We start from the raw sequence: 115,343 nt of genomic DNA, 5'->3' as shown, positions 1-115,343 counted from the left end.
TCCAAACGACCAGCTTGGATTTCGCGATAACGTCTGCATACAGCTCACGTGTTTTCGGTCCGATATCAATGCCTTCCCAATCTGCAGGAATGCCATCAATGCCAACGATTTGCGTATTCGCATCAGCACTGAATTTATCTGTAACAACGATATCTACAGGAAGTAGGAAGTTCACGCCTTTTTCTTTTGCTTTCTCAATAAAGCTAAGCGCTAAATCAAGCTTCGAATTGTCCAAAAGCGATTTACCGATTTCATAGCCTTGTGCTTTCAAGAATGTATAGGACAGACCGCCGCCAATCAAGACGTTGTCTGCAATGTTCAGGAGGTTTTCAATGACAGCGATTTTGTCTTTCACTTTGGATCCGCCAACGATAGCTGTGAAAGGACGCTCAGGGTTGTTCAGCGCTTTGCCTAGAACATCAAGCTCTTTCTCCATCAAAAGACCGGAAACAGCCGGGATGTAAGCAGCGATTCCTGCCGTCGAAGCATGCGCACGGTGAGCAGCGCCGAAAGCATCATTCACGAACAGATCCGCAAGATCAGCGAAAGCTTTGGCCAATTCAGGATCATTCTTCTCTTCGCCTTCGTTGAAACGAACGTTTTCAAGCAAGAGAACATCGCCATTTTCAAGCGCATCGACTTGTGCTTTCACGATTTCGCCAACGGATTGATCCGCTTTAATCACGTTTTGGCCAAGCAGCTCAGCCAATTTCGCAGCTACCGGCGTCAAACGAAGCTCTTCAACCACTTGTCCGTTTGGACGACCAAAATGAGCTGCAAGAATGACTTTAGCGCCTTGCTCTACTAAGAATTTAATCGTAGGAAGCGTTTCTCTGATCCGAGTATCATCGGTGATTTGACCGTTCTCTACAGGTACGTTGAAATCAACGCGAACAAATACTCTTTTACCAGCTACTTCAACATCGCGAACACTTTTCTTATTCATCGTAAAAGCCTCCCTGAGCGTGTATGGTTTTCTTCCGGTCTACCTTTTATATGGGAAAATCGCACATAAAGAGGAGAATCGCTTCTCCCCTTCATGTCGTTTTGTGTGTGTTGCTGCTATGGAATTACAGACCTTTTTTCGCGATGAAAGCTACCAAGTCAACTACACGGTTGGAGTAACCCCACTCGTTGTCGTACCAGGAAACCACTTTCAGCATGTTGTCGCCAACTACCATTGTGGAAAGAGCATCGATTGTGGAGGAAGCTGGATCGCCATTGAAATCGCTGGAAACCAAAGCATCTTCTGTGTAGTTCAGAATGCCTTTAAGAGGGCCTTCGGAAGCTGCTTTCAGAGCTGCGTTTACTTCATCAACTGTTACGTTAACTTTCAACTCAACAACCAAGTCAGTTACGGAAACGTTAGGCGTAGGAACACGCATAGCCATACCGTTCAATTTGCCTTTAAGCTCAGGAAGAACTAGGCCGATTGCTTTTGCTGCACCAGTGCTGGAAGGAATGATGTTCTCAGCTGCTGCGCGAGCACGACGAAGGTCTTTGTGCGGAACGTCAAGCACGGATTGGTCATTTGTGTAGGAGTGAACAGTTGTCATCATCCCTTTTACGATTCCGAAGCTATCGTTGATAACTTTCGCGAAAGGAGCCAGACAGTTTGTTGTACAAGAAGCGTTGGAGATAATTGTATGAGCAGCTGGATCGTATTTGTCTTCGTTTACGCCCAGTACGATAGTGATATCTTCGTCGGAAGCAGGAGCGGAGATGATAACTTTCTTAGCTCCACCTTTCAAGTGAAGGGCTGCTTTTTCTTTTGCTGTGAAAATACCAGTAGATTCGATAACGATTTCTGCGCCTACAGATGCCCAAGGCAGGTTCCCAGGGTCACGCTCAGCAAAAACTTTGATGGAGCGACCGTTAACGATCAATTCGCCTTCACCAGCTTCAACTGTAGCGTCTAGTTTACCGTGAGTTGTGTCATATTTGAGCAAGTGAGCCAATGTTTTAACGTCAGTCAAATCATTTACTGCCACGATTTGTACTTCTGAATTGTTCAAAGCTGCGCGAAATACGTTACGACCAATACGTCCGAAACCGTTAATACCTACTTTTGTTGTCATAGCCAATTCCTCCTAAGATTAAATAAATAATTATATTTCAAAACGCAGCCGGTTAAGGCATACGTTATGATGTCTTTCTCACACATGTTTCATTATTTCCAGTGCAGCCGCTTCATCCGTTACAAGCACGTTCTCTTGCCCGTGACGAAGGACCGATGCGATCGCTTCACCTTTGCTCTTGCCCCCAGCTACGCCAATCACAACTTCAATCCGCTGCAGATCCTCCAGTCGAAGTCCGACCGTTGGCATCTTGTGAACCACATTTCCTTGTCGGTCAAAATAGTACCCGAATGCCTCTGCAAGAGCGCCATCGGCTTGTAAGCTGCGTGTCGTTTCGGCATCTACCTTGCGCCTGCGCGCCATGACCATAGCATCTCCGATACCGTGTACAACGATGCGACAACTGCGAACAGCGTCAACAACTTCCTGAATCTGCGGATCTTGGATAAGGGATTGATACGCTTCCTCTCCGAGATGATCCGGTACGTGCAGGAGCCTGTATTTCCCGCCAGTCTTCTTGGCCATAATGGAAGCGATGGTGTTTGCCTGCATATCCACGCTTTCCCCAAGTCCACCGCGAGCCGGTACGAACCAGCTGCCTTTCAGGGAAGAAGAAATCGCCAGATTATTGGCAATCTGCGCCATGGTAGAGCCGCCTGTAACCGCGATGATATCATCTTTGGCTACATATTTGCGCAAAGCTGCTGCGCCTGCCCGGCCAAGCTCCTTCTTCGTGAAATCCGAAGTATCCGAGTCGCCTGGTACTACAATGACTTGTGAAAGTCCGTACGCCTTGGCAATGCTCTCCTCCAAGTCGGTTAAACCAAAAGCAATCTTGATGATCGGCAACATGTCTTCAAGCAGTTGACGACCGGACTCGGTAATTCTCATACCTGCTGCATCGGATTCAAGAAGCCCAAGCTCCTTCAAGAAATCGACTTCACCGCGGAGCACGCGCTCCGTCATATCGAGCGACGAGGCTAATGTGCGGCGTCCGACAACGCCGGAAACCAAGATATGATGCAGAATCGAGTACCGCTTCTTCATGATGTCCAATAGATCTGGCAAGAGCTGTTTCTGAATGTCAAGTATTTCTCTCATATGACGACGACTGACGCTCCTGATCCTATTGATGGACGTTTTGTGTCCCGGGTCTGCATTTTATGTCCCACCCGGGCGAAAAAAAAGTGACTTACCTCTTTCCGGCTTCGGAAAGCATATTTCACTGAACTTGATTACATTTTTATTATAACCAATTCTAACTGAATATTCAACATTTGTTCAAACATTTTCAGTAAAAAAGACTGAAAGGGCTTACTGTCTTGCTTTTTATGGAAGTCTGACATATAATAACCCTTGCTTCACTTTTTTGCAGATATGCGCCCGTGGTCCAATGGATATGACGTAGGCCTCCGAAGCCTGAGATAAAGGTTCGATTCCTTTCGGGCGCGTCCATAAGAAACACCCTGAATCAGTTCTCGAACTGATTTTTTTTATTCTTAGTTTGACCTTTCTTGACCTTCAGAGGTTTTTTCGTTATCATACTTGTAGATACTGTAAATAGTATGTACCCCGGAGAACAATTTCATCAGTCTCTGATTGAACTGGCTCCACACATTAAACCAAGTACCCACCCCAAGGAGGTCATTCTCATGAGTTTTATCCCTATGGTAGTCGAACAGGACGCGCGCGGTGAAAGAGGATATGACATCTACTCTCGCTTGCTGAAGGACCGCATCATTTTCTTAGGCACGGGTGTCAACGATGTTGTGGCGAACTCCATCATTGCTCAATTACTTTTCTTGGCCGCCCAAGATCCTGATAAAGATATCTCGCTTTACATCAACAGCCCCGGCGGATCCATCACAGCCGGTATGGCGATCTTCGACACGATGCAGTTCATCAAACCAGACGTATCCACGATCTGCGTTGGTATGGCTGCTTCCATGGGCGCATTCCTGCTGACGGCAGGCGCCAAAGGCAAGCGCTACGCGCTGCCGAACAGCGAAGTCATGATTCACCAACCGCTCGGCGGTGCTGAGGGTCAAGCCTCCGACATCGAAATCCGCGCGAAGCGCATTTTGAAAATGCGTGACAACCTGAACACAATCTTGGCAGAGCGCACAGGGCAAACGTTCGAGCGCATCGAAAAAGATACGGACCGCGACAATTTCATGAGCGCTGCTGAAGCAGCCGCATATGGACTCATTGATAAAGTGATCGAGCGCGTCTAATCGCAACAATAAAAGCCAGCCTGCATGGACACTCAGCCGAGTGCCGCGCGGCTGGTTTTTTTATTGGCTGGAAAACAACTTTTAACGCCCTCTTACACACCTCTGTGCTTCGCGTCCGGGTCTAAGCCACCAAAACCAGCGAATAGGCCAAGAACTCGGGCATCTTCGCTGACTTTAAGAGTGAATTTCAGCGTTAAGTCCAGCTTCCCGCTCATTCCACCCACTTTAACGTTGAAAAACATCCTTAACTCCACCCACGCGTCCCAAACTCGGCATATACGATGACTTTAAGAGTGAATTTCAGTGTTAACTCCAGCTTCCCGCTCATTCCGCCCACTTTAACGTTGAAAAACATCCTTAACTCCGCAGCCAAGCCCTCGTCCGTCATCCCACACCAAAAGAGCCCCTCGAGCCTCCATCCAATGAATTTCATTGAAAACAGGAGATCTCAAGAGGCTCTAACTCTTACTAACTCTTACTAACTCTTACTTACTTCTTCTCATCCAACGGATAGAAAATCAAATCAATCGGGAAGGCCGAACCCGCAGGAGGCGTGAACTCGATGTCGAGCGCATCTTCCGTTCCCGTCGTCCGAGCTAGCACTTCCATCCCGTCAAAGGCGGTAATGACGCCGGAGTACGGCACTGGAATGATCTCGCCGTTAATCTTGAACGGGCCTTTGAACACGCCGCCTTTGGCCATAATCATCACAGCCATTTTGCGCGGCTTATCTGCATGGATTTTGTAGACCACGCCGTAGTTGCCGCCGTTTTCTACATTCTGCTTGCGCATTACGTCATATCCCTTGACGAACGGATCGGTTTTATTGTCTCCTATCGTCAAGACGGACGTTTTGGTGAAGCTGGTCGCGTCAATATCCCATTTGAGCTCAGAGATGGGGAATGTCCCGCGCACATGCCCTGTGAAGCCTAGAAGCGGCAAATCCTGCGCTGTCGTCGGGGTCAATCTTTGATCGGTTACACCAAACGAGATTTGCAGCTCGCCGTCTGTTTCCACATCATAGAACAAGTTCACACCTTGCCCAGGATAGAAGTCAGGCAGCTTGGCGTAGATATAGGTATCATGCGGAGGTACCGTCAACTGTTCCGTGTACACATTTTCAAGAAGGAAATCGACAGAAGCCTCGCTGCCAATCAAGTTGGCATAGACGGAAGGGTAAACCTCACCTTTGTTCGTCGTCTTAATCGTCACTGGTTTGTCCGTGTTGTTCGTTGCGAAAATGGCCATCGTCATCTTCTGTTTCGTGCCATTGATGTGATCGGCGTACAATCTCGCCTTCCCATTAATGTTATCTCGGTACAAAATACCGCGCTCCGTGAACTCTTCCGGACTATCACTCACGAGCAGAGTACGCCCAGGAACTTCAGTCACTTTCTTAGGCAGTGGAAGCATTTGATTGAAATGCGCCCAAATGGTTCCCCAGTCGGACTTGATAAATCCGCCAACTGGCTTCGTGTAGATCGGGTATTCCACTTCAGTGAGGTAAGTCTCATCCACAACAGTGACGTAACTTTTGAACAATTTGCTCACATGTCCATGACCGTCTTTCACCGTCAACGTAACGGGATATTTCCCAGCTTTGAAGAACACGTCCTGTTTTCCCGTCCATTCGTACGAGGCAATCCCCTCTGCATCCGGATCATAGCTCAAATCCAGATATTTCACAGGCTCTCCAAGGCGGTATGTCGGCTTCGCAGTCGCGAATTTAGCCACAGGTCGGGAATTGCTATCCTGGTCGATATAGATGCCCTCAGGATTCTTGAAGTGCACAATTTCCACACGGCGAAGTTCACTGTTATACGTATATTTAGCGCCCATATAATCAGCCAACCAAGTCAATTTCACCAGAAGCTTGCCATTCACAATCGCTGCAACGGAGTTGAAAGGCGTATCTACGCCGTTCGTCGTTACGGTCTTATGATCGGCATCCAAGACGATGTTGTAGCCCGGAGGCGTCATCTGGATCGTTCTGGAGGCGTCGTTCCACTCGACAGTGAACCCCATGGTATCTCCGAGGAATTTAGCAGGCACGTACGTGCTGCCATTAATGATCGTAGAAGGAGAATCCAAATGAATTTGCTCTTGATTCACAAAAGCTTCAGCCTTATCAATATAAAGTAGGATAAAGGACGCTCCTGCCGATACCGCTTGGGCAGCAGGTGCCGCTACAGCACTAGCAAGAAACACGAAAAACGCGAGTAGGGCGATAATCTCTTTCTTTAATGCATGGAATTTCATTCTCTCTCTGGCTCCTTTGGGGATTATTGCGAAAACGTCAGGAATGGCAAATAGCCCTTTCCTTCATTGACCACGTTCATTAGACGCAGGCAATAGAAAAAGGTTGCTAATTCCCCTAGATGTTAACAAAATTGACACTTAGAAAGTATCCAGCATGCTAACTTATCACTTGCAAAAAAGCCTCCTCGAAAGGAAGCTTTTGAAGGATTATTGGTTTTCCAATTCTTCTTTGCTGACTAATGTGACTAAAGCGTTTACAGCCTGCTCTGCGTCCGAACCTTCTGCACTTATGAAGACTTCGGTCCCTGTGCTGATCGCAAGACTCATAATTCCCATGATGCTCTTGGCATTCACTTTCTTTTCATCTTTCTCAACAAAGATCTCGGATGAAAACTTATTCGCCTCTTGAACAAACAATGCCGCAGGTCTGGCATGAAGTCCTGTTCTCAACTTCACAACGACTGGACGTCTGGACATGGAACTAATTCCCCCTAGTGTGGAGCTTATATGAATTACTTTTGATAACAGCGTTATACCTTATGTTTTAACATTATAGCATTTTTCCCCGAAGTACACTAGAAAAAATGCGAAAAACTTATGGATGTGTGACAGAAGTGCTTCTTATCTACGAATTTCGCTGTTTTTCAGCCAATTCGTCAATTTTTCGCAGCCGATGGTTAACCCCGGATTTGCTTACACTGCCTTTCAGCATGTCGCCTACCTCTTTGAGATTCAGATCGGGATGCTGCAGTCTAATTTCGGCAACTTCGCGCAGCTTCTCAGGCAGGCTATCCAGGCCGACTTCTCTCTGGAGAAGTCGGATATTCTCAATCTGTCTGACCGCCGCGCCGATCGTCTTGTTCAAGTTCGCTGTTTCACAGTTGACGATCCGATTCACAGAGTTCCGCATATCTTTCATAATCCGCACATCTTCAAAACGCAATAATGCTTGATGCGCGCCTATGATGCTTAGAAACTCAATAATTTTCTCGCCTTCTTTGATGTACAAAACAAACCCTTTTTTACGTTCGATGAAACGCGCGTTCAAATCGAATTTGTTCGCTAGCTGCGTTAGCGCTTTGCAATGCTCCTCATAAATCGAGGCGATTTCCAAATGATAGGAAGAGCCTTCCGGATTATTCACGGAGCCTCCCGCCATGAAAGCGCCACGGAGATACGCACGCTTGCAGCAGTTGCCGCGGATGATCTCTTTATTAATTCCGGTTGTGAAAATAAATCCTTCGGAAACAATTTTGAGATCACTTAGCAGTTCCTGCACCTGCCCGGGTACTCGAACAATGTAAACATTGTTTTTCTTCAGACGCATTTTCTTACGCACAAGTAATTCCGTGTGCAATTTGTACGCCTTTTTGATGAGCGAGTAGATCCGTCGGGCTATCGCCGCATTTTCCGTGGAAATATCGAGAACAACACGTTGGTTCGTTAACTGAACCGAGCCATTCATACGAATCAAGGCTGACAGTTCGGCTTTTTCACAACATGCTTCCGATTCCGTTATTAGGGTTAACTCTTTTTTGGTTGTTGCCGCAAAGGACACGAGACTCACTTCTTCCTTAACATCCAGCTTTCGACGAGCTGATAAATATGGTCACTCAATTTCTCGGCATCATGACGAAGGTAGGTGCGAAATAACACGAGCCGATCAGCAATAACACGGTACCCTCTTTTGGTGACTTCATCCAGGTCCAAATGAACCGCTTTCGAACCCTTCTCGGCATATTTGGCCTGGACTTGCGGAGGAATTTCCCCATTATTCACAATGACATAATCAAATAAATGCTGGTGCAGGTGATCATAAATCGCATCCAGGTGATCACTGACGGAATAATCATCGGTTTCCCCTGGTTGTGTCATGACATTGCAGATGAACAGTTTAACGGCTTTCGACTTCACAATCTCATCTACAATCCCGGGAACAAGCAAATTCGGCAGCAGGCTGGTGTATAAGCTGCCAGGGCCGCACAGGATAGCATCGGCTTCCCGAATGGCCTGAACAGCTTCAGCAAGCGGAGTCACATTCGTAGGCTCAATGAATACCCGCTTGATGCGTCCATCCGCTTTGGGAATCTTCGACTCCCCTTCGACCAAGGTTCCATCCTCCATGATCGCTTTCAGCACAATGGCCTGATTCGATGCCGGAAGTACACGGCCACGAACCGCGAAGACACGGTTCATCTCTTGCACGGCTGTAACAAAATCACCCGTTATATCCGTAAGTGCCGCTAAGATTAGATTCCCCAAACTATGCCCAGCTAATCCAGTTCCTACTTGAAATCGATACTGCAAAATCAGAGAAAGCAGGGGCTCGACATCGGCAAGAGCTGTCAAGACGTTACGAATATCGCCTGGTGGCGGCATTTGCATCTCACTTCGGAGAATGCCGGAGCTCCCTCCATCGTCAGCTACCGTGACAATCGCTGTAATATCAACCGGTTTCTCCTTCAAACCTCTAAGCATAACCGAAAGACCTGTTCCGCCACCTATAACGACGATTCGGGGAGTGCGTTGTGATTTCACAAATTCCATACTTCTTTCACCCTCTTCATCGTAAGACCGCTTAGACGCGATCCCGTTCAGCATCTCGATGACTTAACCGCACCGTTTCCGTTTCACTGTTCCCCATGACTTTACCGAGATATTCGGTAATGGCCACGGATCTGTGCTTACCGCCTGTGCAGCCAATTCCTACAACAACCTGGCTCTTGCCCTCTTTCTTGTACTGAGGCATCAAGAAATTCAGCATATCGAGCAGTTTGGTCAGGAATTCTTGTGTCTCTGTCCACTTCATCACGTAGTCATACACATCGGGATCTTGGCCTGTCTGTGGGCGAAGCTGCTCCACATAGTGAGGGTTCGGAAGGAAGCGAACATCGAAGATGAGATCAGCATCAATAGGCACACCATACTTGAACCCGAAGGAGATTACATTTATAGATATGCGGTTCGTTTCCAAATTGGTAAACCGGGAAATAATTCTTTCTTTGAGCTGCACCGGCTTGAGCGTGCTTGTGTCGATAACCTGAGTGGCTAAGCCCTTCAGCTCTTCCAGCAGCTTACGCTCAAGGCCTATCCCTTCCAACGGCGCTCCATCAGGTGCGAGCGGATGACGACGCCGGCTTTCTTTGTAACGCTGAACGAGCGTCGCATCGGTGGCGTCAAGGAACAGAATTTCATAACTAAGCGTATAATTCTCTTGAATATAACGAAGCGACTCCTGAAGTGCCGTGAAAAATTCACGCCCCCGCAAATCAATCACCAGTGCGACTTTGCCGATTTTCCCCATCGACTGCTCGATTAACTCTGCAAACTTAGGAATAAGCACAGGCGGCAGATTGTCGACACAGAAGAATCCGAGATCCTCCAGGCTTTGTACGGCAATTGTCTTTCCAGCACCCGACATTCCTGTAATAATGACCAGTTTCGCTAAAGGGTGGTTTTCTTCCATGAGTGACACCTTCCTTTGGAGTGAAGCTATACCTCAATCTAGACGTCTATCGTAAATTTAAACCAGCAGCGCCAACAACACCTGCATCATTGCCGAGTGTTGCAGCAACGATCTCAACACCTTCTGCCGCTGTTTCCGGTGTATATTTCTTAAATGTTTCGCGAATCGGTTGGAACAGAATCTCGCCAGCTTTGGATACACCGCCACCGATAATGAATCTCTTCGGATTCACAATAACAGCCATCGCTGCCATGGAACGACCCAAATAATATGCTGCGCGATTGACAATGCGCAAAGATACTTCGTCTCCGCTTTTCGCAGCATCGAACACGTGTTTGGCCTCGATTTTCTCATGAAGGGAAAGTGTCGTTCTTTCGCCGCGTTCCACAGCTTCATTCGCCATGCGAACGATACCTGTTGCAGAGGAAACGGTTTCCAGGCAGCCCATTTGGCCGCACCCACATTGAATAGCTTCAATATCAGGCACGATAGACATATGCCCAAGCTCGCCAGCCATACCCGCAGAACCTTGATAAATCTTGCCATTGATAATGATTCCGCCGCCAACGCCCGTTCCAAGCGTATAACATACAACATTCGGAATTCCCGCTCCAGCCCCAGCCCAAGCTTCGCCTAAAGCAGCAACATTGGCGTCATTATCGATTTTCACCGTTTTACCAAGGAGAGCTTCCAACGTTTTCTTCGCTGGCACATTGCGCCATTGCAAATTAGGGGAGAATTTGACGAAACCTTCCGGAATATCCATGAATCCAGCAAGACCTGCGCCAATACCCGCTACTTGCTCCCACTCATAGGAAGATTCTTCGACAATTTGCTTCACATATTGCGCGATCCGTTCCAGTACAAACTCAGCACCATTTTCCGCACCTGTTGGTCCTTCAAGCGTATGCAGCAATTTCCCCTGCTCGTCGCAAAGACCGACTTTAATATTGGTACCGCCTAAATCTACACCGATATAAATCTGGTTTGACATTGCAAAGTCACCTCATGAATAATCATAAAATTTTCGGATAATTTCCGGGGTCCCCGCAAAGTAATCGGATTATGCTTCGAAGGCTATGCGTCACTTTGCGGGGTTTACCTATGCTCCTGTTCCCACTATAAGTCAAGCCTGTAAACTGGTCAAGATTCAACTATTGCCCCAATGAAAAGAGAAAACGTGGAAAGCTTAGCCTCCCACGTTTGCTGTAACGACACTGGTCTTCTTACAGCGTTTGGCTCCAATCGTGCACGATGCTGCCTTCAAGGAACTTCTCTGCTTCCAAAGCGGCCGCACAACCACTGCCTGCTGCCGTGATGGCTTGGCGATATTTGGTATCTTGCACGTCTCCACAAGCGAATACGCCTGGGATGTTCGTTTCTGTTGTACCTGGTTTAACTACAATGTAGCCATGCTCATCAGTATCGATTTGGCCACCGAGGAACTTCGTGTTAGGCGTATGCCCGATTGCTACGAAGATACCGTCTGTTTCGATGATTTCTTCTTCACCGGTCACATTATTCGTCACTTTCAGACCGGTTACCCCTTTTTCACCTGCAATGACTTCAAGCGGCGTATTGTTCAGGGCCCATTTCACTTTCTCGTTGCCGCGAGCACGGTCCTGCATGATCTTGGAAGCACGAAGCTCATCACGACGGTGAACTAATCGAACTTCAGAAGCAAAACGAGTCAAGAAGTTCGCTTCTTCCATCGCGGAGTCTCCACCGCCAACAACGATAATCTTTTTGCCGCGGAAGAAGAAACCATCACACGTTGCGCATGTACTAACGCCGCGTCCGATATTTTCTCTTTCGTTCGTAATGCCAAGCAAACGTGCAGAAGCACCAGTGGAGATGATCAGCGTTTCGGTTTCAATCTCTCCTAAACCTTCAACCTGCAGCTTGAACGGACGGTTCGTCAGCTCAACCGAGTTGACCCATCCGGTTTTGAACTCGGCGCCGAAGCGCTCTGCTTGCTTGCGCATGTTCTCCATCAGTTCAGGTCCCATGATTCCTTCAGGAAACCCTGGGAAGTTCTCTACTTCGGTAGTAGTGGTCAATTGACCGCCTGGCTCTGGTCCTTCAATAACGAGCGGGCTCAGGTTGGCACGCGCTAAATAAATGGCTGCTGTTAGACCGGATGGTCCTGTTCCTACGACGACTGATTTGTACAAATGGTTTCCCTCCTAGGGTGCTTTCCTCAAGAAAGCTATCTTTGTCATTCCTATTATGCTTCTTACTTGCGCTCGCGAGCAGTCATACTGCCGCTAAATTTATGTATGAAAGCCGGGTTTTGCAATAGAACACAACCCCAGCTATCAAATGCTCGTAAATTTATTGAATATCGCTTCCATTTTCTCACGCAAACCGCAGGTGTCATCGATTAGCTTAACATTGCGGCTTACGGTGGAAACCGTCACGCCATAACGGGTAGACACTTCTTGATAAGAGATCGCCCGGCGGTGCATTTTGGCAATCAAATATTCCAACGCCGCTGCCCAACCCTCGGATTTATTAATCTTAGGCACTGTCGGGTAGATCTTCGTTAGAAATTCAACCCAAAGAATTTCCAAGTCGTATTGTTGAACCATGTCATAGCGCTTATGCATATGTGAGAGTGCTGTTTCCATCACACTCTGCCATTTGGCATCCCAAACAGGCAAATGAGGCGAATAAGGCGAAGCTTCTACCATAATTTCTTCATTTTCTAAATAGGCAGGAATCGACTCGCGAATTCCCATGCTGCGAAGCACGAAAATCGCTACCTTTTTCAAATAATCGTCCTCTTGCCGATCCAGAATGAAGTCCTGCAAAGCGTCCCTCACTTCATTGTCAGCAATCAAGCCAAAGGCTTGAATCACTTGCAGCTTCGTCTCGATATCGCCATGACGCAAAGCCCAGAAGAAAGAGGATCGCACGAGGGGATCTTTCTTCAATTGGTCCGGTATCCCTTGTGTCGACTTCTCCAGCACGCGGAACTGCTCCTCGAATGGCAGATGGTAGTGATAACTCCACGTTAATGAACCCTCTACCTTATCGCGAGTACGCAGCTGTTCCAAATAGAACTTGGATATTTCTGCGCCCGGATCCAGCTTCTGCACTTGCTTCCAGTAACGGTAAGCTTCGTCAAACCGCCCAATATGGCAGGCTGCCACTGCCGCGTAATGATAAAGACAAGGATCCGACGCGCCGTCTCCTGCTTTCAGAAGTCGTTTAAACAAGTGATACGCCTTCTCATGCTCCGATAGAATCCCCATCGTAGTCGCCAACTTGAACACATGGTCCTGCTGAAATGGAAACGTCTTGCGCAAGAGATCGGTTAATTCGGCAAGTTCTTTCTTATTGCCAAAATGCTGGTGGAAAATCGCCATATTGCATAAAGCATGCAGATTTCCGGCATCGATCTCAAGCACACCGCGAATCGTTTCCATCGCTTTCTCAAATTGCCCCATGTAATAATAAGCAAGGGCCAAGTTGTTTCTGGCGGCTGTAAATTCAGGCTGAGTCTTCACCAGCTTCTCCAGCTGCCTGACGGCTTCGGCGAATTTCCCCTCTTCGAGAAGAGCGCGGGCCTTATCATGCTCGAAGAGCCCTTCTCGACTCTTGATGCTAGTGAGAGGGGCGGGGCGTTCAAGCTCGTAGCTCAGCATTTCCATCATTTCTTCGGATTCTTCCATGAATTGACCTGTAGGGTCATTCTCTAGATACCGAACTAATGCCTGTTCTGCCTGCTCGAAATTTTCCATGTTCGCATAGTTGTTTGCCATATAAAAGTGACATTCCGTCATCTCGGGATCAATGGTTTCAAGGATCTGCTGCAAAATTTGATTCGACTCGTCGTAATTACCCATTTCCGAGAGAACTCCCGCGAGATTGCAGTGATTCACAGGATTATCCTGCTCATACTCTGCCGCCCGCCGGAAATATTTCAGTGCCTTATCATAATGAAACCGATCCAAAGATTGAACCGCTCTCTCGAAAAAGAATGCGGCATCCATGTTAATCGAAATAACTTTTGGCTTTGGTGCTTCGGACACACGCTTAATCTTTTCCATAGCAAGACACCTCCGGCAATTTGATTACACTCAAATTATACCATAGATCGCTTGGAAGCCAAAAACATTATCCGAAGGTAAGATCTGGACTAAGGTTGGACGAAATCCGAGGAACGAGGAACGGAGCGTAGGTGAGCCTACGTGAGTACCGCAGTTCCCGGATTTCGTTCAAGATTCGACGCCGAGCCGCCCCTTGATTACTCTTCGTTTTCAAAGCCGATTTTTTAAGTTTCCTTTTACACGCCGCCGTATTTGAAGAGGGAGGATAGGGAACCACCGTCATTAATAATACGGATCGCATCCGACAACAACGGAGCCACAGAAAGCACATTGAATTTATCCGAATGCCCTTCCGGAATCGCGATGGAGTCGGTAATGATAACTTCCTTAATGTTCGGGTGATCCAAACGCTGCAAGGCAGGACCTGAGAAAACAGGATGCGTCGCACAGATATATACGTCGTGAGCTCCTCTTTCCTTCAAGCTCTCTACAACATTGACAATCGTTGTCCCCGTATCGATGAGATCCTCGATAATGATCGGCGTACGGCCCACAACATCACCAATTACATGAGTAATCACGGACTCGTTGTGTTCAGGACGTTTTTTGATCATCATAGCGAATGGCGCATCCAGGATGTTAGCCATTTTCTCAGCGGTAGTGGCACGGCCTGCATCCGGAGATACGATGATCGGGTTCGGCAGGTTTTTCTTTTTGATGCAATCACTGATCACGTCCAGCGCAGTCAGGTGATCCACCGGAATATTGAAGAAGCCTTGAATCGCAGGCGCATGCAGGTCAATCGTAACAACACGAGTAGCACCGGCAGCACTGAATAAGTCAGCTACTAATTTAGCAGAAATCGGCTCACGCGGAGCAGCTTTACGTTCTTGACGAGAGTAACCATAGTAAGGGATGACAAGGTTGATCGTTCTTGCAGAAGCTCTTTTTGCCGCATCCATCATGACCAAAAGTTCCATCATATGTTCATTAATCGGATGGGAAAAGGTTTGTACCAGGAATACGTCACAGTTACGAATTGTTTCTTCGTAAAGGCAGTAGATTTCTCCGCTTTTAAAACGGGATAGTTTGATTTGTCCAAGCGGCTGGCCGAGCTCTTTACAAATACGTTCCGCAAGCTTCGGATTCGAAGATCCGGAAAAAATTTTAACATTGTCGCTTTGCATGGTTAATGGTTACCTCCGAAGGTTCATTAAATAGATTGTTCACGCCCTACTCATTATACATGAAAGGTGTCGAATTTAAAAAGTCACAAGTTGTCGTTTTCGTGCTTGAAATGTGGCTATTTCGTTAAATCCGATCATTTTCAACAGGTCTCTAGCCTCATCCAAATACTGGGCAAGTCGTTCTGGTTGATGGGCATCTGAACCTATGGTGAGCGGGATTCCCACCTTATGGCAATATTCCAGCATTCGGCGGCTCGGAAACATCTCTTTGCACGGCATCCGCAAGCCGGATGCATTAAGCTCGATGGCAAGGCCGCACTCTTTGACCGTATCCAATGCCGCCTTCTCCAGTTCCCACGGATCACGGTCCGGCGTGTAGCCGAAGCGTTTGATCACATCGATATGACCGATATAGTCATAGAGTCCCGTTCGCACTGCTTTCTTCACGGCATCATAGTACTGGGTATACACTTCGTAGATATCTTTGCCATCCCAACCTGCGGTCTGCCTGAAATCGGAAATATCCCACTCACCCAGAAAGTGCACCGAACCAATGACATAATCCCACGGATACGCCTTGATAATAGCGGCAATTTCCGACTCGTAACCTTCGATATAGTCACCCTCTAAGCCAACGCGGATATCAATCTGGTCCTTGTACTTTTCTTTGAGATGCAGGCACTCCTCGACATAGCGGGGCAGTTCCTCCATCGGCATAGCCATCTCCGGCCAATATTCCTGCGGATTCACATGCAAAAGCGGCATATGATCCGAAAGCCCCAATTGGACCAGCCCGATCTCGATGCCGCGTTTGACGTAAGCCTCCAGTTCCCCGGAAGCGTGACCGCAGCGCACATGATGTGTATGATAATCAATCAACATCGTGAATTCACTCCAGGTCGTTTTATTTATTTTTTGACATGCCGATTGGCTAACTCTTTCATAATATCGTCCAATGGCAATTTATTATTGCGAAGCAGAACCATCAAGTGGAAAATAAGATCGCTGGCTTCATAGCGAAGCTCGTCATTGTCTTTATTTTTGGCTGCGATAATGACTTCGGCGGTTTCTTCTCCGACCTTTTTAAGAATCTTATCGACACCTTTTTCGAACAGGTAGGTTGTATAAGCACCCTCTGGGCGCTCGGCGTCACGGGAAGCGATAACGGCTTCGAGTTCGCCAAGAATTGCGAAACGGTTGCCCTCTGCGGCAGACACGGCTTCCTGAGCGGCCCCCTCCACAGGGACGTTTTCTGTGAAACAAGTATACGTGCCGTTGTGGCAGGCAGGTCCCACTTGTTCTACAAGAACAAGCAGCGTATCGCCATCACAGTCGTAGCGCAGTGATTTCACTTTTTGCGTGTGACCGGAAGTTGCCCCCTTGTTCCAAAGCTCCTCGCGGGAACGGCTCCAGAACCACGTGTCCCCCGTTTGAATCGTGCGCTGCAAAGACTCGCCGTTCATATAAGCCAGCATAAGCACTTCTTTACTAACAGCATCCTGCACGATAGCAGGTACAAGTCCGTGTGCATCAAATTTGATTTGATCAATTGAAAATGTCATCGGATTTCAACCCCTTTAGCTTTAAGGTCATCTTTGACCCCTTGAATCGTTAACTCTTTATAGTGAAAAATGGTGGCGGCCAGTCCTGCATCCGCTTTGCCCTCTGTAAAAACATCATAGAAGTGCTCCGCTTTACCCGCTCCGCCTGAAGCAATGACAGGAATCGTCAGCAGCTCAGACACTGCTCGTGTCAGCTTCAGATCAAAACCGTCCTTCGTACCATCTGCGTCCATACTGGTAAGGAGAATCTCGCCTGCGCCCAGCTCCTCCATCCGTTTCGCCCACTCCAGCGTCTTGATGCCTGTGGCATTGCGACCGCCGTGCGTGAACACTTCCCACTCGCCCCACTCGCTGTTAAACTTGGCATCAATAGCAACGACTATACACTGGGAACCGAACTTGCGCGCTCCATCAGATACGAGCTGAGGGTTGCGGACCGCCGCCGTGTTAATCCCGATCTTATCCGCTCCGGCACGCAGCAATCGTTTCATATCGTCCACGCTGGAGATACCGCCGCCCACGGTGAAGGGAATCGTAATCTCTCCCGCAGTTTGACGAACGACTTCAACCATCGTAGCCCGGCCTTCTACGGATGCCGAAATATCGAGGAAGACAAGCTCATCCGCGCCTTCTTTATCATAAATCGCTGCCAGCTCCACCGGATCGCCCGCATCGCGCAAATTCACGAAATTCACGCCTTTGACCACACGACCATCCTTGACGTCTAGGCAAGGGATAATTCTTTTGGCTAACATGAGGGGCACCTCCTTTTCTTAAGAGCTTGTAGCCTATCGTGCGAACAGCCATAAGAGTCCCTAAAGACTTCTATTGGCATAAAATCAACCCAATTGCTCCATTTAGGAGTCTCCAAAGACTTCTATCTTTCCAAAATCAACTCAATTCCCGCAATCCCGCGCCAATAAGAGCCCCCAAAGACTTCTATCCGCTGCCGAACCCTGCAATCCAGCCAATTAAGAGACCCTAAAGCCTCCTATTTCGGCTACTTGCACATAGCTAGAAAATTGTTCAACAGTTGCATCCCAATATCCCCGCTTTTTTCGGGGTGAAACTGCATGCCGTATACGTTATCACGGCCTACAATTGCCGTCACAGGCTGGTAGTAATCTGTCACCGCCAACAGATCGCTTTCGCGCTCCGGCTTCGCATGGTAGGAGTGCACGAAATACACATGCCCTTCTTCGATGCCTTGGAAAATGGGGCTTCCACTCTGCTTGTAGCTGAGTCGATTCCACCCCATATGCGGAACCTTGTAATCTCCGCGGAAACGAACGACTGAACCTGGCAAGAGGCCAAGCCCCTCATGGTTTCCATGCTCCTCGCTGCTGGCGAACAACAGCTGCATCCCAAGGCAAATGCCGAGCAGCGGCTTCCCAGACTCCGCATAGCGCCGAACAACGCCGTCTAGTTCCGACTCACGCAATTGCTCCATCGCATCGCCGAAAGCCCCTACACCGGGCAGGATAGCTCCTTCAGCGGCGAGGATCTGCTCTGCATCCCCAGTCACAACAGCTTCGTAACCAAGACGCTCCACCGCTTTGCTGACGCTATGCAAATTGCCCATTCCATAATCAATAATGGCGATCATGCTTACAGCACTCCCTTCGTCGAAGGAACCCCCTGCACGCGAGGATCAATCGATGTCGCTTCATCCAAAGCACGGCCTAAAGCTTTAAATAAGGCTTCTACCATGTGATGCGTGTTCTGCCCATAATGCACGATAACATGAAGTGTAATGCGGGCTTCCAGCGCCAGCTTCCACAAGAACTCTTGAACCAGCTGCGTATCGAAGCTGCCAACATTCTGTGAAGGATACTGCGCACGATATTCAAAATGCGGACGGTTGCTAATATCAATGACGACTTGCGCAAGCGCCTCGTCCATAGGAACAAATACGCTGGCATAGCGTTTAATTCCGCGTTTGTCACCAAGCGCTTCTCGAAGCGTCTGGCCTAAACAAATCCCGATATCCTCTACCGTGTGATGATCATCAATCTCGATGTCGCCTTTGGCGTCGACATTCAGATTGAATTGCCCATGCTTCGTGAACAAATCGAGCATATGATTGAGGAAAGGCACATCCGTTTGAAGCTCTGAAATCCCTGTTCCATCTACCTCAAACTTCAGGGCAATGTCGGTTTCATTCGTTTTGCGGGCTACACTCGCGGAGCGAGTCAAAGCTTTATCCTGTTCAGCCATCTACTTCAACTTCCCTTCCTTCTTGAGTCTTACTTCCACCGCTCTCGCGTGACCTTCCAGCCCTTCATTGCGGGCAAGTGTCATGATCATATCGCCATTCGCGAGCAGCGCTTCCTTGCTATAGTGAATAACGCTTGATTTTTTGAGGAAATCATCCACATTCAGTGGAGATGAGAAACGTGCCGTGCCGTTCGTCGGCAGCACGTGATTAGGTCCGGCGAAATAATCGCCGACGGGTTCTGTACTATAGGCGCCAAGGAAAATAGCGCCAGCATTCTCGATGCGCGGCAGCAGGTTGAAAGGCTCCTGCACCAGCAGCTCGCAATGCTCCGGTGCCAAGCGATTGACGACGTCCACGCCCTCGTCGAGACTATCGACCAAGAGGATCGCTCCTTTGGTCGCAGTGGACACCGCTGCGATGGCTTTCTTCGGCAGCACATCCAGCTGCCGCCATAGCTCCAGCCGAACCGATTCGGCCAGCTCTTGCGACGGTGTCACCAGAATCGCCGGTGACATCTCGTCATGCTCGGCTTGCGCCAGCAGATCAGCCGCGATGTATTCAGGATCGGCGTGCTCATCTGCCAGCACGACGATGTCGGTAGGCCCGGCGATCATGTCGATATCGACGACGCCAAACACGAAGCGCTTCGCCAGCGCGACGTAGATGTTGCCCGGTCCGACGATCTTATCGACCGGCGGTATGGACTGCGTCCCGTAGGCCAGCGCGGCTACCGCCTGCGCCCCGCCTACGCGGTAGATCTCTTTCACACCCGCTTCGGCTGCTGCCACGAGAATATGCGGGTTGATGCCCGCTTCGCCCGCGGTGGCCGGAGGCGTCACCATCGCGATCTCCGGCACCCCCGCAACGATCGCGGGGATGGCGTTCATGAGCACGGAGGAAGGGTAAGCCGCCTTCCCTCCGGGCACGTACAATCCGACCCGCTTCAGCGGTCGGATGATTTGGCCCAGCAGGCTGCCGTTCGCCTGCAGGTCCATCCACGACGTGCGTTTCTGTTTCTCATGAAACGCACGAATATTCGCGGCGGCTTGACGCAGCGCCGCCAGGAACTCGGCGTCCACCTGCGCGTACGCCGCCTGGATTTCCTCGTCGCTGACGCGAAGCTCAGCGATCTCGACGTTGTCGAACTGCTGCGCCATGCGTATCAGCGCAGCATCTCCGTCCTGGCGCACCTCATCGATGATGCGGCGGACGGTCTCATTTTGCTCCGGTGAACCATATTCGACCTCGCGGTTCAACTGAAATTCCGAGGCGGGAAGTATCCGCATCTCCATCATCCTCTCTTGATCTTGCTCCACTTAATCTTGCACTTGGTCTTGTACTTGATCTTCCGTCCATCTATACCTTAGTCACAGGCAGCACTGCCTGAAGCATATCACACAACCGCTGAATGGAATCATTCTTCATGCGGTAACTTACACGATTCGCAATCAAGCGACTCGTAATTTGGAAAATCTCCTCTTGCTCAACAAGTCCATTCTCCTTGAGCGTTTGACCCGTTTCAACCATATCCACGATACGATCAGCAAGTCCGATAAGCGGCGCAAGCTCGATGGAACCGTTCAGCTTAATCACTTCAACCTGCTGACCCTGCTCGCGGAAATATTGGGAAGCAACATTCGGATATTTCGTCGCAACTCGCGGATTGATCACTTGCTTCCAATCCGGCAAACCGATGACTGACATCCGGCAGCGGGCGATCCCCAAATCCAGAAGCTCATACACGTTGCGATTTTCTTCCATGAGCACGTCTTTACCCACGACCCCGATATCCGCTACACCGTACTCCACATATGTTGGAACATCTACGGGCTTGGCAAGAATGAATTCCATTCTAGCCTCAGGCACTGGAATAATTAATCGGCGCCCTTCTTCCAAATCCTCAGGTATCGCCAAACCTGCCTGATGAAAAAGCTTTGCTGCTTGTTTATAAATACGGCCTTTCGGCATCGCTACTTTAAGAATATCATCCACCGTTCCAACCTCCTTCACCAACCGTTAGTTCAACTGCTTAATCGATCAACTTGATAACATCCTGATACACCGTTCCGCGAAGCTCGTAGTCACCGTCTTCCTTCTCCGAAAAATCCTTGGACCAAGCTTCCTGATCGCTCACCAGCTGCGTAATCACGGTAACCTCTTGCTCGCTAGCCCGCATCGCCTTCGCCAATTGCAGCGCTTCTTCCCGATGATCGATATCATAGGCAATCAGTACACGACTTGGCGCTTCTACGGTCTCTTTGCCTGTCACTTCAAGAATGCGATTCGTCTTGAGCGCGAAGCCTGTTGCCGGCGCCGGACGTCCGAATTGAGCCAACAGATTATCGTATCTGCCGCCGCTGCACACCGGGAAACCAAGATCAGCTGCATACCCCTCGAACGTCATACCTGTATAGTAGGAGAAATCTCCAATCATCGTTAAATCAATGACCACATGTTCGCTTACCCCGTAAGCTTTGAGCACATCCCATACTTCGCATAGATGTCGAATGGCATCTTGCGCGATCGGATGCTGCGAAACCATACGAGCTTGCTCACAGATTTCATCGCCGCCCCTGAGCCGCAATACTCCGTTAAGTTCACGATCTACCTCTGGCGTAAGCGCCAGGGACTTAATCGCTTCCCGGTATCCAACGTAATCGCGACTTAACAAATGCTCCTTGAGCATAAGCTGTGCATCGCTGCGACCCTCCAGCGTTTCTTGGAACAAACCATTAAGGAAACCTACGTGTCCCAATGCGATTTTGAACGTGTTCACACCTGCTGCCTGCAGAGAAGCAATCGCGAGCGCCACGACTTCCGCATCCGCTTCCGATGAAGCATCGCCAACAAGCTCAACGCCCGTTTGGAAGAACTCCGAATCACGGCCTGCTTCCTCTTCAATCGCGCGAAAAACATTCGAATGGTAAGATAATCGCAATGGGAACGCATGTTCCTTAAGCAGAGATGAAGCTACACGCGCAATCGGAGCCGTCAGCTCCGAACGTAGAACAAGCGTCTTTCCTTTGCGATCCAGCAGTTTGAACAGCTTTTTATCTTCTGTGGAGCTTGCCACTCCAACGGTATCATAATATTCAAGTGTAGGCGTGATAATCTGGTTGTACCCCCAGCGTTCCATACAAGCCAGTACACGGTATTCAATATTGCGCAGCTTCGTCACTGCATCGGGCAAGTAATCCTTGACCCCTAACGGTTTTTCAAATACTTTTGGCTTCGACACCGTCTCACCTCAACATCTAGGAATACATTCTCATTTCCTGATTCAATTTACTTTAATGCGGTAACGTGCTACCATACTACCAAAATAAAGAATGTACGGCTATTTTATCACGTAACCCTGGGACCGTCAATTGTCACTTTGCGTATCCTAGCCTGTTTTTTACGGCTCTACATGCGCAAAGAAAAAGAGCTGCACCTGCGAGTAGCGCACAACTCTTATTGGTCCTTATGTCCTTCTCTTATCGTCTGCAGGGGGTTCCCTGCCACAAAACTATAGGGTGCCACATCTTTATGGACGACAGAACCCGCTCCTATGACCGCGTAGTCCCCAATCGTTACACCGGGTAGAATTGTTGTATTGGCGCCTACCATCACGTGTGATCCAATATGCACATCACCGAGTCTGTACTCATGGGTTAAATATTCATGAGCCAGAATCGTTGTGTTATAGCCGATAATCGTGTTGGTTCCAATATGAATCTTTTCCGGGAAAAAGACATCCACCATCACCATTAACGCAAAAGCGGTATGTTCCCCAACCGTCATACCCAAAATATGACGATAGATCCAATTCTTCATCCGCAGGGAGGGCGAATACCGTGTAATTTGGATAAAAACAAAATTCCGGATCGCCTTCCACTTACTGACGGTGTGATAGATTTGCCATAAGGCATTGGGGCCGTCTACCGGATACTTGTCCGTTTGTCTCAACCAGCATTCACATCCGACGTGAGTCCCACGATTGGAAGCAGGTCAAACATATCATCAATGAGGTAATCAGGGTTGTAGCCTTCCAGATACGAGCGGCCTTTCCATGACCAGGTGACACCGACAGCGGTGACTCCCGCATTCTGGGCGGCTTCGATATCATAATGACTGTCTCCCACCATGATCGCTTGATCAGGGGAGCTGCCTAATTCTTTTAACGCTGCCAAAATACCTTCTGGATGCGGCTTTGCCTCTTTTACATCTTCCACGGTTACAATCGTAGAGATGAAAGTGTCCAATCCACATAACTTTAGCCCCATCAAGGTTGTTTGACGAATTTTGCTGGTTACGATGCCAATTTTGATGCCATTCGCATGAAGCTTTTCCATCACGGTATGTACATTGGGAAACTCTTTAACCAGCTCATCGTGCTTCGATAAGTTGAAGGTTCTGTATTTCTTAATGAGAGCATCCACTTGCGTCTTCTCTGTTCGTCCAGTAAAAAACTCCATTTGCTCCACGAGCGGACGGCCCATATTCGGAATAATCAATTCCCTGCTCAGCGGTTCCGGCGTTTCACCTTCCAAGCTATGCAAGAAGGATTGCACAATCAACTCATTTGTATCTACAATCGTGCCATCCAGGTCAAACAGTACGGTTTGAATCATAATTTGCTCCTTTATCCTCTACATCTTGATCTTTGATCGCTTGATTGTTCTCCCCGGCTTTCGTTGATACAATCGGATCCGAGTAACGCACGTTAGCGTAGCCTTTTTTCCTTCTCACGATAATGACTACCGCCAAAACAACTACAATCAGAAGTGCTAACAGCTGTGAGAATCTCACATTTCCACCATACGTCAGAACCCCTGGCTGGAAAACAAGTGTCATCGGTGACCATAATGTATCCATCAGCGACGCCAACCATGTTGGACCTGTGATGTCCAGACTATCGGTCCGCACACCCTCGATGAAAAAACGGCCAATCGAATACCAGATGAAATAACCGAAGAAGAGCTCGCCAGCACGCAGGAACGGTCTCCGGCGCAGCCATAGCAGCACGAGCAGCCCAAGAATATTCCATACAGACTCATATAGAAATGCAGGGTGATAGAACGTACCCTCAATGTTCATTTGATTTACGATAAAATTCGGGAGGTGCAGCGTATCTCGCAGAAAAGATTCCGTGACCGGCCCGCCATGCGCCTCTTGGTTCATGAAATTGCCCCAACGCCCAATGGCTTGGCCTACAATCAACCCTGGCGCGCAGATATCGGCGATCCGCAAGAACGAATATCCTTTCGCACGCATGTAGAAAAAAGTCCCGATAATCGCGCCGATTAAGGCTCCGTATATCGCAATTCCACCATGCCAAATCATAAATATCTCAGCTAGATTATTCTTATAATCGTCCCATTGAAAGGCTACATAATAAATTCGCGCTCCAATAATGGCGGAGGGGACGCCGATTAATAGTAAATCCATAAAGAAATCAGGCACGATACGGAATCGTTTGCCTTCCCGGATTGCTAACATCAAGCCAATCAGCGCTGCTGTACCTAAAATAATTCCATACCATCGGACATGTATCGGTCCAAGGGAAAACGCAACACTCTCGAGCATAGTTTCACTCCTTCATATAGTTGATATACCGACTATCAATCGAAATCTTCGAAATTTTCATTCAGTGATTCGGTCAGTTTATTCGTAAACTGCAGCGCCGCGTTATAGCCCATATGTTTCAAACGATAGTTCATCGCGGCCACCTCCACGATAACGGCCAAGTTTCGGCCTGGTCGAACCGGGATCGTCACGAGAGGCAAATCCGTATCAATGATTCGAGTCAACTCTTCATCCAGGCCTAATCGGTCATATTGTTTGTCTTGCTGCCAATTCTCCAGCTTCACCACGACCGAAATTTTCTTCACATTCCGAATAGCCCCTGCTCCGAACAACGTCATCACATTGATGATACCGACTCCGCGGATCTCAAGCAAATGACGAATGAGCTCAGGCGCGTTGCCCGTCAATACTTTATCGCCATTCTGACGAATTTCTACCGCATCATCGGCAATAAGGCGATGGCCCCTTTTAACAAGTTCAAGTGCCGTCTCGCTCTTGCCGATACCGCTGCTTCCCGTAATCAGCATCCCAATGCCGTATACATCGACCAGTACGCCATGAATGGTCGTACTAGGTGCTAGTTTATTCTCAAGGAATCCTGTGAGTCGACTTGCGAAGATCGTTGTCGACATCTGACTGCGAAGCACGGGAAGATCCCGCTTTGTTGCTTCTTCGAGCAGTTCAACAGGCACATCCAGTCCTCGTGTCACAATGATGCACGGTGTTTCTTCCGCTGAGCACAGCTGTTCCACGCGATTGCGCCGAACACCCGTTGTTAACATTTCCATGAAGGTAATTTCCGTCTTCCCTAGCATCTGGATACGTTCTCTTGGATGGTAATTGAAATACCCTGCCATCTCAAGACCAGGGCGGTACAGATCTCCGGTTGTTATCGGACGTTTCAGTCCAGATTCACCTGCAAGAACCTCCATATGGAGTTGTGCCACCATTTCGGAAACCTTCACTTTTTTGGCCATCGTCCTATCTCCTCCGAGTTTCGCCTATGCATAACGTGCTTCATCTGCTTATATTCATTTCTTTCCAATACTTTCATCGTAATGGAATACCTAAGTGAAATCAACTATCGTCTTCGAGATACAAACAAAAAGGCCAGCCGATAACGGCTGGCCTTTCTAATTAAACCTACAGGTTTGGATTAACCAGGATGGATAATGTAGTATCTTTATCGAAGAAATGAACTTTGTTCATGTCCAAAGCCAATTTCACGTTTGTGCCTTCTTTGATTCCGGAACGACCGTCAACACGTGCGATTACTGTGTTAGCGCCGATACCATTCAGGTACAAGTACATTTCGTGACCCAAGTTCTCAGTCAACTCAACGTTAACGTTGAATACTGTGTTCGGGGATGCTTCCAAGAATACAGGCTCTTCGTGGATATCTTCTGGACGAACTCCCAGAATCACTTCTTTACCAACGAAACCTTTGTCTTTCAACACTTGTGCTTTGCCAGCTGGAACTTCAACGTTAACAGATCCTGCTTTGAAGAAGATTCCGCTTCCTTCTTGGGACAAAGTACCTGTCATGAAGTTCATGGATGGGGATCCGATGAAGCCCGCAACGAAGATATTCACTGGGAAGTTGTAGATTTCTTCTGGTGTAGCTGCTTGTTGAATAATACCTTTGTCCATAACAACGATACGATCGCCCATTGTCATAGCTTCGATTTGGTCATGCGTTACATAGATTGTCGTAACACCAAGACGTTTTGTCAATTTTGTAATTTCCGCACGCATTTGTACACGAAGTTTCGCATCCAAGTTGGAAAGCGGCTCATCCATCAAGAAGACTTGTGGCTCACGAACAATCGCACGACCCAAGGCAACACGTTGACGTTGACCACCGGAAAGAGCTTTTGGCTTACGATCCAGCAAGTGAACGATATCTAGAATTTTCGCTGCTTCGCGAACGCGAGCATCGATATCAGCTTTTTTGAATTTACGAAGTTTCAAACCGAATGCCATGTTTTGATAAACAGTCATATGCGGATAAAGGGCATAGGATTGGAATACCATCGCGATATCGCGATCTTTTGGAGCGACATCATTAACAAGGCGGTCTCCGATGTACAATTCACCTTCAGTAATTTCCTCTAATCCTGCGATCATACGAAGAGTTGTGGATTTTCCGCAACCGGATGCTCCAACCAATACGACGAACTCTTTATCTTCAACTTCAAGATGGAAATCTTTAACTGTAGATTCTTCTGCACCAGAATATCTTTTAACGATATGATTTAAACGTACGCCTGCCATGGTTTCATTCCCCCTACGATTTATCGATTAATGACTTCTTAATCAACTTTTCAATATACTCATCTTACCCTACAGATGCCTGACTGACTATGCACAATCCCTACAAAAAAATCACTTTCTTTTCGTTACTTTGTACAATAGCAATGCCAGTCTTACCAAAACAGCATGATTGAAGGTTCTCACATCAAGTCCTGTCTCGTTTTTGAACTTGTCCAAACGGTACAACAAGGTATTTCTATGAATATATAACTTCTTCGCCGTCTCGCTAACATTGCAATCAAGAGAGAAGAAATGTTCCAGCGTCGTCACCGTCTCTGTATCCAGGGCATGATCCGTGCCGCGGAGCACCTGTTCTAAGAATTCTGACTTTTCCTCTTCATCGATCAAATGCAGCAGTTTCTCCAATCGAAGCTCCCAACGCAAATGAAGGAAGCTGCCTACATGGAAAGAACGACCTAGCATAATCGTTTCCCGCAATTTAAGAATCGTTGCGAATAAGGATTTGGCCGGTTTAACCGGATAATCAATAGCGAGATGACATTCGCCCACCCATTCATTAGCCAGCATTTCATATAAACCTGAACCAAGCGCATCGAGAATTTGCTCAACACTCTCTTCCTCATCGCCATCCCGTTCCTCGCTGCCACTGGTTAATAAGCCTTCAGGAGCGAGAATCAACCACTCTTTATCCAATAATGGAATTAAGATAATCTCGGATTCAAAGAAGGATTCCAGCAGCTTCTTCAGTTCCGCGTAGGAAACACTCTGATTTTGAGAATAATCGCCATATAAAAGCAATGGAATTTTGGTCGAATAGAGTGAGGATTGGGAAGCCAGCACATCGGGCAGTTCCGCATACGTTGAACCGCGTTCCATCTGCTCAAGCAGCCAATCTCTTAATTGATGCGCTTTTCTTTCATCTTCCGAAAGAAATGTGCCCCATTGCTTCTTTTCTTGCGATTGCTTGGACTCAACAGTCATTTCTACCAACTTGCGCTCAGATACTGTTAGTTGGGCTCCGAATACTTCCAGAACGCGAATATCCGTCTGTTCCTTTGATAAGTAAAACAGCACTTCCTGACCACGCACAACACTTCGGCCAAAGCCTTCCGCATTGCTTTCCTGTTCTTCAACCAACTGCAGCCAAGCTGCCTCGGGTAGGGAACTAATCTGTATAGGTGTCTGTAAAACCGCTTCCAATCGCTCTTTGACTCGCTCCCAATCCATCTGCCTCTCTCCTTACTCCAATAGCTTTCTTCTATATCTATCTCTCTATTGTAGCATATGTGACCCCATGGATGTGAAAGATCCCTTCTGCACATAGGTGCAAAAGGGATTCTTATCCAACATCTATTTCAAAACACGGCGAGCCGTCACGTAATGATCCGCCCACCACTCTTTATTAATGGAAGTAAATTTCACGCCGCCCTCGCCATACGTATGGATCATATTGCCATCACCGACATAGATGCCGACATGACCGATATTCTTACCGGAGTCTATCGTTGTGAAGAAGACTAGATCACCCACTTGCAGATTGCTTTTGCTAACGTAAGTACCTTCTTTCGCTTGGTCGCGGGACACACGCGGCAGCGTTATGCCGTATTCCGCGAATACCGTTTTCGTAAACGAGGAACAATCCATTGTCTTGGTTTGTCCATATTTCGCCCCAAAGACATACGGTGTGCCTAGATATTTTTGCGCTGTCAAAATCAATTCTGCTTTCAGGCGATCCTTGGCGGAAAGGATGCTTTTGCCACTGATGAAGCTACTCTTATAATCGTTCACATTGCGAGTGACGACTTCGTCTTTGCTCTGGGAAGCCATGACCATTTTACCTGCTCCTACATAGATCCCAGCATACGTTGGCTTATTGCCACTACCAAAGAACAAGACGTCACCTGGCTCCGCTTTGGCCAAACTCGAAATTGTTGTTTTATTCATAGTAAACTGCTCGTTAAGCGCTCTGGGAACCGAATAATTCAAAGTTTGATAGACGTAATAGATCAATCCCGACGAATCGAAACCTGCCGATGGCTTCTCATTGCTTTTGGAGTAATCAATACCAACCATTTTTTTCGCCAAAGATACAGCATCCATATCATCATTAGCCGCATATGCGGAAACAGCCGTTGTCGCAGATAAAGCAATCGTTATCGCCGCAGTGATTCCCAGCGTACGGTGTGCCAAACTTTTCATCATTATATTTCCTCCTGTGCGAAATTATTTGTATAAATGGGAAAGTTCTCTCGGTCTAGAATAAGATTACCATGGTAATGAAAAGTCTTTCATTCCTAAAATGTTTCCTATATGCCACAACATTACCACTCTTGCCAAATCATTCATTGGGTTAAAACCCATTACTTTCTTAAACTCTCTAAACAATGATGTTTGGCTAATCGTCTGTTCTACTCATATTCTTCGTGAATTTGGAAATAATTGTACAGAGACTGCTATGATTCTGAGGAGATAACTGATGACAAAAAATTCCTACTATCCGACATATAACGTCATGGATGAACAAAATGAATGGGATCCACATACACGCTCTATCGTTGCCGCCCGCTTAATACGCGAGCAGTCCTACGGTTTCTTAACCATCGTTGAGGCTGAAACTTTAAGAGCATGGTGCGGCCTGCTCATGAATGATCAACGTGGGGATATTATGCAATATATACTTAGTCATATGGATCAAACTTTGACTGACAACAAAGGGGAAGGCCAGCGTAAACGCGACACTCCCCCCATTCGACACTTGCTGCGTCAGGGATTAAAAGGGATTGACGAGGCCGGCTGGCTAACCGCAAGTCTTCCTTTCTTCAAACTCAACGAACCTGCGCAGCGCCAAATTATGCTCCAAATCAGCTCTGCAACCTATCCTCCCACCCGTACATGGGATGGTATCCCTCAGAAAGATCTGTTTCAGAAACTGCTTCAACTGAGCGTAGAAGCCTACTATTCTCATCCTTTGATTTGGTCAGAGATCGGTTTTGGAGGCCCCGCTTATCCACGAGGGTATGTCAGAACAGCGCCGGGCCAAGTCGATCCTTGGGAGGCCGTGAGGAAGCCATGAATTGGAGACATGAACATGATGCTGTCGATATTCTGATTGTAGGGGCAGGAGCTGCCGGCGGCGTGCTGGCCAAAGAGCTCAGCGAAGCTGGGCTTAGCGTTGTCGTCCTTGAGGCGGGTCCTTGGCGGGACCCAGAGAAAGACTTTGCCAGCGACGAGTTAAGCATGCGTCAGCTAGCCTGGGAGGATACGCGGATATTCGACGGAAGTGATCCTTTTGACATGGGATATGACCATTCCGGCAGGGGGGTTGGCGGGGGAACACAGAACTTTACCGGTGTTTTTTTGCGATTCCATGAATCAGATTTCAAAACCAAATCGATCGACGGCGTGGGCGAGGATTGGCCGATTCATTACAAAGATCTAGAACCCTATTACAGCAGGATTGAAAAAGAAGTCGCGGTATCTGGACCCAAATATTTCCCATGGGGGAATTTCAACGGTCCCTATCCTCATCCACCGCAGGATGCCTTGAGTACAAATGCTTTTCTATTTCAAAAAGGCTGTGACACTTTACGTATTCAGTCTGTCGTGACTCCCCTCGCCATTTTGTCTGTTCCACAGGAAGGTCGATCCCCTTGTACACATCGAGGTTTCTGCATACAGGGCTGCATGACCAATGCCAAGTTCAGTACATTGATCGTCCACCTCCCTCAAGCTGTTCAAGCAGGGGCGGAGGTGCTAACGAATTGTATGGTCACTCAAATCGAAATCGATGAATATGGACATGCCTGTGGCGCTCTCTTTGTCCATCAAGGAACAACCTATCGCCAGCGAGCCAAAACAGTGATTGTATGCGCGCATGCCGTAGAAACTCCTCGTTTGCTGCTGCATTCAGCTACACCGCTATTTCCCGATGGTCTCGCAAATTCCAGTGGTTGGGTAGGTCGTGCGATCATGACACACAGCAGCAACGATGTGTATGCCAAATTTGATCAGGAAGTGCGCCTCTACAAAGGAACGCCTGTCCTTGCGTCCACACAGGATTTCTACGAGACCGATCCGCATAGAGGATTCGTACGTGGCTATACCCTTCATGCCCATGGTACAAGACCCATTGACATGGCTCATGGGATCAGCAAATCTGCTGAAGATTTCTTATGGGGAGAACATCTGAAAGAAGCGATGCGTGATTACAATTACTATGGACGGCTAACCATGGTAGGCGAAGTGCTTCCGCAACCTGACAATCAGGTCATTTTATCCGAGGAAAAAGACGAAAACGGCATGCCGCGCGCTTCTGTCTCATTCGCATATAGCGCAAATGATCGAAAGCTCATTGATCATGCCGTTGACAATATGAAGCTGATTCTGAAGGCAGCCGGTGGCCAGATTGCGTACGTGGTGCCAGATACGCAGCATCTGATGGGCGGTTGCCGCATGGGTAATAACCCCGCCACTTCCGTTGTGAACGCTTATGGCCAAAGCCACGACATTCCTAATCTGTTTATCTGCGACGCCAGTGTATTTGTTACCTCCAGCGGAGTCAACCCAACGAATACGATCATGGCGCTTGCCGCCAGAACAGCTGACTACATCATCGATCTGGCTAGCTCCTAACATTGCATTCTATGGCGCCACTCCTCTACAATAGGAGGTGCAGCCTTATCTAATGAAAGGAGACAACAACATCCAATGGCCATCGCTGAATTCACCATTATCCCCATAGGAACAGCAACTACCAGCCTAAGTAGCTATGTTGCTGACTTGCACAAGGAATTAGAAAAACATGCGGATATCACCTTCCAAATGACACCTATGGGCACCATTCTGGAAGGCTCCTTAGATCGCATACTAGCTGTCATACGTGCCGTCCATGAGGTTCCCTTTGCGAACGGTGCTGAACGCGTCTCCACCTCCATCAAAATCGACGATCGCCGCGACAAACCGGCATCCATGCAGCAAAAAATGCAGTCCGTTGCCGATAAGTTGAAATAGCATTTAGGGAAGATAATCTTATAAGAACACGGCTTGGCCTCTAGGAGATGAGCTTATTAAGAGCGGGGAGGAATCCTATTTAGGGAACTCAGGTACGCTATTTCGGCGAATAGCAGGGATGCTGGAGCAATAGCGGAACTACAGTCCTTATTTCTGCTACAAACGCAGAATTTCCCCGCAAACAGTAAAATAGCGGCCTGTAGCTCCCTCAAGCTCACGATAATGATGCTTTTTCCTAGAATAGAGGCTTCAAGTTCCCTTATCTCTGCGCTAGGCAGCTGCTGCGTTACTCCTCGGTGGCTCCAAAACAAACATGTAAATTCTTTTTTGAAATGAATCCATTGAACAAAAAAAGGCTTCCCTCAGGTTTTAACCTTTCTGGGAAGCCTCTTCCTATAAAAAAAGACCCTAACTGGTCCATGTTGTTTACTTATAAAAGTGAGTCATGTAGGATTCGAACCTACGACACCCTGATTAAAAGTCAGGTGCTCTACCAACTGAGCTAATGACTCAAGGAAATATGGAGGCTGATGGATTCGAACCACCGAACTCGGAGAGAGCAGATTTACAGTCTGCCGTGTTTAGCCACTTCACTAAGCCTCCAGATACGAGATACTGTGCTGCTTTGATGCAGCACAACCATCTCAATGGCTCGGGACGGAATCGAACCGCCGACACGAGGATTTTCAGTCCTCTGCTCTACCGACTGAGCTACCGAGCCTTATGTACGTACTACTAGCTTGTCTTACTTAAAAATAATGGCGGAGCTGACGGGATTCGAACCCGCGGTCTCCTGCGTGACAGGCAGGCATGTTAGGCCACTACACCACAGCTCCGTGCATTATAGATGGTGCCGTCGAGAGGACTTGAACCCCCAACCTACTGATTACAAGTCAGTTGCTCTACCAGTTGAGCTACAACGGCGTATAAGGAAATGGTGGAGGCTGACGGGATCGAACCGCCGACCCTCTGCTTGTAAGGCAGATGCTCTCCCAGCTGAGCTAAGCCTCCGAATTGGTTGGTTTTATGGTAGCGGCAGAGGGGCTCGAACCCCCGACCTTACGGGTATGAACCGTACGCTCTAGCCAGCTGAGCTACGCCGCCACATAAAAAGTGTATATAGTTGGAAACTGGCGGAGAGAGAGGGATTCGAACCCTCGCACCACTTACGCAGTCTAACCCCTTAGCAGAGGGTCCCCTTATAGCCACTTGGGTATCTCTCCAAGCTATAATACACAACCACAGGAAATAGTATTCCCTGAAAACTAGATACGAAACGTGCGTAAAGTTAGTTGTTCTTAGGTTTTCTGGGCCCCAATCAAGTATTCGGAATCAGCTACAAAGCCTTTCTTCACTTGGTTGGGATTAGGTTAAGCCCTCGACCGATTAGTATTCGTCAGCTGCATACGTTGCCGCACTTCCACCTCGAACCTATCAACCTCGTCGTCTACAAGGGGTCTTACATACTGGGAAATCTCATCTTGAGGGGGGCTTCGCGCTTAGATGCTTTCAGCGCTTATCCCCTCCGTACATAGCTACCCAGCTATGCCTCTGGCGAGACAACTGGTACACCAGCGGTACGTCCATCCCGGTCCTCTCGTACTAAGGACAGCTCCTCTCAAATTTCCTACGCCCGCGACAGATAGGGACCGAACTGTCTCACGACGTTCTGAACCCAGCTCGCGTACCGCTTTAATGGGCGAACAGCCCAACCCTTGGGACCTACTTCAGCCCCAGGATGCGATGAGCCGACATCGAGGTGCCAAACCTCCCCGTCGATGTGGACTCTTGGGGGAGATAAGCCTGTTATCCCCAGGGTAGCTTTTATCCGTTGAGCGATGGCCCTTCCATTCGGTACCACCGGATCACTAAGTCCGACTTTCGTCCCTGCTCGACTTGTAGGTCTCGCAGTCAAGCTCCCTTATGCCTTTGCACTCTGCGAATGATTTCCAACCATTCTGAGGGAACCTTTAAACGCCTCCGTTACATTTTAGGAGGCGACCGCCCCAGTCAAACTGCCCACCTGACACTGTCCCCATACCGGATCACGGTACCAGGTTAGAACTCCGATACGATCAGGGTGGTATCCCAACGGCGCCTCCACCCAAGCTGGCGCTCAGGCTTCAAAGGCTCCCACCTATCCTGTACAGATCGTACCAAAGTCCAATATCAAGCTGCAGTAAAGCTCCATGGGGTCTTTCCGTCTTGTCGCGGGTAACCTGCATCTTCACAGGTATTAAAATTTCACCGGATCTCTCGTTGAGACAGCGCCCAAGTCGTTACGCCATTCGTGCGGGTCAGAATTTACCTGACAAGGAATTTCGCTACCTTAGGACCGTTATAGTTACGGCCGCCGTTTACTGGGGCTTCAATTCATAGCTTCGGGTTGCCCCTAACCACTCCTCTTAACCTTCCAGCACCGGGCAGGCGTCAGCCCGTATACTTCGCCTTGCGGCTTCGCACAGACCTGTGTTTTTGCTAAACAGTCGCTTGGGCCTTTTCACTGCGGCCCCCTCGGGCTATTCACCCTACCGAGGCACCCCTTCTCCCGAAGTTACGGGGTCATTTTGCCGAGTTCCTTAACGAGAGTTCTTCCGCGCGCCTTAGAATTCTCTTCTCACCCACCTGTGTCGGTTTGCGGTACGGGCACCTTCGCCTGGCTAGAAGCTTTTCTTGGCAGTGTGAAATCATGACCTTCGGTACTTAAAGTTTCCCTCCCCATCACAGCCCAGCCTTACGGTTAGCGGATTTGCCTACTAACCAGCCTCACTGCTTGGACAGACATCCATCAGTCTGCGTCACTATCCTTCTGCGTCACTCCATTGCTCATAACGGCTACGGTGGTACAGGAATTTCCACCTGTTGTCCATCGACTACGCCTTTCGGCCTCGCCTTAGGTCCCGACTTACCCTGAGCGGACGAGCCTTCCTCAGGAACCCTTAGGTTTTCGGCGGATCAGATTCTCACTGATCTTTTCGTTACTTATACCGGCATTCTCACTTGTATGCGCTCCACCTGTCCTTACGGTCAGAATTCAACGTACATACAACGCTCCCCTACCCATGCACAAAGTGCAAGCCATAGCTTCGGTGGCGTGTTTAGCCCCGTTACATTTTCGGCGCAGAGTCACTCGACCAGTGAGCTATTACGCACTCTTTCAATGGTGGCTGCTTCTAAGCCAACATCCTGGTTGTCTGTGCAACTCCACATCCTTTCCCACTTAACACACACTTGGGGACCTTAGCTGATGGTCTGGGCTGTTTCCCTTTTGACAATGGATCTTAGCACTCACTGTCTGACTCCCGGAATAAAGTTTGTGGCATTCAGAGTTTGACTGGACTTGGTAACCCTTGGCGGGCCCCGCACCCAATCAGTGCTTTACCTCCACAACTCATCTTCCGAGGCTAGCCCTAAAGCTATTTCGGGGAGAACCAGCTATCTCCGAGTTCGATTGGAATTTCTCCGCTACCCCCACCTCATCCCCGCATTTTTCAACATGCGTGGGTTCGGGCCTCCAGTGAGTGTTACCTCACCTTCACCCTGGACAGGGGTAGATCACACGGTTTCGGGTCTACGTCCACGTACTAAAGCGCCCTATTCAGACTCGCTTTCGCTGCGGCTCCGTCTCTTCGACTTAACCTCGCACGGGAACGTAACTCGCCGGTTCATTCTACAAAAGGCACGCCATCACCCATAAAGAGGGCTCTGACTTTTTGTAAGCACACGGTTTCAGGTTCTTTTTCACTCCGCTTCCGCGGTGCTTTTCACCTTTCCCTCACGGTACTGCTTCACTATCGGTCACTAGGGAGTATTTAGCCTTGGCAGATGGTCCTGCCGGATTCCGACGGGGTTTCACGTGACCCGCCGTACTCAGGATACCTCTAGGGATTTCGTTCGATTTGGGCTACAGGGCTTTTACCTTCTATGCCGGACCTTTCCAGATCACTTCGCCTATCGAACTAACCCCATATCGAGGTCCTACAACCCCAAGGAGCAAGCTCCTTGGTTTGGGCTATTCCGCTTTCGCTCGCCGCTACTGACGGAATCACTATTGTTTTCTTTTCCTCCAGGTACTTAGATGTTTCAGTTCCCTGGGTATGCCTCTACTATTGCTATGTATTCACAATAGAGTAACTGCGCATTACCACAGCTGGGTTCCCCCATTCGGACATCCCCGGATCAAAGCCTGCTTACGGCTCCCCGAGGCATTTCGTCGTTCGCCACGTCCTTCTTCGGCTCCTAGTGCCTAGGCATCCTCCGTGTGCTCTTTCTAGCTTAACCTAGAAAAAACTTTAAAGATTTTTGTGCAACCCGAAGGTTAACACAACCTAAGTTCTTACTTTACGTTTCATTTCGTTATCTAGTTTTCAAGGAACAACATTGTAGCAATGTGAGTCAATTATCCTTGCCCTATGTCAGCGGCGAAAGTTATCTTATCACATCTTCTTGCTGCATTTCAAGTCGAAATTTCTTGGAAATTCCTGTCTTAAAATGTGTTTTGGTGGAGCCAAGCGGGATCGAACCGCTGACCTCCTGCTTGCAAGGCAGGCGCTCTCCCAGCTGAGCTATGGCCCCAAACGATTATGAAAATAATTGGTTGGCCCTAGTGGACTCGAACCACCGACCTCACCCTTATCAGGGGTGCGCTCTAACCAGCTGAGCTAAGGGCCAATATATGTTTGGGATAAACTTCCCAAAATAAAAACCCACCTACAAGCTTTCGAAGCTTTCTCCGAAAGCTTGCCATGGGTATCGCTTGGCAACGTTCTACTCTCCCAGAACCCTGCGGTTCAAGTACCATCGACGCTGGAGGGCTTAACGGTCGTGTTCGAGATGGGAACGCGTGGGTCCCCTCCGCCATCATCACCAAACGAGTGCAACATGGTGGTAACCATCCTGCTGAAAGATTGCTCTTTCAAAACTGAACACGAGTGAGTAAGCGATTGTGTATCCGAAGATACTTGACTGGATCTATCAGATCCGAGTCTCCATAGAAAGGAGGTGATCCAGCCGCACCTTCCGATACGGCTACCTTGTTACGACTTCACCCCAATCATCTACCCCACCTTCGGCGGCTGGCTCCCTTGCGGGTTACCCCACCGACTTCGGGTGTTGTAAACTCTCGTGGTGTGACGGGCGGTGTGTACAAGACCCGGGAACGTATTCACCGCGGCATGCTGATCCGCGATTACTAGCAATTCCGACTTCATGCAGGCGAGTTGCAGCCTGCAATCCGAACTGAGATCGGCTTATAAGGATTCGCTCCGCCTCGCGGCTTCGCTTCCCGTTGTACCGACCATTGTAGTACGTGTGTAGCCCAGGTCATAAGGGGCATGATGATTTGACGTCATCCCCACCTTCCTCCGGTTTGTCACCGGCAGTCATCTTAGAGTGCCCACCCGAAGTGCTGGCAACTAAGATCAAGGGTTGCGCTCGTTGCGGGACTTAACCCAACATCTCACGACACGAGCTGACGACAACCATGCACCACCTGTCTTGGGTGCTCCGAAGAGGGGCACTATCTCTAGTGCTTACACCCAGATGTCAAGACCTGGTAAGGTTCTTCGCGTTGCTTCGAATTAAACCACATACTCCACTGCTTGTGCGGGTCCCCGTCAATTCCTTTGAGTTTCACTCTTGCGAGCGTACTCCCCAGGCGGCATACTTACTGTGTTAACTTCGGCACCGAGAAATCGAATCCCCGACACCTAGTATGCATCGTTTACGGCGTGGACTACCAGGGTATCTAATCCTGTTTGCTCCCCACGCTTTCGCGCCTCAGCGTCAGTTATAGGCCAGAAAGTCGCCTTCGCCACTGGTGTTCCTCCACATCTCTACGCATTTCACCGCTACACGTGGAATTCCACTTTCCTCTCCTACACTCAAGTTCACCAGTTTTGGATGCGAACCGGGGTTGAGCCCCGGGCTTAAACACCCAACTTAATGAACCGCCTGCGCGCGCTTTACGCCCAATAATTCCGGACAACGCTTGCCCCCTACGTATTACCGCGGCTGCTGGCACGTAGTTAGCCGGGGCTTTCTTCTCCTATACCGTCACACACAAGGCAGTTACTCCTCATGCTGTTCGTCTAGGGCAACAGAGCTTTACGATCCGAAAACCTTCATCACTCACGCGGCGTTGCTCCGTCAGACTTGCGTCCATTGCGGAAGATTCCCTACTGCTGCCTCCCGTAGGAGTCTGGGCCGTGTCTCAGTCCCAGTGTGGCCGTTCACCCTCTCAGGTCGGCTACGCATCGTCGCCTTGGTGAGCCGTTACCTCACCAACTAGCTAATGCGCCGCAGGCCCATCTACCAGCCACAGATTGCTCCGTGTTTCATAATTCTCTCATGCGAGAAAACCAATTATCCGGTCTTAGCTATCGTTTCCGATAGTTATCCCGATCTGGTAGGCAGGTTACCTACGTGTTACTCACCCGTCCGCCGCTAACTTGTCCCCGAAGGAACAAATCCGCTCGACTTGCATGTATTAGGCACGCCGCCAGCGTTCGTCCTGAGCCAGGATCAAACTCTCCATAGTAGAAAAGCTTAATTGTACTCATTGACTTGCTAGCGAGATTTTGCAATCTCTTTTATAGTCGATTGCTCGACTGTGCTTACTCACTCGTTGTTCAGTTTTCAAAGATCAATTACTCTTGTCCAACCCGCTCTCTTTCGAAAGCCGGAAGACCAATATACCATACTGAGTTTTGCATTGCAACTCTTAATTTCAAGTTGTTGTTCTCACCAATTTCTCAGTGCTCAGCGGCAACTTTTATAAGATACCACAGACGATGCAAACATTGCAAGTACTTGTCGCAAAAAGTTTTGGGACACCCAACGATGCCCCAAAACAACTGCGTTTTACTCTCCTTGACGCTGACGCATATGTGGGAATAAGAGGACATCTCGGATGGAGGGCGCATTCGTTAATAGCATAACCAAACGATCTACCCCTATTCCTAATCCGCCAGTAGGCGGCATGCCATATTCTAGAGCTCGGATGAAATCTTCATCCATCTCATGCGCTTCATCATTGCCTTGTTCTTTCTCACGAAGCTGCGCTTCAAACCGTTCTCTTTGATCAATCGGATCATTAAGCTCAGTAAAAGCATTGGCATGCTCACGCGCCACGATAAAGAGTTCGAACCGATCCGTAAAACGAGGATCCTCTGGATTCTTTTTGGCAAGCGGTGAAATTTCTAATGGGTGTCCGTAAACAAAGGTCGGTTGGATTAACGTTTCTTCAACAAATGTTTCGAAGAACTGGTTCACAATATGACCGAATGTCATATGCGGCTCAACAGATACATTATGTTCCTTCGCTAAACGGTGCGCTTCCTCATTAGACATATGCGCATTAAAGTCTACGCCTTTGACTTCTTTAATCGCATCGACCATGGAGACGCGTCTCCAGCCAACGGCTAAGTTAATCTCGTGATCGCCGTAAGGAACTGTCGTACCGCCTAGTACTTCTTGAGCAATGTGAGCAACTAACTCTTCTGTAAGCTTCATGATGTCTTTGTAGTCCGCATAGGCCTCGTACAACTCTATCATCGTAAACTCGGGATTATGACGCGTAGAGATACCTTCATTCCGGTATACACGCCCAATTTCGTATACTTTCTCCAGTCCGCCAACAATTAGACGCTTCAAGTGAAGCTCAATAGCAATTCGCATATGCAGCTGCATATCCAAAGCATTGTGATGTGTGTTGAAAGGACGTGCTGAAGCTCCGCCCGCGATCGTATGGAGTGTAGGTGTTTCTACTTCTAAGAAGCCTAGCGAATCCAGGTAGCGACGCATAGCCTGAATAATGCGGGAACGCAGAATAAAGGTTTGTTGCACATCTTGATTCATAATCAAATCAACATACCGCTGGCGGTAACGCAATTCCACATCACTAAGACCATGGAATTTGTCCGGCAGTGGCAGCAAGGACTTGGTTAGAACTTCAAGGGAATGTACCTTAATAGAAGTTTCACCGGTTTTTGTTTTGAAAACGACCCCTTGCACACCCACGATATCGCCCAAGTCCAAAATATCAAAGGCTCTATAGATAGCAGTATCCAAAGCATCTTCACGCACATAGATTTGAATTTTGCCAGTGATGTCTTGAAGATGTGCGAAGCTAGCTTTACCCATCCCTCTTTTTTGCATAATACGTCCGGCAATACTGACCTCAACGGCTTCAGCATCCAGTTCTTCTTTGGTTTTATCCTGGTAGGCCGCAAGAATTTCTTGGGCCGTATGCGTTCTCACATATTTTCCGCCAAATGGGTCGACACCCAGACCACGAAGCTCGTCCAATTTATTGCGACGAATGACGAGCAATTCATTTAACTCCAATTCCTGACTCATGATTTCATCTCCCACTTATTAGTAAAGGGTGCTAAACCGGAAAAAAGCTTCCGAAAGGAAGCTTTCCAAAGGGCTGCACGCTACTTTTTAATATCAATAATTTGATACTGAATGACGCCAGCAGGAACGACTACATCGACGTTCGCGCCCCTTTGTTTACCTAGAATAGCTCTGCCTACAGGGCTTTCATTGGAAATCTTATTCATCAACGGATCGGATTCCGCCGTACCTACAATGTTGTACTCGACTAGATCACCGAATTCTAAATCCTTCAGCGTTACAATTGAGCCAACACTTACGGTATTGGTATCGACATCGTCGTTATTAATAATACGCGCATTGCGCAGCAGTTTTTCTAATGTAATGATTCTACCTTCAATAAAAGCTTGTTCGTTCTTAGCATCTTCGTATTCTGAGTTCTCACTGATATCACCATATCCGATGGCGACCTTGATTCTCTCAGCCACTTCGCGACGCTTCACTGATTTCAGATGTTCGAGCTCATCTTCAAGCTTCTTTAAACCTTGTGGTGTAAGAATGACCTCTTTTTCAGCCATTAACAACTGATCTCCCGTCATGTGAAAGATTTTCATATCGTTGAATCGATGCTTCCTGCTAGGAGTCGGGTCTTTATAGAGCTGATTCAAGTAGTATGAATTCACGTTTCATAAATCGCTTAGGTGCGCGTTTGTCTTTCAATATATGCAGGAACACATTAATATTGACTGATTATATTGCAACGGTTTCAAAATGTCAATCTCAACCATCGCGTGATTATTTATTGCACAACAGCTGATTCTTCAGCAGTTGGCGCCAGCGTTTCTACAGAGAGATGCTCGACATATTCATTCAAAACCCGCACCATCTCATCCCGCTTGAGCATCTCCATGATGGCATCCTTCACACGAGCTGAACCTGTTAAGCCTTTGAGATACCAGGCCATGTGCTTGCGCATTTCCTTGACGGCAACGTGCTCGCCTTTGAGGGCGATAAGACGGTCCATATGGAGGATGGCGATACGAATTTTCTCTTCCGGCGTAGGCTCAGGAGGCAGTTCCCCGTTAGCCAGATACTGTACCGTGCGGTATAGCATCCATGGGTTGCCTAGCGCTCCACGTCCGATCATGACGCCATCTACACCCGTGTGATCCAACATGCGCTTGGCATCTTCGGGGGTTACAACATCGCCATTCCCAATTACCGGGATCGAGAGTGCCTGCTTCACATCACGGATAATATCCCAATCCGCTTTCCCTGTATACAGCTGCTCTCGTGTACGACCGTGCACACTGACGGCACTTCCTCCGCCTCTTTCGACAGCTTTCGCATTCTCGATCGCGTAAATGTGTTCGGAATCCCAACCGATCCGCATTTTCACGGTTACCGGCTTGTTTACAGCAGCAACAACGGTTGCGATCATTTGCTCAATCTTGTCAGGTTGGAGCAGCCACCGCGCTCCAGCGTCGCACTTGGTGATCTTGGGAACCGGACAGCCCATATTGATATCGATGATATCCGCATTCGTATGCTGATCAACAATTTTGGCTGCTTGCACGAGGGTTTCCGTATCACCACCAAAAATTTGCAGGCTTAGCGGCTTCTCACGATCGTCTACATATAGCATCTCCATCGAACGCGTATTCCCGTGAACGATAGCTTTATCACTAACCATTTCTGCACATACCAGACCTGTGCCAAATTCCTTGGCAATCAGTCGAAATGCTGGATTACAAACGCCCGCCATGGGGGCGAGCACAACGCGATTGGGAGCTTCGACATTTCCTATTTTCAGCACCGAAGATTCCACTCCTCTCATCTCGCAACCGCCGCGACTAACTCGTCGGGCTCTATATTAAGGACTTGCGAGATCTTGTTTATAATTTTCGTATCCGGCTTGCGTGTGCCTCTCTCAATCGCTCCCAAAATGGCAATCGAGACGCCAAGCAAATCAGCCAGTTCGTTCTGTGTATATCCCTTTAATTTGCGAAAAGCGCGAATGCGCTGAGCTACTGAGCTTTTTTCCATAGAACGACGCCTTCCTTTCCTTCCAGTTTCTCCAAATGCCCGGAGATGAATTCAAATGCAGCATCCTGCCGTTTAGAGAGAACCTCTGTGAGAGGAACTAATACAAAAGCCCGCTCATGCATCCGCGGATGCGGAATGATCAAGTCGGGGGTTGTAAGCTGCTCATCGCCGTAAAGGAGCAGATCCAAATCGATGGTTCTTGGACCCCAGCGCAAATCCCGCGTACGGCCCAAACGGTTCTCGATGGCAAGCAAAGTGAACAGCAATGCTTCTGCAGGCAGACTCGTATGAATTTGAATAACCATATTGAGAAAAGCAGATTGATCCACATAGCCAACCGGTTCGGTTTCGTAAATACTGGAAAGGCCAGTTACTTGGATACCCGACTCCTGGTGAAGCGCTGCAATCGCATCCTGCAAATAATGTTCACGATCATCGATATTAGATCCTAGTGCCACATAGGCGGTAGTAGTTGGTTCTCGTTCTTCGGCTGTCATTGTACGGCCCGCTTTCGGTTAATCTCAATGGTGACGCCGTCAAATATAACGGCAAAGGGTGGATGCGGCTTAATGACGCGCACCGTCACTTCATTGATACTAGTATAAGTATGCAGCAGCTCGGATGCAATATTTTCTGCAAGCGCCTCAATTAATTTGAAGGTGCGCCCTTCGACAATTTCCTTCACTTTGAAAAAAACTTCGCCATAATTAACGGTATCATCCAGATGATCCGACTTTCCCGGTTTGCTCAAAGGCAGCATAAGCTCTACATCAACATAGAAACGCTGACCTAGTTTATTCTCTTCCGGAAACACGCCATGATTACCAAAAAACTGCATGCGGGACAGGGTTATTTTATCCATCCTTATTGCCTCCATCGTTATGTTATGAGCGGATAATGGCATCTGTCATGACCGCTACTCGTTTCATTGCTTGAATGTCGTGCACACGAATGATTCCACAGCCTTGAGCAATCCCTAGTACAACCGTTGAAGCCGTGCCCTCAAGACGCTCCTCAGGTGGCAGGTTAAGGGTTAGGCCAATCACGCTTTTCCGGGATGTCCCTAGAAGGACAGGGTAACCGAGAACAGTAATCTCAGCCAGTTGATTCATTAACTGCAAATTTTGTTCATAGCTCTTGGCAAATCCAATACCGGGGTCTAAAATAATACGCTCCTCCCGAACACCAGCCTCTAGCGCTTGTTTCGTGTAAAGAAGCAAATCGTTGATAACATCGGGAATGAAATCGGAGTATACCGAGTTCGTGCGATTATGGGTAATGATAAATGGACAATCGTAGCTGGCAGCTACAATTGCCATACGCGCGTCGGCTTGACCACCCCATACATCGTTGATAATGTGCGCTCCCGCTTCTAGTGCTTGTTTAGCAACTTCAGCTTTGTAGGTATCTATCGAAATAGGAACATTAATTTCCCGACGCAGTGCCTCAATGACAGGGATAACACGTCGCAACTCCTCTTCCTGAGTAACCGCAGCGAATCCCGGCCGGGTAGATTCTCCTCCGATATCAATGATATCAGCGCCTTCAGCAACCATTTGCCTAGCCCTGCTCACCGCATCCGCAACCCGGACGTAATCCCCGCCATCAGAGAAGGAATCTGGTGTTACGTTCAATATGCCCATAATGATCGTTCGATCACCAATGGGCAGCTCATGTCCTCCGCAAGATAACACGTTCATCTTCTGTTCACTTCCTATAGCTGTCAGATGTTTAGTGATACGACTCCATAAGTCGGCGCGTTAACGGCCCTACCAAACCAGAGCCAACTGGGTACGCTTGTCCACTGGGTGTATACAATGTTGTGACGGGAACGATAGCTTGAATAGAATTAACGAGAAAAACTTCGTCAGCCTCGGTAAGATCTTCCCAGCGATATAAGCCATCCTGGGTTGGAATTTGCTGCTGCTGCGCAAGACCAAGCACATGGGCTCTAGTAATGCCGGGCAGTATGCCCGTGTCCAATGAAGGCGTATAACCGATGCCATTTTTGACGAAGAAAATATTGCTGACGATGCCCTCGGCCACATAGCCGTCTTCGCTAAGCATTAAACCCTCTGCGCCAGCAGCCCAGCTGTATTGCTGAAGCTCTCTTTTGGCAAGAATGTTGTTCATATAGTGAAAAGACTTGAAGCGGTACAGCCCTTCAGGCGTATTGCGGGGCAGCTTCAGCAGTTGCAGCGCTTTGCCTTGCTGGTACGTTTTCTCATCTCGTGCCGGAAGTGATTTGATATAGATAATCTCTGTTGGTTGCTTGTAATCTTCCGTAGGCAGACCTAGAGCTTCCTCTCCCGCCGAAACGGAATAACGAATATAGGCATCCTCTAGCTCATTAGCTTGCAGCAATGACGCGATTAAACCTTCGAGACGTTCAAGATTTGGTTCAAATACGATACCAAGTTCACGACAGCCTGCGGATAAACGGTCGAGGTGCTCCCTAAGCAAAAAAGGCTTCCCCCCATAGGTACGGAAAGTCTCGAAGAGACCAAGCCCGTAAAGAAAGCCGTGATCATAAACCGAGACCACGGCCAGCTTGTCATCGATCAGGTTTCCATTAACGCTGATGATCATAGTTACACTCCCGCTTTGGCCGTCCGGCGAAGAAAGTTCCGCAGAATCTGATGGCCATGCTGTGTGATGATCGATTCGGGATGGAACTGAACACCCTCGATCGGATATTCCTTATGGCGCAAAGCCATAATTTCTCCCTCTGCGGTATGTGCGCTTACTTCCAAGCAATCCGGCAGCGTCTCCGCTTTGACAATTAAAGAATGATAGCGTGTTGCTATAAATGGCGAAGGCAGTCCTTCGAATAACGTTTTCCCGTCATGGAAAATTTCTGAGGTTTTGCCATGCATTAAACGTTCTGCACGAATAACGTCGCCGCCAAAAGCTTGACCAATGGATTGGTGGCCCAGACAAACGCCGAAGATGGGAATTATACCCTTGAAATGGTCAATCAGTGATAAGCTAATGCCGGCTTCATTCGGCGTGCAAGGTCCCGGAGATATCAAAATGTGATCAGGCGCCAAAGCCTCTACACCCGCTAAATCGATTTCGTCATTGCGACGAACGATGACTTCTTCACCGATCTCCCCCAAGTATTGGACGAGGTTGTACGTAAACGAATCATAATTATCAATCACTAAAATCATTCTAAGCTCCCCTTTCGTCAGCCCGTCTTGGGCCCTAAGCTCGGCTCATGCTCCGCTCGCTATATTCTATCGCTTTCCACATCGCTTTGGCTTTGTTCAGGGATTCGATATATTCTCGCTCCGGAATAGAATCAATGACGATCCCTGCCCCCGCTTGAATATGGCCTACTCCTTGCACAGCTACCAGCGTTCGTATAATAATATTAAATTCCATATTGCCGTTATAGTCAATCCATCCCATCGAACCCGTATAAGGTCCGCGACGCACGGGCTCTAATTCTTCAATAATTTCCATCGTCCGAATCTTAGGAGCTCCGGTGATGGTTCCTCCAGGGAATGTCGCAGCAATGACATCATAGACATCCTTCCCTTCTGCCAGCTCACCAACGACTTCCGAGACGATGTGCATGACATGGGAATAGTATTCTATGACCATGAAGTCCTTCACTTGGACAGTGCCGTACTTGGAGATGCGGCCCAGGTCGTTGCGCTCAAGATCGACCAGCATGACGTGCTCGGCACGCTCTTTGTCATTGTCGATGAGCTCGCCAGCCAGGCGCAGATCATCTTGCTCGTCCTTGCCGCGTGGACGCGTGCCAGCGATCGGACGCGTCCGCAGGACGCCGTCCTCGAGCTGCACGAGCAGCTCCGGCGAGCCCGATACGAGCGCGAAGCCGTCGAAGCGCAGCAAGCCCATGTACGGCGAGGGATTGACGATGCGCAGCGCCTCGTAGATCTCCTCCGGCGTAGTGCTCAGCTGCCGGCTCTGTCTAACCGACAAGTTGACTTGGAACACGTCACCTTGCGAGATGTAGGCTTGGATGCGCTGCACCGCCGCGATGTAATCGGCTTTGCCGAAGGCAGGCTGGATGCCTGCGATGCTTTCGACGTCGATGTGCAGCTGCTCGCGCGCGAGATCAACGCCCGCGCCGCCAAGCGGTGCGCTTCCAGAGGCGCGGATGGCCTGCCAGCGAGCGAGCATCGCGTGTGCGTTATCGCGCGCTTGCTGGTAGAGCTGTTCGAGATCGGCAGCGTCTGCTGAGATATCGGATATCTGTGTATGAACCGCGATATACAAACTTTTTTCGGTATGATCCAAGATCCATACCTGATCATACATAGCGAAGCTGTAGTCTGGAATCGGCAAATCATTAGCTGCCTCTTCCGGAAGCTTCTCGATCGTGCGGATTACATCGTAGCTCCAATAGCCAACGCATCCGCCTAGAAACTTAGGAGCTCCCTCTACATTAGGACTATGAAAAGGCGCCATCCATTGCTTGACGATGTCTAGCGGCTTGCCTTCCCGATGCAAAACGTTGGTTCCTTCATTGTTTGTGAGAGGCAGCCTGGTGATTTCGGCAATCAAACCGGTTCCACGCACCGTGGAAAAAGGCTGCAGACCGAAAAAGGTGTAGCGGCCACCCTTGCCGCTTTCCAGAACAAATGAATCCGGGGAGGCGCCCTTCCAGGCTGCTTCCCATGAAGCTACCCGCTCTTCGGCCAGTCCCAGCTTCATGACATAAGGCAGCATGGTGTAGGTGGATGACCAATTACGCCACTGCTCTAGGGATGTTAGGATCATGCTTGCCCTCCTTCCGTTCGTCTCCGATGATTAGTTGTCCATTAGTATACTCCAACCTTACACAGAAAAAAAGCCCCCAGCTGCAGCAGCCGGGAGCTCGTTTGTTCTTGGAGTCTTATTGCTCTTCGAATTGGTAAAGTGGCGTAGAGAGGTAACGCTCTCCGTTACTTGGGATAATAGCAACAACACGTTTGCCAGTTCCAAGTTCTTTTGCAACTTTCAGTGCTGCGAAAATCGCCGCTCCGGAGGAAATACCACCAAGAATACCTTCTTCTTTGGCTACACGACGGGAAGTTTCGAACGCATCTTCGTTCTCTACTGCAATGATTTCATCATAAATTTTCGTGTTCAAGATGTCCGGAACAAAACCTGCACCGATCCCTTGAATTTTATGAGGACCTGGTTTACCGCCGGAAAGAACCGGAGAAGCCGCAGGCTCAATGGCGTAAATTTTAATTCCCGGGAAATTTTCTTTCAGCACGCCGCCAGCGCCTGAGATCGTTCCACCAGTACCGATACCGGAAATGAAAGCATCTAATTTGCCATCATGCGCATTGATAGCTTCAACGATTTCTGGTCCTGTTGTTTCGCGGTGAACCTTCACGTTAGCCGGGTTTTTGAATTGTTGCGGGATGAAGTAAGAAGGGTTCTCCGCTTGAAGCTCTTCCGCACGCTTGATAGCCCCCTTCATTCCTTCTGCACCAGGCGTCAGAACGAGCTGTGCACCGTAGGCGCGAAGCAGGTTGCGTCTTTCCAAAGACATCGTTTCCGGCATAACCAGAATCGCCTTGTATCCTTTGGCTGCTGCCACTAAAGCTATTCCGATTCCTGTGTTACCGCTAGTTGGCTCAACAATCGTATCGCCTGGCTTGAGTTTGCCTTCTTGCTCAGCTACTTCGATCATGGAGATGGCAATGCGGTCTTTCACGCTGGCACCTGGATTCTGGTACTCCAGCTTTACATAAACCTCAGCGCTTCCTTCCGGAACAACGCGATTCAAACGAACAAGAGGTGTATCTCCAATCAAATCAGTAATGCTTTGAACTAATCTTGCCATCTTATTTCCCCTCCAGGTTAAGTGATGAATGATTTCCGAGTTAATTAGTCGGTATTAATACATTAATCTTATCAATGCGCTTACAGGTTGTCAACCATATTTTCACAATGCGTTAACGTAATTGCGGGTCTATGATTGACACTTTCCACTTGTTGCGGAGCTGCAGCACATAATCCTTCAATGGCGGGGCTTCCTGAAGAGCCAGTTCCCTGCGCACATTCTCCCGAATAAAGCCTTGTTCCGGATTCACTTTCTCTCGCTTGTTCTTCAATTTCACGATCGCGAAGCCCTGTGGCAAACTAACAGGCTTGCTTACTTCCCCTACCTTCAGCAATTTAGCCGATTCCAGAACGGGCGCAGCAACAAAGGGATCATCTCCCTCGATCCAACCCAAATCACCACCGGTGTTGTTGGTTGCATCATCGAGCGAGCGATCTCTGGCCAAGGTTGCAAAGCTCTCCCCTTTAGCCAGTTCCGCAATGACTTTGTTCGCTTGGTCCTTGGTGGACACGATAATCTGAAGGATGTTGTACTCTGTTGCTTGTTTGAATTCATCCGCATGTGTCTTGATATACTCATCTACTTGTGCATCGGTAATATGGACATGACTCGTTGCAAGCTTCTCAAGCAATAACTTATTCGTTACATCCTCTTGGATTTCTTGCTTCGACAGTCCTAACTGATTTTGCATAGATGCGTAGAATTGTTCTTCGCTCTCATATCCTTGCTGCATCCGCTTCAATTCACGGTTAATCTCCGCGTTCCCTATCGCAGTCCCCGTCTCGTTTCCTTCCAGACTTATCACTTCGCGATCCAACAATTGACCCAGTAGTTCCGTCCCGTAATGGCGTTCCAACGCCGTATGCAGTTCTTTTATGGTTATTTCACGATCCCCAATTTTGGCGACTACCCGCTCGTTCTTCTGCTCACCTTGCTGTTCAGGTTCTGTAGGCTGACTTGGTTCTGTTTGATTCATGGAATGGGTGATCAGCAAGGATGTGAGCACGAGATTACATACAGCCAGCACAATGATGGCTCCCCACAATCGTTTTACGTTCTGCATCCTGACTCCCTCTTTACTTCCATCGTGCTTGTGTGGTCTATAGATCGATCATTCTTTGTAAATCATCTTCCTCATAGCGATAAGCTTCATTGCAGAAATGGCACACCACTTCTGCGAATCCTTCGTCTTCAAGAATCTCTTGCAATTCTGATTTCCCTAAAGAAATCAATGTGGACTCTACCTTTTCACGACTGCATTTGCAGCGGAACATGACATCCATCTGATCCAATGACTGGAACGAAGGCAATACCGTTTGCAGAATCTCTTCTAAATTGAGTCCTTCCCCCAACATACTGGTGAAAGAAGGAGTACGACCCAGCATTTCCTCAATTTCAGCGATCTCCTCGTCCATTAACCCTGGAAGCAATTGAATCACGAACCCGCCTGAGGCCAGGATAGAATGATCAGTATTAACCAGCACGCCGAGCGCCACGGCGGATGGTGTTTGTTCCGACTTTGCAAAGTAGTAGGTGAAATCTTCCGCCAATTCCCCTGAGATGAGAGGAACACTGCCTTTGTATGGCTCTTTCAATCCCAAATCTTTCGTTATGTACAAAAAACCTTCTGTCCCTACAGCGGCTGCTACATCAAGCTTGCCATTCTCTTTGAGCGGCGGGTCGACCAGCGGGTTATCTACATAACCACGCACCTCACCCTTCGCGTTGGCATCAACGACGATTTGACCGATGGGCCCCTCGCCCTTCACTTGAATGATGAGATTCTCCTCACCCTTCAACATGGCTCCAATTAAAAGGCCAGCCGCAGCTGTCCGTCCAAGTGCAGCCGTGGCTGTCGGCGTCGTTTGGTGTCTCCGACTGAGTTCTTCGGTGAGAACGGTCGTTTGCACCGCAAACGCTCGAACCCTGCCCCCGAGAGCCGTTCCTCGAATTAAATAATCGCTCATGTTACGTTCCTTTCCTTAAACAGCTTATGCATTTTTCTCATAAATCATTTGCAAACCTTGCAAAGTGAGCAAAGGATTTACAATTTGTATCGTACGCGACTCACTTGAAATCAATTCCGCCAGTCCACCCGTCGCGATGACAGTCGGATTGACATTGAACTCTTGCTTTACGCGTTCAACAATCCCATCTACTTGACCTACATAGCCATAAACAATACCCGCCTGCATGGCGGCTACCGTATTGCGTCCGACCACGCTCTTAGGCTTGACGAGTTCAATGCGCGGCAACTTCGCCGCCTTCTGATATAAGGCTTCGGTAGAAATGCCAATTCCCGGAGCAATCGCGCAGCCAACAAGCTGCTGGGCAGGATCAATATAATCGTACGTAGTTGCCGTTCCGAAATCTACAATAATGCAGGGCGCTCCGTAGAGCTCAAGAGCTGCAACCGCGTTAACAATGCGATCGGCACCGACCTCTTTGGGGTTATCAACACGCACATTGAGCCCTGTTTTGATCCCTGGGCCTACAATAAATGGCGTTCTTTTCAAATAATGCAGGCTTAGGTTCTCCATCACACCCATAAGCGGCGGGACAACGGATGAAACAATAACGCCTTCCACCTCGTTGAAAAGGATACCCGAGTGTTGGAACAAACTATACAACTGCATCCCATATTCATCGACTGTCGCCGAACGGTTCGTACTGATCCGCCAGTGATGCAGCAGCGTGCGATCTTGATAGAGTCCGAGCACTATGTTCGTATTCCCTACATCGATAACGAGAATCATAGCGCTGTCTCCTTCCGTTCATTCAGGTCTAGTGAAATATCGAGCGCTGCAACCGAATAGGTTAAACGGCCAACCGAAATGACATCAACACCTGATTCTGCCATCGCTTTAATGGTCTGGACGGACACGGAACCTGATCCCTCTACAACAATATGCGGGGCTTTGCTTTTAATTATAGCAACGGCTTCTTTCATCCTGGCCGGAACCATATTATCCAACATGATGATATCGGCTCCAGCTGCTAATGCTTCCTCAAGCTGGGTAAAGTCTTCGACTTCGACTTCAATTTTCATCGTGTGCGGAATTTGTTGTCGTGCCGATTGAACGGCTTGCGTGATGCCGCCCGAACCCTTAATATGATTATCTTTGATCATAACAGCGTCATAAAGACCGAATCGGTGATTATGACCCCCTCCGACACGGACGGCATACTTCTCAAGAAGTCTGTGTCCTGGCGTCGTTTTGCGCGTATCCACAAGTCTGGTAGGCATGCCTTCTAAGGCATTGACGAATTCACGCGTCTTGGTAGCAATACCTGACATTCTCTGCATAAGGTTCAAGCTCAAGCGTTCTCCGAGCAAAATACTGCGCGTATTTCCCTCCACCTCTGCTAGTATGGTCCCTTTTAATACAGACGATCCTTCGGCCACTTTTGTTTCAAAACGGAGCGAAGCATCTACGACTGCAAATACTTCTTGGGCAATGCGCAGCCCGCAAACAATTCCGTCTTCTTTGACGTGGATAATCCCTTTGGACACCTGTTCCAAAGGGATTGTTGTCAATGTGGTGACGTCGCCGGTGCCAATATCTTCTTCCAGCCAAAGCCGAATATGTTTACGAATTAATTCCATATTTAAATCCAGCATTTAAATCCACTCCTCAATCCTATCTTCCCCGCGCTTAAATACAATATGCTTCTTCCACATCTGATCATCTCGATCCGGGAAATCTTCCCGATAGTGACCACCGCGGCTTTCTTCCCTCGCCAAAGCGGCTATTGTCGTAAGCAAGGAGCAGTTCAATAAATTCGCAAACTCGTAATCTTCCCGTTTCGACATCATCGAATCGAAGAAGGCTAATTGTCTGGTCAATTCATCATACCCTTTTTGCAAACCTTTGGCTGATCGCTTGAGTCCTGCATAACGCAGCATAACTTTCTGCAGCTTCAACTTTTTCTCAACTACAGCTTGGCTGGAAATTTCAGTTCTCGGCGCTTCAGCCTCAGCACGTATTTGGATGTTTCCTTGCAGTGGAGGAAGCTCCTGAATGCGTTCAATGATTCTCCGCCCAAAAACAATCGCCTCAGACAGCGAGTTGCTCGCCAAGCGGTTAGCTCCATGTACGCCTGTGGATGACACTTCGCCGCAAGCGAAGAGTCGTCGAACCGCCGTCTCGCCATGCAGATCCGTCTTCACGCCGCCCATCATATAATGCGCTGCCGGCGCAACCGGAATCCAGTCTGTGCTCATATCAAGCCCATAATTCAAACAATATTCGTAAATCGTAGGGAACCGATGTTTAATCAATTCTTCCGATTCGTGCGTAATATCAATGTAAACAAAAGTCGATCGGCAATTTTCCATTTCATCGACAATCGCGCGAGCAACAACATCTCTAGGCGCAAGCTCAAGCTGCTGGTGATACCGCTCCATGAAGCGCTCTCCTTTGATGTTGCGCAGATAAGCGCCCTCGCCGCGCACAGCCTCGGAGATGAGGAAGCGCGGTGCGCCTGGGTAGCAAAGCGCGGTAGGGTGGAATTGAACGAATTCCACATCCTGGATTTGCGCCCCGGCACGATGCGCAATGGCAATGCCGTCTCCGGTGGCAATGTCCGGGTTCGTGGTGTAGCGGAACAGCTGCCCTGCTCCACCGGAGCACAGGATCGTGGCGTTGCCGCGGACGAACACCCGCTGGCCGCCTGGCTTCTGGACGAGTGCGCCGTAGCACTCGCCGTCTTGTGTGATCAGGTCGATCACGAAGTGATCGTCCCAGATTTCGATGTTCGGATCTTGCTTCGTGCGTTCCGACAAGGCTCGTACAATCTCAGCGCCTGTGGCGTCGCCATGCGCATGCAAGATACGGCGCTGGCTATGCGCGCCCTCTTTGGTCAAGGCGAACTCCCCGTTCTCCAAATCGAACTGGGTCCCCATCTTGATCAAGTCCTGCACGCCGTTAGGACCTTCGTGAACGAGCACGTCAACAGCTTCTGGCGAACAGAGCCCTGCTCCCGCAATCAGCGTATCCTGCATATGATATTCCGGCGAATCCTCGTCCGATATAACCGCAGCAATGCCGCCTTGGGCGTAGCGCGTATTGCTGTCGAGGAGCGATTTCTTCGTAATCATCAGCACTTTCTTATTTTCACTAGCGCGGATTGCAGTGAACAATCCTGCAATGCCTGCACCAATCACAATAACATCTGTATGTACATGAGGAATGGAATCTAAATCTACATCTACGAGGTATCTTGGAATCATTGGGCCGTTTCACCTGTTCTCCGCCATGTATTGCCCCGTCATGACAACTAACGCTTCCGTCAGTTGCCATAAACGGGGGGCTTATCAGAAAAAGACCGGATCCTTGGTCAAAGGCGGTCTTTTCTATATGGTCATTCCGTCTTGATTTAGAAATTATTTCACTTGAAGCATACGCTCCAGAGATAGTCTAGCTTTATCAGCTACATCTTCCGGTACGTAGATTTCTGGCTGCATCGTTTCAAGACATTTTACAATTTTCTTCAAATTGTTTACTTTCATGTTCGGGCATACCAAGTATTTGGTTGCAAAATGGAACTGTTTGTCCGGGCTGTCCATACGAAGTTGGTAGCCAGTACCGTCTTCCGTTCCCACGATGAATTCCTTGCAGTCTGATTCTTTGCAATATTTAATGATCGCTGTTGTGGAGCCTACGAAGTCGCCCAATTTCACGACTTCTGGCCGGCATTCTGGATGGACAACGAACTGCGCATTCGGATACTGCGCTCTCATTTCCTCAACATCCTTCACGGTCAGCATATCATGAGTGTTGCAATAGCCTTCCCAGATGATCACTTTTTTGCTTGTGAATTTTGATACATAGTCACCCAAATTTTTATCCGGCACCCAGATGATTTCATCCGAATCGACGGAATTGATGACATTGATGGCATTTGCTGACGTACAGCAAATATCTGTTTCTGATTTCACATCAGCAGATGTGTTAATGTAAGCAACCACTTTGGCCTTGGGATGCTGCCGCTTGAGAGCTCGCAAGCCTTCCACATTCACCATGTCCGCCATAGGGCAGCCTGCACGTTCGTCAGGAATGATAACCGTCTTGTTGGGAGCTAATATCTTAGCGCTCTCTCCCATGAAATGAACACCACAGAACACAATAACATCTGCATCTGTTTGTGCCGCCTTTTGCGCTAGCAGAAAGGAATCCCCCCGGAAATCGGCAACTTCTTGAACTTCGTCTCGCTGATAATAATGAGCAAGTATAATGGCATTGCGTTCTTTCTTCAGCTGCAGCAACCGTTCTTTGAGTTCGCGGTTCTGTTCAGCCTTGCGTTCCAATGCTAAAGCTTCCATGGATGCTTCCTCCCCTATCTGGGACGTAAAATGGACTAACTATCTTATCTAAAAGTAGTATGATCTAATCTTTAGAAAATTAGAGATTTACAACTAATTTACACATTCCCGCATCCCCTGTCAATGCGCAAAAAGGCCGAAATAACCAGAAAATCCGGGTACACCTGACGTGTACACCGGATTTACGAGTTGCTATTGCTTGTTACTCTTCGGATTGATCCGAGTTCGGATCTTTCTCTTTGTCGAACTCTAATTTATTGCTGTCACTGGATTGGCTTTGACCTTGAATGTTCACTTTGACTTCTTCATCATCTGTGCCGTCACTCAATCTGCCTTTCTCCAAAAGCGCAATGATCTCATCTTTGTCCAACGTTTCTTTCTCAAGCAACGTTTTGGCTACGAGATGAATTTGGTCGGCATGTTCAGTCAGCATTGCGCGAGCACGATCATAGCAGGTGCGGATAAAGCTTTGCATCTCTTGATCAATTTCATACGCAATAGCATCACTATAGTTCTGTTCATGGCCGATATCGCGTCCTAAGAACACTTGGCCTTGGGAACTGCCGAATTGCATCGGTCCGAGCTTGTCGCTCATTCCGTATTCCATAATCATGCGACGAACGATACCCGTTGCCTTCTGGAAGTCACTGTACGCCCCAGTACCGATTTCACCGATGAATAATTCCTCGGAAACGCGGCCACCCAAGAGTCCTGTTACTTTATCCAGCAATTCGTTCTTCGTCTGCATCATGCGATCTTCGCCTTCTTTGGGCAGCATCATCACGTAACCGCCAGCGCGTCCGCGCGGAACGATCGTAACTTTGTGTACCATATCGGCATTCTCGGCGTAATATCCGATGATTGCGTGTCCGGCTTCATGATAAGCAACAATGCGCTTCTCTGCATCGCTGATAATTCGGCTCTTCTTCTGCGTACCAACAATGATACGGTCAAAAGCTTCCTCAACCTCAGCCATGGAAATATCTTTACGGTTACGACGAGCAGCAATCAGCGCCGCTTCGTTCAATAAATTTTCTAGATCAGCACCTGTGAATCCAGTTGTGTAGCGTGATAGAGAATCCAGCTTCACGTCTTTGGCAAGTGGTTTGTTGCGAGCATGTACTTTCAGAACCGCTTCGCGGCCTTTGATATCCGGACGATCTACCGTAATTTGACGGTCGAAACGGCCTGGACGCAATAATGCCGGGTCCAAAATGTCAGGACGGTTCGTTGCTGCTACGATAATGATACCTTCGTTTGCGCCAAATCCATCCATCTCAACAAGCAATTGATTCAAGGTTTGTTCACGCTCATCATGTCCGCCGCCTAAGCCTGCGCCACGTTGACGACCAACCGCATCAATCTCATCGATAAAGATAATACAAGGAGAGTTCTTCTTCGCGTTCTCGAACAAGTCACGAACACGGGATGCGCCGACACCGACGAACATCTCAACGAAATCAGAACCGGAGATGCTGAAGAACGGCACGCCTGCTTCACCAGCGACTGCTCTTGCTAGCAATGTTTTACCTGTTCCCGGAGGACCATTCAAGAGAACCCCTTTGGGAATTCTTGCACCGACAGCTGCGAATTTCCGTGGATCCTTGAGGAACTCAACAACCTCGATTAATTCTTGCTTCTCTTCATCTGCACCTGCCACATCCTCGAACGTGACACGTTTCTTCTCTTCATTATATAAGCGGGCACGGCTCTTGCCGAAGTTCATTACTTTCCCGCCGCCACCTTGAGCCTGATTCAACAGGAAGAAAAACAAGATGAAGATAATGACGAATGGAATAATGGAAGTTAGGAAACTAATCCATACACTATCCCGTTCCATGGTCTCGTATGTTTCTTGCGGTACGCCATTGGCTTCAATTAATTGAACGACCAAAGGCTCATACGGGGCATGGGTTTCAAAGCTCTTCTTATCAGCACCACTTGGCGGGTTAATATACTTACCTTTAATCAAATAGGTGTATCCATCAAACTTCAGCGTGACGGATTCCACATTTTTGTTAACAACCGCTTGGCGGAATTTGTCGTAAGTAATTAACTCCTTTTGTTCATTCTGGGTACTGATGAAATGGACGATACCTACGGTTACCAAAAATATAAGTAAATAAAAACCGGTATTCCGGATAATTCGATTCATCCCTAGCCTCCTCTCGAACGGCACACTTTTATTATTTTACCACATCCCGGTAAAGCACTACAACATAACAGCATTGGCGGGCCTGCGGGAAATGACATTAGCTAGTGTAGATCTCTGGTTTCAATATGCCGACAAATGGAAGGTTGCGATATTTCTCTGCATAATCCAGGCCATATCCGACTACGAACTCATCAGGAAGCACGTATCCTGCATAATCAGGCTCGAGCTCAACGGTTCGGCGTGCCGGCTTGTTAAACAGCGCTACGACCGAGATTGTCTTGGCATTGCGTCGTTCTAGCACATCTATCAGATAACTAAGCGTTAAACCGCTATCGATAATGTCCTCCACGATTATAATGTGACGCCCTTCCACGGGTACGTCCAGATCTTTGATGATCTTGACAACGCCGGAAGATTTGGTGGATTGACCATAGCTGGATACAGCCATGAAATCAAGTTCCAGTGGCACTCTGATTTGCTTGACCAAGTCAGCCATAAAAATAAAAGCGCCTTTGAGTACACAAATGACCAATGGGTTCTTACCTTCGTAATCGCTCGAGAGCTGATCCCCTAGTTCTTTGATTTTGCCTTGAATTTGTTCTTCGCTGTAAAGAACTTCTTGAATGTCGCTGTACAAGGATGAACCCCCTAGATTATATTATGAATCCTTATAAATTTACATTCTAGAAGAACGAAATTTACACATGTTACTGCAGCACGAGCTTCATATGAAGCACACGTTCTGTATCCGGTCCAATCAATGCGTGTTTGGACCTACGAAAGCCAGCAATCCAGAGGATTTGCCCGGAAGCATCGACCAGTAACGGGATGACATCACGCCGACTTAGCGGCATTTTGGCATCAATGAACATATCTTTTACCTTTTTGGACCCGTTTAAACCATGTGGTTCCAATCGATCTCCAGACCGTCGATTTCTGACCACGAGCGGCAATTGGATTTGATCCAGATCCAAATATACATCCGTTGCCGATGAGATAAGATCAACATTGTTATTGGATTGAACAGACATCCAGGAGCAGTACAGATTAGCTTCGACTTCCGGCAGGCTCAGTCCGCTTGTCTCAAAACCGATCTCATACGCATATGACTTCGGAGATGGCACTATCGTCTGAAAGTGAATAGCTTCATATTCTCTCACTATATAAAGTTCTTCATCCACCTGTAAGACTTGATTCGAAACCTGGTCCTGCACAATCAACTCGCGAATTCGTTCAATTCGCCCAAATTCAAGGCGATCCATTCCCAAACAAAGACAGTTTAATATTAATTTAATCAAACGCCTTTGTAAAGCAAGGTGCAGTTCGGTGAAATCACCTCGCTCTAAGCGGTAACTAGCTTGCCCAGTCACGGTTATTCGCTGAAAAACCCGTTCGGTCTCTCTGGCCAAATAATCATCCTCGGCTTGCATCAGCTCCGTTAGTCGATTCAGTGATTCCGGAAGTTGTTCATTATACGGCTTCAGCATCGGCAGCACATCAAGACGAATTTGATTGCGGAAATACTTCCGCAGCTCATTGCTGCTATCCATACAATAAAGCATTTCATGCTGAGCACAATAGTTCACAATATCTGCTTTGTATATACGTAGAAAAGGTCGAATGAGTTCCACTTTTTTTTCAAGCCTTCGTTCGGGCATGCCCGTAAGCCCTGAGGGGCCCGTCCCTCTAAGAATTCGCATCATGACCGTTTCCGCTTGATCGTCGGCGTGATGGGCTAGCGCGATACGGTTGGCGCCATATTTGTCAGCTACCAGATGCAGGAATTCATAACGCTTCTCGCGCGCGGCTGCCTGCCCGTTGAGAGCAGTTTCTTCTATATAAGCCGGCACATTAATAACGCCAACTTCGCAGGGAAGTCCTTTGCTTGCAGCAAGTTCGTTGACAAAAGCGGCTTCCGCATCCGACTCCTCGCCTCGGAATTGATGATTAACATGAGCGACAACCAACTGCCAACTGTACTTCTCCCCCAATACAAAAAGGACATGAAGCAGCGCTACCGAATCAGGTCCTCCTGAAACCGCAACGACAACGACATCTCCTGGGGCGACGAGCTTTTGTTCTTTGATACGTTGTTCTACCCTCGCAACTAGATCGTGCTCCATATGGTGTTCCCTTTCTACCAATAAATATAAACGGTTGCTCCAAAAATAAAAATCGAAGCAGCGAAGCATATTTTCAGCCAAGGCATCTTCAGTGTCAATGGCCCTATCTTCTTCCCTGACACCAGTGAGCGCCAATATTGATAAGCTTCCTGGGAAGTATGGAACTCCCCGTTCAATGCTTTATGCAGAAATGGCGCGATATGAGCAGCAACTGCATTCTCACGAATAATGGCGGTTAGTTGCTCCAAATCTCTGGTTTGCGGCAGGGTTTGCGTTAATCCAGTAAACCGATTCCGCTGATCCAGCGATTTCAACAGCAAAATAGCAAAAGAGAACAAATCATAACTTTCCTCTGCGATACGTTCTCCTTTGTTCCAAAAGCCGCGATCGTAGACTTCCGTTAATTGCTTAATCGCTCTTCCCTTGGACGTGACTCCGCCAAAATCGATGAGATCCACATCCCCATAATTCGAAACAATCATATTCTCAATCTTCAAATCCCCGAATATATAGCCATTGCGATGCAATTCCGTTAATTTGCGCAGCAGATTCGTACCGATGACATAAACCCAATCATGTCCGCGCTTATGTATAAAATCAGAAATGGTCATTCCTTCAATATAACGCATGACGTAGAAAGAAATTTCTTTCTCTCCCACTGTCATATCATCAGCATCGATTAAAAAATTCTTGAACGAGGTCTCCGTCAGCGATATGGCCAGCAACGAGTTAATCTCAGATTGATGATCAACGGTTTCGTGACCTGCTTTCAGAGCAAATCTACCAGTCCCTCTACGTACGAGAGCCACAATCCCATTAGAACCAGCACCTAATAAACGTTCGACCATATAGACGCGGCCGTTCCATTTCCCTCGGATTTCTGATCCTGGACGGAAGGCATCCTCATACCACGTAGTCACTCAGCATCCCATCCTCGGTTTTTGGTGAGAAAGGTTTTTCCGTCATGAACTGCAGCGTTTGCAGCATAGCAGGACCTGTCGGCGTCGTACCCTTCATGTTTATTTTATAGAACATCTTGTCTAAATTTGCAAGCTGATTCGTCCAATTCAGATCCATTTCCAGTTCCTGATCGCTTGTTTTGGTTGATGGGAAGTGAAAAACCGCTAATTCACTCTTCCCACTGCGCGCCCTAAGACTCAATAGAAGATCATGAATCGCCTCACGAACTGCTGCAAGTTTCGGTTTCATACTAGCACTGGCATCTATTAGAAGCGCTACACGAAGGGAAGACGTTTCACTCATCGTATCGATCACCTGAACGACCTGAGACCGCTTGTCAGGCGACAGCTGCTCTAATTGATTTACACCTAGAATACTCTGTAACTCTTTGCCTACGGCATGCTGGATCGTTGTAGTAACGGTTTTGCGCGTCATCATCTGAACGGTTTGCGAAAGTTGACCCGAATTCACAATTCGGCTCATCCCTCCTCCGGCAGCGGCGATCTCTTTAATCTCCTCTGAGCCTAGCACCCCCAGCTCTCCGTGATCGATAACGCCAATCACATTCACGGTCACACCTTCTCCCTGCGCTTGCGCCGCGGCTATGACCGGACTCACCCCTACATTTGAACATCCGTCTGTGATTAAAAGAATCTGCATCATCATCTCATTTGCCTCCCTGACACTCTGATTTGCATTCTAGCAGTTTTACTTTCTAGTTTTTCCATTTTAGAGAGAGTCTAATCATGGGTTGTTCCCGTGAAAATAAAAAGACAGCCTACCAGTTTATCTGGCAAGCTGCCTCTTGATTTCCCGCTGTTACTTCGTAAACCGTCTTCTTAAGAGCAAGCCTATAAGAATCAGAGTGATACCTGCTAACTCGACATACAAATGACTGGATTCCCCTGTCGTCGGGAGTGTTTCTTGTTTCGTTATAGGTGGAATTCCACCTAAAGGCACATTATTATCGCCATCAAAAGGCGGATCCGAATCCGTAGATGGCTTGGGATCAACTGACGATGGTGTTGGCGTCGGTGTTGGCGTTATTGTCGGCGCTGGAGTAGGTGCAGGTGTTACTGTTGGTGTCGGCGTGATTCCTCCTGTCCCCGTGATTGGGGGTTTAGTTGGTACCGGCGTAGAAGTCGGTGTCTCCGTAGGGCTCGGGGTTGTTCCCGGACCCGATGGATCTGGGGGATCCGACTTTTTAACGTTTATCACGTTTAAGTTAAACTCTTCCCCGGAGTGAAGAGTCACTGCATTCTCTTCCAAATTCAAATTGTAGCCGGTAGGAGCAGTCTTCTCTTTCACCGTATATTCGCCTGCAAGCAATTCCTTAAAGACTACAAACCCTGTCTCACCGGTAGTAAGCGTGTTAATTAACGTTTTGGATTCCCCGGATTTCCGGAACAAATCAAACGTAGCGCCGCTCAGCAATAAGCCGTTATTGACTGAATCCAGCTTCTTGACCGTTATTGAGCTTCGGACGCCTCCGCCTGTTCCTGACCCGCCCGATACACCCACGATAATATCCTTCGTCTTTTCTTCAATGACCGTACTGACATTTTTGCCACTCAAAATGATATTATTGGAAATTTTATCGTGGTCATTTGCCGTTATGAGAGATTGATACTCCAAGATATAAGCTGTCGAGATGGTTTCAGCAAAGCTTAATTCAAAAATCGGCTTCCCGTCATTATTCGTTTTGAATACTACCGTATAATCCTTCCCTTTTTCTAACTCGGAACCTTTGGTTAAATTACCGTTGATAGCTGCTGTTGCCTTAAACACATGGAATGTATTTGGCAGCAGCACTTGATTTGTTGTTGGCGTATCGACAATTCGGGCTTCAGACAGCGTGGATTGACTGCGATTAATATAGATCGTCCAGTTAATTTTGTCCCCGCTTTGCTCCCCGGTTTTATTCACAAACTCGCCGCCATTCGGGATAGTAAGCGTGGCGCTCAGATTGCCTGACACCGGAGTTTCCCCAACAAATAATCGAGCAGTATTGGAAATCGTACTGTGAACCAATTGTCCCTGTACACTGGTTTTAAATACAACATAATAAGGCTTAGAGAAAGGTTGCGGGAATTTAACAATCAGTTTATTGCCAACCAAACTGTACGTATAGGAGGCTGGACTAACTGGCGCACCCATGGTTGGACTTCCATTTGCCGGAATTGTCATGGCATACACGGCAACCGATCCGTCGATAAGCTTCTGATTAGGCTCTATAGTATCCTGCAGGCTAGCCGTTTCAAGAGGTTTGCCATTGTAGTTGATGCCTATGGTCCAAGTAATTTGTTTGGAAGCTGCGTTGTAGGCACCAAATTTAAATCCGTTGTTCTTCACTTCATTCCTTGGAATAAATGTGGATGTCACTTTCTTGATATGTGAATCGCTAGGGTTGTTAGACCATTCAATTTGGGCCGCGTTAATGAAATTGTTGGTGGACCCAAGCGGACTGATCCAGTCCAGATTAAATTCTGTCTTGTAATCAATTGAAATAGGATCTGCAATGGCCGTCAAAAATTTAACCGTGAAGCCTTCGTCAGGAGCAACAGCGCTATTGAGCGTGTACTCTGTTGAGGGCATCAGAACGGATCCCTTTTTGATGACTAATGACCCTGGCACGAAACGCAAGCCTTTACTCGGAAAGGTGTCCGTTACAACCACATTGTTCATCAACTGGCTGTCTTTGTTGATGAGTATATGCCAATCCACGGTTTTCGCTTGATAATCTGCTGTTCCTGGATACTTGGTCGCGATTAGCTGTTCAACAGCTTGTGAGGCGGAATCGCTTGATCCACTGCCCGATATAACCCGATTGGTAATAGTCACATTGTCATATACTCGATTAATCGCCTTGGTCGTGTATACAATCTTATATGCGGAAGAAATGCTGCTGTTAAACTGTAGTTTGAAGCCATTTTTGCCTGCTGCAGCTTCTGGTGTCACGGTATAACTCGCACCCGGCAATTCATTGCCGAGCGTCTCCCCACCAGTCGGATTTAGCTTAACCGGATAGATATGCATGGATCCCGCGACCAGTTCATGCGTATCGTTGAAGAGGTCTGTCAGGAATGCCGCAGACTGTGGAATTGTCCGCTCATTATAATTATATTTGATTGCCCAACCGATCGTTTGTGTAATGGGATCATAGCTCTCCGCGATTTTGTCCAGAGCGCTGCCCAGCGAGACCTGCACCGTCGCGGACGCCTCCACAGGCGGCTTATTGGTGCCCCCGAAAGTGGCTTTATTCACGAACGACTCCTTATTCAAATCAACGATTGGTGTGCTGAACTGGAGGCGGTAAGCCGTTTGAATCGGACTATCGGTAAAATGAACGGAAAGTGTTGCTCCGCTGGCACTTACTGTATATTTGCTGCTATCCAGCAGCCCGCCTTGCAGAACAGAACCATCAAGCTTAACGGTCAGATCATAGACAGCTACAGTAACAGGAACAGATAAGCCATCTGGAATAACGTCGACGACCACTGCGTTCTGAACGGAGTCCAGCATCTTATTCACATCGATCGTCCAATCGATACTCTTGGAGTTGATGCCTGACGATACGCCACTCTTCTCAATCGTTGACGTTACGGTCGGCCTGAGATGAAGGGTGAAGACTTGCTCGCCGGTCTTAATCGGAATCGTAATCGTTACCACGGTATTTTCCGTAAGCTGGCTTTTATCCAATTGCGTTTTGAAGGTTAGCGTGCCATGGACATTATCATGACTTTCAATGTAATTATTAAACGTAATCAGCACTTGATGGCTGGCCCGGTCCACATGGAAAGTTCCTAATTGCTCCTGCCCCATCATCAAACCACCGCTGATATCATTATAAAGTAAAAATTGCTGCGGCAGTGTGAACGCAAACGTATCACCAGCCTTATACCCATGGCTGTTCGGCAGCGACCACGCATAGTCTACCTGCACCTTGGCATTCGGCTCATAAACATTGCCTGTGACGACTTGCCCTGAGCTGTCATATACAACTAGTGTAACACTGTCAATAATGTTGTTTGAAATCGCAGCCGCACTCGCCTTCGCAAAAAAGCCTACTCCGTAAATACTCTGCATAAAAATTAATAGGGCAATGAGCAGTGTACTCGTTTTTTTCTTTAACATAATTTTTTTCATACCTCCATTCACGATTCAAGCTTGGTATAGACTATTTGCTTGTAGACATAGAATATGAAACAAATTGTATCATTATTAATATTATATGATACAAGTTGTATTGTAAATCAATGGATTTATTTTTTCTGCTGCCGCAAAAAAACAAAAAAAGCCTGCGCTCATGAATTGAGCACAGGCTTCTGATTTAGTTAGTACACTTTGACTATTTGATAATCATCTGCGTTTTTGAACATGTCCGTTGCTTGTCCACCTTGTACACGTGTAGCATCATAAGTGGTATCTATCGTGACCCACTCGTTCCGATCCGCTAGAAACACTTGGTTCCAAGCATGATACGTCTCTGGCGAGCTGGCCTCATAGCCCATCACAAGGCGGGTCGGCAATCCTTCACTTCTGGCCATCGCGGCAAAAGTTGCTGCGAAGTCATAACAGATTCCCTGGGAAGCTTCGTAAACCTCGTCCAAGTCAGGTATATAGGTATCTGCTACGGTTTGTGCCTTTTTGTAATCATACGTAAAATTTGTCGTGATATAGGCGTAGATGGCTTTTAATTTATCCATGTCCGTCTTCTTATCTGCCGTTAGTTTCTTGGCCTTTACGACAGCTTTCGATGTTTCGCTCCAGTCGATAAGCGGGATAGATTGAAGGAATACTGTCTTCTCATCTGCCAACTTCACCTCTATCTGTTCTTGCGCAATTACCTTATATTTGTTGTTCCCTATGGACTCCCCGACTAGCACTTTATAGGTACCGTTTCCAAGCTGCAGAGGGTACTGGTCTCCTTCTTCAAAGGTGTAGTCATACTTCACATTTTCCTTGGAGATCCGAACGAGAACCTTGGTGTCTGGACGGCTTGTATAATGGATTGAAATAATTCCTTTGCTCAATGCGCTTTGGTCCACAATAGAGGGAGCTGCAAATATCGCTTGAGGTACTAGCATCAAGAAGATCGATAGAAGGATAGCTGCTAGAATTGATTTTTTGAACACAAAAAAATCCCCTTTCGGTAACTGGCTGCCATCTTAGTTGAAGTAAGGAAGGCCCTTTAGTTTTGCGTCTCTAGTTTTCGCTAGATTTGCCTTTATCGGGAGAAACCACCGATGAATAAACGCCTAATATGCTGACATCATATCATATGCTTGTCGGTTTGAATATACATAATTAGACAATTTATTACCCAATCTGCTTCCATCTGCCTAACGGCCATAAACAGAGTCGGAATTTCCACTTCACCGCAAATAATAGCGGATTTCCACCCAGCTCTAATGTCAAAAAAGAGGCCACCCTCAAGGTATCAACCTCTTGGGACAGCCTCGTTAATATAATTAACAACTAGATCAACCTGTTATTTGTTTAGTCTTCTTCTTCTCAAAACTACACCCGCAATAATCAAAGCAAAACCTGCTAACTCATAATATCTACGGCTTGCTTCGCCTGTCTGAGGAAGCGTTTCTCCCGATTTCTTATTGCCTAGCGGAACTTTTTGAACTTCAATATCAATCATTGCTTCCGTTGCTTCCCCTGTTCCATTTTTCAGAACAACCGTAATTGATTCATTCCCCGTAAATCCAGGGTTAGGTGTGTATACCCAGTGACCGTTAGGATCTATGGTTACTGTCCCGTTCTCCGGTTGTTTGCCGATGGACGGAGTGGTGCCTAATGGAACTTCAATATCACCTTCAATTGGTGTATCTTGATCAGTTACTTTCTCATCTGCCTGAGGCTTCGGCGTCGGACTTGCGCTTGGCACTGGCGTCGGACTCGCGCTTGGCGCTGGCGTTGGGCTTGCGCTTGGCGCTGGCGTCGGGCTTGCGCTTGGCGCTGGCGTCGGGCTCGCGCTCGGCGTTGGCTTAGGACTCGCGCTTGGCGTCGGCGAAGGGCTCGTGCTTGGTGCCGGCGTGGATTCACCTCCGCCTGAACTTGGCGTTGGTGTCGGTGTCGGCACAGCTGGCGTTGGCGTCGGCACTACCGGCGTTGGCGTCGGCACTACCGGCGTTGGCGTCGGCACTACTGGCGTCGGTGTCGGCACTACTGGTGTCGGTGTCGGTACAACCGGCGTTGGCGTCGGCACTACCACCTTCACATTCGTGACATCCAAGTTAATAGCAGTTGTCGAATTAATCGTAACTGCACGTTCGCTCGAATCAAGGGTGTATCCGGTTGGAGCAACTACTTCTTTTAGAACATAATCACCTTGAAGTAAATTTTTGAATAAGACGATACCTGTAGAATCTGTTGTTAGCGTACTAAAAAGGATTTTCGTTGTTGCACCCGTTTTACGGTACAATTCAAACGTCGCTCCGTTTAATAACAAGGCATGATTACCGGAATCCACTTTTTTAACCGCTAAGGACCCTCTAACGCCACTGCCTGTACCAGATCCGCTTGAAACAGCTACAATGACATTCTTCGATGTGCTTTTGGAAACCGTTGTGTCATTACTCCCCGTAAAGCTCACTTGATTAGAAACGGTATCATTGTCATTAGCCGCAATTAATGACTGGTACTCTAAGATATACGGCTTCGAAATCTGATGCGTGAAGGTCAATTCAAACTTTTGCTTGCCATCATTGTCAGTTAGGATTGCGACATTGTAGTCCGTGCCTTTGAGAAGCTCGGTCGTCTTCGTAATTGTACTGTCAGAGGCTACTGAGGTAGCGTATAGATGGAACGAGTCCGGTATTAAGAACTGGTTGTCTGAAGGGATGTCCGTAATTTTGGCAGCGTCTACCGTCGATTGTCCACGATTAATATTAATGGTCCAATTGATTTTATCTCCGCTTTGTGTGCCGTTTTTATTGACATACTCTCCAGCCTTAGGAATGTTAACAGAAGCTGTTAAATTCTTGGAAACCGGTGCTGCCGTCTCATAGACGTTAGCTGTATTGCTCACATTCGTATCAATAAGTTCACCATCTAAGCTCGTGCTGTAGACAATGTAGTAGGCTTTAGAAATAGCTGCTTTGAAATTTAAAATCAGCGTATTGCTAGTGTCCACCAGGTAGTCATATTCACTGCCATTAACGAATGCACCCATGGTTGGATTGCCGTTAACTGGAATGTTCATTTCATACACTTTAAGTGAACCTGGAACTAGTTTTTGTTTGGATTCCAAAAGATCCTTAACTACAGCATGATTAATCGTTTTGCCGTTGTAGTTTACGCCTACCACCCAAGTTAGCTGTTTGGTAGCTGCATTATAAGACCCGTTCTTGAAGCCGTTATTCTTAACTTCGTCTCTTGGCGTGAAAGTCCCATGTACGGTTATCTCTTGATTAGGCAAAGTCCCTGTCCAGTTAACCGTCGCATCGTTAAGGAAATTCGTTGTGCTCCCAACAGGTAAGATCCAATCATTATTATAATACGTGGAATAGCTCACCGTTACGGGTGCCGTTAAAGTACCCACGAAATTAATTGTAAATCCTGTGTCGCTAAGCACATTTGAAATGGAGTAGTCCGCAGGACTATTCAATGTGGTAGAACCCTGCTTGATAACCAATGTTTCAGGTCTGTACTCCAACCCTTTCTTAGGAAAATTGTCAGTAAGCACAACAGAACTCATTGATTCGCTGTCTGCATTGAGCGCAATCTTCCAATCTACCGTTTTGGCATGGTAGTCTTCACTATTTACACTTTTGATAATAATAACTTGGTCAATGCCACGTGTAGCCGTATCTGTTGCTCCCAGGCCAGAAGTGACTGTATTCGAAATGGTAGCGGCTCCTTCAACACGATCGATCGCCTTGGTTTGGTAAACCAACTTGTATGCTTGGGTAATGGCATTATTGAATTGCAACTTAAAGCCGGTCTTTCCTGTTGGCGGTGTCGGGGCAGCAATGACAGTATAATCGGAAACAGGCAGAGCGCTACCTAAGGATTCAGCCCCAGAGTTATCTAGCGTAACGGGATAAACCTTAATGGACGATGGCACAACGCCTCCAACCAACGCTTGAGAATCATTAAAAAGATCGGTTAAATGCGCTGAGACTTGTGCGATAGCTCTCTCATTATAATTGTACTTGATGGCCCAATCTATCGTTTGGGTGCTTGAGTTATAACCAGATGAAGTCTTATCAAGTGCCGTACCCTGCTGAACGGTAACCGTTGCACTTGCATCGACAGGCGTTTTATTGCTTCCGCTGAATGTGGCCTTATTCAAGAATGACGTTTTATCAAAATCTGTGACAGGTGTCGTGTACTTAATCCGGTAAGCTGTGTTAATGGAAGCCTCCGTGAATTGAACGGTCAGAATACCTCCGGCTGTATTAACCGTGTATTTGCTTGTATCCGTTAATGCTCCTTGAACGGGAGTACCGTCCAAATTTATTCCAAGATCGTAGACAGCAACTGTCACGGGTACAGACAAACCAACTGGAATAGGATCCGTTACTACTGCATTCTGTACGGACTCCAATTTCTTGTTGACGTCAATCGTCCAATCAATATTCTTCGCATTATACCCTTGTGGAACACCGCTTTTCCCTATGGTTGAAGCCACATTAGGCTTAAAGTTAAGTGAAAAGACTTGCGTTCCGCCCTTAACTGGAATACTGATCGTTTGCGTCGTACTTCCAGTGATTTTAGTCATATCGAATTTGGTGTTAAAAGTAAGCGTCCCTTGGACCTCGTCTAAACCAATATTCTCATTAAATGTCATGACAACTTGATGAGTTAAGTAATTGGCAACAAACGTCCCCACGTCACCATTACCACTAACCAGAGGTCCTGTTACATTATTGACAAGCAAAAATTGTTGCGGCAGTGTGAAGGTGTAAGTATCCCCACTGTGATACCCATGACTATTAGGGAACGACCATGTATAATCCACTTGCACCTTGGAACCCTGTTCATAGACATTATCTGTCACAACATGATTGCTGCTGTCATAGACAGCCAAACTCACAGAATCGATAATGTTACTGGAAATAACGGCAGCGTTGGCTTGATTCACAAACCCGAAACCTGAAATGCTTTGCATAAAAATTAGCAGTGTGATTAATAATGCACTTGTCTTTTTCTTGAACATTTCTTTCTACTCCTCCATTTGCATGTTTCTATAATTTCATTCTCTAGTCGGCGACTGTAATGGGACTTCGATGACTTGATCTCTTCCGACGAAATGGCACAATTCGTATTGTAGAATTTTAGACTGAACATATTCTGAACATGAGGACGCAAAAGGACGCAAAAAAAGAAACCTACACGTATGTAGGCTCCTTTATTTCGTTTCTATTAACTTCCCCTTGATTGCAATACGATGTGTTGGATTTTCCATAGGATGACAGGTGATTAACGTAATTTCCCGATCCTTGTCATTGCCATTGAGAACCCAGACTTCTTCCGGGAGGACGTACAGTTTCTTTTCTACTTTATAAGTATATTGTTTAGTTCCTGTGTCCACCGTTATTAAGTCACCGACATCAACTTCATCTAAGCGGTTGAAATTTTTGCCGTAGGTTAAATTCCGATGTCCTGCAATCGCATAGTTGCCGACAGCCCCCGGCCGTCCTGTATTCGCAATACTGGCAACGGAAACTTTCATATTCGCCTGTGTCGCATTCGTTAGAATAGGAATCTTCAGATTAATTTTATCGATGAGGAGGACACCCTCCATGTTCTTGGGCATCTCGACCACTGGCGCGGATGTCGCTTCTGCAACCAACGGTTTCGGCTGAACATCTGCTGACCCTCCGCTTAAAGAAGTCGGCGTCCATACAGGTGAGCTCTCTGTTTCTTCTTGATCAACGGCTTGATCCATATATTTCAAATTATCCTGCCACTGCTTCATAATTTTCTGTTGCTGGTAACTCTCATAACGATCGTTCAAGGTCGGATAGAGTAGAACAATCACCCCCGCTAGTATCAAAAGCAGCGAGAGATATCTTCCTTTCATCAGAAGCCTCCTCCTTTCTTATCTACACTTACACTTACAATTATAATTGTCTTTGCTCCAATATGCCATTAAACCAATCGGATACCGACTGTCTTGGAGGAATTCCCAACTCACTCTCAAAGTGCTGCTTTAAGGTGTCATACTGCTGCTTCATGTCAGCAAAATTACCCCGCAGTTGATGAACCTGCATCAAGCCAAAGTAGCCATTTTCCACCAGAGGAAATTGCTCCTTCATTTGTTGATAGGCCTCTGCCGCTTCCTTTAGTAGACCCTGTTCTAAGCAAAAGTCGGCCAAATGCTGGAGATACGTCCAACGGAAGAGGCGCAGCCGTTCCCGTTCACCCTCCGCCCAAAGAAACTGGGATTCCCCGAAATAATCTCCCTTATATTTCTCCACCAAATGCTTATAGACATTTACTGAAGCTAGGGTGAGCTCAGGCGCTTTCAATAATTCCTGTTCCCATACGTCCACATCCACGCCAACCTGATCCAATTGCAAGCGATAACCTTCTTGTTCATAGACGACTTGAACGGCCAGCCCCTGCTCTTTGAGCATTTTACGTATCTGATAAACCGTGGTATGCAACTGCACACCAGCGCGCGCTGGGTCCTGCTCTGGCCACAACACTTCCAGCAGCACTTCCTTATGAATGGCAGGTGCATTGCGATGATGCAGCAGAAAAGAGAACAACTCTTGCGTTTTATTCGTTCGCCATGGAAAAGAATGCGCGCCAGACGTACTATCGACCCAATGAAGGGACTGTAAACAACAGATTAGCGTGCGTTCTTTTCGATCCATATCTACATTTGTAAGTACCTCTGCCATGGATTTGCGAATTCTGGTTAGCGTTTTACCAAGTCTCGTGTCCGATACGGGCTTCAGTATGTAATCCAAAGCATTCAGCTCAAACGCTTCTACGGCATAATGATTGAAAGCTGTAACAAACACGATGTGCACATCGGGCTGTATCGTAAATAGTCTCGCCGCGAGTTCCATTCCCCCGATTTCCGGCATTTCCAAATCCAGAAATATAGCATCGAACATCTGCAGCCTAGCCAAATTCAGCGCTTCAATGGGATCTATTAATGAAGCAACGATATCTATATCTTCATGCTTGCTTAATAATTTCTCCATGCTCCTTAGAGCAAGTGGCTCATCGTCAACTAAAAGCACCTTCATGCTATCACCTATTCTCCGAATATGTATGCTTCCATTATAATGTATACAGGATAAAATAATAGAAAAAGCTACAACAGCAAATGAGCTGTTATAGCTTCTATAATCAAAAGTTAACTAACGGTTTTGGGCCGCTCCATCCGCGTGATGCCTGGCCAACGGAATGTAGCCCATTCCGGCTGTCTTTTCTCCACGCGGGCAACGACAACCGTCATATCATCCTGAATTTCGCCATGATGGTGGCGGAAGATTCGTTCCAATAAACAGTCTGCAAAGTCCTGCGGCAAAGTCGTATCAATCTCTTGGATCATCCGCTTCATCCACATCTCCTTATTCACCGCATGGCCCGGCGCATCATAGATGCCATCGGTCATCATCACGAGAATATCGCCCGATTGCAGCGGAATCGAAACGAGATCCACCTCAATCTCGCTCAGAATACCTACCGGTAGATTATTCGCCGAGATGGAAATAACCTCATTCCCTCGCTTAATGAAGCTGGGGATGGAACCGATTTTCATGAACGTCGTGTTGGCGTTGTACATGTCGATCAGAGCCATATCCACGGTCGCGTACATCTCGTCCGAGGAGCGCAGCATCAACACCGAGTTCAGCGACTTGATCGCGAGCTTCTCGTCCATGCCCGACTGCAGCAGCTGCTGCAGAATGCTCAGAGCGGTCTGGCTCTCGGCCCGAGCCCGCTCACCATTGCCCATGCCGTCGCTCAGCGCAACGGCATACTTGCCATTGCCCAGCTCCACCGTGGAGAAGCTGTCGCCCGAGAAGAGGTCGCCGCCCTTGGCAGCGCCGGCGACTCCGGTCTCCACCTCGTACTCCTTGGCGGAGCCGAAGACGACCGTGCTGTAGCCCTCGCCGCGCTCATGCATCTCCTCCCGCATCACGGCGACGTTCTCGCCGATGATTTCGCTCAGGAGCGGCGCAATGATTTTCCGGCATTCATCGAAGCCTTTCGTATACTGATGAATGATTTCGATTTCAATATTTCCTTCATCTAAGGAAATAATGTCAATGGTATGAATCGATAAGCCGAGTTCCTCCAGCGCATTGCGAATTTGTTCTTCCTGCAGGAAGAGCTCCTGGCCTTCCCGCTTAATTTCCTTAGCCAAGTCCTCCATGACTTGCGAAACCCCGGACAACTGATCAGCCACCAGATGTCGGCTGTCCATAATCTGCTTCTTCCAGTGCAAATCATTCTTGTACAGGCTGTACTGCTGCTTCATCACTTCCAGCACCTGCTCCGTGCGAATACATACCTTCTTCCAGTCAGCTGGTATTTGCTTCTTCGTCATATTCTCCTTTGTCTCAATATTAGTCATCATATCGGTCATATACGTGTAGGTTTGGTAGAACTTTTGATCCCAGCACTGACTCTTTTTATAACAGGATTCGCACGCTTTCTGCGCAACCGCATTCATGAAGTGCCCGACTTCCTCCTCTTTGCGGCTTACCGCATCATCCGTCGTCAACTGTTTGAAGCTGCGCGACAACTGCCGGAAAACTTCCGAGAATTGTTCCACGCGCCCGGCGGTGACATCGCGCACTCTTTTGGCATAATCCTGCTGTGATTTCAGATTTTCCTGCGTGCCTGGCACATATTTCGCAAGGGTTAGAATGAGACTTCGCGGCGTCAATAAGAAGAGGGCCACAGCCGCCAATGATTCCCATGTAGAATTCAGGACATCCACGCCCGTCCCCATATAGAACGATAGAATCGAGGAGCCGAGCAGCATGCCGAAAGCAACCGCCAAGCGATTGCCATCCTTGAGAAGTCCAGCCAACATGCCGGAGAAAGCCAGCAAGCTCATTTGATAAATCGCATTGCTGTTGGCAAGGCTTAGAATTAAACCCGTAATGACTCCCACGGATGCTCCAAAAGGCGCTCCCCCCACTAACGCGAACAATAGAATCAAGTACCGTGACAGCACATGTTCCACTGTGACGGGGCCTACAGCCCAACTGACCGTCCCCGTCATCACCGAGGCTAGGAGGATAATCAAGCAAATGATTTCTTCATGTTTCAAATGATAGTTTTTACGGGTAAGGGTAAATACAGGGATCGCTTGTATAAAAATTAAGGTGAGCACCAGACTGAGCAGGGCTTCCACGGAAATCATCATCAGGGAGTACCAGCTTAGATTGGACACGACCAGTTCCGCAAACAGCTGCACCAAGAAGGTTGAGCTAAATACCAGCAGCGGAGCTAGCGATAAATCGGAGCGTTCGAACTTCTCTAATGCTTTCTGAATGAGCAAGAACACAATAATCTCAGTGACGAGATACCCCGTATTGGTATTCAGCGACAATAGGCTACCCGCGAAAGCTGCCACACCCACCCAGTGTAAAATATCTCGCCTTGTAAAATAAATGACCGCTATAAATGCTAAAGCGAACGGAGAGAGCTGCTCCAAAATCATTGCACGTCCGAGCAGGAAGGCCATCACGACAAGCAGCATCGACCACTTTTTAGCTACAAATGCTTGAACAAATCGGTTTTCCACCGCTGCGCTGTGAGCGCCTGTTTTGGCTTTCTGCCAAAGTCCTGTCCATCCGCCACCAATCACTGTACCTATGCTTCTTCTTTGCATGTTTGCGAACACCATCCATTCCATCCTTATTTGTTTCTCTAGTATAGAGACAATCTAGTAGAAAGTTTGTCAGAATGAGTTGCTAGATTCAAAGAAATTTCCGACAAGCCGCGCCAGCTTTGTCAACACCCTTGAGCCCTTGCACAGACTCGCTTTACCTGCTTGAGAACGTTTCCAGAAGTCTGAATACCTCGAACTTTCACCCTGCATATGAGGGAGATACCCGTAATACCATGTCGACAGATCTTTCCGTTATAACGGACGGGGCGCGGCAGCCTTGTATCCATCGTTCTTTTCCCTAACGAACTCAATACCCTCTATTCGGTCAAAATCGCTCATTCTAAAATTCTAATGAATCCCCGATACCCTACTTCAAGCAAATGATCACCTTTCCACCTAAAATTTGTTCGATAGCGTTAATCCAGTTCATTATTTCGCCAAAGTAGCCATTTTCCTGTCTATAAGGATCCTACAGTTCATTAGATGCCCTCTGAGACCGAAAATCCCTAAAGCGCCGTCTGCGATGGACATCAGTAAATAAGGGGAAAGCTTCGCTCACCCCAAACCCAAAAACATATAAATTCTGGCGTAACAAAAAACCACACCCGCCTAAGCGAATGTGGTTCGTTACTCATCTATTAATCTCTTCTTCCGCCCCGGCCACCGCGTTTGGACTCGGTGTTCTTCTTCAGAGACGAAATCCGCTCTTCACTATCTTTGAGGAAACGCGATACTTTATCTTCGAACGAGAAAGGTCTAGCTCCGCCTTGCTGCTTGTTAAAGCCGCCGCGTCCGCCACCGCCGCCGCCGCGATTGAAGCCACCGCCGCCACCTGGACGACCGCCACCACCACCGGGACCACCGCTTGGAGGGCCACTGCGTTCTCCACCGCTACTTGGGCGACCACCTTGATAACCGCCGCTTGGACGATCTCCGCTTGGGCGTCCTTGATAGCTGCTGCCACCTGTACGTTCAGGACGAGCTGGTCTTTCCTCAACTGGCTTGTCAACCGTTTGCTTGATCGACAGTCCGATCTTGCCATCCTTGTCCACGTTAATCACTTTGACCGTTACTTTGTCTTCCAGCTTTAAATGGTCATTAACGTCTTTCACATAATTGTCCGCGATCTCTGAAATGTGAACAAGACCGGTAACTCCTTCAGCAAGCTCGACGAATGCTCCAAAGTGAGTAATCCCCGTCACTCTTCCCTCTAACTTGGTGCCAACTTCAATTGCCATAAAGTAAAATGTTCCTCCCTTAAAATGTTGAAAACACTGGCTACGCCGATTATAACCGATGCAGAAACCACGGTCAACACGGCATGAGCCGCTTCTTCAGATAAATTTTATTGCGACTTCGAGACACTCAGTGGCGTCTCTCCCGTTTTGCTATAGTGAAAATCCCGGCGAATGATTTGATCCAAATATTCGTCATTGTGAAGTCTTGCGATTTCCCTCTGTGTTTGCTCTTTCAGCTTATTCGCATCAACGAGTTGCTGTTCCATGTTCACGACGACTTTGCTCTTCTCGTGTAGCTTTGCGAACTGCCCCCAAATGTTAACAGCAGCCCAACTCATGAAACATAGGACAAAGATCAGAAGAAAACGCAGTCTTCGCTTTGAGCCTACGCTAGCGCTGCGCTTGTTAGATGGTACGGTTGCATGAGCTTGCATGTATAGGACTTCCTCCTACTTTGAGAATAACCTGCGATAGATCGTAATGATATTACCCATTAGTTTCTTCAACCAAACAGGCATTACGAAATATTTGTGCACAGGCCGAGTCATCCACAGGAGCATTCTCCACAAAGGATAGAGCAATTGTAGCACAATTCTGTAAAGGAATATAGCTACAGCTAGCAAAAAGCCTAAAATTATCACGGTTAGACGATATAAGCCAATAATCGGTTTAATCAGGATATATTCGACAGTTTTAGCAATAAAACGGTACAACGCAACGATAATCCGGATGAGTATCAGGGTAAATCGAACAACCACGTTAGTCAGAAATGCGAAGTAAAAACAAACTCCAATACCCATGCCCAGAAAGATAAAGATACGAACTTGTCCTTCATTACTGTACAGAAGCAGGCGGAAAACAAGGATTGTCGCCACAATCCAATACATCATATCAACAAGCGGAATCGTCCATCTCGGCAGCCTCAACTTCCCCGAAAGCACACGAAACACATCAAACATCGCACCGATCGCGATTCCGCTCAGAACCATCATGAAAATCGTTTGAAACTGAACGTGAAGGGTCACTTGAATAACTTACCAAGAAACCCTTTGGATTTCTCCTGGGTATTCCCATCTACATAAGCTAATTCTTGAATTAATCCTTCAATGGCGACTAACCCCTGCTCCAAGCTCAAGTTCTTGATGTGCAAATTCTGGCCTTTAATCATCAAATAGCCCATTTCCGTTTCCAGGAGGAACTCTTCACTGTCAAAGCTTTCTACATTCAAAACTCCGGAGATCTCCAAGAGCTTGCGATTAAGCATTTTAATTTCTTGCCGTTTGTTGTTTTTCACCGGTTCGATCATGGCCTGTACCCCTCCTTCATCTATCACTACGATATGGGGGGATGTCCTGTTTTAGAACCACGGAACACGGTCATCGCTAATAAAAAATGCGGCTTTTTCACAGAGGGAGAGCCCCTTTCATGAATCGACAAACACTCTCCCCATTGCTCTCACGGACGTTTATACGATCACTTCGTAACAGCCTATGACAATTAACAACAAACATCCCAACAACTCCGCATAACGTCCAATCCATGACTTGGCAATTTTACTGCCCATACGAATGCCCAAATCGACAGTTAGCAGGGAAAAAACACCCACCGAAACAGCAGAAAGGATCGGAGAGACACCACTTGCCCCGGCACCCAAGCCACTCGCCAGGCAATTGATAGACAGTGCAAAGCCCAGAGATAACGATTCTCCCCACGAAATAATGTGATTCCCATCCTTATCTGATCTTTGGGCCATCCCTGCGAACTGCTCGCCTAATTGGGCATCCCTGGCCGCATGTCTAGATCGCTTCAAGCTTGCACGCAGTCCCCATGCTCCCAAAAGGATAATAATACAACCCCCAATCAAATTGCCCTTGGATGGGGACAGGAACTGCGATACATAAATGCCGGCTGACATAGCCAAATAGGTTGCAGCCATGGATAGCAAAGCAATAAGCAGGTTCGATAACAGCGGTACTTTCGTTGAACGCGAGCCAAAGGATAAGCCTATGCCCAAATTATCCAGATTTGCGGCAATGCCGATCGCTACAATTGTAAACCAATGCATCCCTCCACCACCTCATTCATTAATCCTTGATGTATGATATTCGCAGCGAGCCCAGACGGAACCTGAACAAGCCAAGAAAGAATGTGTCTGTGAGAAACACCTAATTCCAAAAAAATAGCCCAAGACCCCTATTCAGGAATCTCGGACTATTTCATGCAATTGCAGCTTTATTCGGATTGAAAAGCTTCTTCCTTAAGCAGTGAGTACATCTGAGCAGCGTCTTCCTTGCGAGTTGACTCTGACAGAACTTCCACTCGAATCGTCACTTTTTTCTGACCGAATTGAATGGACAGCTCATCTCCGACTTTCACATGGGTACTCGCTTTGGCATCACGGCCGTTAATCCAGACACGCCCCTGATCGGACACATCCTTCGCAACGGTACGACGTTTGATCAGACGAGATACTTTCAGAAACTTATCGATTCGCATTATTTTACTGCGTCTTTAAGCTTGTTGCCCGCTTTGAAAGCAGGAACGTTGGATTCTGCAATCACGATCGGGTTGCCTGTTTGTGGGTTGCGGCCTGTGCGACCGGAACGTTTGCGAGTTTCGAATGTACCGAAACCGATTAATTGAACTTTATCTCCGGATGAAAGAGCGTCTGTAACTTCACCAAGGAATCCATTAAGTACGACTTCTACGTCTTTCTTAGTAAGTCCGCTTTTTTCTGCAATGTTGTTGATCAAATCTGTTTTATTCATGTGTTTTCTTTACCTCCCAAAAATGTTTGAAGATCAAAGTCTTCTATGTACTATGATGATTAATTCCATATTCATCCTTACACCAAACTTAGTATTCTGCTTATTTCCCTAAAATCCTTCTATTGAGGTGATTGTTTTGCAATTTTTTTTGCTTCCTGCCAATAATTTTCCATCTCTGATAACTCAGTCTGTTCAAAAGAACGACCTCTTAAACGTAGCTGTTCCTCGATATATGAAAACCGTCCAACGAATTTACGGTTCGTCTGGGCAATGGCATCCTCTGGGTCCAGTTTAAGAAATCTAGCCACATTGACGATGGAGAAAAGCACGTCCCCAAGCTCGCCCAAGCGTTCTGCAGCGCCCGCTTCCGTGGGATTCGCAATGGCTTGTCGAAGCTCGGCCAACTCTTCATCCACTTTACTCAGCACATCTTCGAGCTCCGTCCAGTCAAAACCTACCGTCGCCGCCTTCTTCTGCAACTTCATCGCCCTCATCAGCCCAGGCAGCTCGCGCGGCACCCCGTCCAGCACAGACTGCTTGGCGACGTCAATGCCCTTCTTCCGCTTCTCTTCAGCTTTCATGGCATTCCAGTTCACCAGAGCTTCGTCCGCATCCTCAGCCTTATTCTCTCCGAATACATGGGGATGACGGCGGATCAGCTTCTCATTCAACCCAGCAATCACATCGTACACGGTAAAGGTGCCTATTTCCTCTTCCATCTGAGCATGCAGCATCACTTGTAAAAGCAGATCGCCCAGTTCCTCGCACATATGTTCCGGATCATCTTCATCGATAGTTTCCAGCACCTCGTAGGCTTCCTCGATGAGATTTTTGCGCAAACTCTCGTGCGTTTGTTCACGATCCCACGGACAGCCATCCGGGCTGCGGAGAATCTGGACGATTTCATGCAAGCGACCAAAGGTGCGGTAGTCGTCTTCGTCCCTCTCACTTTTGGGCACCCATACGAGCGAAAGATTGCCATAGCCCTTCACATGATCAAGCTCATGGAGCGGCACTTCAATGATCATCTCTTCGCCCGCTACACCGAGCGAATGGCCTACAACAACGCGATAATCATCCGCATACATATCCATCAGACTTATTTTGAGATCAGAAGCTGTATAGGTGTCATAGACCTGCCCAATCACGGTATGGAGATGCGGGTTCAAGGTGTAGCGACTAAGGCTGGTCGCATCCAGCAGCTGAAAACCATCAATCGGGTCGAAGCCGAAGCGCAGGAATGCCTGGTCTAGGAAACTTTCCCCGCCCATTACATTCAGGGTAATCCCCTCGGAAGGACAGCGCTGTTTCAGCAGCTGAACCGTGTACTCTGCGACCATAGGATGTCCTGGAACCGCATAAATGACCTCACCGGACTTCTCCTTGGCGGTTTGAATTAACGCTTCCGCTATCGATTCATACACCTGCTCAAAACTTTGGTGCGCCATGTAATTCTCGTCGAAAGTTTCATAAGGAATTTGATGGCTATCCAGCATATGCACCATAGGATGATCCTTCGTGCGCAGGTACAGAGCGGCTTGTGATTGGGAGGCCAGCTGCAATTTCTTCCATACTCCCAAGGTTAGCTGATCTTCGTCTCCTGTGCCAAGCCCGACGACGGTAAGTTGTGCATTAATGTTTGACATATAAGGAACACCTCCTGAATTGGTATTGTATACGTGCAAAGAAAGCGGACATGCGCAAGCATTGCCGCGCTACTCGTAGCATAGCCTCAGTCTCTCCAGCATCTCAAAGGGAACTACGTTCCCTTATTTGTGCCATAACTGCCTCTTCTGCGCTTCAGAGGGAACTGTGATCCCCTATTTCATCGTTTTCACCGTGAAAACCGCAGATTTGGATGATATAAGACCCTGTAGTTCCGCTAGCAAGCGGAATGGTCCATTTTCGCTCAGATAGCGGATCGTAGTTCCCTTTGCAGCCAGTAGCCGTTGCGAAATGGTCGTAGACTACCGCTTATTCGCGGGGGCCGGCGGCTGTCTTCGCCGGCCACAGCTTCGCCAGGACCGGCGCCAGCCTCCGGTCCAGCTCCGGCATCAGCCGCAGCTCTGCGGGGCTGATGCCGCCGCTGCGCAGCAGCGCAAGCCCGTAGACGGCCGCGCCGCCGACTACGCACACCAAAGCGATTGCGCTAGCGCATAATCGCTCAGGCACGTGCCATGCCGCCACAGCGGGCATGGCCAGCAGCTGCAGCGCTGCGAGGCAGCCGCCCATCAGTCCCACGCCCAGCGCGGGACTGACGGCGTACGGCCGCAGCGCGAAGCGCGCCCCGGTGCTGCGGCGCAGCTGCACCAGATTGAGCCCCGCCGCAGCGGCATAGGCGATCACCGCGCTCAGCGCGGCGCCGTCGATGCCCCAGCGGGGCATGAGCACCACGTTGCCGAGTGCTTTCAGCACGATGGCAACGAGCAGGGCCTTCGCCGGCGTATGAATCGCGCCGGCCCCCTGAAGAACGCTGGCTGTGACAGCGTTCAACGTACTGAATAAGGCCGTGAAGGCCAGCACGGCCATCGTCCAGCTTGCCTCATCACTTTTGTACAGCATCACATTGATCGGCACAGCTGCGAAAGCAAGACCAAATGAAGCACCAAGCCCAATCAACCAAGAGAGCCTCACCGCCATCTCCGCTCGGAAGCGCATGACTTCCACCTCACCCTTGGCCTTCGCCTCCGCCATCGCAGGTACCAGTACCGCTGACATCGAAGAAGCGATCATCACCACAAGCTGAATAAGCGGCAATCCACGGTTATACAAACCAAATTGCCGCATAGCCTCCCCTTCACTGCCTTGCGCAGCTTCAAGCAGTCTAGGCATGGTAAACGTGTCAACCAGTGTCAGCAGCGGCACAACAATAGCCCCCAAACAAACAGGAATTGCATAGGCAGTGATCCGTTTCATCCACTGCCAAGATGTTAACGGAGCAGCGACCAGACTGTTTCCAGTTTGCTGGCTTGCACTTGTTCTTGCACCTGCATCTGCATCTGCACTTGCACTTGCACTTGCACTTGCACCTGCCCTTGCACCCGCACTTGCACCTGCCCTTGCACTCGCACTCGCACTCGCACTTGCTCCTGCCCTCGCGCCCGCACCTGCACCCACACCTAAACCCAAGCCCGCTCCCATCTGCTCATCCCGCTCCGAACGCATAGCCTTGCGCCAATACAGATACATCACGAGCAGTCCTGCTGCCGCGCCTGTCACAGAGCCGAACGTTGCCCCTGCAGCGATCCATTCTTCCTCATAAGCCAATGCAACCATGTAGAGCAGAAGAGCGACCATCGTCATGACGCGGATAAGCTGTTCAATCACTTGGGAAACAGCCGTAGGCACCATATTCTGATACCCTTGGAAATAACCGCGCAGCACAGCAAGCACCGGTGATAACAGCAAAGCAAAAGATACGCTTCGAATGGCTGATTCCGTCTTGCTAATGCCAATCCAATGAGCAATCTCTCCCGCTCCCCCGTAAAGCAGCAGAAACAAAACAAGGCCAGTACCCAGCAGCAGAGCTGAGGACACGCGGACTATGCGCTTGGCTTCTTCATGCTCCCCCTGAATGGCCTGTTCAGCCACGAATTTGGATACAGCAACCGGGAAACCGGCTGTAGCCGCGAAGAGAATTAAAATATAAAGCGGATAAACGGCATTGTAGATACCAAAAGCCGTATCGCCCGCTACATTTTGCAGCGGAATCTTTTGCAAAGTACCTAATAATTTCGAAAGCACGGCAGCAGCCCCAAGGATAGCAGCACCTTTTAGCAGCTTCCCGCCGGGTTTACCGACATTCCCCTGGGGTCGCTCTAGTGGAACGTGATCCCCCGCGTCGGTTTCCTTCATAACAAGTTCGCCTCAATCCTGATTGATACCTATAGACGTATTATAACGAAATCGGTCATCACAGACAAAAAAAAGCTTCGCTTACAGATGGCGACATCTGAGTAAGGAAGCTTTTGAGTACCTATTTCGCTATTGTTCCATCTGTTTGGCCAAAAATCCAGCAGCTGTTTCGACCATTTTGACTTCCATATTGCCCATTTTGACATTCTCGTCCTTGGAGATCAGAATAACGGACCCAATCGGATCTCCGCCTGCAACGATCGGCGCCGCCACAAAGGAAGAGAACGTTTCATTGGTATCTTTGATGATCTCGAACGTGCCGCTGCTGCTCTCCAATACCGCCTTGCGATTTTCCATACAGGCTTCAATAATCGCCCCTACGGATTTCTCCAAATAGTCTTTCTTAGATCCACCAGCCATCGCAATAATGTTGTCTCGATCAGAGATCATCGCGACATGACTTGTGCTCTCGAATAAGGACTCCGCATACTCCTTGGCAAAGTCGCCAAGCTCGCCGATCGGTGAATACTTCTTAAGAATCACTTCACCATCGCGGTCAACGAAAATTTCCAAAGGATCACCTTCGCGAATGCGCAGCGTGCGTCGTATTTCCTTGGGAATGACAACTCTCCCTAAATCATCTATCCGACGGACAATTCCAGTTGCTTTCATACCTCTAGATGCCTCACTTTCCGCTTACGAATTAGATACGACAGGAGCATGAAATCTTGTATACTAGCTCGGGATTTGGGGGGAACTGAAATTCTATCCATAGTATTCTTCACTTCCCAATCTTCTATGCAGTCGCTTCTGCTAAGGGATTCAACTTTATGTAGCTTTGCATCCTGCTGCGATTATCATGTCCAAAAATAACAAATAAAAACAGGATGCCCATAATCGGACATCCTGGTAAGTTCTTACTTTGCAGCAGGACTTGCTGCTGGGCTTGCTGCCGGGCTTGCCGCCGGACTTGCCGCTGGAGCTGGGTTCGCTTCCGCTTTCGGCAAGTTATTCGTTTCAATCAATTTCGGATATTCTGTTTCAGCAAATTCAGATAGCGATTTCTCTGCCAACTGCGATTTAATTTGCGTTTTCAATGTATCATCCAGCGGCTTCGTGCTTCTGGATTCCACTTTCATAATATGGTACCCGAAAGAGGATTCTACCGGATCACTAACTGTATTCAAAGGCAGTGTCATAGTCGCTTGTTTGAACTCAGGCACCCATTGGTTCACATCGGCATCTTTGTACGTACCGCCAGCGTCTTTGGAACCTGGATCGTCGGAGTACTCTTTCGCAAGCGCTGCGAAATCGCCCTTATTATCCAATTTGGCCTTTACTTCTTTCGCTCTTGCCAAGGCTTCATCTTTGGTGCGCAGATCTTTTTGCGTTGCCGCATCTTTCAAGGAAATAAGAATATGGCTAACTGTTGCGATATCAAAAGCATGCGCTGCTGCTTGCTCATTGTAGGCATCCTGAACCGCTTTGTCCGTAATTTTGGTTTCCATGCTGCCCATTGTGTAGAAGCTCATTTTCATCAAGGATTCGATATCTTTCAATTCGATCCCGTTGTCTTTCAACTGCTTGTCCATTCCGCCTTCTTGTTTACCGAAGTAATCCGTAATAGCTTTCATTTGCTCGGTTACTTGCTTGTCTGCATCCGTCTTCACTTTATCGTCTGCTTTGGCGGATAGAACGCGGAAAGTTACCATTTGTTTCAACATATCTTGCTGAAAAGCAGGATCTGTCATGTATTGCGCCAATTGCGGCGAAAACATTTTGTTCACATTGATGAAGGAGTTAAACTCGGCGCGAGTAATCTTGCCGCCATCCTTATACGTTGCGATCACATCGGCAGGATTCCCTGTCGTTGCTGGCGCTGCAGTAGTTGCAGAAGGTGAAGCGGAAGCAGTCGCTGTAGCTCCGCCTTCTTTTTTACTACCGCATCCGCTTAATACTGAAAATGCCACGACAGCAGCCGCCACGGTCACGATCATTTTTTTGGATAAAAGTCGTTGTTTGCTAGTATGATTTGGCAACATCCTTTAATTCCCCTTTCGTTTTCAAAACATCCTTATATTGTACCAAAAATTTCTCCACCAATTCGATGGAAGCTTCTGGTTTCAAGCCTTTACAGCGAATAACTATTTGCAACTGAGGATCTGCGTTAAGCTTGATACGTCCATCAAAGCCTTTGGACAAGGCAATAAGCTTCTGTCCATCCAGCTTGCCATTTTGGTCAATATGCACCTTAATGAGGTAATCTTCCCCTTTTTGGCTGATCGTTTCAATCCGATACTCCGAACCGTACGCTTTCAAACGAGCCACTGACAGTAAGTTGAATACGGATTGCGGCAGATCACCGAAGCGATCCACGAGCTCATCATGCAGATCCGCGGCTTCTTCCAATGTGCGAATGGCGGCCACTTTTTTGTAAATTTCGATTTTTTGCATGCTGTCGTAGATGTAGTCGGATGGTAAATACGCGTCCAATTGTATATCGATTGAAGTATGCCATTCCGGCTCGGGAATGACCGCTTCTCCATCTATTTCTAGTTTCAGCTTTGCAATTTCTTCAGCTAGCATTTGGGAATATAAATCAAAACCAACCGAGGCAATGAAGCCATGCTGCTCTGCGCCGAGCAAATTGCCAGCGCCGCGAATTGATAAATCCCTCATGGCAATTTTAAAGCCTGAACCAAGTTCTGTAAACTCTTTAATCGCTTGAAGCCGTTTCTCCGCTACTTCGGTCAGCACTTTATCACGCTGATACGTAAAATAGGCATAGGCTACGCGGTTGGAACGGCCTACACGGCCCCGCAGCTGGTACAACTGAGAGAGTCCCATTTTATCAGCATCATGCACAATCAGTGTGTTGACGTTCGGAATATCGACTCCGGTCTCAATGATACTCGTACTTACGAGCACATCGTACTCACCGTCAAGGAAATCCAGAATGGTCTTCTCCAGTTCCTGCTCGCCCATCTGTCCGTGTGCAACGGTCACTCGAGCATCCGGAATCATCATCGAGATCTGGTCAGCCATCTGGGTGATGCCCTGAACGCGGTTGTAGAGATAGTACACCTGACCCTCACGGGCCAGCTCCCTTTCAATCGCTTCCCGTACCAGCGTTGGTCCGTACTCGACCACATAAGTCTGTACCGGGAACCGGTTCTCAGGCGGTGTCTCGATAACCGATAAATCGCGGACACCGAGCATCGACATGTGCAGGGTACGTGGAATCGGCGTCGCCGTCAGCGTGAGCACATCCACATTGGTCTTGAGCCGCTTCAGCTTCTCTTTGTGGGACACGCCGAAACGCTGCTCTTCATCGACAATCAGCAAGCCCAAATCCTTGAACTGCACATCCTGCGACAACAGGCGGTGCGTACCAATGACGACGTCAACCGTGCCTTTTTTGACACCTTTCATAACCTCGGTCTGCTCTTTCTTGGAGCGGAACCGACTCAACACCTTCACATTAAACGGATAGCCTGAGAATCGCTCCCGGAACGTCTCGTAGTGCTGCTGCGCCAGAATCGTCGTAGGCACCAGTACAGCAACTTGCTTGCCATCGATGGCCGCTTTGAAGGCTGCACGCACCGCAACCTCTGTTTTGCCGTAGCCTACGTCGCCACAGAGCAGACGGTCCATCGGACGCGACTTCTCCATATCAACTTTGATCTCTTCAATCGCACGAAGCTGATCCCGTGTTTCGTCATAAGGGAACATGGCTTCGAACTCATTCTGATAGGAGCTGTCTTTGCTGAATCCATAGCCCGTCGTCGCCTGACGCTCAGCATACAGCTTGATGAGCTCGTCGGCAATATCCTTGACGGATGCCCGTGCCTTGCTCTTCACTCTGGCCCAGTCTGCGCCGCCGAGCTTATAAACCTTAGGCTCTTTCTCTTCAGAACCCACATACTTCTGGATCAAATCAATCTGGTCGATCGGCACGGAGAGCTTATCGCCGCCTGCGTACATAATGTGCAGGTAATCCTTATGGATACCGCCCACTTCGAGGGTCCCGATGCCTACGTATTTCCCGATCCCATGATTCACGTGAACGACATAATCGCCGACCTTCAGCTCTTGATAGCTTTTGATCCGCTCGGCATTCTCGAGCTTCTTCTCGACTTTGCGCGCTTTGCGCTGCTTCTGCGTGAAGATCTCGCCTTCTGTGATCACAACCAGATGAATCGAGGGCATTTCAAAGCCAGTTTGCAGATTCCCATCGACAATCTCGGGGATTTCGATTTGGTAATCCTGCAGTACCCGCCTCACGCGCTCCGCCCGGTCTTCCCCATTGGCAAGCAGGATCACCTGACTGCCGTTCTTCTTCCACCGCTCCATCTCCGCTTTGAGCAAATTCATTTGTCCGTGGAAATTTTGCATCACACGGCTGACGAAGTTTACGATATTCTGCGGTTGGATCCCCACCACTTGGCGAAGGAACAACGATAGGTATAAGGTCGGGAAAGGCCTGCGATGGAGCAGGGTTTCGTAGGATTTGGACAGCACAAAGGCCGGCAAGCTCTTCCCCTCAGTCAGCGCATGCATCATCCACTCTGCCTCATCGCGTTCCAACTGTTTCGCCGTTTCAAGCAAACGGGCCGGTTCGTCGATAATCAGCACAGCATCCTTAGGCATGTAGTCAATAAGGGTCTGTCTTTCCGTATATAACAGAGAAATATATTTATAAATGCCGGGGAAGGTTTGCCCTTCACGGAGCAGCTCGATATCGTGCCCGATTCCTTCCAGAAGCTTGTCTTTCGATGACCGGTCGGACATCTTCTCCAACTGGGCTTGCAGGAGCTCATAAGCACCCTGAGCTGCTGATTGTAATCGCTTTCTATCCGCTTGAATCTCACGGCACGGAGGGATCGTGATCGACGTCAATTTATCTATTGACCGTTGGTCACTCACATCGAAAGTCCGAATAGAGTCTACGTCCACATCAAAAAGCTCAATACGAATCGCATTCTCCGATGTCAACGGGAACAAATCGAGAATACCCCCGCGAACACTCATCTCCCCCTTGGTCTCTACCCGCTCCACGCGCTCGTAACCAAGATTGGATAACGTGCCTAGCAGCTCTTCCAATTGAACCGTATCGCCTACGTTGACCGTAACGCGCGACTCCTCAAAAACTTGCTTAATCGGAAGCAGTCTTCTCACACCTGCGAACGGCGCAATAACAACGCCGCGATAACCACCCGCGAGCTTCGTGAGAACGTCAATACGCTGCGCCAGCATCTCCGGGCTTGAAGCCGCTTCTTCGGCCGTCAAAAGCTCTTGAGATGGATAGAGCAGCACTTCATCCGTGGATAAACATTCTAGTAAATCCTCCGCTATTTTTTGAGCGGCAAACATATTATGAGTAACAATGAATAGCGGGCGATTCAGATCTCGGGTGAGTGTTGCGATCATCACCTGCTTAGAGGAGCCGGTAAGTCCGGCAACGAGCTGCTCTCTCATCTCGGACCTGATGCCTGACACGATCGTTTGAAAGTCGGTATCCGCAGAAAAAGCTTGAATTAAAGCTTGCAAACAAGTACACTCCTCTCACAAAAAGAAGCCTTGGCACGCTTGCCTCGGCTATTAACTCTTTATCTTCTTGAATTTTATTGCAACGGACTGGCCAGCAGGGAAAGCTCTGGGTTCGCTTCTAACGCTTCACGACAGTAGTCGCAAACAACCCTAACCGTAACATCTCCATTCGTGTTATACGATATTATATCTCTACGCTCATCGGGGGTCAAGAAATGGAAACCTAACTGCTGTTCCGTAATCTCATGCTGATTAATTTCCCCTACGAAGGTATGACAATGCCTGCAAATATACTTAATCATATATGTATGCCTCCTTCACCTATTCGATTACATCCTAGTATGACCATTCTTCCGATAAATTAGCCGAATGTGCCATTGGCATTTTCGAATAAGGAACTTGCATACAATGAGTCTGAAGCGACTCAGCCGCCTTTATTTATTAAACTTCCCCATCGTCTTCTCAAAGGATTCTTCCAAACTGAACAGCATCGCTTCACAGGTAAGGTCAAGCACATCATCAATCGACTTCATCTCTTCTTTGGAGAAGTTCGATAAGACATAATCAGCAATATTGTAACCTGGTGCCGGTCTGTTCACACCTATGCGAATCCGATTGAAACTCTGCGTTCCCGCATGTTGAATGATCGATTTAATCCCATTGTGACCACCTGGACTTCCTTGATAACGGAGCCGTATCTGACCGAAAGAAGTGTCCATATCATCATAAATGATCGTCACATCTTCCAGCTTCGCTTTGTAGAAATCCAGAAAGGCTCTCATCGACTCGCCGGACAAATTCATATAGGTCATCGGCTTCAGTAAATACACCTTCGTGCCATTCACATTGCCTTCGCCAAGAAGCCCTTTTCCTTTATTTTGAAAAGAAGAGATTCCCCATTTGGCAGCGAAACGGTCAATGGCCATGAAGCCGACATTATGCCGGTTCAGCTCATATTGTTTACCCGGGTTACCCAGTCCAATAAAACATTTCATCTTCTTCTAAGTCCTCCTAGATCTAATCAGGCTTTAACGTTATTCAAATCCAACAATTGCGGGTGAATCGGTGAATATGTATGTAAACGGTCAAAAGCTTACCAGCAATCTGCATTACCAAGATCATCTGAATGCCGTTATTCCCGTCCAAGTATACTATCAAAATCACCATAAGGATATAGGCTTCATCGAAATTTACAGCCCGCATTTTGTTAAAATAAATCATACATTTTATAATCGAAAAACACACGTTTTTCTTTCAAGGCCTGGATATTAAACGCTTTCATTAGGCAAACAAAAGATACCCCCGCTCACCAAGCAGGGGTACCTTCTTCTCGCTCGGCTGCTACACCGGCTGCCCGGCCGTAGCCGCTTCATTCGATGTCTCTGCTTCACCGATTCTTTCCTCATTGTTGGCCGCCTGCGGCTCCTCAGTTTCCTTCTGCGGCGCTAGTACGGTAAGTATTAAATCATTAGCATCCGATTTCACTTCAATGCCCGCAGGAACAGTAATTTGATTCACCAGCATGTTCTCCCCGAGACCAACACCTGTAATATCAACCTTGATGGAACTAGGAATCTGACTTGGCAAACAGCGAATTTCCAGCTCATGCATTTGAATTTGCACAATCCCGCCTTCTTTGGCGCCCTCCGCTTCGCCGACGAAATCGAGGGAGACCACCGTCTTGACCGGCTCATCCATATTAATTTGGTGGAAATCAATATGCAGCAGTTGGCGGTTCAGCGGATTGCGCTGGATCTCATTGATCATCACAGGCTGTCTGCCGCCGCCACCCGGCAAATCCAAATCGATAATCGCGTGCGGATTGCGCTGGAGCAGCGCCGTTAATTCCTTTTGATCAACGGTAATGACCGTGGCAGCCACTTTCTTGCCATACACGACAGCAGGAACTCTGCCTTTCAGCCGCAACTGTTTAATATCCGATTTGGTAACGTCCTTGCGCGCTTCAGCTTTTAACGAAAATGCCATAAGAAAAAGAACCTCCTAAGGGTTTTGCTCAGCGTCCTTACTTTCATAAGGGAAACTGAGTGGGGCATAGCTAATGCATAGCGTACCCAACCTCAAGAAGTTCCATCCAAAATTTGCTGCCTTTTGTACTAAATGCCCCTGCTTACTCTTTACTGCCTTTATTGGCTTTCTTCGCCTTCATGCGGGATTTAATTTTGTCTGCATAACCAGGCTTATTAGTTTGACGCTCACGGGCAATCGCCAGATCGCCGTCTGGCACAGCATGCGTAATTGTAGAGCCAGCAACGACATAAGCGCCATTGCCAATTTTCACAGGAGCAATCAAATTCACATTGCTGCCTACGAAAGCATCGTCGCCAATTTCCGTTAAGCTCTTATTGAAACCATCGTAATTGACGGTGATAGCGCCACAGCCAATGTTAACATTCGTGCCTACAACCGCATCGCCTACGTAGCTTAAGTGAGAAACTTTGCTGCCATCGCCAAGCGTCGCGTTCTTAATCTCTACGAAATCGCCAATTTTCACTTGTTTCCCAATATTTGCGCCCGGTCGAAGATAAGCGAAAGGACCGACACTAGCTTCATTATCTACGAAAGCATCCTGAAGAACGGACTGCTTGATCGTCACTTCATCCTTCACGACGGAGTCAATGATTTCCGTTTGCGGTCCAATCGTACATGCCTCGCCAATGGTTGTGTTTCCACGCAGAATCGTCCCCGGCAGCAGCACCGTATCGGCCCCAATCGTCACACCCACCTCGATGTAAGTGTTGGACGGATCAATCATCGTCACCCCGCCCAGCATATGCTCCCGGTTGATGCGCTCTTTGAACAATCGCTCAGCTTCAGCAAGCGCCACACGATCATTAACACCAATAGATTCTGCCGCATCAGCCATGCAATAACCTTGAACAACCTCATTAGCGCTCTTCAGAATACCAATAACATCTGTCAAATAGTATTCGTTCTGCGTGTTGCTGTTCGTTACGGAAGCCAGCGCCTTGAACAACTTCTGATTATCGAAAATATACGTGCCTGTATTGATCTCCTGAACCGCCGCTTCCTCGCTGTTGCAGTCTTTCTGCTCAACGATGCGTGTTACTTGGCCGTCTTCGCCGCGAATGATGCGTCCATAGCCTTGCGGCTCATCGAGCTTCGCAGTCAGAATCGTCGCCGCCGCACCTGATTGCTGATGCAGTTCAATCGTGCTTCGCAGCGTCGCTGCCGAGATCAGAGGGGTGTCCCCGCAAATAACAACGGTCATCCCCTCCTCTTCACCCAAGGCCTCTTTCGCTTGAAGGACGGCATGCCCCGTGCCTAGCTGCTGCTCCTGCAGCGCGTAGTCCGCGCGGTCTCCTAGATAGCCCTTAACCTCTTCCGCTCCAAATCCAACAATGACCAATGTTTTTGTAACTTCTATATGCTTCAGCGTATCTACAACATGCCCCACCATCGGTTTACCCACGACAGGATGAAGCACCTTGTAGAGCTTCGATTTCATCCGTTTCCCTTGTCCTGCTGCTAATACAATCGCCATTAACTTCAACGAATATTCAACCCCCTTATTCGAAATTGTTCCCCTATTTTATGTTGATGAATGATGATCAGTTCATCACCAAATATAGCATCAATACGCCCCAAAAGAAAAGAGAGCCGGGAAGGCTCTCTCAATAATTTACATTATGCACCTTCTTCTATTACCTCTTCCTCAACAGCTGCACGATCATATTCAGCTAAAACGGCTGCTTGAATTTTCTCGCGTGTTGTGGAAGAAATGGGATGGGCGATATCACGAAACTCCCCATCTGGTGTCCGTTTGCTAGGCATAGCCACGAACATTCCGTTATTCCCATCGATGACACGTATGTCGTGTACGACGAATTCGTTATCAATGGTAATGGAAGCAATCGCCTTCATCCTCCCCTCGGAGTTGACCCGGCGGAGTCTTACATCTGTAATTTGCACTTGTGTTCACCACCTTTTTCCATCTCTGAGACTTGGGTGATATATTCCACATCGTCATGCAAATTCCTTCTTCTTTTTTTGAAATTTTCGATAATTTTATACAATCTTAATGTTAATGTTAAATTTCGACAGGAATCACAGCAATTAACTCAATTTCGACAAAAACATCGCGTGGCAATCGGGCCACTTCAACCGTTGATCGAGCTGGTTTATGATCTCCAAAATAGAAACCATAGATCTCATTCAGCTCTGCAAACTGATTCATGTCTTTAAGAAAAACAGTCGCTTTTACAACTTGATCCAACGAGGAGCCCGCTGCCTCAAGCACGCCTTTCAAATTCGCGAACACTTGATGCGCTTGTTCCTTGATGCCGCCTTCTACGATCTGTCCGTCCAAACCAAGTGGGATCTGCCCCGAAGTGAAGAGCAGGTTGCCCAGCTTTACAGCTTGGGAATAAGGTCCGATGGCAGCAGGCGCTGCCGACGTTGAAATCAATTCCATCGTTTACGCATCTCCTTTTTTACTATCTTTACTGTCAAAGTAATTACCTGGCTCTACCGTGATCTGCTTCGTTTTGGAATCTACGCCATACAGGCGAGCTAGGGAAACATATTGATCCACTAAGTGCTCCTCGGCTTCACAGGACTCCATGAAGACACCAACCCCTTGAACAGATGCCTTGAACTCCGCCAACAAATCCATCATCCCGTGGATCGTACCGCCCACATGCATGAAATCATCAATAATTAGCACTTTGGATTCTTCTTTCAAAGCTCGTCTTGCGAGCGACATCGTTTGAATCCGTTTGTTCGATCCGGACACATAGTTGATACTAACCGCCGATCCCTCTGTCACTCTGCTATCCCTGCGAACAACAACAACGGGGAGGTTCATATAAGTAGCCGTCGCATAAGCGAGCGGAATGCCTTTCGTCTCTACGGTCATAATGACGTCAATGTCACGACCAGCGAATGCCGATGCGAATGTTTTGCCGATTTCATTCAAATATTGGGGCTGCCCCATAATATCAGACATATACAAATAACCGCCAGGAAGAATCCGCTCTGGCTGCTGCAATTGCAAGCAAAGATTTTGAATAAATTTGAGTGAGGTTTCCTTTGGTACCTTCGGTGAAAACTTCACCCCGCCGGCTGCTCCCGCAAGCGTATTCAGTTCACCCAAGCCCTCTTCCTCGAACACTTCTTTAATAATCGCCAAATCTTCGCTAATGGAAGACTTAGCTGAGTTGTAACGCTCGGCAAAAGTCGTTAAAGGGATTAACGAGTGGGGGCGAAACAACAAATATTGTGTCATTTCAACCAGCCTAGCGCTCCTTTTCAACTTTTTCATCGCACTACCCCCCATAAATCCGAATATTATAAAGAAAATATACCACTTTTATACGTATTTATTCAAGCTTCTCATGAAAATTATATTGACACAAATATGACACAGATGTGACATTTCAACTTTAGGCAGCGGCTCGTCCGAAGAACTCCTCTGAACGGCTTCACCGCCCTGAGAGATCAGCCTCTTAAAGGTTATTCAAACTGTTAAAGGGAACTGTAGGGCGCTATTTAGGCAAAAAGCAGGGATTCGAGGGTCATAGCGGAACTACAGGGCCTTATTTCCACGAAAAGCACTAAATTTCGCTTGAAACAGCAAAATAGCGGACTGTAGTTCCCTAACCCCGCGATATGGTTACTTTTGGCTAGAATAGTGGACTGTAGTTCCCTTACCTCCAGGAGGCGGAGTAACTCCGCGTTCACTTCAAAACATATAAACTCTTAGAACTTAAAAAAGAGCCCTATTAAAGGGCTCCCTCTGCTTCCGCAGCATTTTACGTCAACATCCGCACCGCATATACATCCTTGCAGAACCCACGTAAGCCATTATAAATCCTCGGCACCTTAGCTTCCTTCGAGACAAGCCCGAATACCGTTGGCCCGCTGCCCGACATCAGCACCCCGTCAGCACCAAGCCGCTGCATGCACTCCTTGAGATGTCTGACCTCAGGGTACAGATCCAACGTCACTTCCTCCAGTACATTGCCTAGATTCCCGCAGAGCTGGTCGAACTGCTTATTGCGAATAGCGCTCAGGACATTGGCTGTGGAAGGATGACTTTTGATCTCACGCGCATTCAGCTTCCCATAAATCTCCGAAGTAGATACATTGATCGGCGGTTTCGCCAAGACAACCCAGCACTGCGGCGGGGAGACCATGTGCTCCAGCTTCTCCCCACGGCCTGTGGCCAAAGCCGTCCCTCCCGTTACACAGAAAGGCACATCCGAACCAAGCTCCGCACCAAGCACTTGGAGCTCTTCCATCGGAATATTCAAGTTCCAAAGTCGATTCAAGCCGCGGAGTGTTGCTGCCGCATCGCTGCTTCCCCCAGCCAAACCCGCTGCCACAGGGATCTGCTTGTCCAAGTGAATATAGACGCCTTGCTTGACTTCATAGCGATCCTTAATCAGACGCGCCGCCTGGAAGGCCAAATTCTTCTCATCAAGCGGAATATAGCCTGCTTGGCTTGAGATGATGATCGTATCGCGCGCAAGCTCCTGCATTTCGATCCGATCCGCCAGATCGACCATCGTCATCACCATCTCAACCTCATGGTAGCCGTCTGCTCTTTTATGTAAAACATCAAGGGATAAATTTATTTTCGCCGGTGCTTTCTCAAAAACCTTCATACGATCACCTTCTTTTGCTCGATTGCCGTTAAAATATTATAACAAAAGCGCAAAAAAAAAGCTAAAGCATTTGCTTTAGCCGTCAGTTAGGGCGTTGTTCATACTGAGACGCTTGCCCAGAGCCCGTATTTTGCGGATTAAACGCCCCGGAATATGGCTGATTCACATAAGTCGATGGCGTAAAACCAGTTTGTTGCTGATTCATTTGTTGGTTGGAATTTGACTGGTTGTACATTGGTTGGTTATATGTCGGCTGGTTATATGTGGATTGACTATACCCCGATTGGCTATATGCCGGTTGGCTGTATGTCGGTTGGCTATAAGCCTGCTGATTGTAGCTGGATGTGCTGACAGGCGGCGATGAAGCCGAATGCTGCTTCGCCAAATGCTCCTGTGCGATCTGGATAGCCCGTTTCACCATATTCCCCGCATCCTTCGTTCGAATGCCTTCCCAGCCTTCACGCTGAACCACATCATAAAACCCGAGATCCTTGGCCAACTCATATTTGAAATTTTCTGACATCACACTTCTTCTGCGACCCATACCTTTAACCTCCTTTGTTTAATCCATTCCTCTGAAAGTAGGTTTAGTATGCCCAAGAGAAGAAGGTCCATACAAATGCAAAAACAGACCCTCAGGTCTGCTCATATAGGAAACTATTTAAGCTAATGTTGGATATAGGTGATACGAACTTGGCCATCATCGTTACACACCGTAACTTCTACGGATTCAGTAAGAATATCGGCGTAGCTGTAAGACACTCGTTTAAAGGCATGAGATTCTTGGTCTAATTTCACAATAAATACAGAAGGGTAGGTTTCTTCTAAAACACCGGAACGCTCGACAGTCTTACGACGGCCACCATTCGCTCTCAACATGATCTTCTGCCCAACGTGGGGCTCCAAACTGCGTTTGATCTCCAACAGCGCATTTTTTGCCATTGTCAACTACCACCTCTTTCCTTGTTAATTATAACCCATTCAGACAGGCATGTCAAACAGGGGCAAATATTATATCAGCACCACAATCCTGTTGTCAACGGCATTTTCACCTAATTTCTGAATTCCCCATCTTACAGGTTGTCTCCAAAGTTCGCAAATTATTCACACTTTTCCAATAAAAAAGAACACCTACTCCGTCATCCCCTCCTAAGAGTTGAATAACAAGCAGGTGTTATATCTCAGACCGATCGGCGGGTTCGCTCGTCTCTCGATCCGCTCTGCAGCAAAATGCCTAAGCATGTTCTTCCGAATGCGCATGCATGATCCCCGGAATGCCCATGCGGTAGCTCCCTCTCGTCTCTACGCCGCCTAATCCATCGAGGCCTGTCACCGTCAAATCGACAATATCCAACATCGAGATCGTGTCTTTCACAGAGGTATACGACAGTTTGGCTGCAATACAAAGCGGGTCCAAGGCATGAATGAGGATGCGTGCCGGAGAACTGGCGAAGTTCGCCCCAGCCCTCAGAAGAGCCTCAAAATGAGACTGGCAAGCCCCAGCAACAATGATCATCGAGTCCAGGTTCCGCTCATACTGCCTTGCTGTCTGGACCGCGTTCACGAAGTTCTGAGAATTCTTATAGCTGTTAAGATTGCCGGGGCCTCCACTTTTTCGATGCTTAAGTATACCGTCATGGCCAGTAATCACAACAATGTTCGGTTTAATCTGCGGCAGCAGCCTATGCAGGGCTTCAGCCATTTGCGATTCAGGAATATAGAAGCCCTCCGCAGGTATGCGCAGCTCCCCATAGATTTGCATGCTTTTGCGCAAATAAGTCGGATCGCCGTCGAGATGCAGCACTTTACCCGGAACTTCAAAGTAGCTGATTTCCGCTTTCTGTTTATGGGGGAGGGAGAGTTGATTTTTCTCCTGCAATTGCATTTGGGCTACCGCCAACCGCCGCAGCGACTCGCGAAATTCAGGTGAACTCGATCGCGGATGATCCATCGCTTCCGCCGGATTCGATATCGTGAGGTCAACCAAAGGCGCATCTGCAAGCAATCGGTAGTCCACACCGCGCAGAACAGCTTTGAGCTGCTCAATGCGCTCAATCTTAAACATGACGTCTCCGCCATAGGATTTACGGGTAACAAAGTCTCCTTGCCTCATCGCAGAAATCCCCTCCTAGGGGTATCCTATGGCGATACTGGGCATTTGGTGCGGGTTATTTGCAGCCGTGCGCTTGGAGAGCCGACGACAAGCGCGCGAACTCTTCCATGCTGAGCGTCTCGCCGCGGCGCGAAGGCTCGATCTCAATGCCGTGCAGCAGCGCTTCCAGCTCAGGCTTGTTTTCTTTGGTAAAGAACCGCGCAGCCAGGTTATTGTACAGGGTTTTGCGCCGCTGAACGAAGGACGCCTGGACGACAGCGAAGAAGAAGTCCACGTCGGCAACATCGACCGGAGGGGTTTGACGTACACGCAGCCGGATCACGGCTGAATCGACGTTCGGCTGCGGCACGAAGACGGTGCGCGGCACGATCGTGACAAGCTCCGGCTCGCAGTGGAACTGAACGGCAATGCTAAGGCTGCCGTAATCTTTGGTGCCTGGACGTGCCGCCATGCGGTCGGCCACTTCTTTCTGAATCATCACGACGATATTCTCCAGCGGCAGCTTCTCCTCGAGAAGCTTCATGATAATCGGGGTCGTGATGTAGTAGGGCAAGTTGGCGACGACACTGACGCCATCTACGCCTTGGAAGTGCTCCCGGAATAACGCCTGGAGGTCGGTTTTCAGGATATCCCCATGAACCACGGTGGCATGGGGGTAAGGCTCCAGCGTTTCGGCCAGAATAGGCAGCAAACGCTGATCGATCTCAACAGCCAGGACGCGGCCGGCGAGCTTGGCCAATTTCTGCGTGAGCGCGCCAATCCCAGGGCCAACCTCCAAGGCTGCTTTATTGGGTCCAAGTTCAGCAGCCATGACGATCTTGCTGAGGATGTTTTGGTCAATCAAGAAATTCTGACCCAGGCTCTTTTTGAGCACAAGACCATTTCTTTTAATAATTTGTTTCGTTTTACTGGGTGTTGCGACATCTTCAGCTGTTACAATGACTTCATTTCCGGGTATATTCATCGTGTAGACCTCTTCATCTATAGGTTCTGGGCATTTCTTCTCTAAGGCCTCTAAAAGGCCAGTACAAGCGATGTAAGCGCAATCTTGATCTAAGTTCTACTTCTCAGCTTCCAGAAGCTCCACAGCTGCCTCAAATTCCTCTCGCGAGATCTGAAACATCGCACAGCGTTTAAAGAACTGTTTGCCATTGCAGTAGCCAATGCCTAACGCATTGCCCACAATAAGCCGACGAGCTGCCGCCTCGGCATGAACGATCAATCCTGCCGACACGAGGTCTTCGATCGTCAATTGGGACACCGCTCCCTCGTATTCGGTCCGCAGGCTCTGAAGAGCTTGACGAATCGTCTCCGGCGTCGCGTTCTCAACCCCGATATCACCCTTATATGCCGCTTGCTCTTGGGTGATGAAAGCATGTTTGCAGCCGGGTACCTTGGCCGCTACAATTTTGCGAATCCGTTCACCTGCGTGATCCGGATCCGTGAAAATAATAACGCCTCTGCGCTGCTGCGCGAGTGCGATTCGCTTCAAGACAGCTTGGCCGATCGCAGAGCCGCCGGTTTCAATCGTATCCGCCTCGACTGCTCGGCGGATGGCCGTTGTATCGTCTTTTCCTTCGACGACAATGACTTCTTTAATCATAACGGTTCCCTTCCCAGTACGCAGAAAAAGAAGAGGGGTCCCCTCTTCTTTCGCCCAGGCTGCTTGCCTGGCAACGTATATATGACATTCTTCCCGCCGAAACAGACGTTTACACGTTAGTTTTCGGAAGGCTTTTTCGGTCCGACCACGTAGACCGTATACCCCTGTTTTGTTCCGAATTTATTGGCATAACCATTATCCTCGAAGTAGACATCAATAGTTTGGCCCTTCACACCGCTGCCGGTATCTTCTGCACGGCGGAAACCAATACCTTCAATGTACACCCACCAACCGAGTGGAATGACTTTGGGATCAACAGCAATTGTTCTTCCTTCCGTTACGGTAGTGCCCGTATAGGTTTTACCATAACCAGGAGTCCCCTCTGATTTACCTGTTGATTCGGCTCCCGCTGAGTAAGCCGTGAGCTTCACATTTTTGAGGATTTGTTTATAACCGAAAGTAACCCCATTCTTCGAAACTTCATCCACGCTTGGCGAGGAAGCCGAAAGAACCACGACCGGATTCTTCGTGCCAATCGACACGACTTTCTTAATGCTTTCTGTTTGTACTTCTTCACCCACAACTGCTTCCGCGACTAAAACACCGTCTTCGAAAGTCTTTTCTTTCTTCTTCAAGAGCACGCCTTCTTTGCCTTCTTGGACGATTTGCTCTTTGCCTTTGAGCAGCGATGCGTCGTTCTTTTTTTCCGTATCGAACGCGATCGGCTCTGTGACTGCCTCCGTCTCTTTTTTCACACGGACGATTTTGACTGCATCGCCGGAAGCCAGAGCGGCTGTCGGTTCGGGAGTGATCTTGTCAAGCTCCCCAAGTGCAATATGTAAACGTTGCAATGCACTTTCTACCGTTCTTGCAGTTGTGTAAACAGTGGTGGTCTTTCCATCAGCAGTCAATTGAATTGGTGATGCATGCTCGATAACAAATTTGTCTCCGCCTTTGATTTTGGTCGTAGGCATTGCAGATATTTCATCGTGTTCACCAATCGTTATGGCTTGTTCATCCAGTAGGCGTTGCAGGACCCATTGTTTCGTATGTACAACGGTTTCTTGTCCATTCACAACCACGGATACGCTCTTGGTAGCCGTACCGTACAACAACACCAAAAACATGAAAGTCATTGCGATTGAGATAAGAGCTAAGCTTAAAATCAAACGCAAGTTTTCATGCTTCCATCGCAATGCGAAGGACATGCTGGATGATCGTTTTACATGGGTCTCGCTAAATGAGATACTGCCCACTTCTTCGGTCCTCCTTCAAAGCCTCGCCGCCAGGTTACAGCATGATTAAATTTGACGCGACTAAGGTTTTTTAGTTTAACTTAATGTGTTCGCCTTCCACAGACGCTACTAAACGCCGTTTTCGGTCGTCCCACACCATGTTGCCATTCATCATTCTATGAATTCCGGGTCCTTTTTAGTCGTCCATCCTGCGTACAGCACCGAAAGAAGACAAAAAGCCAGCAAGAAGAGGACTCTTCTCGCTGGCATAGTTTGCATAGTTAAATACACAAATAGCACGAACGACAATCGTTACCTCTCTTACGCTTACGAGGTTAGCTGACGGATTCGGACGTGAGAGTCGCCCTACTACAAGCATACACAGTATGCTCTAAGATTCACCCCTGTTACTCACTCTGTTTACTTCAGCAACGCCAAGGCTGCTTTAGCTTACAGTGGTTCCCCCGTTCCCATAAATGGAACTCAGCGAATGGAAAATCGGCAAATTGGTTATTAAGTTATTATGAAAAGTATATTACGCTGTTAATCTGAACCTGTAAAGGCAATGACACCTGCTAAAAAGGGCTAAATCGCCGAAAATTAGCTTAATTATCCAACAAAACTGCCTTTTATCTACATTTAACTCTTTATAACGTACGAATACTAACTATCTTCGAATTTATACTGTCAAACTAGGCTTGGAAAGCAAATTTGTTTATAATGATCGTGTACAAAACGGATTCGAAAATGCCAATAATTTGCTATTTAGGGAGGCACTGAGATGGGGCCCATTTTACAAGTTGACGCTTTATACGGGGGATATTTACCGAACAAACCTGTTCTTCATGACCTGACTTTTTCGATTCTTCAGGGCGAAATGATGGGTCTGATTGGACTGAATGGAGCAGGCAAAAGTACGACGATTAAGAACATCCTCGGCTTGCTTCAACCTCAGAAGGGAACGATCCGCATCAATGGATTGACACTAGCTGAACAGCCGCTCCCTTATCGGGCCACTTACGCTTATGTTCCTGAGAGTCCGGAGCTTTATGAAGAACTAACCATCCGTGAACACCTCGAACTTACCGCAATGGCCTACGGTTTATCAAGGGAAGATTACCTGAGTCGCTCTCACGCATTATTAGAGCAGTTTCACATGCAGGACAAGTTAAACAGCTTCGCCAGCCACCTATCCAAAGGGATGAAGCAAAAAGTAATGATCATGAATGCCTTCCTGATCGAACCTTCTTTATATATCATTGATGAGCCCTTTCTCGGACTCGACCCCTTAGCCATTCGGTCTTTATTAGAACTTATGGTTAAAATGAAAAATAAAGGCGCCTCTTTCCTCATATCCTCGCATATTTTGTCTACGATTGAGAAATATTGCGACAACTATGTCGTTTTGCACCGAGGCCATATGGTGGCACAAGGAAATTTAGTCGAATTGCGCGATCAATCCGATCTTCCTGCAGCATCCCTGGACGACATTTTCTACAAGCTCGTTAAAGGGGATTCGTGATGAGCCATATGGACATGAATACCCGTTCTCTTTGGCAGCAAAGATTCCAACATTATATGAAGGAATCTATAGGCTACTGGCAATATGCGGCACGCAGCAATTTTCTTGGCCTTGTGTTGTTTCTTGTCATTCTTGCTTCCTATTATTACGCAAAAATATTACAGCGTCTTCCGACAGATTATCCCTATTTGTGGTTCGTGCTGCTCTTGCTCGTTCCGTCGATTGCTTCCAGCCCAATTCGAACTCTGGTGCGGAGCGCAGACCGCATGTTCCTGCTGCGAATCGAACACCAAATGGGCGCTTATTTCCGCAGCAGCTTCATTTACAGCTTCTCGCTGCAAGCTATTTTGACCTTCCTCGCGTGGGTTGTGTTATGGCCGCTTTATCATCACTGCCTTGGGGCTAACGCGCAGCATTTCTTATTGATGCTTGTCTTCCTTCTTCTAATAAAGACTGCTAATTTATTGGCGAGCTGGCAAGAGAGCCGCTTCGCACATGAACGCGCACGAATGGTCTCGGCCAGCTTCCGTTGGCTAGCCACAATTGCTCTTCTTATCCTGCAATTCCACTACCATATGCTATGGGCAAGCGCTGCCGCCATTGTGCTTATTATGATCTGGTTAGCGCTCACGCGTTTCGTTTCCAAATATATGATTGGATGGGATTACCTGATCGCCAGAGAAAGGCAGCAGCAAGCCAGACTTTACGCCTTTTTCAACTGGTTCGTGGATGTGCCTGCGCTGCCAACACGAATAACCCGCAGAGCTTGGGTCAGCGGGTTGACACGGTTTATTCCTTTTAGACAAGATGCTTCTTATTTGTACATATATATGAAGACTTTGCTGCGTACGGAACTATTCACAATCATCTTGCGGCTGACGGTCATAGGAACATTCGCCATTGCTGTTTCAAGCAGCAGCACAGCAAGAATAGCAATCTTCCTCATCTGTTTGCTAGTTTCGCTAGTTCAGCTAACTTCCCTGGAGAGGGCACACCGCTACACCTTCTGGCTGGATATGTATCCGCTTGAGCGTCATTGGAAAGCTGGCGCGCTAGCGCTCACTATTTGGTTAGCTTTGTTAGCAGAGTTATGCATCCTGACGATACCTTTACTCATCCGGTCTTCCCCTATGTATATCCTGCTGCCGCTCGCGGCACTGCTGGTGATTACATTCATTTGCAGGTTTATACTGCTCCGCAAATTCCAGAAAAACGCTTTACTTGAGTCCTAACAAGCGAATCGTGTTGTTTGTCGTAATTTCGGCAATTTCGTCCACCGTCATCCCCCGAATTTCCGCGGCTGTCTCGGCTACTAAGCGAACGTAAGCTGATTCATTCCTCTTGCCGCGGAAAGGGTGCGGGGTCAAATAAGGTGCATCCGTTTCAATCAATAGCCTGTCTAACGGAACCTGAGCGAGTACTTCCTTAGGCTGCTTAGCATTTTTGAAAGTGACAGGTCCTCCGAAAGAGATATGAAAGTTCATATCCAGACATTGCTTCGCCGTCTCCCAACTTCCTGAGAAACAATGCATGATCCCGCCAACCTCCTCAGCCTTCTCCTCTTTCAAAATATGCAAGATATCCTGATGCGCATCCCGATTATGAATAACGATCGGCATCCCTAATTTGCGGGCTAATTGAATTTGCTCCCGGAATACACGCTGCTGGACATCCCTTGGCGATTTATCCCAGTAATAATCAAGCCCAATTTCCCCGATCGCGACCACTTTCTCATGTTTGCACAACTCCTCAATCCACGCCAAGTCGCCGGGCATCATATCAATCGCATCCACAGGATGCCAACCCACTGTCGAGTAGATGAAATCATATTTCTCCGCAAGAGCAATCGAACTAGGAATCGTCTCGCGGTTAAAGCCTACATTCACCATTCGTGTAACTCCTGCGTCCAATGCGCGCTGTATCACTTCATCTTGGTCTTCATTGAACTGTTCTGCATTTAAATGGGTATGTGAGTCTGTCAGCATGTTCGTTCTCCCTTATGTTGAAAATACTTGTTATTCTTGTTCCCCGAGCAGCTCCCACAAATCCGGATAGTCGGTAGCATTCAGTCGCTCCAGCAGTTCCTCTGGATAATACACGTGATGCTTGCCCATTTGAAAGCCGCTGATCGACTGCACGATTTCTGAACGATGTGTGATTTCCGTTAGTGTTTCCTTATGATCAAGCAGCAAAATAGGCAAATTATCATCGGTTTCACCGGGTCTGTACACATCATAAGATTGATTCGAAGGGAAATCAATTTCCATGTAATACGTTGGATCGAAGCCGACCTCCGCCATCACTCGTTCCATCCGTTTAATCAGATGCTGATTAGATTCCTCAAAGGTGCTGTATTTATACAATTTCCGGTCCAAGAATCGTTTGCACATATCAGCAAGGATCGCATCTTTTTCCTGGCACCAGAATGTCAGCATCGTCTGCATCACTGATTCATCCAATAGCAAGTAATCTTCCAAGGTAATTTTATTCTGAATCAAGTGTAGAATAGGCTCCACCATAAATCCAAACGAATAGTTATCTTCGTATAAATGTTTAGCACGCGCAAACACCTTGTGCAGCAATATTTCGGCACTGCGTGTGACTGGATGGAAATAGACCTGCCAATACATTTGGTAACGGGACATCAAGTAGTCCTCTACCGCATGCATGCCGCTTTCTTTAACAACGATATGTCCCTTGTACGGCCTGATTACGCGAAGGATGCGCTCCAAATCGAAAGTTCCGTAATTAACCCCTGTGAAATAAGCATCCCGCAGCAAATAATCCATACGATCGGCATCCAATTGACTGGATACAAGACTTACTACAATCTCTTCACTATAAGATTTACAGATTACACCGGCTACCCGCTTAGGAAAATCAGGCGAAATTCGGCTAAGCACACGATTTACTTCGGTATCACCAAGTACAATTCGGCAGGACCAATCCTCATGCTTCGTGCCAAAGGCTTTTTCAATCGAGTGGGAGAAAGGTCCATGGCCCAAATCGTGCAGCAAGGCCGCACATAAACAGAGTAATCGCTCTTCCTTAGGCCAATCATCATATTGATTACGCTCGAATTGGGAAATAATTTTCCTGGTGATTTCGTACACCCCAAGGGAGTGAGAGAAACGGCTGTGCTCAGCTCCATGAAAAGTTAAATACGATGTGCCTAGCTGACGAATACGACGCAGGCGTTGAAACTCTCGCGTATTAATTAAATCCCAAATCGTTGCATCCTGAACGTAAATATATTTATGAACGGGATCTTTGAATACCTTTTCTTCCTTCATTCTTTCACAACCTCTCTTTATGATTTCTTTATGAAATAGTAACCTTTTCGACATTGCTTCGCCAGTACTTCGACATCATTGTCGTAATTTGTCGAAGCTTAAATCCCAATTTTACTACTCCAATTCTTCTTATTCATTTAACAGAAATGAGGCTTTCTTAAAAGGCCACTCGTAATATAAGCCTTACAAATCCCTACACTACAGGGTTCTTAGTATTTTTAACGAATGACAAGAAATTGAAAAATAATAAATTTCAGGCGAATTCTAATGAAAATATGGTTGACTATTTTGGGAATGGTTGGTATCATAAGGCAAGACGATATGTCGAAACATGACGATATTGATAAAGTTTTAATAAAATCGAAAGGGGTTTTTTATATATGTTGAAATCTACGGGCATTGTAAGAAAAGTTGACGAATTGGGGCGCGTTGTTATCCCGATCGAGTTGCGCCGCACTTTGGGTATTGGCGAGAAAGACGCTTTGGAAATTTATGTGGATGGCGAACGCATCATGCTGAAGAAATATGAGCCTGCTTGTATCTTCTGTGGCAACGCCGAAAACGTTTCTTACTTCAAAGGAAAAATTGTTTGTCATATTTGTTTAGCAGAAATGCCAACACCTGTGACAAAATAAGAAATTTAGTGTATACTAGAAGTAGCACTTATCCTATTGGTAATTCTAACCTTTTTCATATCTCCTTTAATCTCTAATTTGTTGGCTTAGGCCACGGATTAGAGATCTTTTTTTGTCCGGAAGTACTGGAAGAGAATGATCCCGATAGCTTCGCACATCTCTGAGCGCCTTAGCGCTCAAGAAGTGCATTATAGATATCGCGCTTGGACAGTCCGCGATCACCGGCGACCAGTTTCATCGCTTCCTTGCGGTCGCTGCCTAGCTGCTCGTAGTGCTCAACATGGTCGCTGAGCGACATGGCCTCCCACCAGCCGTCCGCCGCTTCCCGCGCTGCCGCGGCTGAGGTGCCTTCGGCAATAATACAGTACTCGCCCTGCGGCGGGTACTGCTCCAAGTGCGCAAGGCACTCTGCAATCGTGCCGCGCAGGAACTCCTCGTACCGCTTCGTCAGCTCGCGGGCGAGACACACCCGGCGCTCCGCCCCCCACACTTCCGCCATGCGGGCAAGTGTCTTATCGACGCGGTGCGGGGATTCATAGAACAGCAGCGTGTCCTGCACGTGCTGCAGCCCTTCAAGCACCTTCGTCTGATCCTTTTTCTCCCGGGGGAGAAACCCGACGAAGGCGAACCGCTCGGTCGGCAGGCCTGATGCAATCAGCGCCGACAGAGCCGCATTCGCGCCGGGGATGGGCACCACCGGCACGTCCTGTTCCACGGCCATCCTCACCAGGTCATAACCTGGGTCGGAGATGGCCGGCAGTCCCGCATCGCTGACCAGCGCGATGCTCTGCCCTTCAAGCAGCAAGCGGACAAGTTCGGGTCCGCTTGCCTGCTTGTTGTGTTCGTGATAGCTGACGAGTCGCGTAGCGACCTCGAAGTGCGTCAGCAGCTTGCGTGTTTGCCGCGTATCTTCGGCGGCAATCATGTTAACCTCCTTCAGAATGCGAATCGCACGGAAGGTCATATCTTCGAGGTTGCCGATTGGCGTAGCCACCAAATATAAAGTGCCTGCGCCGCTCCCCTCTTCGCGGTAACTCTTTTGTACATTCAAGCTCACGGAATTCCCTCTTTACTATTCGACTTAGTTGTATATAGACTCTCACTCTTTTACTCCGCTGCTTCTGCTGAGAACTCCAAAGAGGCTCGGCCCCCATAATAAATCTCCTTCAATTCCTTGCAATATTCCTGATTCTCGTCGTACACAATGAGCGGGGGCAGCGTCCGAATCTCCGGTTTCCCGTCCTTCATGCCTTCGATTAGCACCATCATAGCTTCTTCGCCCGCACGAGCATGTACATAACGAATGCGTTTGGGCTCAAGCCGGTACTTCCTCATTAGATAGCAAATATCAATTAACCGCGTTGCACGATGGACCATCGCCACTTTCCCTCCTGCTTTGACCAGCTTTGCGCTGGCAGCAATAACGTCCTCCAACGTACAATGTATCTCATGGCGTGCAGCTGCATAATGCTCATTTGCATTCTGCTCGCCATTCGGCACCGGCAAGTAGGGCGGATTTACGGTTAGCGCGTCGAACTGGCCGTGACCCAACGTCTGGTGAATTGTTTTGAGATCCCCTTGAATCATATGCAGCCGATCTTCCAAGCCATTAATCAGCGCGTTGCGAACGGCCATATCGGCCAGCCGCTCTTGAATTTCGACCCCCCAGATGTCAGCACGAGTTCGCGTAGCCAGCAGCAAGGGAACAACCCCGTTGCCTGTGCATAGATCAATCATACGCCCCTTAGGCGGCACACTGCAAAACCGTCCTAATAGTACAGCATCCATTGAGAAGCTGAATACCTCATCACTTTGAATAATTTTCAAATCATACGTCAATAAATCGTCAATTCGTTCTGTCGGTCGTAAAGGCACCATGCGTTCTATCGTCATTTCCTTTCTTGACTTGCTCCTTATGGAAAAAAACCGTAAGGCATAAACCCCTACGGTCACAAGCACTTATTTATTTAAAAAGGATAAGCAAAACAAACAATCTCCTTCAGTCCGAAGGTGTCCGTAATACACATTGCAGATATGAAATCCTTCATTATATAAGCGGGTCAAATTATCATAACCGGCTCCTGGTAACGGAAGAGTTTCTTCTGCTTCTCCTACAGGCTGCTCGACAATCGTTTCCTCTTGTCGGATCAGTTTGCGAAGTTGCTGATTCTCTATGCTTAGTCTCTTATTTTCTTCGATGAGGATAATAATTCGTTTCTTTAAGGCACCCAATTCGGCATAAGTGGCACCCATGCGTTCTTCAATATCATCTATTTGTCCAAAAATATCCTGTTTATCCACGCTTTCACCTCTAGTGCCATGCATGCTTACTGGCCAGCGCCTCCTTGGATCTTATGCCGCTACTCTTGTTCAACCACATCATCGAAAGGTAAATCAAGTGCTTTACCAAGGTCGAACAATTGAACCTTCGCGGTACGCTCACTAATATTTAACCCTAACACTTTACCATTCCCAAAAGAAGTGATTACATGCCGCCCAACAGTTGGCAGTGAATCTTTTGCACTCTCGTAATTATCATGTTCGTATTTCAAACAGCACATTAACCGACCGCATAATCCGGATATCTTCGTTGGATTCAACGATAAATTCTGGTCCTTGGCCATTTTGATGGATACAGGCTCAAAATCGCCTAGAAAAGATGAACAGCACAGAATCCGCCCACACGGACCTATACCTCCAAGCATTTTCGCTTCATCCCTTACGCCAATTTGGCGCAGTTCGATACGTGTGCGGAAAATACTTGCCAAATCTTTGACCAGTTCCCGGAAATCAACCCGTCCTTCAGCTGTAAAGTAAAAAATAATTTTATTACGATCAAAAGTATACTCTACGTCTACGAGCTTCATCTTAAGACTATGGTCCTTAATCTTCTCATGACAAGTTTGGAACGCGTCTTTGGCTGCTTTCTTATTCTCTTCAACCAGATCAGCATCCGTATCATCTGCTATGCGAATCACCTTTTTGAGCGGAAGCACAACATCATTCTCTTTGACGTTCTTCTTGCCTACAACGACTTTGCCATATTCTACACCGCGAGCGGTTTCAACAATAACGGCGCTTTCTTTCTCAATAGGCAAATCTATTGGATCAAAATAATATATTTTACCCGCTTTCTTGAAGCGGACGCCTACGACCGAATACATCTTACACCCCCTGCATCTCCACGAGCATTTTCTCGATCACCAGCTGAGAATTGGCGTTGAAGCGCAGTCGCTTTTGTAAATCTACGGCTTGCTCCATCATACCTACCCAATCTGAGACATCCCGGCTGAACGCGAGGGAGCTCATCCAGTCCAGTTGATCATTATATACAAGCTTATCTCTGCGCTCCAGGCGCAACTGCACCATATCTTTAAACCAGAGGATCAATAAGTCGAACAAACTCGACATATGGTCCGCAAGTTCTGTTTTCACAATTCGTTGCTGCACCGTGATCATAGAAGTAGGGAAACGTGTGAGCGTCTCCTTTGCTAATTGTAACACTACGGTTCTCATTTCTGCAAACCAATTCGCTGCAATTAACTCTCTGGCAGCTTGCAATCCTGCGGTTAAATGCGCAGCAGGTTGAACAAGTGCGGCAGGATGGCCTTCTTCCAGCAAAGTAAGCATCATCTGCTCACGCGGCATGGGTGTGAAATGAATCCACTGCGCCCGCGATTGAATCGTTGGCAGCAAGGCATTCCCATTCTCTGTTATCAGAATCGCGACGACATGCGAAGTCGGTTCCTCCAGGAATTTAAGCAGGCTGTTCGCAGCCTGTACCGTCATCTTCTCGGCATGATGCAGAATATATATTTTGGTACCGGACGCTGTCGCACGGTAGGCGAACTCCTTTTGCAGCTCGCGGATTTGTTCAATCTTGATCGACGCTCCGTCAGGCGCGACCACGTGCAGATCCGGATGATTGCTATGCTCAACCTTGCGGCACTCCAAACATTCGCCGCAGGCTTCATCCTTCCCGTGCTGACAATAAATCGCTTTCGCTAGTGCAATTGCCATCTCTGACCGTCCTGTCCCAACAGGCCCGCTAAAAATATAAGCATGAGACAGCTTGTCTTGCCTAAGCCCATTCTGTAAAAGCTGCTTGGCGGCTGCTTGTCCCGGTATCGCTTGGAAGGACATGAGGTTAACACCCTCCTAAAATAACAAGTTAATCAGCATGCCTCGGATCTCTCCGATTCTGTGCAAAATTTCAATTCGACCCTGCTCGCTTTCCAACAACTCATCAGCCAAAGCAAGCAGTTCCTGATCGATTTCTTCCAAAAGCTTATATCGCTTCGAACGGCCGCGACGATCCCAGCCCTTCGTATCTCGTAAGTTGACGCCACGACGTGCCGTTTCCTCCAGAAACTGTTTGATCAACAATTTATATTGAAGAAGATCCCTCACGGTCATCCCCCGTGATAGACGGTCGCCTTGCAGCGTAATTTGCTGCACCATTTTGGACAACTGCTCCTGAGTAAATTTCTCATCCTGCTGCTGCATGATTTCCGAGAAATTCCGGGGGGCCATTTGTGCCGGCGGGACGTTCTCATTGACTTTGACGTTTTTACCGATGGGCTGCCACCCCGGATTAATTTTCAAGACGCATCCATCCTTGTGTATGTCTAATTGAGATTAGTAATGCTCGAACCGATCAACTGGCAATACGAAAACCGCAGCTCCACCCACTTGCACTTCCACGGGAAACGGAATATATGAATCCGTCGTTCCTCCCATTGGTGAAACCGGTGTAACCAGTTGTTCACGAATTTTGCAATTAGCGCGAATCACCTGCATGACCTCTTGCACTCTCTCGTCTTCCGTACCAATCATAAAAGTCGTATTCCCAGCACGTAAAAACCCGCCAGTACTCGCCAGCTTCGTAGCGCGAAACCCTTCTTTGATTAAAGCATTGGAAAGACGATTGCTATCTTTATCCTGTACAATGGCTACGACTAGTTTCATAAGTGTTGCCTCCCTTTTATTATAAACGAAGAATGGATTTTCTGCTTTACACGGAAATATGTTCCTCCAGCAATTGGTTACAATCAGTCCAAATGTCTGCAGCTATCTCTTCTTCACTCCGATTGGCATCCACGACTTGAACCCGTTCAGGATGATCGGCCGCGATCTGGTGAAAGCCTGCCCTTACCCGGCTGTGGTAATCAACATGCTTCTGTTCAATCCGATCCAGCTGCTGGGCATCTGAACCCGAACCAGCACGATGATGCAATCTGGCTAAACTTACTTCCACAGGAACATCAAGAATGTAAGTGCGCGTCGCTTGCAACCCTGAACTGGCATATCGCGAAATCTCTTTGACCTGATCTACGTCTATGCCTAGCCCATATGCTTGATAAGCTACACTCGCATCAATGAATCGATCGCATAGGACTATACGTCCAGCTTGAAGCGCCGGAAGAATCAATTGATGCACATGCTGTGCTCTGGATGCCGCATATAGCAATACTTCTGCTTGATCCACCATCTCCTTATGCGCAGGGTCAAGTATAATGCTTCGAATCTGATCACTGATTGCCGTACCGCCCGGTTCTCTGGTCACAAGGACATCATGTCCCAGTTTCTTGAGCCCCTCAGCCAATTGCTTCAACTGCGTTGTTTTCCCGGCGCCATCCGGCCCTTCAAAAGTAATAAATATTCCGTTCACGCTTTCCTCCTACTTGCTGCTTCACAACTTTTGAAATAGTTTATGTGTAAATCTTTAGCTTGTGTGTCTGACCAAATTCTGTCCCTTGAAACTTGATACCCCTTGCTGCTAACTGCACTAATGCTTCGACAACAGAAGCCGAGATCACTTCTCCCGTATAAAGGTAGGGGATTCCTGGTGGATAGGGAATGACCATATCGGCTGAGCGATGTCCAACCGCATCTTCCAGGTTCACCTGACTAACCGTTTCTTTCTCACGTGATGTTCTTGAGCTCTCTTTCAGATCGAAAACAACAGGGGATGAGATTTGCGGATAGTAGGGTAATTTAAGTATATTCGAGATAGGCTCCTGAAGTTCCTTCTTTTGTAAGGTCCCGTCCAAACAAATGTTATGCAAAGTCTCAATTACCCTAAGCATATCGGCTCTGCCCGATGCAGGAGAGAAAACCAGAAGAACCTGTCGCCCGTCGGTCATTTCAACATAAATACCGTCAGCTTCCATTTTATCCTTGAGTTCCGTTGCTGTCAGTGTGTTCGTTCTATCGCAGATTGCTATTTTGAACGGATCGGCCGTCTGATGATCGTAGCTTGGCACCAACGGAAATACTTTCGGGTAATAATCGAATCGGTCAAGCCGATCTAATAAGGTCCTGAATTCTTTCACGACAGCAAGGCCTTGCTCTATCCACACAGTTCCTTCCGTATGCAGCCTCTTTCTCGCTAAATCCAAAGAAGCCATAATCGGATAAGAAGGACTGGAACTTTGCAGCATAGCCAACAATTGTTTGATGTTGCCACGGTCTATGAGATTTCCTTGTACATGCAGCATGGCTCCCATGGTCATGGCCGTCAGCATTTTGTGCGTGGATTGCACCACAGCATCGGCCCCTTGCGATAAAGCAGAAGCAGGCACCTCCCGATGAAAGCCGAAGTGTGCACCATGCGCTTCATCTACCAAAAGCAGCTTTCCACTTGCATGCATCAGCTCAGCAAAAGGCTTCAAATCCATGCCCATCCCATAATAATTAGGATTTGTCAGAAATAGCGCCTTCGCCTCAGGATACTGCAGAAGTGCTTGCTGTACGCTTTCGATGGAGAGGCCTGTTGCTACACCTGTCTGCGGATGCAGCTCAGGAGCAATGAATACAGCGTGAGCACCTGCTATCATCAGACCGTGAATTACGGACTTATGCACATTCCTTTGCAGGAGAATAAGATCGCCGCGGCCGCAAGCCGCCGCAATCATCGCGATATTTCCCACTGTGCTTCCACCAATCAGAAAATACGTTTCCTCTGCTCCGAAACAATCCGCCGCCAGCTCTTCTGCTTCCTGAATGACCCCCTCGGGATGATGCAAATCATCAAGCCCTGTGATCTCTGTATAATCGATGGACATCACCATCTTCAAATAATCCTCGCCTTCTTCCAGCAAGCCTTGTCCGGATTTATGTCCCGGTACATGAAGGCTTACCGGATTCCGCTGATGATGGGCTACCATGGCTTCAAAAAGTGGCGCACGATTAGGTTCTACTTTTCGGTTGAAACTAGACATACGTTCGATGACTCCTCAAGCTCCCAGAGCTTTCTATTTTATACCCTTATAGTAGTAGATTGACGCGAAAAAAACAAAAAAGCTTCTATAAGAAGCTTCTCCCATTAGTTCATATATTGTCTAGAATTCCCCGTATGAAACGCCTTTCTCATTTGCTTCACAAAAAACGGATACCTTTGATCATTTACATTCGTCTTCACAATCTCATTGTTGCACTCATCACAGATAAAAGCTGTTATAATATGAATGCCGCCCAACCTTTGCTGCTCACAGATCATACATATCCCAATTCGGTTCTCCTCCATATGATCACCCCATATTCGTTTACTTCTAGTATAACCGTTTCTTGATTCTCCTAAACTAGCTAAACGCTTATATTTTGGAAGGATCTTGCCGATATAGTCTTATAATCAGGTTAACCGCCTTGCGGAGGTCATCATCATGTCAATAAACCAAGAGCCCAACTTATCAAAACAATCTACGATTTACAGTTATACCCTGGTCAAGCGCATCTACCACTCTCTTTACAAAACAATTCTTTATTTCGCCATACTCGCCATAGCGGTTCTCTATAAATTCGATTCCTCTAGCTGGCTTCCGCTTCTTGTAAGCTACCCACTCCTTCTAATGTTCCATACCTTACTTGTTCGTACCTACTTCCAATTCACGATTGGCATGGCCATGAGAGGCTGGTCCTATCGCTTGGGTATCTTCTGGTCCGGCTTTATCCCGGATGGACATGCTTCCGTGCGACTAGTCTCCAGGATTCAGCTGCATTTATTCTGGATTGGGCTTTCTGTCATTCTGTTGCTATACCCTTGGATTCCTGAAAAATGGCTTATTTATCTGACTATCTTCCATCTGTGGATGCTGATGCCGCGGCTATGGATCCTCTTCCGGTTCCGTCCCTATAACAAGACTGGATTAGTTAAAATTAGCGAAAAAGAAACTTCCTGTTACATCCAGTAGGCGCCGAACTGCCTCACGCTGTTGATTGGATAAATCCAATCCAACAGCCGTATAGGCGGTTAATTTTGCATCTACATTGGATAAATCCAATGGTATCTGATAAAAAGGCCGCGGCTTTGAGGATTTCAATGTATAAATCCAATCTAACAGCCCGATAGGCGGCCAAATTCACGATTACATTGGATAAATCCAATGTAATAAAATTCCTCATGTTAGCTGTTCCGGAATCTTGAAGTTAGCTAGTTTAGACAGCTGGTTGGGAGAACGCTGAGAGTAGCTGCAGGAGAATGTAGCCGAAATAACGGACTGTGCAGCGGCACGTCCAAGCTGAAAGGGAACTACAATAAGCTATAGTAGCTTGCCTATTCATGAGGGAAAATGGGGTCACACTCAAAGTAACATAAAAATAACAGAAAAAACCTTACGAGGATTTCTCCTTGTAAGGTTTCTTAGTTGCTTGGCAACGTTCTACTCTCCCAGAACCCTGCGGTTCAAGTACCATCGACGCTGGAGGGCTTAACGGTCGTGTTCGAGATGGGAACGCGTGGGTCCCCTCCGCCATCATCACCAAACAGTCAAAGCGTGGTTTGCGCCTTGAAAACTAGATACGAAACGTGCGTAAAGTTAGATGTTCTTAGGTTTTCTGGGCCCCAATCAAGTACTCGGAATTCGCTACAAAGCTTTTCTTCACTTGGTTGGGATTAGTTTGGTTAAGCCCTCGACCGATTAGTATTCGTCAGCTGCATACGTTGCCGCACTTCCACCTCGAACCTATCAACCTCGTCGTCTACAAGGGGTCTTACATACTGGGAAATCTCATCTTGAGGGGGGCTTCGCGCTTAGATGCTTTCAGCGCTTATCCCCTCCGTACATAGCTACCCAGCTATGCCTCTGGCGAGACAACTGGTACACCAGCGGTACGTCCATCCCGGTCCTCTCGTACTAAGGACAGCTCCTCTCAAATTTCCTACGCCCGCGACAGATAGGGACCGAACTGTCTCACGACGTTCTGAACCCAGCTCGCGTACCGCTTTAATGGGCGAACAGCCCAACCCTTGGGACCTACTTCAGCCCCAGGATGCGATGAGCCGACATCGAGGTGCCAAACCTCCCCGTCGATGTGGACTCTTGGGGGAGATAAGCCTGTTATCCCCAGGGTAGCTTTTATCCGTTGAGCGATGGCCCTTCCATTCGGTACCACCGGATCACTAAGTCCGACTTTCGTCCCTGCTCGACTTGTAGGTCTCGCAGTCAAGCTCCCTTATGCCTTTGCACTCTGCGAATGATTTCCAACCATTCTGAGGGAACCTTTAAACGCCTCCGTTACATTTTAGGAGGCGACCGCCCCAGTCAAACTGCCCACCTGACACTGTCCCCATACCGGATCACGGTACCAGGTTAGAACTCCGATACGATCAGGGTGGTATCCCAACGGCGCCTCCACCCAAGCTGGCGCTCAGGCTTCAAAGGCTCCCACCTATCCTGTACAGATCGTACCAAAGTCCAATATCAAGCTGCAGTAAAGCTCCATGGGGTCTTTCCGTCTTGTCGCGGGTAACCTGCATCTTCACAGGTATTAAAATTTCACCGGATCTCTCGTTGAGACAGCGCCCAAGTCGTTACGCCATTCGTGCGGGTCAGAATTTACCTGACAAGGAATTTCGCTACCTTAGGACCGTTATAGTTACGGCCGCCGTTTACTGGGGCTTCAATTCATAGCTTCGGGTTGCCCCTAACCACTCCTCTTAACCTTCCAGCACCGGGCAGGCGTCAGCCCGTATACTTCGCCTTGCGGCTTCGCACAGACCTGTGTTTTTGCTAAACAGTCGCTTGGGCCTTTTCACTGCGGCCCCCTCGGGCTATTCACCCTACCGAGGCACCCCTTCTCCCGAAGTTACGGGGTCATTTTGCCGAGTTCCTTAACGAGAGTTCTTCCGCGCGCCTTAGAATTCTCTTCTCACCCACCTGTGTCGGTTTGCGGTACGGGCACCTTCGCCTGGCTAGAAGCTTTTCTTGGCAGTGTGAAATCATGACCTACGGTACTTAAAGTTTCCCTCCCCATCACAGCCCAGCCTTACGGTTAGCGGATTTGCCTACTAACCAGCCTCACTGCTTGGACAGACATCCATCAGTCTGCGTCACTATCCTTCTGCGTCACTCCATTGCTCATAACGGCTACGGTGGTACAGGAATTTCCACCTGTTGTCCATCGACTACGCCTTTCGGCCTCGCCTTAGGTCCCGACTTACCCTGAGCGGACGAGCCTTCCTCAGGAACCCTTAGGTTTTCGGCGGATCAGATTCTCACTGATCTTTTCGTTACTTATACCGGCATTCTCACTTGTATGCGCTCCACCTGTCCTTACGGTCAGAATTCAACGTACATACAACGCTCCCCTACCCATGCACAAAGTGCAAGCCATAGCTTCGGTGGCGTGTTTAGCCCCGTTACATTTTCGGCGCAGAGTCACTCGACCAGTGAGCTATTACGCACTCTTTCAATGGTGGCTGCTTCTAAGCCAACATCCTGGTTGTCTGTGCAACTCCACATCCTTTCCCACTTAACACACACTTGGGGACCTTAGCTGATGGTCTGGGCTGTTTCCCTTTTGACAATGGATCTTAGCACTCACTGTCTGACTCCCGGAATAAAGTTTGTGGCATTCAGAGTTTGACTGGACTTGGTAACCCTTGGCGGGCCCCGCACCCAATCAGTGCTTTACCTCCACAACTCATCTTCCGAGGCTAGCCCTAAAGCTATTTCGGGGAGAACCAGCTATCTCCGAGTTCGATTGGAATTTCTCCGCTACCCCCACCTCATCCCCGCATTTTTCAACATGCGTGGGTTCGGGCCTCCAGTGAGTGTTACCTCACCTTCACCCTGGACAGGGGTAGATCACACGGTTTCGGGTCTACGTCCACGTACTAAAGCGCCCTATTCAGACTCGCTTTCGCTGCGGCTCCGTCTCTTCGACTTAACCTCGCACGGGAACGTAACTCGCCGGTTCATTCTACAAAAGGCACGCCATCACCCATAAAGAGGGCTCTGACTTTTTGTAAGCACACGGTTTCAGGTTCTTTTTCACTCCGCTTCCGCGGTGCTTTTCACCTTTCCCTCACGGTACTGCTTCACTATCGGTCACTAGGGAGTATTTAGCCTTGGCAGATGGTCCTGCCGGATTCCGACGGGGTTTCACGTGAC

101 protein-coding genes, 11 tRNA genes, 5 rRNA genes, 1 pseudogene and 2 riboswitches (2 of these 120 only partly in view) are annotated in these 115,343 nt (G+C 48.0%); of the genes and pseudogenes, 9 read left to right on the top strand and 109 right to left on the bottom strand.

Annotation, left to right across the window (positions count from 1 at the left end):
- The 3 genes from LOZ80_RS32985 to LOZ80_RS32975 form a co-directional block, all read right to left on the bottom strand.
- Positions 1 to 946: the 5' portion of a phosphoglycerate kinase gene (locus LOZ80_RS32985; protein ID WP_079416367.1), read on the bottom strand. The gene continues 236 nt to the left of window position 1, outside the view; 946 of the gene's 1,182 nt are visible here — the first part of the coding sequence; its start codon is at positions 944 to 946; its stop codon lies beyond the left edge, outside the window.
- Positions 947 to 1,070: 124 nt separating this feature from the next.
- On the bottom strand, positions 1,071 to 2,078 hold the full coding sequence (gene gap, locus LOZ80_RS32980) for a type I glyceraldehyde-3-phosphate dehydrogenase (protein WP_029195998.1): 1,008 nt from the start codon (positions 2,076 to 2,078) through the stop codon (positions 1,071 to 1,073).
- A gap of 78 nt (positions 2,079 to 2,156) precedes the next feature.
- Entirely contained in the window at positions 2,157 to 3,179 is a 1,023-nt protein-coding gene (locus LOZ80_RS32975) for a sugar-binding transcriptional regulator (protein WP_238168489.1), read from the bottom strand.
- 278 nt (positions 3,180 to 3,457) lie between these two features.
- Between LOZ80_RS32975 and LOZ80_RS32970 the strand changes: the two genes are divergently transcribed.
- Both LOZ80_RS32970 and clpP read left to right on the top strand, forming a co-directional pair.
- A tRNA-Arg gene (locus LOZ80_RS32970) sits at positions 3,458 to 3,529 on the top strand.
- Positions 3,530 to 3,730: 201 nt separating this feature from the next.
- The gene (clpP, locus tag LOZ80_RS32965; RefSeq protein ID WP_163953484.1) at positions 3,731 to 4,312 is read left to right on the top strand and encodes an ATP-dependent Clp endopeptidase proteolytic subunit ClpP; all 582 of its coding nucleotides are present in this window, start codon (positions 3,731 to 3,733) and stop codon (positions 4,310 to 4,312) included.
- 92 nt (positions 4,313 to 4,404) lie between these two features.
- Here clpP and LOZ80_RS32960 read toward each other — a convergent pair whose 3' ends face one another.
- The 25 genes from LOZ80_RS32960 to LOZ80_RS32840 form a co-directional block, all read right to left on the bottom strand.
- The gene (locus LOZ80_RS32960; RefSeq protein WP_238168488.1) at positions 4,405 to 4,554 is read right to left on the bottom strand and encodes a hypothetical protein; all 150 of its coding nucleotides are present in this window, start codon (positions 4,552 to 4,554) and stop codon (positions 4,405 to 4,407) included.
- Positions 4,555 to 4,801: 247 nt separating this feature from the next.
- A complete protein-coding gene (locus tag LOZ80_RS32955; RefSeq protein ID WP_238168487.1) occupies positions 4,802 to 6,571 on the bottom strand; it encodes a stalk domain-containing protein in 1,770 nt (589 codons plus the stop codon).
- A gap of 207 nt (positions 6,572 to 6,778) precedes the next feature.
- Positions 6,779 to 7,048, bottom strand: a complete 270-nt coding sequence (locus LOZ80_RS32950) for an HPr family phosphocarrier protein (RefSeq protein WP_028555561.1) — start codon at positions 7,046 to 7,048, stop codon at positions 6,779 to 6,781.
- 148 nt (positions 7,049 to 7,196) lie between these two features.
- Positions 7,197 to 8,129, bottom strand: coding sequence for a DNA-binding protein WhiA (gene whiA, locus LOZ80_RS32945; RefSeq protein ID WP_238168486.1), 933 nt, complete (start codon positions 8,127 to 8,129; stop codon positions 7,197 to 7,199).
- A 5-nt stretch (positions 8,130 to 8,134) separates the two neighbouring features.
- On the bottom strand, positions 8,135 to 9,118 hold the full coding sequence (locus tag LOZ80_RS32940) for a gluconeogenesis factor YvcK family protein (RefSeq protein WP_189015413.1): 984 nt from the start codon (positions 9,116 to 9,118) through the stop codon (positions 8,135 to 8,137).
- Between the two features lie 31 nt (positions 9,119 to 9,149).
- On the bottom strand, positions 9,150 to 10,037 hold the full coding sequence (gene rapZ, locus LOZ80_RS32935) for an RNase adapter RapZ (RefSeq protein ID WP_238168485.1): 888 nt from the start codon (positions 10,035 to 10,037) through the stop codon (positions 9,150 to 9,152).
- Positions 10,038 to 10,083: 46 nt separating this feature from the next.
- Complete coding sequence (locus tag LOZ80_RS32930) at positions 10,084 to 11,031, bottom strand: ROK family glucokinase (RefSeq protein ID WP_238168484.1); 948 nt, start codon at positions 11,029 to 11,031, stop codon at positions 10,084 to 10,086.
- A gap of 232 nt (positions 11,032 to 11,263) precedes the next feature.
- Positions 11,264 to 12,211: a thioredoxin-disulfide reductase gene (gene trxB, locus LOZ80_RS32925; RefSeq protein WP_173224095.1), complete on the bottom strand. Its 948-nt coding sequence runs from the start codon at positions 12,209 to 12,211 to the stop codon at positions 11,264 to 11,266.
- A 144-nt stretch (positions 12,212 to 12,355) separates the two neighbouring features.
- On the bottom strand, positions 12,356 to 14,092 hold the full coding sequence (locus LOZ80_RS32920; RefSeq protein ID WP_189015400.1) for a tetratricopeptide repeat protein: 1,737 nt from the start codon (positions 14,090 to 14,092) through the stop codon (positions 12,356 to 12,358).
- A 236-nt stretch (positions 14,093 to 14,328) separates the two neighbouring features.
- The gene (locus LOZ80_RS32915; protein WP_238168483.1) at positions 14,329 to 15,279 is read right to left on the bottom strand and encodes a ribose-phosphate diphosphokinase; all 951 of its coding nucleotides are present in this window, start codon (positions 15,277 to 15,279) and stop codon (positions 14,329 to 14,331) included.
- Positions 15,280 to 15,354: 75 nt separating this feature from the next.
- Entirely contained in the window at positions 15,355 to 16,161 is an 807-nt protein-coding gene (hisJ, locus tag LOZ80_RS32910) for a histidinol-phosphatase HisJ (RefSeq protein ID WP_238168482.1), read from the bottom strand.
- A gap of 26 nt (positions 16,162 to 16,187) precedes the next feature.
- Positions 16,188 to 16,841: a bifunctional phosphoribosyl-AMP cyclohydrolase/phosphoribosyl-ATP diphosphatase HisIE gene (gene hisIE, locus LOZ80_RS32905; RefSeq protein ID WP_238168481.1), complete on the bottom strand. Its 654-nt coding sequence runs from the start codon at positions 16,839 to 16,841 to the stop codon at positions 16,188 to 16,190.
- The gene (hisF, locus tag LOZ80_RS32900) at positions 16,838 to 17,596 is read right to left on the bottom strand and encodes an imidazole glycerol phosphate synthase subunit HisF (protein WP_189015392.1); all 759 of its coding nucleotides are present in this window, start codon (positions 17,594 to 17,596) and stop codon (positions 16,838 to 16,840) included. Before hisF ends, hisIE begins: the two co-directional genes overlap by 4 nt.
- A gap of 245 nt (positions 17,597 to 17,841) precedes the next feature.
- Positions 17,842 to 18,447, bottom strand: a complete 606-nt coding sequence (hisH, locus tag LOZ80_RS32895) for an imidazole glycerol phosphate synthase subunit HisH (protein ID WP_238168480.1) — start codon at positions 18,445 to 18,447, stop codon at positions 17,842 to 17,844.
- A 2-nt stretch (positions 18,448 to 18,449) separates the two neighbouring features.
- Entirely contained in the window at positions 18,450 to 19,058 is a 609-nt protein-coding gene (gene hisB, locus LOZ80_RS32890; protein WP_238168479.1) for an imidazoleglycerol-phosphate dehydratase HisB, read from the bottom strand.
- Entirely contained in the window at positions 19,059 to 20,345 is a 1,287-nt protein-coding gene (gene hisD, locus LOZ80_RS32885) for a histidinol dehydrogenase (protein ID WP_238173183.1), read from the bottom strand.
- Positions 20,346 to 20,415: 70 nt separating this feature from the next.
- Positions 20,416 to 21,051, bottom strand: coding sequence for an ATP phosphoribosyltransferase (gene hisG / locus LOZ80_RS32880; protein WP_189015386.1), 636 nt, complete (start codon positions 21,049 to 21,051; stop codon positions 20,416 to 20,418).
- A gap of 37 nt (positions 21,052 to 21,088) precedes the next feature.
- Complete coding sequence (locus LOZ80_RS32875; protein WP_238168478.1) at positions 21,089 to 22,297, bottom strand: ATP phosphoribosyltransferase regulatory subunit; 1,209 nt, start codon at positions 22,295 to 22,297, stop codon at positions 21,089 to 21,091.
- A gap of 215 nt (positions 22,298 to 22,512) precedes the next feature.
- Entirely contained in the window at positions 22,513 to 23,007 is a 495-nt protein-coding gene (locus LOZ80_RS32870) for an acyltransferase (protein ID WP_238168477.1), read from the bottom strand.
- Positions 23,004 to 23,672: a pyrophosphatase PpaX gene (gene ppaX / locus LOZ80_RS32865; RefSeq protein WP_238168476.1), complete on the bottom strand. Its 669-nt coding sequence runs from the start codon at positions 23,670 to 23,672 to the stop codon at positions 23,004 to 23,006. The genes LOZ80_RS32870 and ppaX overlap by 4 nt, the downstream gene beginning before the upstream one ends.
- A complete protein-coding gene (gene lgt / locus LOZ80_RS32860; RefSeq protein WP_238168475.1) occupies positions 23,650 to 24,627 on the bottom strand; it encodes a prolipoprotein diacylglyceryl transferase in 978 nt (325 codons plus the stop codon). Before lgt ends, ppaX begins: the two co-directional genes overlap by 23 nt.
- A 35-nt stretch (positions 24,628 to 24,662) precedes the next feature.
- Positions 24,663 to 25,604, bottom strand: a complete 942-nt coding sequence (gene hprK, locus LOZ80_RS32855) for an HPr(Ser) kinase/phosphatase (RefSeq protein WP_189015376.1) — start codon at positions 25,602 to 25,604, stop codon at positions 24,663 to 24,665.
- 166 nt (positions 25,605 to 25,770) lie between these two features.
- On the bottom strand, positions 25,771 to 26,901 hold the full coding sequence (locus LOZ80_RS32850; protein WP_079416319.1) for an ABC transporter ATP-binding protein: 1,131 nt from the start codon (positions 26,899 to 26,901) through the stop codon (positions 25,771 to 25,773).
- 111 nt (positions 26,902 to 27,012) lie between these two features.
- The gene (locus LOZ80_RS32845) at positions 27,013 to 28,128 is read right to left on the bottom strand and encodes a PucR family transcriptional regulator (RefSeq protein ID WP_238168474.1); all 1,116 of its coding nucleotides are present in this window, start codon (positions 28,126 to 28,128) and stop codon (positions 27,013 to 27,015) included.
- 123 nt (positions 28,129 to 28,251) lie between these two features.
- Positions 28,252 to 29,103: a C40 family peptidase gene (locus LOZ80_RS32840; RefSeq protein ID WP_238168473.1), complete on the bottom strand. Its 852-nt coding sequence runs from the start codon at positions 29,101 to 29,103 to the stop codon at positions 28,252 to 28,254.
- A 274-nt stretch (positions 29,104 to 29,377) separates the two neighbouring features.
- Between LOZ80_RS32840 and LOZ80_RS32835 the strand changes: the two genes are divergently transcribed.
- From LOZ80_RS32835 to LOZ80_RS32825, 3 genes are all read left to right on the top strand, one after another.
- Entirely contained in the window at positions 29,378 to 29,974 is a 597-nt protein-coding gene (locus LOZ80_RS32835; protein WP_238168472.1) for a gluconate 2-dehydrogenase subunit 3 family protein, read from the top strand.
- Positions 29,971 to 31,533, top strand: coding sequence for a GMC family oxidoreductase (locus LOZ80_RS32830; RefSeq protein WP_238168471.1), 1,563 nt, complete (start codon positions 29,971 to 29,973; stop codon positions 31,531 to 31,533). Before LOZ80_RS32835 ends, LOZ80_RS32830 begins: the two co-directional genes overlap by 4 nt.
- 75 nt (positions 31,534 to 31,608) lie before the next feature.
- Positions 31,609 to 31,911 carry an MTH1187 family thiamine-binding protein gene (locus LOZ80_RS32825; RefSeq protein WP_238168470.1) on the top strand — a complete coding sequence of 101 codons (303 nt, stop codon included), beginning with the start codon at positions 31,609 to 31,611 and terminating at the stop codon, positions 31,909 to 31,911.
- A 439-nt stretch (positions 31,912 to 32,350) separates the two neighbouring features.
- On the opposite strand, the gene LOZ80_RS32820 is transcribed toward LOZ80_RS32825, so the two are convergent.
- The 67 genes and pseudogenes from LOZ80_RS32820 to LOZ80_RS32490 form a co-directional block, all read right to left on the bottom strand.
- Positions 32,351 to 32,423: transfer RNA gene (locus LOZ80_RS32820), tRNA-Lys, on the bottom strand.
- A gap of 9 nt (positions 32,424 to 32,432) precedes the next feature.
- Positions 32,433 to 32,514: transfer RNA gene (locus LOZ80_RS32815), tRNA-Tyr, on the bottom strand.
- 45 nt (positions 32,515 to 32,559) lie between these two features.
- Positions 32,560 to 32,632: transfer RNA gene (locus LOZ80_RS32810), tRNA-Phe, on the bottom strand.
- A gap of 38 nt (positions 32,633 to 32,670) precedes the next feature.
- A tRNA-Asp gene (locus LOZ80_RS32805) sits at positions 32,671 to 32,747 on the bottom strand.
- A gap of 12 nt (positions 32,748 to 32,759) precedes the next feature.
- Positions 32,760 to 32,835: transfer RNA gene (locus tag LOZ80_RS32800), tRNA-Thr, on the bottom strand.
- A gap of 11 nt (positions 32,836 to 32,846) precedes the next feature.
- A tRNA-Val gene (locus tag LOZ80_RS32795) sits at positions 32,847 to 32,922 on the bottom strand.
- A gap of 16 nt (positions 32,923 to 32,938) precedes the next feature.
- Positions 32,939 to 33,015: transfer RNA gene (locus LOZ80_RS32790), tRNA-Met, on the bottom strand.
- A 27-nt stretch (positions 33,016 to 33,042) separates the two neighbouring features.
- Positions 33,043 to 33,134 (bottom strand) — tRNA-Ser (locus LOZ80_RS32785).
- Between the two features lie 143 nt (positions 33,135 to 33,277).
- A 23S ribosomal RNA gene (locus LOZ80_RS32780) occupies positions 33,278 to 36,192 on the bottom strand.
- A gap of 218 nt (positions 36,193 to 36,410) precedes the next feature.
- Positions 36,411 to 36,486, bottom strand: a tRNA-Ala gene (locus LOZ80_RS32775).
- A 19-nt stretch (positions 36,487 to 36,505) separates the two neighbouring features.
- A tRNA-Ile gene (locus LOZ80_RS32770) sits at positions 36,506 to 36,582 on the bottom strand.
- 83 nt (positions 36,583 to 36,665) lie between these two features.
- Positions 36,666 to 36,782: ribosomal RNA gene (gene rrf, locus LOZ80_RS32765) — 5S ribosomal RNA — on the bottom strand.
- Between the two features lie 123 nt (positions 36,783 to 36,905).
- Positions 36,906 to 38,449 (bottom strand): 16S ribosomal RNA (locus LOZ80_RS32760).
- Together the 16S, 23S and 5S rRNA genes with 10 tRNA genes alongside form the textbook arrangement of a ribosomal RNA operon.
- A gap of 323 nt (positions 38,450 to 38,772) precedes the next feature.
- Positions 38,773 to 40,269 (bottom strand): lysine--tRNA ligase, encoded by a 1,497-nt coding sequence (gene lysS, locus LOZ80_RS32755; protein ID WP_238168469.1) that lies wholly within the window; start codon positions 40,267 to 40,269, stop codon positions 38,773 to 38,775.
- Positions 40,270 to 40,349: 80 nt separating this feature from the next.
- Positions 40,350 to 40,826 (bottom strand): transcription elongation factor GreA, encoded by a 477-nt coding sequence (greA, locus tag LOZ80_RS32750; protein WP_238168468.1) that lies wholly within the window; start codon positions 40,824 to 40,826, stop codon positions 40,350 to 40,352.
- Positions 40,827 to 41,047: 221 nt separating this feature from the next.
- A complete protein-coding gene (gene dusB / locus LOZ80_RS32745) occupies positions 41,048 to 42,064 on the bottom strand; it encodes a tRNA dihydrouridine synthase DusB (RefSeq protein ID WP_238168467.1) in 1,017 nt (338 codons plus the stop codon).
- Positions 42,065 to 42,081: 17 nt separating this feature from the next.
- Complete coding sequence (locus tag LOZ80_RS32740; protein ID WP_029197803.1) at positions 42,082 to 42,294, bottom strand: helix-turn-helix domain-containing protein; 213 nt, start codon at positions 42,292 to 42,294, stop codon at positions 42,082 to 42,084.
- Positions 42,276 to 42,791, bottom strand: a complete 516-nt coding sequence (gene folK / locus LOZ80_RS32735) for a 2-amino-4-hydroxy-6-hydroxymethyldihydropteridine diphosphokinase (protein WP_238168466.1) — start codon at positions 42,789 to 42,791, stop codon at positions 42,276 to 42,278. The genes LOZ80_RS32740 and folK overlap by 19 nt, the downstream gene beginning before the upstream one ends.
- Positions 42,788 to 43,156, bottom strand: a complete 369-nt coding sequence (folB, locus tag LOZ80_RS32730; RefSeq protein ID WP_238168465.1) for a dihydroneopterin aldolase — start codon at positions 43,154 to 43,156, stop codon at positions 42,788 to 42,790. The genes folK and folB overlap by 4 nt, the downstream gene beginning before the upstream one ends.
- A 22-nt stretch (positions 43,157 to 43,178) precedes the next feature.
- Entirely contained in the window at positions 43,179 to 43,994 is an 816-nt protein-coding gene (gene folP / locus LOZ80_RS32725) for a dihydropteroate synthase (protein WP_238168464.1), read from the bottom strand.
- 31 nt (positions 43,995 to 44,025) lie between these two features.
- On the bottom strand, positions 44,026 to 44,883 hold the full coding sequence (pabC, locus tag LOZ80_RS32720; RefSeq protein ID WP_238168463.1) for an aminodeoxychorismate lyase: 858 nt from the start codon (positions 44,881 to 44,883) through the stop codon (positions 44,026 to 44,028).
- 2 nt (positions 44,884 to 44,885) lie between these two features.
- Positions 44,886 to 45,467 carry an aminodeoxychorismate/anthranilate synthase component II gene (pabA, locus tag LOZ80_RS32715; protein WP_189017003.1) on the bottom strand — a complete coding sequence of 194 codons (582 nt, stop codon included), beginning with the start codon at positions 45,465 to 45,467 and terminating at the stop codon, positions 44,886 to 44,888.
- Positions 45,468 to 45,501: 34 nt separating this feature from the next.
- The gene (locus LOZ80_RS32710) at positions 45,502 to 47,049 is read right to left on the bottom strand and encodes an anthranilate synthase component I family protein (protein ID WP_238168462.1); all 1,548 of its coding nucleotides are present in this window, start codon (positions 47,047 to 47,049) and stop codon (positions 45,502 to 45,504) included.
- Between the two features lie 115 nt (positions 47,050 to 47,164).
- A complete protein-coding gene (gene cysK / locus LOZ80_RS32705) occupies positions 47,165 to 48,106 on the bottom strand; it encodes a cysteine synthase A (RefSeq protein ID WP_238168461.1) in 942 nt (313 codons plus the stop codon).
- A 112-nt stretch (positions 48,107 to 48,218) separates the two neighbouring features.
- Positions 48,219 to 49,169 (bottom strand): peptidylprolyl isomerase, encoded by a 951-nt coding sequence (locus tag LOZ80_RS32700; RefSeq protein WP_238168460.1) that lies wholly within the window; start codon positions 49,167 to 49,169, stop codon positions 48,219 to 48,221.
- Between the two features lie 37 nt (positions 49,170 to 49,206).
- A complete protein-coding gene (hslO, locus tag LOZ80_RS32695; RefSeq protein ID WP_238168459.1) occupies positions 49,207 to 50,073 on the bottom strand; it encodes an Hsp33 family molecular chaperone HslO in 867 nt (288 codons plus the stop codon).
- A 24-nt stretch (positions 50,074 to 50,097) separates the two neighbouring features.
- A complete protein-coding gene (locus LOZ80_RS32690; protein ID WP_238168458.1) occupies positions 50,098 to 50,862 on the bottom strand; it encodes a type III pantothenate kinase in 765 nt (254 codons plus the stop codon).
- Positions 50,859 to 51,728, bottom strand: a complete 870-nt coding sequence (gene nadC / locus LOZ80_RS32685; protein ID WP_238168457.1) for a carboxylating nicotinate-nucleotide diphosphorylase — start codon at positions 51,726 to 51,728, stop codon at positions 50,859 to 50,861. The genes LOZ80_RS32690 and nadC overlap by 4 nt, the downstream gene beginning before the upstream one ends.
- Positions 51,729 to 53,339 (bottom strand): L-aspartate oxidase, encoded by a 1,611-nt coding sequence (gene nadB / locus LOZ80_RS32680; RefSeq protein ID WP_238168456.1) that lies wholly within the window; start codon positions 53,337 to 53,339, stop codon positions 51,729 to 51,731.
- A 153-nt stretch (positions 53,340 to 53,492) separates the two neighbouring features.
- Positions 53,493 to 54,431, bottom strand: a complete 939-nt coding sequence (gene nadA / locus LOZ80_RS32675) for a quinolinate synthase NadA (protein ID WP_189017027.1) — start codon at positions 54,429 to 54,431, stop codon at positions 53,493 to 53,495.
- Positions 54,432 to 54,633: 202 nt separating this feature from the next.
- Positions 54,634 to 56,586, bottom strand: coding sequence for an ATP-dependent zinc metalloprotease FtsH (gene ftsH / locus LOZ80_RS32670; protein ID WP_238168455.1), 1,953 nt, complete (start codon positions 56,584 to 56,586; stop codon positions 54,634 to 54,636).
- A 97-nt stretch (positions 56,587 to 56,683) separates the two neighbouring features.
- A complete protein-coding gene (gene hpt / locus LOZ80_RS32665; RefSeq protein WP_238168454.1) occupies positions 56,684 to 57,223 on the bottom strand; it encodes a hypoxanthine phosphoribosyltransferase in 540 nt (179 codons plus the stop codon).
- A gap of 70 nt (positions 57,224 to 57,293) precedes the next feature.
- On the bottom strand, positions 57,294 to 58,709 hold the full coding sequence (gene tilS, locus LOZ80_RS32660) for a tRNA lysidine(34) synthetase TilS (protein WP_238168453.1): 1,416 nt from the start codon (positions 58,707 to 58,709) through the stop codon (positions 57,294 to 57,296).
- Positions 58,710 to 58,723: 14 nt separating this feature from the next.
- Positions 58,724 to 59,629, bottom strand: coding sequence for a protein kinase domain-containing protein (locus tag LOZ80_RS32655; RefSeq protein WP_238168452.1), 906 nt, complete (start codon positions 59,627 to 59,629; stop codon positions 58,724 to 58,726).
- Positions 59,613 to 60,332, bottom strand: coding sequence for a vWA domain-containing protein (locus tag LOZ80_RS32650; RefSeq protein ID WP_238173182.1), 720 nt, complete (start codon positions 60,330 to 60,332; stop codon positions 59,613 to 59,615). The genes LOZ80_RS32655 and LOZ80_RS32650 overlap by 17 nt, the downstream gene beginning before the upstream one ends.
- A gap of 156 nt (positions 60,333 to 60,488) precedes the next feature.
- A complete protein-coding gene (locus LOZ80_RS32645; RefSeq protein WP_238168451.1) occupies positions 60,489 to 63,803 on the bottom strand; it encodes a collagen binding domain-containing protein in 3,315 nt (1,104 codons plus the stop codon).
- A gap of 200 nt (positions 63,804 to 64,003) precedes the next feature.
- Positions 64,004 to 64,804, bottom strand: coding sequence for a transglutaminase-like domain-containing protein (locus LOZ80_RS32640; RefSeq protein WP_238168450.1), 801 nt, complete (start codon positions 64,802 to 64,804; stop codon positions 64,004 to 64,006).
- Positions 64,805 to 64,817: 13 nt separating this feature from the next.
- A riboswitch (cyclic di-GMP riboswitch) is annotated at positions 64,818 to 64,905 on the bottom strand.
- A 255-nt stretch (positions 64,906 to 65,160) separates the two neighbouring features.
- Positions 65,161 to 68,841 carry a collagen binding domain-containing protein gene (locus LOZ80_RS32635; protein WP_238168449.1) on the bottom strand — a complete coding sequence of 1,227 codons (3,681 nt, stop codon included), beginning with the start codon at positions 68,839 to 68,841 and terminating at the stop codon, positions 65,161 to 65,163.
- 192 nt (positions 68,842 to 69,033) lie between these two features.
- Complete coding sequence (locus tag LOZ80_RS32630; protein ID WP_238168448.1) at positions 69,034 to 69,708, bottom strand: class D sortase; 675 nt, start codon at positions 69,706 to 69,708, stop codon at positions 69,034 to 69,036.
- A 40-nt stretch (positions 69,709 to 69,748) separates the two neighbouring features.
- A complete protein-coding gene (locus LOZ80_RS32625; RefSeq protein WP_238168447.1) occupies positions 69,749 to 70,888 on the bottom strand; it encodes a response regulator in 1,140 nt (379 codons plus the stop codon).
- A 110-nt stretch (positions 70,889 to 70,998) separates the two neighbouring features.
- Positions 70,999 to 73,491 carry a stage II sporulation protein E gene (gene spoIIE / locus LOZ80_RS32620; protein WP_238168446.1) on the bottom strand — a complete coding sequence of 831 codons (2,493 nt, stop codon included), beginning with the start codon at positions 73,489 to 73,491 and terminating at the stop codon, positions 70,999 to 71,001.
- Between the two features lie 638 nt (positions 73,492 to 74,129).
- Positions 74,130 to 74,729, bottom strand: coding sequence for a S1 domain-containing RNA-binding protein (locus tag LOZ80_RS32615; RefSeq protein WP_079417113.1), 600 nt, complete (start codon positions 74,727 to 74,729; stop codon positions 74,130 to 74,132).
- Positions 74,730 to 74,836: 107 nt separating this feature from the next.
- Complete coding sequence (locus tag LOZ80_RS32610; RefSeq protein ID WP_189017059.1) at positions 74,837 to 75,163, bottom strand: FtsB family cell division protein; 327 nt, start codon at positions 75,161 to 75,163, stop codon at positions 74,837 to 74,839.
- Positions 75,164 to 75,178: 15 nt separating this feature from the next.
- Positions 75,179 to 75,754, bottom strand: a complete 576-nt coding sequence (gene yabQ, locus LOZ80_RS32605; protein WP_238168445.1) for a spore cortex biosynthesis protein YabQ — start codon at positions 75,752 to 75,754, stop codon at positions 75,179 to 75,181.
- The gene (yabP, locus tag LOZ80_RS32600; RefSeq protein ID WP_079417119.1) at positions 75,751 to 76,035 is read right to left on the bottom strand and encodes a sporulation protein YabP; all 285 of its coding nucleotides are present in this window, start codon (positions 76,033 to 76,035) and stop codon (positions 75,751 to 75,753) included. The genes yabQ and yabP overlap by 4 nt, the downstream gene beginning before the upstream one ends.
- Before the next feature lie 159 nt (positions 76,036 to 76,194).
- Positions 76,195 to 76,794, bottom strand: coding sequence for a manganese efflux pump (locus tag LOZ80_RS32595; protein ID WP_238168444.1), 600 nt, complete (start codon positions 76,792 to 76,794; stop codon positions 76,195 to 76,197).
- Positions 76,795 to 76,961: 167 nt separating this feature from the next.
- Positions 76,962 to 77,225: an RNA-binding S4 domain-containing protein gene (locus LOZ80_RS32590; RefSeq protein WP_079417123.1), complete on the bottom strand. Its 264-nt coding sequence runs from the start codon at positions 77,223 to 77,225 to the stop codon at positions 76,962 to 76,964.
- On the bottom strand, positions 77,225 to 77,497 hold the full coding sequence (locus LOZ80_RS32585) for an HU family DNA-binding protein (RefSeq protein WP_029197991.1): 273 nt from the start codon (positions 77,495 to 77,497) through the stop codon (positions 77,225 to 77,227). Before LOZ80_RS32585 ends, LOZ80_RS32590 begins: the two co-directional genes overlap by 1 nt.
- Before the next feature lie 119 nt (positions 77,498 to 77,616).
- Positions 77,617 to 79,143, bottom strand: a complete 1,527-nt coding sequence (gene mazG / locus LOZ80_RS32580; RefSeq protein WP_238168443.1) for a bifunctional methyltransferase/pyrophosphohydrolase YabN — start codon at positions 79,141 to 79,143, stop codon at positions 77,617 to 77,619.
- 328 nt (positions 79,144 to 79,471) lie between these two features.
- Entirely contained in the window at positions 79,472 to 81,352 is a 1,881-nt protein-coding gene (locus LOZ80_RS32575) for a putative polysaccharide biosynthesis protein (RefSeq protein WP_238168442.1), read from the bottom strand.
- A gap of 129 nt (positions 81,353 to 81,481) precedes the next feature.
- Positions 81,482 to 82,024 (bottom strand): stage V sporulation protein T, encoded by a 543-nt coding sequence (gene spoVT, locus LOZ80_RS32570; RefSeq protein WP_238168441.1) that lies wholly within the window; start codon positions 82,022 to 82,024, stop codon positions 81,482 to 81,484.
- Positions 82,025 to 82,269: 245 nt separating this feature from the next.
- Positions 82,270 to 83,394: a peptidylprolyl isomerase gene (locus LOZ80_RS32565; RefSeq protein ID WP_238168440.1), complete on the bottom strand. Its 1,125-nt coding sequence runs from the start codon at positions 83,392 to 83,394 to the stop codon at positions 82,270 to 82,272.
- Positions 83,375 to 86,902: a transcription-repair coupling factor gene (gene mfd / locus LOZ80_RS32560; protein WP_238168439.1), complete on the bottom strand. Its 3,528-nt coding sequence runs from the start codon at positions 86,900 to 86,902 to the stop codon at positions 83,375 to 83,377. The genes LOZ80_RS32565 and mfd overlap by 20 nt, the downstream gene beginning before the upstream one ends.
- Positions 86,903 to 86,976: 74 nt before the next feature.
- Entirely contained in the window at positions 86,977 to 87,204 is a 228-nt protein-coding gene (locus LOZ80_RS32555; protein ID WP_189017083.1) for an anti-sigma-F factor Fin, read from the bottom strand.
- A 132-nt stretch (positions 87,205 to 87,336) separates the two neighbouring features.
- A complete protein-coding gene (pth, locus tag LOZ80_RS32550; protein WP_189017086.1) occupies positions 87,337 to 87,897 on the bottom strand; it encodes an aminoacyl-tRNA hydrolase in 561 nt (186 codons plus the stop codon).
- Between the two features lie 346 nt (positions 87,898 to 88,243).
- On the bottom strand, positions 88,244 to 88,888 hold the full coding sequence (locus tag LOZ80_RS32545; protein WP_238168438.1) for a 50S ribosomal protein L25: 645 nt from the start codon (positions 88,886 to 88,888) through the stop codon (positions 88,244 to 88,246).
- A gap of 142 nt (positions 88,889 to 89,030) precedes the next feature.
- Positions 89,031 to 90,434 (bottom strand): bifunctional UDP-N-acetylglucosamine diphosphorylase/glucosamine-1-phosphate N-acetyltransferase GlmU, encoded by a 1,404-nt coding sequence (gene glmU, locus LOZ80_RS32540; RefSeq protein WP_283214718.1) that lies wholly within the window; start codon positions 90,432 to 90,434, stop codon positions 89,031 to 89,033.
- Between the two features lie 134 nt (positions 90,435 to 90,568).
- The gene (gene spoVG, locus LOZ80_RS32535; RefSeq protein WP_028557369.1) at positions 90,569 to 90,853 is read right to left on the bottom strand and encodes a septation regulator SpoVG; all 285 of its coding nucleotides are present in this window, start codon (positions 90,851 to 90,853) and stop codon (positions 90,569 to 90,571) included.
- Positions 90,854 to 90,971: 118 nt separating this feature from the next.
- On the bottom strand, positions 90,972 to 91,355 hold the full coding sequence (locus tag LOZ80_RS32530) for a RidA family protein (RefSeq protein WP_238168437.1): 384 nt from the start codon (positions 91,353 to 91,355) through the stop codon (positions 90,972 to 90,974).
- A 3-nt stretch (positions 91,356 to 91,358) separates the two neighbouring features.
- Positions 91,359 to 92,204 carry a pur operon repressor gene (gene purR, locus LOZ80_RS32525; protein ID WP_238168436.1) on the bottom strand — a complete coding sequence of 282 codons (846 nt, stop codon included), beginning with the start codon at positions 92,202 to 92,204 and terminating at the stop codon, positions 91,359 to 91,361.
- A gap of 490 nt (positions 92,205 to 92,694) precedes the next feature.
- Positions 92,695 to 93,549, bottom strand: coding sequence for a 4-(cytidine 5'-diphospho)-2-C-methyl-D-erythritol kinase (gene ispE, locus LOZ80_RS32520; protein ID WP_238168435.1), 855 nt, complete (start codon positions 93,547 to 93,549; stop codon positions 92,695 to 92,697).
- Between the two features lie 376 nt (positions 93,550 to 93,925).
- Positions 93,926 to 94,093, bottom strand: a pseudogene (locus tag LOZ80_RS32515) (small, acid-soluble spore protein, alpha/beta type); the annotation flags it as partial.
- A 122-nt stretch (positions 94,094 to 94,215) separates the two neighbouring features.
- Positions 94,216 to 94,491, bottom strand: coding sequence for a biofilm formation stimulator Veg (gene veg / locus LOZ80_RS32510; RefSeq protein WP_028557365.1), 276 nt, complete (start codon positions 94,489 to 94,491; stop codon positions 94,216 to 94,218).
- Positions 94,492 to 94,783: 292 nt separating this feature from the next.
- A complete protein-coding gene (yabG, locus tag LOZ80_RS32505) occupies positions 94,784 to 95,662 on the bottom strand; it encodes a sporulation peptidase YabG (protein WP_238168434.1) in 879 nt (292 codons plus the stop codon).
- 55 nt (positions 95,663 to 95,717) lie between these two features.
- Complete coding sequence (gene rsmA / locus LOZ80_RS32500) at positions 95,718 to 96,626, bottom strand: 16S rRNA (adenine(1518)-N(6)/adenine(1519)-N(6))-dimethyltransferase RsmA (RefSeq protein ID WP_238168433.1); 909 nt, start codon at positions 96,624 to 96,626, stop codon at positions 95,718 to 95,720.
- 96 nt (positions 96,627 to 96,722) lie between these two features.
- The gene (gene rnmV / locus LOZ80_RS32495) at positions 96,723 to 97,265 is read right to left on the bottom strand and encodes a ribonuclease M5 (RefSeq protein WP_238168432.1); all 543 of its coding nucleotides are present in this window, start codon (positions 97,263 to 97,265) and stop codon (positions 96,723 to 96,725) included.
- Positions 97,266 to 97,381: 116 nt separating this feature from the next.
- Positions 97,382 to 98,521 (bottom strand): resuscitation-promoting factor, encoded by a 1,140-nt coding sequence (locus LOZ80_RS32490; protein WP_238168431.1) that lies wholly within the window; start codon positions 98,519 to 98,521, stop codon positions 97,382 to 97,384.
- A gap of 288 nt (positions 98,522 to 98,809) precedes the next feature.
- Positions 98,810 to 98,999, bottom strand: a riboswitch (cyclic di-AMP (ydaO/yuaA leader).
- Between the two features lie 282 nt (positions 99,000 to 99,281).
- On the opposite strand from LOZ80_RS32490, the gene LOZ80_RS32485 reads away from it, so the two are divergent.
- Both LOZ80_RS32485 and LOZ80_RS32480 read left to right on the top strand, forming a co-directional pair.
- On the top strand, positions 99,282 to 100,022 hold the full coding sequence (locus LOZ80_RS32485; RefSeq protein ID WP_238168430.1) for an ABC transporter ATP-binding protein: 741 nt from the start codon (positions 99,282 to 99,284) through the stop codon (positions 100,020 to 100,022).
- Positions 100,022 to 101,254, top strand: coding sequence for an ABC transporter permease (locus LOZ80_RS32480; protein ID WP_238168429.1), 1,233 nt, complete (start codon positions 100,022 to 100,024; stop codon positions 101,252 to 101,254). The genes LOZ80_RS32485 and LOZ80_RS32480 overlap by 1 nt, the downstream gene beginning before the upstream one ends.
- Here the strand turns inward: LOZ80_RS32480 and LOZ80_RS32475 are convergent.
- Entirely contained in the window at positions 101,240 to 102,007 is a 768-nt protein-coding gene (locus LOZ80_RS32475; protein WP_238168428.1) for a TatD family hydrolase, read from the bottom strand. The two genes, LOZ80_RS32480 and LOZ80_RS32475, sit on opposite strands and share 15 nt — an antisense overlap.
- 30 nt (positions 102,008 to 102,037) lie before the next feature.
- Positions 102,038 to 103,315 (bottom strand): HD domain-containing protein, encoded by a 1,278-nt coding sequence (locus LOZ80_RS32470; protein WP_238168427.1) that lies wholly within the window; start codon positions 103,313 to 103,315, stop codon positions 102,038 to 102,040.
- Between the two features lie 380 nt (positions 103,316 to 103,695).
- Here LOZ80_RS32470 and LOZ80_RS32465 point away from each other — a divergent pair, with 380 nt between their 5' ends.
- The gene (locus LOZ80_RS32465; protein ID WP_079417157.1) at positions 103,696 to 103,950 is read left to right on the top strand and encodes an AbrB/MazE/SpoVT family DNA-binding domain-containing protein; all 255 of its coding nucleotides are present in this window, start codon (positions 103,696 to 103,698) and stop codon (positions 103,948 to 103,950) included.
- Between the two features lie 169 nt (positions 103,951 to 104,119).
- On the opposite strand, the gene rsmI is transcribed toward LOZ80_RS32465, so the two are convergent.
- The 10 genes from rsmI to LOZ80_RS32415 form a co-directional block, all read right to left on the bottom strand.
- Positions 104,120 to 105,007 carry a 16S rRNA (cytidine(1402)-2'-O)-methyltransferase gene (gene rsmI, locus LOZ80_RS32460; RefSeq protein WP_238168426.1) on the bottom strand — a complete coding sequence of 296 codons (888 nt, stop codon included), beginning with the start codon at positions 105,005 to 105,007 and terminating at the stop codon, positions 104,120 to 104,122.
- 50 nt (positions 105,008 to 105,057) lie between these two features.
- Complete coding sequence (locus tag LOZ80_RS32455; RefSeq protein WP_238168425.1) at positions 105,058 to 105,843, bottom strand: tRNA1(Val) (adenine(37)-N6)-methyltransferase; 786 nt, start codon at positions 105,841 to 105,843, stop codon at positions 105,058 to 105,060.
- A 66-nt stretch (positions 105,844 to 105,909) separates the two neighbouring features.
- On the bottom strand, positions 105,910 to 106,251 hold the full coding sequence (gene yabA / locus LOZ80_RS32450; protein WP_189017120.1) for a DNA replication initiation control protein YabA: 342 nt from the start codon (positions 106,249 to 106,251) through the stop codon (positions 105,910 to 105,912).
- Between the two features lie 59 nt (positions 106,252 to 106,310).
- Positions 106,311 to 107,114: a PSP1 domain-containing protein gene (locus tag LOZ80_RS32445; RefSeq protein ID WP_189017123.1), complete on the bottom strand. Its 804-nt coding sequence runs from the start codon at positions 107,112 to 107,114 to the stop codon at positions 106,311 to 106,313.
- Between the two features lies 1 nt (position 107,115).
- Positions 107,116 to 108,093 carry a DNA polymerase III subunit delta' gene (gene holB / locus LOZ80_RS32440; protein WP_238168424.1) on the bottom strand — a complete coding sequence of 326 codons (978 nt, stop codon included), beginning with the start codon at positions 108,091 to 108,093 and terminating at the stop codon, positions 107,116 to 107,118.
- A gap of 15 nt (positions 108,094 to 108,108) precedes the next feature.
- Positions 108,109 to 108,555 carry a YaaR family protein gene (locus LOZ80_RS32435; RefSeq protein WP_238168423.1) on the bottom strand — a complete coding sequence of 149 codons (447 nt, stop codon included), beginning with the start codon at positions 108,553 to 108,555 and terminating at the stop codon, positions 108,109 to 108,111.
- Positions 108,556 to 108,588: 33 nt separating this feature from the next.
- Positions 108,589 to 108,918, bottom strand: a complete 330-nt coding sequence (locus LOZ80_RS32430) for a cyclic di-AMP receptor DarA (protein WP_189017131.1) — start codon at positions 108,916 to 108,918, stop codon at positions 108,589 to 108,591.
- A 46-nt stretch (positions 108,919 to 108,964) separates the two neighbouring features.
- The gene (tmk, locus tag LOZ80_RS32425; RefSeq protein ID WP_238168422.1) at positions 108,965 to 109,621 is read right to left on the bottom strand and encodes a dTMP kinase; all 657 of its coding nucleotides are present in this window, start codon (positions 109,619 to 109,621) and stop codon (positions 108,965 to 108,967) included.
- A gap of 40 nt (positions 109,622 to 109,661) precedes the next feature.
- The gene (locus LOZ80_RS32420; protein WP_238168421.1) at positions 109,662 to 111,173 is read right to left on the bottom strand and encodes an aminotransferase class I/II-fold pyridoxal phosphate-dependent enzyme; all 1,512 of its coding nucleotides are present in this window, start codon (positions 111,171 to 111,173) and stop codon (positions 109,662 to 109,664) included.
- A 104-nt stretch (positions 111,174 to 111,277) separates the two neighbouring features.
- Positions 111,278 to 111,451 (bottom strand): sigma factor G inhibitor Gin, encoded by a 174-nt coding sequence (locus tag LOZ80_RS32415; protein WP_238173180.1) that lies wholly within the window; start codon positions 111,449 to 111,451, stop codon positions 111,278 to 111,280.
- A 163-nt stretch (positions 111,452 to 111,614) separates the two neighbouring features.
- Here LOZ80_RS32415 and LOZ80_RS32410 point away from each other — a divergent pair, with 163 nt between their 5' ends.
- Positions 111,615 to 112,142 (top strand): hypothetical protein, encoded by a 528-nt coding sequence (locus LOZ80_RS32410; RefSeq protein WP_238168420.1) that lies wholly within the window; start codon positions 111,615 to 111,617, stop codon positions 112,140 to 112,142.
- A gap of 455 nt (positions 112,143 to 112,597) precedes the next feature.
- Here LOZ80_RS32410 and rrf (LOZ80_RS32405) read toward each other — a convergent pair.
- Both rrf (LOZ80_RS32405) and LOZ80_RS32400 read right to left on the bottom strand, forming a co-directional pair.
- Positions 112,598 to 112,714: ribosomal RNA gene (rrf, locus tag LOZ80_RS32405) — 5S ribosomal RNA — on the bottom strand.
- A 134-nt stretch (positions 112,715 to 112,848) separates the two neighbouring features.
- Positions 112,849 to 115,343 (bottom strand): 23S ribosomal RNA (locus tag LOZ80_RS32400); it runs 420 nt beyond the window's last position.

The sequence above is a fragment of the Paenibacillus sp. HWE-109 genome (genome assembly GCF_022163125.1).
Taxonomy (GTDB): domain Bacteria; phylum Bacillota; class Bacilli; order Paenibacillales; family NBRC-103111; genus Paenibacillus_E.
The sequence above is the reverse complement of the archived record's forward strand: the minus strand, read 5'-3'. Positions and strand labels throughout refer to the sequence as shown.

Excerpts from the sequence above, each read along its gene's own strand:
- gap (WP_029195998.1), bottom strand. The coding sequence starts at position 2,078 with ATGACAACAAAAGTAGGTATTAACGGTTTCGGACGTATTGGTCGTAAC.
- LOZ80_RS32975 (WP_238168489.1), bottom strand. The coding sequence starts at position 3,179 with ATGAGAGAAATACTTGACATTCAGAAACAGCTCTTGCCAGATCTATTG.
- clpP (WP_163953484.1), top strand. The coding sequence starts at position 3,731 with ATGAGTTTTATCCCTATGGTAGTCGAACAGGACGCGCGCGGTGAAAGA.
- LOZ80_RS32960 (WP_238168488.1), bottom strand. The coding sequence starts at position 4,554 with ATGTTTTTCAACGTTAAAGTGGGTGGAATGAGCGGGAAGCTGGACTTA.
- LOZ80_RS32955 (WP_238168487.1), bottom strand. The coding sequence starts at position 6,571 with ATGAAATTCCATGCATTAAAGAAAGAGATTATCGCCCTACTCGCGTTT.
- LOZ80_RS32950 (WP_028555561.1), bottom strand. The coding sequence starts at position 7,048 with ATGTCCAGACGTCCAGTCGTTGTGAAGTTGAGAACAGGACTTCATGCC.
- LOZ80_RS32940 (WP_189015413.1), bottom strand. The coding sequence starts at position 9,118 with ATGGAATTTGTGAAATCACAACGCACTCCCCGAATCGTCGTTATAGGT.
- rapZ (WP_238168485.1), bottom strand. The coding sequence starts at position 10,037 with ATGGAAGAAAACCACCCTTTAGCGAAACTGGTCATTATTACAGGAATG.
- LOZ80_RS32930 (WP_238168484.1), bottom strand. The coding sequence starts at position 11,031 with ATGTCAAACCAGATTTATATCGGTGTAGATTTAGGCGGTACCAATATT.
- LOZ80_RS32920 (WP_189015400.1), bottom strand. The coding sequence starts at position 14,092 with ATGGAAAAGATTAAGCGTGTGTCCGAAGCACCAAAGCCAAAAGTTATT.
- LOZ80_RS32915 (WP_238168483.1), bottom strand. The coding sequence starts at position 15,279 with ATGCAAAGCGACAATGTTAAAATTTTTTCCGGATCTTCGAATCCGAAG.
- hisJ (WP_238168482.1), bottom strand. The coding sequence starts at position 16,161 with ATGTTGATTGATTATCATACACATCATGTGCGCTGCGGTCACGCTTCC.
- hisIE (WP_238168481.1), bottom strand. The coding sequence starts at position 16,841 with ATGACATTTTCAATTGATCAAATCAAATTTGATGCACACGGACTTGTA.
- hisF (WP_189015392.1), bottom strand. The coding sequence starts at position 17,596 with ATGTTAGCCAAAAGAATTATCCCTTGCCTAGACGTCAAGGATGGTCGT.
- hisH (WP_238168480.1), bottom strand. The coding sequence starts at position 18,447 with ATGATCGCCATTATTGATTATGGAATGGGCAATTTGCATAGCGTCAGC.
- hisB (WP_238168479.1), bottom strand. The coding sequence starts at position 19,058 with ATGGCTGAACAGGATAAAGCTTTGACTCGCTCCGCGAGTGTAGCCCGC.
- hisD (WP_238173183.1), bottom strand. The coding sequence starts at position 20,345 with ATGCGGATACTTCCCGCCTCGGAATTTCAGTTGAACCGCGAGGTCGAA.
- ppaX (WP_238168476.1), bottom strand. The coding sequence starts at position 23,672 with ATGATTCAAACCGTACTGTTTGACCTGGATGGCACGATTGTAGATACA.
- lgt (WP_238168475.1), bottom strand. The coding sequence starts at position 24,627 with ATGCTCGAGAGTGTTGCGTTTTCCCTTGGACCGATACATGTCCGATGG.
- hprK (WP_189015376.1), bottom strand. The coding sequence starts at position 25,604 with ATGGCCAAAAAAGTGAAGGTTTCCGAAATGGTGGCACAACTCCATATG.
- LOZ80_RS32850 (WP_079416319.1), bottom strand. The coding sequence starts at position 26,901 with ATGGCAGGCGTACGTTTAAATCATATCGTTAAAAGATATTCTGGTGCA.
- LOZ80_RS32845 (WP_238168474.1), bottom strand. The coding sequence starts at position 28,128 with ATGGATTGGGAGCGAGTCAAAGAGCGATTGGAAGCGGTTTTACAGACA.
- LOZ80_RS32840 (WP_238168473.1), bottom strand. The coding sequence starts at position 29,103 with ATGATGAAAAGTTTGGCACACCGTACGCTGGGAATCACTGCGGCGATA.
- LOZ80_RS32835 (WP_238168472.1), top strand. The coding sequence starts at position 29,378 with ATGACAAAAAATTCCTACTATCCGACATATAACGTCATGGATGAACAA.
- LOZ80_RS32830 (WP_238168471.1), top strand. The coding sequence starts at position 29,971 with ATGAATTGGAGACATGAACATGATGCTGTCGATATTCTGATTGTAGGG.
- LOZ80_RS32825 (WP_238168470.1), top strand. The coding sequence starts at position 31,609 with ATGGCCATCGCTGAATTCACCATTATCCCCATAGGAACAGCAACTACC.
- lysS (WP_238168469.1), bottom strand. The coding sequence starts at position 40,269 with ATGAGTCAGGAATTGGAGTTAAATGAATTGCTCGTCATTCGTCGCAAT.
- greA (WP_238168468.1), bottom strand. The coding sequence starts at position 40,826 with ATGGCTGAAAAAGAGGTCATTCTTACACCACAAGGTTTAAAGAAGCTT.
- LOZ80_RS32740 (WP_029197803.1), bottom strand. The coding sequence starts at position 42,294 with ATGGAAAAAAGCTCAGTAGCTCAGCGCATTCGCGCTTTTCGCAAATTA.
- folK (WP_238168466.1), bottom strand. The coding sequence starts at position 42,791 with ATGACAGCCGAAGAACGAGAACCAACTACTACCGCCTATGTGGCACTA.
- folB (WP_238168465.1), bottom strand. The coding sequence starts at position 43,156 with ATGGATAAAATAACCCTGTCCCGCATGCAGTTTTTTGGTAATCATGGC.
- folP (WP_238168464.1), bottom strand. The coding sequence starts at position 43,994 with ATGAACGTGTTATCTTGCGGAGGACATGAGCTGCCCATTGGTGATCGA.
- pabC (WP_238168463.1), bottom strand. The coding sequence starts at position 44,883 with ATGATCATCAGCGTTAATGGAAACCTGATCGATGACAAGCTGGCCGTG.
- pabA (WP_189017003.1), bottom strand. The coding sequence starts at position 45,467 with ATGATTTTAGTGATTGATAATTATGATTCGTTTACGTACAACCTCGTC.
- LOZ80_RS32710 (WP_238168462.1), bottom strand. The coding sequence starts at position 47,049 with ATGATCCTAACATCCCTAGAGCAGTGGCGTAATTGGTCATCCACCTAC.
- cysK (WP_238168461.1), bottom strand. The coding sequence starts at position 48,106 with ATGGCAAGATTAGTTCAAAGCATTACTGATTTGATTGGAGATACACCT.
- LOZ80_RS32700 (WP_238168460.1), bottom strand. The coding sequence starts at position 49,169 with ATGCAGAACGTAAAACGATTGTGGGGAGCCATCATTGTGCTGGCTGTA.
- hslO (WP_238168459.1), bottom strand. The coding sequence starts at position 50,073 with ATGAGCGATTATTTAATTCGAGGAACGGCTCTCGGGGGCAGGGTTCGA.
- LOZ80_RS32690 (WP_238168458.1), bottom strand. The coding sequence starts at position 50,862 with ATGATTCTCGTTATCGATGTAGGGAATACGAACATAGTGCTCGGACTC.
- nadC (WP_238168457.1), bottom strand. The coding sequence starts at position 51,728 with ATGCTGGATTTAAATATGGAATTAATTCGTAAACATATTCGGCTTTGG.
- nadB (WP_238168456.1), bottom strand. The coding sequence starts at position 53,339 with ATGATTCCAAGATACCTCGTAGATGTAGATTTAGATTCCATTCCTCAT.
- nadA (WP_189017027.1), bottom strand. The coding sequence starts at position 54,431 with ATGGAAGCTTTAGCATTGGAACGCAAGGCTGAACAGAACCGCGAACTC.
- ftsH (WP_238168455.1), bottom strand. The coding sequence starts at position 56,586 with ATGAATCGAATTATCCGGAATACCGGTTTTTATTTACTTATATTTTTG.
- tilS (WP_238168453.1), bottom strand. The coding sequence starts at position 58,709 with ATGGAGCACGATCTAGTTGCGAGGGTAGAACAACGTATCAAAGAACAA.
- LOZ80_RS32650 (WP_238173182.1), bottom strand. The coding sequence starts at position 60,332 with ATGATGCAGATTCTTTTAATCACAGACGGATGTTCAAATGTAGGGGTG.
- LOZ80_RS32645 (WP_238168451.1), bottom strand. The coding sequence starts at position 63,803 with ATGTTAAAGAAAAAAACGAGTACACTGCTCATTGCCCTATTAATTTTT.
- LOZ80_RS32635 (WP_238168449.1), bottom strand. The coding sequence starts at position 68,841 with ATGTTCAAGAAAAAGACAAGTGCATTATTAATCACACTGCTAATTTTT.
- LOZ80_RS32630 (WP_238168448.1), bottom strand. The coding sequence starts at position 69,708 with ATGAAAGGAAGATATCTCTCGCTGCTTTTGATACTAGCGGGGGTGATT.
- LOZ80_RS32625 (WP_238168447.1), bottom strand. The coding sequence starts at position 70,888 with ATGAAGGTGCTTTTAGTTGACGATGAGCCACTTGCTCTAAGGAGCATG.
- spoIIE (WP_238168446.1), bottom strand. The coding sequence starts at position 73,491 with ATGCAAAGAAGAAGCATAGGTACAGTGATTGGTGGCGGATGGACAGGA.
- LOZ80_RS32615 (WP_079417113.1), bottom strand. The coding sequence starts at position 74,729 with ATGGCAATTGAAGTTGGCACCAAGTTAGAGGGAAGAGTGACGGGGATT.
- LOZ80_RS32610 (WP_189017059.1), bottom strand. The coding sequence starts at position 75,163 with ATGCAAGCTCATGCAACCGTACCATCTAACAAGCGCAGCGCTAGCGTA.
- yabP (WP_079417119.1), bottom strand. The coding sequence starts at position 76,035 with ATGATCGAACCGGTGAAAAACAACAAACGGCAAGAAATTAAAATGCTT.
- LOZ80_RS32595 (WP_238168444.1), bottom strand. The coding sequence starts at position 76,794 with ATGCATTGGTTTACAATTGTAGCGATCGGCATTGCCGCAAATCTGGAT.
- LOZ80_RS32590 (WP_079417123.1), bottom strand. The coding sequence starts at position 77,225 with ATGCGAATCGATAAGTTTCTGAAAGTATCTCGTCTGATCAAACGTCGT.
- LOZ80_RS32585 (WP_029197991.1), bottom strand. The coding sequence starts at position 77,497 with ATGAATAAAACAGATTTGATCAACAACATTGCAGAAAAAAGCGGACTT.
- mazG (WP_238168443.1), bottom strand. The coding sequence starts at position 79,143 with ATGTCAAACATTAATGCACAACTTACCGTCGTCGGGCTTGGCACAGGA.
- LOZ80_RS32575 (WP_238168442.1), bottom strand. The coding sequence starts at position 81,352 with ATGAAGGAAACCGACGCGGGGGATCACGTTCCACTAGAGCGACCCCAG.
- spoVT (WP_238168441.1), bottom strand. The coding sequence starts at position 82,024 with ATGAAAGCAACTGGAATTGTCCGTCGGATAGATGATTTAGGGAGAGTT.
- LOZ80_RS32565 (WP_238168440.1), bottom strand. The coding sequence starts at position 83,394 with ATGTTGCCAAATCATACTAGCAAACAACGACTTTTATCCAAAAAAATG.
- LOZ80_RS32555 (WP_189017083.1), bottom strand. The coding sequence starts at position 87,204 with ATGATTAAGTATATTTGCAGGCATTGTCATACCTTCGTAGGGGAAATT.
- pth (WP_189017086.1), bottom strand. The coding sequence starts at position 87,897 with ATGAAATGTTTTATTGGACTGGGTAACCCGGGTAAACAATATGAGCTG.
- LOZ80_RS32545 (WP_238168438.1), bottom strand. The coding sequence starts at position 88,888 with ATGGCATTTTCGTTAAAAGCTGAAGCGCGCAAGGACGTTACCAAATCG.
- LOZ80_RS32530 (WP_238168437.1), bottom strand. The coding sequence starts at position 91,355 with ATGGAATTGATTTCAACGTCGGCAGCGCCTGCTGCCATCGGACCTTAT.
- purR (WP_238168436.1), bottom strand. The coding sequence starts at position 92,204 with ATGAAAAAGTTGAAAAGGAGCGCTAGGCTGGTTGAAATGACACAATAT.
- ispE (WP_238168435.1), bottom strand. The coding sequence starts at position 93,549 with ATGAAGGTTTTTGAGAAAGCACCGGCGAAAATAAATTTATCCCTTGAT.
- veg (WP_028557365.1), bottom strand. The coding sequence starts at position 94,491 with ATGGCAAAAAATGCGCTGTTGGAGATCAAACGCAGTTTGGAGCCCCAC.
- yabG (WP_238168434.1), bottom strand. The coding sequence starts at position 95,662 with ATGAGGCAAGGAGACTTTGTTACCCGTAAATCCTATGGCGGAGACGTC.
- rsmA (WP_238168433.1), bottom strand. The coding sequence starts at position 96,626 with ATGAATATACCCGGAAATGAAGTCATTGTAACAGCTGAAGATGTCGCA.
- rnmV (WP_238168432.1), bottom strand. The coding sequence starts at position 97,265 with ATGATTAAAGAAGTCATTGTCGTCGAAGGAAAAGACGATACAACGGCC.
- LOZ80_RS32485 (WP_238168430.1), top strand. The coding sequence starts at position 99,282 with ATGGGGCCCATTTTACAAGTTGACGCTTTATACGGGGGATATTTACCG.
- LOZ80_RS32480 (WP_238168429.1), top strand. The coding sequence starts at position 100,022 with ATGAGCCATATGGACATGAATACCCGTTCTCTTTGGCAGCAAAGATTC.
- LOZ80_RS32475 (WP_238168428.1), bottom strand. The coding sequence starts at position 102,007 with ATGCTGACAGACTCACATACCCATTTAAATGCAGAACAGTTCAATGAA.
- LOZ80_RS32470 (WP_238168427.1), bottom strand. The coding sequence starts at position 103,315 with ATGAAGGAAGAAAAGGTATTCAAAGATCCCGTTCATAAATATATTTAC.
- LOZ80_RS32465 (WP_079417157.1), top strand. The coding sequence starts at position 103,696 with ATGTTGAAATCTACGGGCATTGTAAGAAAAGTTGACGAATTGGGGCGC.
- LOZ80_RS32455 (WP_238168425.1), bottom strand. The coding sequence starts at position 105,843 with ATGACGATAGAACGCATGGTGCCTTTACGACCGACAGAACGAATTGAC.
- LOZ80_RS32445 (WP_189017123.1), bottom strand. The coding sequence starts at position 107,114 with ATGTATTCGGTCGTAGGCGTCCGCTTCAAGAAAGCGGGTAAAATATAT.
- holB (WP_238168424.1), bottom strand. The coding sequence starts at position 108,093 with ATGTCCTTCCAAGCGATACCGGGACAAGCAGCCGCCAAGCAGCTTTTA.
- LOZ80_RS32430 (WP_189017131.1), bottom strand. The coding sequence starts at position 108,918 with ATGAAACTAGTCGTAGCCATTGTACAGGATAAAGATAGCAATCGTCTT.
- LOZ80_RS32420 (WP_238168421.1), bottom strand. The coding sequence starts at position 111,173 with ATGTCTAGTTTCAACCGAAAAGTAGAACCTAATCGTGCGCCACTTTTT.
- LOZ80_RS32415 (WP_238173180.1), bottom strand. The coding sequence starts at position 111,451 with ATGATCTGTGAGCAGCAAAGGTTGGGCGGCATTCATATTATAACAGCT.
- LOZ80_RS32410 (WP_238168420.1), top strand. The coding sequence starts at position 111,615 with ATGTCAATAAACCAAGAGCCCAACTTATCAAAACAATCTACGATTTAC.